122 protein-coding genes, 4 tRNA genes and 3 pseudogenes (2 of these 129 running past the window's edge) are annotated in these 115,343 nt (G+C 42.8%); 46 read left to right on the top strand and 83 right to left on the bottom strand.

The genetic code is table 11. The features are described from left to right. On the bottom strand, nt 1-68 hold the beginning of the coding sequence (gene lptF, locus LP107_RS02070; protein WP_112741784.1) for an LPS export ABC transporter permease LptF. The gene continues 1,219 nt to the left of window position 1, outside the view; the window shows 68 of its 1,287 coding nt (coding positions 1-68); its start codon is at nt 66-68; the stop codon falls past the left edge of the window. Nucleotides 69-264: 196 nt separating this feature from the next. Continuing rightward, nucleotides 265-964, bottom strand: a protein-coding gene (locus tag LP107_RS02065; RefSeq protein WP_228157684.1) for an IS1 family transposase whose coding sequence is annotated in 2 segments (ribosomal slippage) — nt 265-619 and nt 618-964 — 702 coding nt in all. Because the reading frame shifts where the segments join, the coding sequence is not laid out codon by codon here. A gap of 77 nt (nt 965-1,041) precedes the next feature. Between LP107_RS02065 and LP107_RS02060 the strand changes: the two genes are divergently transcribed. Beyond that, nucleotides 1,042-1,803 (top strand): integrase core domain-containing protein, encoded by a 762-nt coding sequence (locus LP107_RS02060; RefSeq protein ID WP_208624034.1) that lies wholly within the window; start codon nt 1,042-1,044, stop codon nt 1,801-1,803. Here the strand turns inward: LP107_RS02060 and LP107_RS02055 are convergent. Next, nucleotides 1,778-2,641, bottom strand: coding sequence for a PAAR domain-containing protein (locus tag LP107_RS02055; RefSeq protein ID WP_264682802.1), 864 nt, complete (start codon nt 2,639-2,641; stop codon nt 1,778-1,780). The genes LP107_RS02060 and LP107_RS02055 overlap by 26 nt on opposite strands. Before the next feature lie 217 nt (nt 2,642-2,858). Then, complete coding sequence (locus LP107_RS02050; RefSeq protein ID WP_112741783.1) at nt 2,859-4,946, bottom strand: M3 family metallopeptidase; 2,088 nt, start codon at nt 4,944-4,946, stop codon at nt 2,859-2,861. Nucleotides 4,947-5,104: 158 nt separating this feature from the next. Between LP107_RS02050 and LP107_RS02045 the strand changes: the two genes are divergently transcribed. From LP107_RS02045 to lpxC, 6 genes are all read left to right on the top strand, one after another. Then, on the top strand, nt 5,105-5,866 hold the full coding sequence (locus LP107_RS02045) for an endonuclease/exonuclease/phosphatase family protein (protein WP_264675989.1): 762 nt from the start codon (nt 5,105-5,107) through the stop codon (nt 5,864-5,866). Between the two features lie 249 nt (nt 5,867-6,115). Continuing rightward, on the top strand, nt 6,116-7,627 hold the full coding sequence (gene gltX, locus LP107_RS02040) for a glutamate--tRNA ligase (RefSeq protein ID WP_078275102.1): 1,512 nt from the start codon (nt 6,116-6,118) through the stop codon (nt 7,625-7,627). A gap of 111 nt (nt 7,628-7,738) precedes the next feature. Further along, nucleotides 7,739-7,814 (top strand) — tRNA-Ala (locus tag LP107_RS02035). 76 nt (nt 7,815-7,890) lie between these two features. Then, nucleotides 7,891-7,966 (top strand) — tRNA-Glu (locus tag LP107_RS02030). A 62-nt stretch (nt 7,967-8,028) separates the two neighbouring features. Further along, complete coding sequence (locus LP107_RS02025) at nt 8,029-8,727, top strand: metal-dependent hydrolase (protein WP_079325037.1); 699 nt, start codon at nt 8,029-8,031, stop codon at nt 8,725-8,727. A gap of 114 nt (nt 8,728-8,841) precedes the next feature. Beyond that, a complete protein-coding gene (lpxC, locus tag LP107_RS02020) occupies nt 8,842-9,789 on the top strand; it encodes a UDP-3-O-acyl-N-acetylglucosamine deacetylase (RefSeq protein WP_112742780.1) in 948 nt (315 codons plus the stop codon). A gap of 245 nt (nt 9,790-10,034) precedes the next feature. Here the strand turns inward: lpxC and LP107_RS02015 are convergent, their stop codons facing one another. Further along, nucleotides 10,035-10,601 carry a hypothetical protein gene (locus tag LP107_RS02015; RefSeq protein WP_143821735.1) on the bottom strand — a complete coding sequence of 189 codons (567 nt, stop codon included), beginning with the start codon at nt 10,599-10,601 and terminating at the stop codon, nt 10,035-10,037. Nucleotides 10,602-10,774: 173 nt separating this feature from the next. On the opposite strand from LP107_RS02015, the gene LP107_RS02010 reads away from it, so the two are divergent. Then, on the top strand, nt 10,775-11,479 hold the full coding sequence (locus tag LP107_RS02010) for a CHAP domain-containing protein (protein ID WP_029103867.1): 705 nt from the start codon (nt 10,775-10,777) through the stop codon (nt 11,477-11,479). Between the two features lie 111 nt (nt 11,480-11,590). Here LP107_RS02010 and ribF read toward each other — a convergent pair whose 3' ends face one another. Further along, nucleotides 11,591-12,604, bottom strand: coding sequence for a riboflavin biosynthesis protein RibF (gene ribF / locus LP107_RS02005; RefSeq protein WP_228157758.1), 1,014 nt, complete (start codon nt 12,602-12,604; stop codon nt 11,591-11,593). 68 nt (nt 12,605-12,672) lie between these two features. On the opposite strand from ribF, the gene LP107_RS02000 reads away from it, so the two are divergent. Continuing rightward, complete coding sequence (locus LP107_RS02000; protein ID WP_158079711.1) at nt 12,673-13,050, top strand: VanZ family protein; 378 nt, start codon at nt 12,673-12,675, stop codon at nt 13,048-13,050. Between the two features lie 130 nt (nt 13,051-13,180). Here the strand turns inward: LP107_RS02000 and rlmH are convergent, their stop codons facing one another. Further along, nucleotides 13,181-13,660 (bottom strand): 23S rRNA (pseudouridine(1915)-N(3))-methyltransferase RlmH, encoded by a 480-nt coding sequence (rlmH, locus tag LP107_RS01995; protein WP_078275106.1) that lies wholly within the window; start codon nt 13,658-13,660, stop codon nt 13,181-13,183. 203 nt (nt 13,661-13,863) lie between these two features. Continuing rightward, the gene (locus LP107_RS01990; RefSeq protein ID WP_112741781.1) at nt 13,864-14,250 is read right to left on the bottom strand and encodes a helix-turn-helix domain-containing protein; all 387 of its coding nucleotides are present in this window, start codon (nt 14,248-14,250) and stop codon (nt 13,864-13,866) included. Nucleotides 14,251-14,289: 39 nt separating this feature from the next. On the opposite strand from LP107_RS01990, the gene LP107_RS14405 reads away from it, so the two are divergent. From LP107_RS14405 to LP107_RS01980, 3 genes are read left to right on the top strand one after another with little or no spacing between them, the layout of a single operon-like run. Beyond that, the gene (locus tag LP107_RS14405; protein ID WP_420832151.1) at nt 14,290-14,526 is read left to right on the top strand and encodes a phosphatase PAP2 family protein; all 237 of its coding nucleotides are present in this window, start codon (nt 14,290-14,292) and stop codon (nt 14,524-14,526) included. Beyond that, entirely contained in the window at nt 14,523-15,473 is a 951-nt protein-coding gene (locus LP107_RS01985) for a 3-oxoacyl-[acyl-carrier-protein] synthase III C-terminal domain-containing protein (RefSeq protein WP_228157757.1), read from the top strand. The genes LP107_RS14405 and LP107_RS01985 overlap by 4 nt, the downstream gene beginning before the upstream one ends. A 43-nt stretch (nt 15,474-15,516) precedes the next feature. Then, nucleotides 15,517-16,515: an NAD-dependent epimerase/dehydratase family protein gene (locus LP107_RS01980; RefSeq protein WP_078275108.1), complete on the top strand. Its 999-nt coding sequence runs from the start codon at nt 15,517-15,519 to the stop codon at nt 16,513-16,515. A gap of 178 nt (nt 16,516-16,693) precedes the next feature. Here LP107_RS01980 and LP107_RS01975 read toward each other — a convergent pair. Then, nucleotides 16,694-17,393 (bottom strand): IS1 family transposase gene (locus LP107_RS01975; RefSeq protein ID WP_228157684.1). Its coding sequence is split into 2 segments (ribosomal slippage): nt 16,694-17,048 and nt 17,047-17,393, totalling 702 coding nucleotides; the frame shifts between segments, so codons are not numbered across the junction. 77 nt (nt 17,394-17,470) lie between these two features. Between LP107_RS01975 and LP107_RS01970 the strand changes: the two genes are divergently transcribed. From LP107_RS01970 to LP107_RS01955, 4 genes are all read left to right on the top strand, one after another. Further along, complete coding sequence (locus tag LP107_RS01970) at nt 17,471-18,232, top strand: integrase core domain-containing protein (protein WP_208624034.1); 762 nt, start codon at nt 17,471-17,473, stop codon at nt 18,230-18,232. Nucleotides 18,233-18,527: 295 nt separating this feature from the next. After that, entirely contained in the window at nt 18,528-18,776 is a 249-nt protein-coding gene (locus LP107_RS01965) for a hypothetical protein (RefSeq protein ID WP_112741779.1), read from the top strand. A 442-nt stretch (nt 18,777-19,218) separates the two neighbouring features. Beyond that, entirely contained in the window at nt 19,219-19,461 is a 243-nt protein-coding gene (locus LP107_RS01960) for a YheV family putative metal-binding protein (RefSeq protein ID WP_112741778.1), read from the top strand. A 226-nt stretch (nt 19,462-19,687) separates the two neighbouring features. Further along, complete coding sequence (locus LP107_RS01955; RefSeq protein WP_264675990.1) at nt 19,688-20,755, top strand: hypothetical protein; 1,068 nt, start codon at nt 19,688-19,690, stop codon at nt 20,753-20,755. A 61-nt stretch (nt 20,756-20,816) separates the two neighbouring features. Here the strand turns inward: LP107_RS01955 and LP107_RS01950 are convergent, their stop codons facing one another. The 3 genes from LP107_RS01950 to LP107_RS01940 form a co-directional block, all read right to left on the bottom strand. Next, entirely contained in the window at nt 20,817-21,269 is a 453-nt protein-coding gene (locus LP107_RS01950) for a hypothetical protein (RefSeq protein ID WP_078274610.1), read from the bottom strand. After that, nucleotides 21,269-21,985, bottom strand: coding sequence for a ribonuclease PH (rph, locus tag LP107_RS01945; protein WP_078274611.1), 717 nt, complete (start codon nt 21,983-21,985; stop codon nt 21,269-21,271). The genes LP107_RS01950 and rph overlap by 1 nt, the downstream gene beginning before the upstream one ends. 134 nt (nt 21,986-22,119) lie before the next feature. Next, the gene (locus tag LP107_RS01940) at nt 22,120-23,823 is read right to left on the bottom strand and encodes an AMP-binding protein (RefSeq protein ID WP_264675991.1); all 1,704 of its coding nucleotides are present in this window, start codon (nt 23,821-23,823) and stop codon (nt 22,120-22,122) included. Nucleotides 23,824-24,036: 213 nt separating this feature from the next. Here LP107_RS01940 and LP107_RS01935 point away from each other — a divergent pair, with 213 nt between their 5' ends. Then, nucleotides 24,037-24,189 (top strand): hypothetical protein, encoded by a 153-nt coding sequence (locus tag LP107_RS01935; protein ID WP_158079673.1) that lies wholly within the window; start codon nt 24,037-24,039, stop codon nt 24,187-24,189. A 156-nt stretch (nt 24,190-24,345) separates the two neighbouring features. On the opposite strand, the gene LP107_RS01930 is transcribed toward LP107_RS01935, so the two are convergent. The 5 genes from LP107_RS01930 to LP107_RS01910 all read right to left on the bottom strand — a co-directional run bounded on the left by LP107_RS01930 (nt 24,346) and on the right by LP107_RS01910 (nt 28,368). Beyond that, nucleotides 24,346-25,221: a hypothetical protein gene (locus tag LP107_RS01930; protein ID WP_228157756.1), complete on the bottom strand. Its 876-nt coding sequence runs from the start codon at nt 25,219-25,221 to the stop codon at nt 24,346-24,348. 88 nt (nt 25,222-25,309) lie between these two features. After that, entirely contained in the window at nt 25,310-25,963 is a 654-nt protein-coding gene (locus LP107_RS01925) for a phosphoesterase (protein ID WP_078274614.1), read from the bottom strand. 78 nt (nt 25,964-26,041) lie between these two features. Continuing rightward, nucleotides 26,042-26,506, bottom strand: coding sequence for a hypothetical protein (locus tag LP107_RS01920; RefSeq protein WP_078274615.1), 465 nt, complete (start codon nt 26,504-26,506; stop codon nt 26,042-26,044). Nucleotides 26,507-26,662: 156 nt separating this feature from the next. Next, nucleotides 26,663-26,857 carry a hypothetical protein gene (locus LP107_RS01915; protein ID WP_078274616.1) on the bottom strand — a complete coding sequence of 65 codons (195 nt, stop codon included), beginning with the start codon at nt 26,855-26,857 and terminating at the stop codon, nt 26,663-26,665. Further along, nucleotides 26,854-28,368, bottom strand: coding sequence for an RNA ligase (locus LP107_RS01910; protein WP_078274617.1), 1,515 nt, complete (start codon nt 28,366-28,368; stop codon nt 26,854-26,856). The genes LP107_RS01915 and LP107_RS01910 overlap by 4 nt, the downstream gene beginning before the upstream one ends. A 534-nt stretch (nt 28,369-28,902) precedes the next feature. Here LP107_RS01910 and LP107_RS01905 point away from each other — a divergent pair. Then, complete coding sequence (locus LP107_RS01905) at nt 28,903-29,109, top strand: hypothetical protein (RefSeq protein WP_112741774.1); 207 nt, start codon at nt 28,903-28,905, stop codon at nt 29,107-29,109. A gap of 34 nt (nt 29,110-29,143) precedes the next feature. Here the strand turns inward: LP107_RS01905 and LP107_RS01900 are convergent. The 9 genes from LP107_RS01900 to LP107_RS01860 all read right to left on the bottom strand — a co-directional run bounded on the left by LP107_RS01900 (nt 29,144) and on the right by LP107_RS01860 (nt 34,365). Continuing rightward, nucleotides 29,144-29,843 (bottom strand): IS1 family transposase gene (locus LP107_RS01900; RefSeq protein ID WP_228157684.1). Its coding sequence is split into 2 segments (ribosomal slippage): nt 29,144-29,498 and nt 29,497-29,843, totalling 702 coding nucleotides; the frame shifts between segments, so codons are not numbered across the junction. Nucleotides 29,844-29,896: 53 nt separating this feature from the next. After that, nucleotides 29,897-30,556, bottom strand: coding sequence for a hypothetical protein (locus LP107_RS01895; RefSeq protein ID WP_264675993.1), 660 nt, complete (start codon nt 30,554-30,556; stop codon nt 29,897-29,899). After that, nucleotides 30,556-30,792 carry a carboxypeptidase-like regulatory domain-containing protein gene (locus LP107_RS01890; protein ID WP_078274437.1) on the bottom strand — a complete coding sequence of 79 codons (237 nt, stop codon included), beginning with the start codon at nt 30,790-30,792 and terminating at the stop codon, nt 30,556-30,558. The genes LP107_RS01895 and LP107_RS01890 overlap by 1 nt, the downstream gene beginning before the upstream one ends. Before the next feature lie 173 nt (nt 30,793-30,965). After that, nucleotides 30,966-31,796 (bottom strand): hypothetical protein, encoded by an 831-nt coding sequence (locus LP107_RS01885; protein ID WP_078274438.1) that lies wholly within the window; start codon nt 31,794-31,796, stop codon nt 30,966-30,968. A gap of 42 nt (nt 31,797-31,838) precedes the next feature. Continuing rightward, complete coding sequence (locus LP107_RS01880; RefSeq protein ID WP_078274439.1) at nt 31,839-32,060, bottom strand: hypothetical protein; 222 nt, start codon at nt 32,058-32,060, stop codon at nt 31,839-31,841. A 42-nt stretch (nt 32,061-32,102) separates the two neighbouring features. Next, nucleotides 32,103-32,486, bottom strand: coding sequence for a hypothetical protein (locus LP107_RS01875; protein ID WP_143821692.1), 384 nt, complete (start codon nt 32,484-32,486; stop codon nt 32,103-32,105). Continuing rightward, nucleotides 32,419-32,991, bottom strand: a complete 573-nt coding sequence (locus tag LP107_RS01870) for a hypothetical protein (RefSeq protein ID WP_078274441.1) — start codon at nt 32,989-32,991, stop codon at nt 32,419-32,421. Before LP107_RS01870 ends, LP107_RS01875 begins: the two co-directional genes overlap by 68 nt. A 90-nt stretch (nt 32,992-33,081) precedes the next feature. Next, nucleotides 33,082-33,645, bottom strand: a complete 564-nt coding sequence (locus LP107_RS01865; protein WP_078274442.1) for a fimbrial biogenesis chaperone — start codon at nt 33,643-33,645, stop codon at nt 33,082-33,084. Nucleotides 33,646-33,747: 102 nt separating this feature from the next. Beyond that, nucleotides 33,748-34,365: a hypothetical protein gene (locus tag LP107_RS01860; RefSeq protein WP_078274443.1), complete on the bottom strand. Its 618-nt coding sequence runs from the start codon at nt 34,363-34,365 to the stop codon at nt 33,748-33,750. A 246-nt stretch (nt 34,366-34,611) separates the two neighbouring features. On the opposite strand from LP107_RS01860, the pseudogene LP107_RS01855 reads away from it, so the two are divergent. The 4 genes and pseudogenes from LP107_RS01855 (at nt 34,612) to LP107_RS01840 (ending at nt 38,830) form a co-directional block, all read left to right on the top strand. Continuing rightward, nucleotides 34,612-35,173 (top strand): annotated as a pseudogene (locus LP107_RS01855) (IS1 family transposase). 119 nt (nt 35,174-35,292) lie between these two features. Continuing rightward, a complete protein-coding gene (locus LP107_RS01850; protein ID WP_264675994.1) occupies nt 35,293-36,783 on the top strand; it encodes a leucyl aminopeptidase in 1,491 nt (496 codons plus the stop codon). Between the two features lie 382 nt (nt 36,784-37,165). Further along, a complete protein-coding gene (gene sstT / locus LP107_RS01845; protein ID WP_078274445.1) occupies nt 37,166-38,380 on the top strand; it encodes a serine/threonine transporter SstT in 1,215 nt (404 codons plus the stop codon). A gap of 27 nt (nt 38,381-38,407) precedes the next feature. Beyond that, a complete protein-coding gene (locus LP107_RS01840; RefSeq protein ID WP_078274446.1) occupies nt 38,408-38,830 on the top strand; it encodes a hypothetical protein in 423 nt (140 codons plus the stop codon). A 74-nt stretch (nt 38,831-38,904) separates the two neighbouring features. On the opposite strand, the gene LP107_RS01835 is transcribed toward LP107_RS01840, so the two are convergent. The 8 genes from LP107_RS01835 to rpsP all read right to left on the bottom strand — a co-directional run bounded on the left by LP107_RS01835 (nt 38,905) and on the right by rpsP (nt 44,232). Beyond that, entirely contained in the window at nt 38,905-39,195 is a 291-nt protein-coding gene (locus LP107_RS01835; protein WP_112741773.1) for an oxidative damage protection protein, read from the bottom strand. Nucleotides 39,196-39,301: 106 nt separating this feature from the next. Then, complete coding sequence (locus tag LP107_RS01830) at nt 39,302-39,688, bottom strand: type II toxin-antitoxin system VapC family toxin (RefSeq protein WP_078274448.1); 387 nt, start codon at nt 39,686-39,688, stop codon at nt 39,302-39,304. Next, nucleotides 39,688-39,900, bottom strand: a complete 213-nt coding sequence (locus LP107_RS01825; RefSeq protein ID WP_078274449.1) for a DUF2281 domain-containing protein — start codon at nt 39,898-39,900, stop codon at nt 39,688-39,690. Before LP107_RS01825 ends, LP107_RS01830 begins: the two co-directional genes overlap by 1 nt. An 88-nt stretch (nt 39,901-39,988) precedes the next feature. Continuing rightward, on the bottom strand, nt 39,989-41,356 hold the full coding sequence (gene argH, locus LP107_RS01820; protein WP_208624098.1) for an argininosuccinate lyase: 1,368 nt from the start codon (nt 41,354-41,356) through the stop codon (nt 39,989-39,991). A gap of 140 nt (nt 41,357-41,496) precedes the next feature. Continuing rightward, nucleotides 41,497-42,570, bottom strand: coding sequence for a DUF475 domain-containing protein (locus LP107_RS01815; protein ID WP_078274451.1), 1,074 nt, complete (start codon nt 42,568-42,570; stop codon nt 41,497-41,499). A gap of 475 nt (nt 42,571-43,045) precedes the next feature. Then, nucleotides 43,046-43,294, bottom strand: a complete 249-nt coding sequence (locus LP107_RS01810; protein WP_078274452.1) for a YfhL family 4Fe-4S dicluster ferredoxin — start codon at nt 43,292-43,294, stop codon at nt 43,046-43,048. Nucleotides 43,295-43,297: 3 nt separating this feature from the next. Continuing rightward, nucleotides 43,298-43,831 carry a ribosome maturation factor RimM gene (gene rimM / locus LP107_RS01805; RefSeq protein WP_078274453.1) on the bottom strand — a complete coding sequence of 178 codons (534 nt, stop codon included), beginning with the start codon at nt 43,829-43,831 and terminating at the stop codon, nt 43,298-43,300. Between the two features lie 155 nt (nt 43,832-43,986). Further along, entirely contained in the window at nt 43,987-44,232 is a 246-nt protein-coding gene (rpsP, locus tag LP107_RS01800) for a 30S ribosomal protein S16 (RefSeq protein WP_029102950.1), read from the bottom strand. Between the two features lie 276 nt (nt 44,233-44,508). Here rpsP and LP107_RS01795 point away from each other — a divergent pair, with 276 nt between their 5' ends. Further along, nucleotides 44,509-45,945, top strand: coding sequence for an ATP-binding protein (locus LP107_RS01795; RefSeq protein ID WP_078274454.1), 1,437 nt, complete (start codon nt 44,509-44,511; stop codon nt 45,943-45,945). Nucleotides 45,946-46,002: 57 nt separating this feature from the next. Here LP107_RS01795 and LP107_RS01790 read toward each other — a convergent pair whose 3' ends face one another. The 13 genes from LP107_RS01790 to LP107_RS01730 form a co-directional block, all read right to left on the bottom strand. Then, nucleotides 46,003-46,173, bottom strand: coding sequence for a hypothetical protein (locus tag LP107_RS01790; protein WP_158079662.1), 171 nt, complete (start codon nt 46,171-46,173; stop codon nt 46,003-46,005). A gap of 79 nt (nt 46,174-46,252) precedes the next feature. Further along, a complete protein-coding gene (locus LP107_RS01785) occupies nt 46,253-47,932 on the bottom strand; it encodes an ATP-binding protein (RefSeq protein WP_078274455.1) in 1,680 nt (559 codons plus the stop codon). Between the two features lie 94 nt (nt 47,933-48,026). Then, nucleotides 48,027-48,749, bottom strand: coding sequence for a response regulator (locus tag LP107_RS01780; RefSeq protein ID WP_029102947.1), 723 nt, complete (start codon nt 48,747-48,749; stop codon nt 48,027-48,029). A gap of 139 nt (nt 48,750-48,888) precedes the next feature. Then, entirely contained in the window at nt 48,889-49,305 is a 417-nt protein-coding gene (locus LP107_RS01775) for a F0F1 ATP synthase subunit epsilon (protein ID WP_078274457.1), read from the bottom strand. An 85-nt stretch (nt 49,306-49,390) separates the two neighbouring features. Then, entirely contained in the window at nt 49,391-50,815 is a 1,425-nt protein-coding gene (atpD, locus tag LP107_RS01770; protein ID WP_112741772.1) for a F0F1 ATP synthase subunit beta, read from the bottom strand. A 37-nt stretch (nt 50,816-50,852) separates the two neighbouring features. Next, the gene (atpG, locus tag LP107_RS01765; RefSeq protein WP_078274458.1) at nt 50,853-51,725 is read right to left on the bottom strand and encodes a F0F1 ATP synthase subunit gamma; all 873 of its coding nucleotides are present in this window, start codon (nt 51,723-51,725) and stop codon (nt 50,853-50,855) included. 66 nt (nt 51,726-51,791) lie between these two features. Continuing rightward, nucleotides 51,792-53,336, bottom strand: coding sequence for a F0F1 ATP synthase subunit alpha (gene atpA / locus LP107_RS01760; RefSeq protein ID WP_078274459.1), 1,545 nt, complete (start codon nt 53,334-53,336; stop codon nt 51,792-51,794). Between the two features lie 33 nt (nt 53,337-53,369). Then, nucleotides 53,370-54,011: a F0F1 ATP synthase subunit delta gene (locus LP107_RS01755; protein WP_112741771.1), complete on the bottom strand. Its 642-nt coding sequence runs from the start codon at nt 54,009-54,011 to the stop codon at nt 53,370-53,372. Nucleotides 54,012-54,023: 12 nt separating this feature from the next. Then, entirely contained in the window at nt 54,024-54,494 is a 471-nt protein-coding gene (locus tag LP107_RS01750; protein WP_029102940.1) for a F0F1 ATP synthase subunit B, read from the bottom strand. Nucleotides 54,495-54,590: 96 nt separating this feature from the next. Beyond that, nucleotides 54,591-54,836, bottom strand: coding sequence for a F0F1 ATP synthase subunit C (atpE, locus tag LP107_RS01745; protein WP_003658962.1), 246 nt, complete (start codon nt 54,834-54,836; stop codon nt 54,591-54,593). Nucleotides 54,837-54,884: 48 nt separating this feature from the next. Then, nucleotides 54,885-55,769, bottom strand: coding sequence for a F0F1 ATP synthase subunit A (gene atpB, locus LP107_RS01740; RefSeq protein WP_078274461.1), 885 nt, complete (start codon nt 55,767-55,769; stop codon nt 54,885-54,887). 660 nt (nt 55,770-56,429) lie between these two features. Then, nucleotides 56,430-56,816, bottom strand: coding sequence for an ATP synthase subunit I (locus tag LP107_RS01735; protein WP_078274462.1), 387 nt, complete (start codon nt 56,814-56,816; stop codon nt 56,430-56,432). Between the two features lie 261 nt (nt 56,817-57,077). Then, nucleotides 57,078-57,932, bottom strand: coding sequence for a metal ABC transporter substrate-binding protein (locus tag LP107_RS01730; protein WP_078274478.1), 855 nt, complete (start codon nt 57,930-57,932; stop codon nt 57,078-57,080). 290 nt (nt 57,933-58,222) lie between these two features. Between LP107_RS01730 and LP107_RS01725 the strand changes: the two genes are divergently transcribed. The 6 genes from LP107_RS01725 (at nt 58,223) to gluQRS (ending at nt 63,021) form a co-directional block, all read left to right on the top strand. Next, entirely contained in the window at nt 58,223-58,726 is a 504-nt protein-coding gene (locus LP107_RS01725) for a Fur family transcriptional regulator (RefSeq protein ID WP_078274464.1), read from the top strand. Beyond that, nucleotides 58,713-59,462 carry a metal ABC transporter ATP-binding protein gene (locus LP107_RS01720; RefSeq protein ID WP_078274465.1) on the top strand — a complete coding sequence of 250 codons (750 nt, stop codon included), beginning with the start codon at nt 58,713-58,715 and terminating at the stop codon, nt 59,460-59,462. Before LP107_RS01725 ends, LP107_RS01720 begins: the two co-directional genes overlap by 14 nt. A 2-nt stretch (nt 59,463-59,464) precedes the next feature. Beyond that, nucleotides 59,465-60,265, top strand: coding sequence for a metal ABC transporter permease (locus tag LP107_RS01715; protein ID WP_112741770.1), 801 nt, complete (start codon nt 59,465-59,467; stop codon nt 60,263-60,265). Between the two features lie 354 nt (nt 60,266-60,619). Beyond that, nucleotides 60,620-61,438 carry a metallophosphoesterase gene (locus LP107_RS01710; RefSeq protein ID WP_162860337.1) on the top strand — a complete coding sequence of 273 codons (819 nt, stop codon included), beginning with the start codon at nt 60,620-60,622 and terminating at the stop codon, nt 61,436-61,438. Nucleotides 61,439-61,670: 232 nt separating this feature from the next. Further along, nucleotides 61,671-62,087, top strand: coding sequence for an RNA polymerase-binding protein DksA (gene dksA, locus LP107_RS01705; protein WP_112741768.1), 417 nt, complete (start codon nt 61,671-61,673; stop codon nt 62,085-62,087). 7 nt (nt 62,088-62,094) lie between these two features. Beyond that, nucleotides 62,095-63,021, top strand: a complete 927-nt coding sequence (gluQRS, locus tag LP107_RS01700) for a tRNA glutamyl-Q(34) synthetase GluQRS (protein ID WP_078274469.1) — start codon at nt 62,095-62,097, stop codon at nt 63,019-63,021. A 14-nt stretch (nt 63,022-63,035) separates the two neighbouring features. On the opposite strand, the gene LP107_RS01695 is transcribed toward gluQRS, so the two are convergent. Further along, complete coding sequence (locus LP107_RS01695; protein WP_051225921.1) at nt 63,036-64,211, bottom strand: FtsW/RodA/SpoVE family cell cycle protein; 1,176 nt, start codon at nt 64,209-64,211, stop codon at nt 63,036-63,038. A gap of 275 nt (nt 64,212-64,486) precedes the next feature. Beyond that, nucleotides 64,487-65,872 carry a UDP-N-acetylmuramoyl-L-alanine--D-glutamate ligase gene (gene murD, locus LP107_RS01690; protein WP_112741767.1) on the bottom strand — a complete coding sequence of 462 codons (1,386 nt, stop codon included), beginning with the start codon at nt 65,870-65,872 and terminating at the stop codon, nt 64,487-64,489. A gap of 282 nt (nt 65,873-66,154) precedes the next feature. Here murD and glnK point away from each other — a divergent pair, with 282 nt between their 5' ends. Next, nucleotides 66,155-66,493, top strand: coding sequence for a P-II family nitrogen regulator (gene glnK / locus LP107_RS01685; protein WP_029102928.1), 339 nt, complete (start codon nt 66,155-66,157; stop codon nt 66,491-66,493). A 55-nt stretch (nt 66,494-66,548) separates the two neighbouring features. On the opposite strand, the gene LP107_RS01680 is transcribed toward glnK, so the two are convergent. From LP107_RS01680 to LP107_RS01670, 3 genes are all read right to left on the bottom strand, one after another. Then, nucleotides 66,549-66,914, bottom strand: a complete 366-nt coding sequence (locus tag LP107_RS01680; protein WP_112741766.1) for a DUF2147 domain-containing protein — start codon at nt 66,912-66,914, stop codon at nt 66,549-66,551. A 167-nt stretch (nt 66,915-67,081) separates the two neighbouring features. Beyond that, a complete protein-coding gene (locus tag LP107_RS01675) occupies nt 67,082-67,336 on the bottom strand; it encodes a hypothetical protein (RefSeq protein ID WP_112741765.1) in 255 nt (84 codons plus the stop codon). 9 nt (nt 67,337-67,345) lie between these two features. Further along, nucleotides 67,346-68,461, bottom strand: a complete 1,116-nt coding sequence (locus LP107_RS01670; protein ID WP_228157755.1) for a DNA/RNA non-specific endonuclease — start codon at nt 68,459-68,461, stop codon at nt 67,346-67,348. Nucleotides 68,462-68,668: 207 nt separating this feature from the next. On the opposite strand from LP107_RS01670, the gene mutY reads away from it, so the two are divergent. Then, nucleotides 68,669-69,832 carry an A/G-specific adenine glycosylase gene (gene mutY, locus LP107_RS01665; RefSeq protein ID WP_228157754.1) on the top strand — a complete coding sequence of 388 codons (1,164 nt, stop codon included), beginning with the start codon at nt 68,669-68,671 and terminating at the stop codon, nt 69,830-69,832. 66 nt (nt 69,833-69,898) lie between these two features. Here mutY and LP107_RS01660 read toward each other — a convergent pair whose 3' ends face one another. Beyond that, nucleotides 69,899-70,837 (bottom strand): polyprenyl synthetase family protein, encoded by a 939-nt coding sequence (locus LP107_RS01660; protein ID WP_078274476.1) that lies wholly within the window; start codon nt 70,835-70,837, stop codon nt 69,899-69,901. A gap of 137 nt (nt 70,838-70,974) precedes the next feature. Between LP107_RS01660 and LP107_RS01655 the strand changes: the two genes are divergently transcribed. Next, a tRNA-Phe gene (locus LP107_RS01655) sits at nt 70,975-71,050 on the top strand. A gap of 178 nt (nt 71,051-71,228) precedes the next feature. On the opposite strand, the gene rplS is transcribed toward LP107_RS01655, so the two are convergent. The 3 genes from rplS to tuf all read right to left on the bottom strand — a co-directional run bounded on the left by rplS (nt 71,229) and on the right by tuf (nt 75,046). After that, nucleotides 71,229-71,597 (bottom strand): 50S ribosomal protein L19, encoded by a 369-nt coding sequence (gene rplS / locus LP107_RS01650; protein ID WP_062501004.1) that lies wholly within the window; start codon nt 71,595-71,597, stop codon nt 71,229-71,231. Between the two features lie 156 nt (nt 71,598-71,753). Beyond that, a complete protein-coding gene (gene glmS, locus LP107_RS01645) occupies nt 71,754-73,598 on the bottom strand; it encodes a glutamine--fructose-6-phosphate transaminase (isomerizing) (protein ID WP_078274477.1) in 1,845 nt (614 codons plus the stop codon). 257 nt (nt 73,599-73,855) lie between these two features. Beyond that, nucleotides 73,856-75,046, bottom strand: coding sequence for an elongation factor Tu (gene tuf / locus LP107_RS01640; protein WP_029102688.1), 1,191 nt, complete (start codon nt 75,044-75,046; stop codon nt 73,856-73,858). Between the two features lie 361 nt (nt 75,047-75,407). Here tuf and LP107_RS01635 point away from each other — a divergent pair, with 361 nt between their 5' ends. Next, nucleotides 75,408-76,169, top strand: coding sequence for an integrase core domain-containing protein (locus tag LP107_RS01635; RefSeq protein WP_208624034.1), 762 nt, complete (start codon nt 75,408-75,410; stop codon nt 76,167-76,169). Between the two features lie 61 nt (nt 76,170-76,230). Here LP107_RS01635 and LP107_RS01630 read toward each other — a convergent pair whose 3' ends face one another. The 5 genes from LP107_RS01630 to LP107_RS01610 all read right to left on the bottom strand — a co-directional run bounded on the left by LP107_RS01630 (nt 76,231) and on the right by LP107_RS01610 (nt 82,941). Then, the gene (locus LP107_RS01630; protein ID WP_078275357.1) at nt 76,231-77,142 is read right to left on the bottom strand and encodes an IS982 family transposase; all 912 of its coding nucleotides are present in this window, start codon (nt 77,140-77,142) and stop codon (nt 76,231-76,233) included. Between the two features lie 53 nt (nt 77,143-77,195). Beyond that, complete coding sequence (locus LP107_RS01625) at nt 77,196-77,771, bottom strand: DUF2345 domain-containing protein (RefSeq protein WP_264676346.1); 576 nt, start codon at nt 77,769-77,771, stop codon at nt 77,196-77,198. Nucleotides 77,772-77,777: 6 nt separating this feature from the next. Next, on the bottom strand, nt 77,778-78,764 hold the full coding sequence (locus tag LP107_RS01620; protein ID WP_143821757.1) for a hypothetical protein: 987 nt from the start codon (nt 78,762-78,764) through the stop codon (nt 77,778-77,780). A 109-nt stretch (nt 78,765-78,873) separates the two neighbouring features. Continuing rightward, nucleotides 78,874-80,112 carry a DUF2515 family protein gene (locus LP107_RS01615; protein WP_078275298.1) on the bottom strand — a complete coding sequence of 413 codons (1,239 nt, stop codon included), beginning with the start codon at nt 80,110-80,112 and terminating at the stop codon, nt 78,874-78,876. A 3-nt stretch (nt 80,113-80,115) separates the two neighbouring features. After that, nucleotides 80,116-82,941, bottom strand: a complete 2,826-nt coding sequence (locus LP107_RS01610; protein ID WP_112741763.1) for a type VI secretion system Vgr family protein — start codon at nt 82,939-82,941, stop codon at nt 80,116-80,118. A 297-nt stretch (nt 82,942-83,238) separates the two neighbouring features. On the opposite strand from LP107_RS01610, the gene LP107_RS01605 reads away from it, so the two are divergent. The 12 genes and pseudogenes from LP107_RS01605 to LP107_RS01545 all read left to right on the top strand — a co-directional run bounded on the left by LP107_RS01605 (nt 83,239) and on the right by LP107_RS01545 (nt 92,676). Beyond that, nucleotides 83,239-83,724, top strand: a complete 486-nt coding sequence (locus tag LP107_RS01605) for an Hcp family type VI secretion system effector (RefSeq protein WP_062500990.1) — start codon at nt 83,239-83,241, stop codon at nt 83,722-83,724. Nucleotides 83,725-83,800: 76 nt separating this feature from the next. Further along, a complete protein-coding gene (locus LP107_RS01600; protein ID WP_078274479.1) occupies nt 83,801-84,562 on the top strand; it encodes a type VI secretion system accessory protein TagJ in 762 nt (253 codons plus the stop codon). A 3-nt stretch (nt 84,563-84,565) separates the two neighbouring features. Next, nucleotides 84,566-85,021 carry a type VI secretion system baseplate subunit TssE gene (locus LP107_RS01595; RefSeq protein WP_078274480.1) on the top strand — a complete coding sequence of 152 codons (456 nt, stop codon included), beginning with the start codon at nt 84,566-84,568 and terminating at the stop codon, nt 85,019-85,021. A gap of 16 nt (nt 85,022-85,037) precedes the next feature. After that, a complete protein-coding gene (gene tssF / locus LP107_RS01590) occupies nt 85,038-86,867 on the top strand; it encodes a type VI secretion system baseplate subunit TssF (RefSeq protein ID WP_078274481.1) in 1,830 nt (609 codons plus the stop codon). A 2-nt stretch (nt 86,868-86,869) separates the two neighbouring features. Then, nucleotides 86,870-87,844, top strand: coding sequence for a type VI secretion system baseplate subunit TssG (gene tssG, locus LP107_RS01585; RefSeq protein ID WP_078274482.1), 975 nt, complete (start codon nt 86,870-86,872; stop codon nt 87,842-87,844). 8 nt (nt 87,845-87,852) lie between these two features. Beyond that, nucleotides 87,853-88,494 (top strand): hypothetical protein, encoded by a 642-nt coding sequence (locus LP107_RS01580; RefSeq protein WP_078274483.1) that lies wholly within the window; start codon nt 87,853-87,855, stop codon nt 88,492-88,494. Between the two features lie 24 nt (nt 88,495-88,518). Then, nucleotides 88,519-89,157: a hypothetical protein gene (locus LP107_RS01575; RefSeq protein WP_078274484.1), complete on the top strand. Its 639-nt coding sequence runs from the start codon at nt 88,519-88,521 to the stop codon at nt 89,155-89,157. After that, the gene (locus tag LP107_RS01570) at nt 89,157-89,948 is read left to right on the top strand and encodes a hypothetical protein (protein ID WP_078274485.1); all 792 of its coding nucleotides are present in this window, start codon (nt 89,157-89,159) and stop codon (nt 89,946-89,948) included. The genes LP107_RS01575 and LP107_RS01570 overlap by 1 nt, the downstream gene beginning before the upstream one ends. 442 nt (nt 89,949-90,390) lie before the next feature. After that, nucleotides 90,391-90,819, top strand: a complete 429-nt coding sequence (locus LP107_RS01565) for a hypothetical protein (protein WP_078274487.1) — start codon at nt 90,391-90,393, stop codon at nt 90,817-90,819. Nucleotides 90,820-90,842: 23 nt separating this feature from the next. Beyond that, complete coding sequence (locus LP107_RS01560) at nt 90,843-91,271, top strand: hypothetical protein (protein ID WP_078274488.1); 429 nt, start codon at nt 90,843-90,845, stop codon at nt 91,269-91,271. A 70-nt stretch (nt 91,272-91,341) separates the two neighbouring features. After that, a pseudogene (locus LP107_RS14575) lies at nt 91,342-92,103 on the top strand (polymorphic toxin type 44 domain-containing protein). Nucleotides 92,104-92,214: 111 nt separating this feature from the next. Further along, entirely contained in the window at nt 92,215-92,676 is a 462-nt protein-coding gene (locus tag LP107_RS01545; RefSeq protein WP_078274491.1) for a hypothetical protein, read from the top strand. A gap of 260 nt (nt 92,677-92,936) precedes the next feature. Here LP107_RS01545 and LP107_RS01540 read toward each other — a convergent pair. The 9 genes from LP107_RS01540 to pstS all read right to left on the bottom strand — a co-directional run bounded on the left by LP107_RS01540 (nt 92,937) and on the right by pstS (nt 102,149). Then, nucleotides 92,937-93,012: transfer RNA gene (locus LP107_RS01540), tRNA-Gly, on the bottom strand. Between the two features lie 122 nt (nt 93,013-93,134). Continuing rightward, a complete protein-coding gene (locus tag LP107_RS01535; protein ID WP_078274492.1) occupies nt 93,135-94,622 on the bottom strand; it encodes a Ppx/GppA phosphatase family protein in 1,488 nt (495 codons plus the stop codon). 169 nt (nt 94,623-94,791) lie between these two features. Beyond that, complete coding sequence (locus LP107_RS01530) at nt 94,792-96,018, bottom strand: ATP-binding protein (protein WP_228157753.1); 1,227 nt, start codon at nt 96,016-96,018, stop codon at nt 94,792-94,794. A 54-nt stretch (nt 96,019-96,072) separates the two neighbouring features. Next, nucleotides 96,073-96,753: a phosphate regulon transcriptional regulator PhoB gene (phoB, locus tag LP107_RS01525; RefSeq protein WP_078274493.1), complete on the bottom strand. Its 681-nt coding sequence runs from the start codon at nt 96,751-96,753 to the stop codon at nt 96,073-96,075. Nucleotides 96,754-96,862: 109 nt separating this feature from the next. Then, nucleotides 96,863-97,534: a phosphate signaling complex protein PhoU gene (phoU, locus tag LP107_RS01520; protein WP_078274494.1), complete on the bottom strand. Its 672-nt coding sequence runs from the start codon at nt 97,532-97,534 to the stop codon at nt 96,863-96,865. Between the two features lie 124 nt (nt 97,535-97,658). Beyond that, nucleotides 97,659-98,534 carry a phosphate ABC transporter ATP-binding protein PstB gene (gene pstB / locus LP107_RS01515; RefSeq protein ID WP_078274495.1) on the bottom strand — a complete coding sequence of 292 codons (876 nt, stop codon included), beginning with the start codon at nt 98,532-98,534 and terminating at the stop codon, nt 97,659-97,661. 138 nt (nt 98,535-98,672) lie between these two features. Continuing rightward, complete coding sequence (gene pstA, locus LP107_RS01510) at nt 98,673-99,590, bottom strand: phosphate ABC transporter permease PstA (protein WP_410173924.1); 918 nt, start codon at nt 99,588-99,590, stop codon at nt 98,673-98,675. A gap of 188 nt (nt 99,591-99,778) precedes the next feature. Beyond that, a complete protein-coding gene (pstC, locus tag LP107_RS01505; protein WP_078274496.1) occupies nt 99,779-100,750 on the bottom strand; it encodes a phosphate ABC transporter permease subunit PstC in 972 nt (323 codons plus the stop codon). Between the two features lie 259 nt (nt 100,751-101,009). Next, nucleotides 101,010-102,149 carry a phosphate ABC transporter substrate-binding protein PstS gene (gene pstS, locus LP107_RS01500; RefSeq protein WP_078274497.1) on the bottom strand — a complete coding sequence of 380 codons (1,140 nt, stop codon included), beginning with the start codon at nt 102,147-102,149 and terminating at the stop codon, nt 101,010-101,012. 298 nt (nt 102,150-102,447) lie between these two features. Here pstS and miaB point away from each other — a divergent pair, with 298 nt between their 5' ends. After that, complete coding sequence (gene miaB / locus LP107_RS01495; protein ID WP_112741758.1) at nt 102,448-103,950, top strand: tRNA (N6-isopentenyl adenosine(37)-C2)-methylthiotransferase MiaB; 1,503 nt, start codon at nt 102,448-102,450, stop codon at nt 103,948-103,950. A 275-nt stretch (nt 103,951-104,225) separates the two neighbouring features. Here the strand turns inward: miaB and LP107_RS01490 are convergent, their stop codons facing one another. The 13 genes and pseudogenes from LP107_RS01490 to LP107_RS01435 all read right to left on the bottom strand — a co-directional run. Further along, nucleotides 104,226-107,933, bottom strand: coding sequence for a putative Ig domain-containing protein (locus tag LP107_RS01490; protein ID WP_264675997.1), 3,708 nt, complete (start codon nt 107,931-107,933; stop codon nt 104,226-104,228). Between the two features lie 29 nt (nt 107,934-107,962). Further along, entirely contained in the window at nt 107,963-108,397 is a 435-nt protein-coding gene (locus LP107_RS01485; RefSeq protein WP_162860335.1) for a hypothetical protein, read from the bottom strand. An 89-nt stretch (nt 108,398-108,486) separates the two neighbouring features. Then, entirely contained in the window at nt 108,487-108,918 is a 432-nt protein-coding gene (locus LP107_RS01480; RefSeq protein ID WP_112741755.1) for a hypothetical protein, read from the bottom strand. A gap of 8 nt (nt 108,919-108,926) precedes the next feature. Further along, entirely contained in the window at nt 108,927-109,190 is a 264-nt protein-coding gene (locus LP107_RS01475) for an SEL1-like repeat protein (protein ID WP_112741754.1), read from the bottom strand. Between the two features lie 414 nt (nt 109,191-109,604). Then, entirely contained in the window at nt 109,605-109,739 is a 135-nt protein-coding gene (locus LP107_RS01470) for a hypothetical protein (protein WP_264675998.1), read from the bottom strand. 391 nt (nt 109,740-110,130) lie between these two features. Further along, nucleotides 110,131-110,778 (bottom strand): hypothetical protein, encoded by a 648-nt coding sequence (locus tag LP107_RS01465; protein WP_078274503.1) that lies wholly within the window; start codon nt 110,776-110,778, stop codon nt 110,131-110,133. 265 nt (nt 110,779-111,043) lie between these two features. Next, nucleotides 111,044-111,118 carry a hypothetical protein gene (locus LP107_RS14570; protein WP_410173930.1) on the bottom strand — a complete coding sequence of 25 codons (75 nt, stop codon included), beginning with the start codon at nt 111,116-111,118 and terminating at the stop codon, nt 111,044-111,046. 41 nt (nt 111,119-111,159) lie between these two features. After that, the gene (locus LP107_RS01460; protein ID WP_112741753.1) at nt 111,160-112,599 is read right to left on the bottom strand and encodes a calcium-binding protein; all 1,440 of its coding nucleotides are present in this window, start codon (nt 112,597-112,599) and stop codon (nt 111,160-111,162) included. Nucleotides 112,600-112,719: 120 nt separating this feature from the next. Beyond that, nucleotides 112,720-113,118: a hypothetical protein gene (locus tag LP107_RS01455; protein WP_264675999.1), complete on the bottom strand. Its 399-nt coding sequence runs from the start codon at nt 113,116-113,118 to the stop codon at nt 112,720-112,722. Further along, nucleotides 113,102-113,386: an SEL1-like repeat protein gene (locus tag LP107_RS01450; protein WP_078274501.1), complete on the bottom strand. Its 285-nt coding sequence runs from the start codon at nt 113,384-113,386 to the stop codon at nt 113,102-113,104. Before LP107_RS01450 ends, LP107_RS01455 begins: the two co-directional genes overlap by 17 nt. 235 nt (nt 113,387-113,621) lie before the next feature. After that, entirely contained in the window at nt 113,622-113,981 is a 360-nt protein-coding gene (locus LP107_RS01445) for a hypothetical protein (RefSeq protein WP_112741751.1), read from the bottom strand. A gap of 78 nt (nt 113,982-114,059) precedes the next feature. Beyond that, nucleotides 114,060-114,455, bottom strand: a complete 396-nt coding sequence (locus tag LP107_RS01440) for a calcium-binding protein (protein WP_264682801.1) — start codon at nt 114,453-114,455, stop codon at nt 114,060-114,062. A gap of 854 nt (nt 114,456-115,309) precedes the next feature. Beyond that, nucleotides 115,310-115,343, bottom strand: a pseudogene (locus LP107_RS01435) (helix-turn-helix domain-containing protein); its annotated part runs 92 nt beyond the window's last position; the annotation flags it as partial.

Here is a 115,343-nt window from a genome sequence, read left to right as displayed (position 1 = left end):
GTCGTGGCAACTTGGCGTATCATGTATCGGCTTAAAATCACGGTACTAGACTGATGATAAAAATGCATTATTATAGCAAATTTTCATGGGTTTTGCTAAAAATAACGACAAGTGTTTAAAACATAAACTGTAAAATAAACCCCCGTTATTTACAGTATTAAGGTAAAATACTGCAAATGAACATACACAAAAACACAAGACTGCTTCCCCACCATAGGAAAGCCATTTGGACTGCTTACCATAAGAACAAGCGGCATTGTTAAACTAAAATACATAATTCAAAGTTCCATTCCACTTAGCAAACAGTAAGTTCAAAGTGTTTTCTATCATTTTCTCGGATTTAGAATAACATTTTGATTTTCTTCTAAATCTTGCTGTGAAATGCCTAATGGGACTATTATAGCCCTCTATGGTAAAAGTTTGAGCTTTGCTTGTCATATGTTTTGATTTTGGAATGACTTCAAGGTAAGATTTCCAGTAGTCACTACAAAACAGTTGAATGTTATGGATGTTCAATTGATTGTAAAGCTGTTTAAAGGTGTTGGTGTCTCGTCTGCCACAAACAAAACCTAAGATTTGTTTTGTTGTTCTGTCAATGGCAAGCGGGGTCCAGCAAGCGTTTTTTATGCTTGGTGTAGCTATGAATCTCATCAAGCTCAACGATATCTATCGCTTGATTGCTATCTTGTTTGATTTGATGTTGTTCGCCAAGTTTTTTAACCCATTGATAGACTGTGCCATAACTAATACCTAATATGCGACCAATTGAACGAAAGCCCAAACCTTCTAGATACATATTGATTGCCATTTGCTTGGTTGCTTCGCTTTTATGATGCGTTGGTTTATGTACTGAAAAGTAATGATTGCAACCTTTGCACTTATAGCGTTGTCTGCCATTGTTAAAACCTGCTTTGACAAAGTGTTTGTGCTTACATTTAGGACAACTATCAAATGTTTCGTTCATTGGTTTTTACTCTATGGTAAAGTATTGAGTTATTTTAACTTATGTATTTGTTTTTAACAATACCGAACAAGCAATCAGTGACTTCACTGGCACTCGAGTACAAAGTATCAAGACCTACCATTTACAAGGTCTTAAAACTTGCTCGCATTAAACTCCTTAAGCCTCAAACCAGTACCAATAATCGCTTTAAACAAGCCAAGTATGGCATTAAACGCTTGGCTAAGGTTGAAAAATCCATTCAAGACAAACTCAAAAGGCAAGCCAAGCGATACAACAAGTCCTATTTTGGTGAGATGGTTCATGTAGATGCCAAACGCTTACCTTTACTTAAAGGACAAAGTACAAACAGTCCTAGAGAATATCTGTTTGTTGCCGTAGATGACTATTCTTGTGAACTGTATGCTGCCATACTGCCTGACAAAACAGCCTTTGGTGCAGCACAGTTTCTGGTAGAGCAAGTGATAGAACCTTGTCCTTACCAAATTGATGTTATTTACTCTGACAATGGCACTGAATTTAAAGGCACAACACAGCATGAATTTGTCAAAGTATGTTATGATAACCACATCAACCAAAAATTTACCAAAGTAGGCAGACCACAAACCAATGGCAAAGCTGAACAGGAGATACGAACATTAATAGAGCTTTGGCATCATCAACATGAGTTTGTCAGCAGTGAACATAGAAAGCAAGAATTAACCAGATTTCTTAATTTCTATAACACTGTTAGACCACATTCATCTTTAACCAAAAAAGATGAGATTACAGGAAAAACTTTGACTTTTACGCCTTATGAATGGTTAGAGTTTTATTTTAAACAAAGTGTAAATAACGGGTGAGTTTTTTACAATTGATGCTTTCTTTGGTCATGTTGGACAACGCATCGCTCATTGTCAAAGTGGGTGTATCTACCATTAGTCCATCACTGCATCTAAATATTAGCAACGTCTCATCATCTGTCAAAGGTGTGTCTTGGTCTGACTGTTCAAAATACAGGTGTAGCTCTACACTACTAAGACTTGTTTTTGATTCCTTGCTTGGTGAAAATAAGTTTAACCAAGCGGGTGTATATTCATTGGGTCTGCCATATTGAATAATCTCTGATAGATTGACTAACTCTTTTCTTTGGTAGCTACGGTATTCTGTTATCAAATCGTTCTTTCTACCGAAATATACCTGTTTGCTTTTATCAGTACCATAAAGATACTCATCTCTTAACCAATCAAACCCATATCCTCCTTGACAATCATCAGGTCTTCTAAAATGTACAGTAAACTTAGGCAACTTATCATCATTTGCTTGGGTGTTGGCAAAGTTGTTTTGTAGCTTTGATTGTCTGTATTGCTCTCTTGCTTTTTGGTACTGGGCAAGTCTATTGTCATCAATAATCTCTTTAAAACTTGTCTGTGAATGCACAAGTTTTGGTGGTGGAGTGCATTTGCATAGACACAAATCATCATTTAAAGCAGGCATTGCTCCACCCAAAGAAAAAGACAATCTTGGACCTGTTGGTACAATTTTGCCCATTGATTGACAAGCAGAACACCAGACATCATCGCCGATACAGCTTTGCTTTTTGCCATCTACATTAAAGACAATGGGATTGGTGGTTGTCTGGACGATACCGCCTGCTGTGGTGGTGTCGTTTTCTAGGATGTAGTAGCGGGTTAGGGGCATTTTTATTTCCTTGAGGTGAGGTTAAATGTGATTATAGATGATTGGAGTAAGCGAATCAATCAGATATGCTTTGTGTATCATCACTTACTGTTACCGACACAAATCATTAATGAGTTATCAATCAATCATAAAATAACCGCATCCATACTGGCGGATGTGACCAGTCTATGATTATCGTATGACGGTCTGATACACTACTTGGTTAACCGTGATTTGGCTATTTGACAAACCCACTATGACGCAGTAACGCCCCCATGTCAGCGTCTCGCCCCATAAAGGCGACAAAGCTGTCTTTGGCAGGGCGAGAACCGCCCATTTGTAGGATTTCGTTTTTGAAGGCATTACCAATGGCAGGGTCAAATACGCCATGCGTGGCGGTGTTTTGACTGCTTTCAAATTTGCCAAAAGCGTCCGCCGACAACAGCTCCGCCCATTTATACGAATAATACCCTGACGCATAGCCCCCTGCAAAGATGTGACTAAACGTGTTGGCAAATCGGTTATTGGCAGGCGGTTTGATGACGGCTATTTCATCACGCACGCCGTCTAGCACCGCCAAAATTTCATCATAGTCCGACAGCTCTTTGCCATGAATGCGTAAATCAAACAATCCAAACTCTATCTGGCGTAAGGTTTGTAGTCCGCTTTGGAAGTTTTTGGCGTTCAACAGAGCGGTCAATTTATCTTGGGGCAAGGGTTCGCCTGTCTCTACATGACGACTGATGAGAGCAATCCCGTTTTTGTCAATGGCAAAATTTTCCATAAATTGACTGGGCAATTCCACAGCGTCCCACTCCACGCCACTGATGCCTGCCACGTCCGAGAGCGTGATTTTGGTCAATAAATGGTGCAAGCCATGCCCAAACTCGTGAAACAGCGTGGTAACTTCATCAAAGGTTAAAAGGCTTGGCAAATCGCCCACCGCAGGCGAGAAGTTACCCACGATAAAGCCGACAGGAAGCTGTTCAATCTGGCTGTCTTTATGCTTTTCTTGAAAGCCTGACAACCACGCCCCACCACGCTTGCCCGTGCGAGCAAATAGGTCAAGATACAGCCCGCCCATCAAGCCGTTTTTGTCATGCAATTCAAAAAACTGCACGTCCGTATGCCAACGTGGCACGTCTGCCGTCCGCTCGTTAAAGGACACACCAAAGAGCTTGCCGATGATATCAAACAAACCGCCCAGCACCACAGGGAGTGGAAAATAAGGGCGAACCTCATCGCTGTTTAGGTTGTATTTTTCAAGGCGGATTTTTTCGGCTAGGTATGGCGTATCCCATGGCTCAACCTTGTCAAGCCCAAGCGTTTTGCCCAAAACCTCCATGTCCGCCAAATCCGCCTTAGCAAAGGGCGTGGCGTGATGAGCGAGCGTTTTTAAAAAGGTTTCAATCTCGTCTTTATCATTTGCCATTTTGCTTGCCAAGGATACTTGGGTGTAGTCGTCAAAGCCGAGCAGTTTGGCTTTTTCTTGGCGTAGCGTGAGTATCTCGCTCATGATGTCGCCATTGTCAAATTCGGCGTGTCCATAGCTAGACACGGCACTGGCACGAGTGTTGTAGGCGTGGTAGAGCGTCTCACGCAAGGCTCTATCATCGGCGTACTGCATGACCGCCAGATACATGGGTACGTCAAGCGTGGCAACATAGTCGGTTGCCAGTACGCTATTGGGGTGCTTGGCTTTATAGGTGTCGCCTGCCGATTTTAGTAGGGCAAGACCGCTTGGGGTAATGCCTGAGAGTTGGGCTTGGCTCAAGGGCAGGGCGAAGGCTTGGGTTGCGTCTAGGGCGTTGTCCGAGAATTTGGCGGACAGTACCGACAGGCGAGCAGAAATCTCGGCAAAGCGTGCTTTTTTGTCATCATCTAAGGCAACCCCAGACAGCGTAAAGCCTTGTAAGGCAAGCTCTACTGCTCGTGTTAGGGCGTTGTCTGCTTCTAGCTTTTCTAAATTATCATTCACAAGTTTATAAAGCTGATACAGCCCCACCGATTGCCCTGTTTTGGTAGAAAAGGCGGACAAGGCAGGCAGTACGTCATGATGAGCGGTGCGAATCTTTTGGCTAGACACCACGCTGTTTAGGTGGGAGAGTATCCCAAAACTGCGGTTTAGGTTAAGATTTAGGCGGTTAAACCGACCGATGATGTCAAGAGCTGTCGTTGGCTCATCGGTGCTTGGCAAATTATCCAAAAACTCATCGGCAATTTTTAAATCTTGCTCCACTAAAGCTTTTAGTGTGCTTGCGTCTGTTTTGTCAAAATCCACAAGGCGTAAACGCTCATCTAGGGCTTGTGTGTGAAAATCAATCATGGGTGTGTTCCTAAAAATTTTTGGGCTTAGAATTTGGGTTTATAATAAGGATAACAACGCACTTTTGCAAGGAGTAGCGTGGACGTGGGGTAAGTTGCTTTTGTCATAAAAGCGTGATATGTTTGTCTTTTACTGTTTGAATTTTTAAAAGCAAAAACATGACTCCCATTCACGTTGTTTCTTATAATATCCATAAAGGCATGTCGCCCTTAAACCGCCTTGTTAAGCTCCAACGCATGGGGCAAGCGTTGGCGGATTTGCCGATTGATGTGTTGTGTCTGCAAGAAGTGCAAGGGCAAAACCTAAAACGAGCCGTCTCTTTTAATGAATACCCCGACCAGTCGCACCATGAGTGGTTTGGCGAATATTTGTCGCTGTCGCACAGCTATGGCGAAAACGTCCGCTACCCACACGGCAATCACGGCAACGCCACGCTTTCACGCCACCGACTAGACCCCAAGCACAATGTCAATATCACCGTCTCACGCCTAGAAAAACGGGGCGTTTTGCACAGCGAGATAGCCCCTGACGGTTGGGGCGTGCCTGTGGTTGTGCTAAACGCTCATTTAAACCTACTAGAAGCCGACCGCACCAAGCAATACAAGGCAATCAGCGACTATATCAACAGCGAGATTGACAAGGACAAACCGCTCATTTTGGCGGGGGATTTTAATGATTGGGCGAAAAAATCGGGGCGGTTTATGGCGGATTTGGGGCTGTCTGAAGTCTTTTGTACCAAGCATGGCAAACACCCTGCGACTTTCCCTGCCAAGTTTCCCATGATAAGCCTTGACCGCATTTATGTACGGCATTTGACTGTCCTATCCGCCCAAGTCTATGGCGGTGTGCCGTGGTCTGATTTGTCTGACCATTTGCCGATAGGGGCGAGATTGATACTTGATAAGACTAAGGCGTGTTGAACCTTTATAACACTATTTACAATATAGAAATATTTTAGAAATAAAGGTACGTTTTTGCATGAAAAATGGCTAAATCTGGTTTTTCATCGTCAAAAACTTGCCTGATAGAATGGCTATCAGTCTCAAGTTTTTTTCTTGACAAACAGGCGATTTCCCCTATTTTTCATTGCAAATACAAAAGTTCAACACGCCCTGCTGAAAACTAAGCCAAATTTTGGTATCATATCCCAAATTTTTCTGAGAAATCTCATGACAAATCCAACCAAACCCATTCGTACCCGTATCGCCCCATCGCCCACAGGCTTTCCACACGTTGGCACGGCTTATATTGCCTTGTTTAATATGGTTTTTGCCAAATCGCAAGGGGGTGAGTTTATCCTACGCATTGAAGACACCGACCAAGTCCGCTCTACCGCTCAGAGTGAGCAGATGATTTTAAACGCCCTAAAATGGGCAGGTTTGACATGGAGCGAAGGCCCTGACGTGGGCGGACAGTTCGCCCCGTATCGCCAGTCCGAGCGTTCCGAGATTTACAAAAAATACGCCCAAGAACTACTGGACAAAGGTCATGCGTTTCGCTGTTTTTGCACGACAGATGAGCTAGACCAAATGCGTAAAGAGCAAGAAGCCCAAGGCTTGCCCGTGCGTTATGACGGGCGTTATGCCAATCTGAGCCGTGAAGAGAGTGATAAACTTGCCGAGAGTGGCAAGCCCTTTGTCATTCGTATGCGTGTGCCGACAGACGGCGAGTGCGTGATTCATGACATGCTTCGTGGCGAGATTAGCATTCCGTGGGAAACGGTCGATATGCAGGTTCTACTAAAAACAGACGGCTTGCCGACCTATCATCTTGCCAATGTTGTGGACGACCATTTAATGCAAATTTCCCACGTCATTCGTGGCGAAGAGTGGATTAACTCCGCCCCCAAGCACAAACTTTTGTATGAGTATTTTGGTTGGGAAATGCCTGTATTGTGCCATATGCCCCTACTGCGTAACCCCGACAAATCCAAACTCTCAAAACGCAAAAACCCCACGTCAATCACCTATTATAAGGACGCAGGCGTACTGCCCGAAGCCTTGATTAACTATTTGGGGCGTATGGGGTATAGCTTGCCAAATGAAGCGGAGAAATTTAGCTTGGATGAGATGATTGCGAGCTTTGATATTAAGCGTGTCTCTTTGGGTGGACCTGTATTTGACATTGAAAAACTCTACTGGCTCAATGGCGAATACCTGCGTGCGATGAGTGCGGACGAGTTGAAGGCGAAGATTTTGGCGTGGGCAAGCGATGATGATAAGCTGACTGCCATTGCCAAAGCCATTCAGCCACGCATTAATGTGTTGTCTGATGCGGTAAATTGGGCAGGCTTTTATTTTCAAAACTTGCCAAACGTTACACCAGACGATTTTGCCCATAAAACGCTGGATAATGATAAATTACTTGAAATTCTCTATCTTGCCACATGGCAACTAGAAGCCTTGCCCGAGTGGAGCGAGAATAACATTTATCAGACCCTAAAAGGCTTGGCAGGGCATTTTGAGATTAAGTTAAAAGACTTTATGCAACCGTTTTTTGTGGCGATTGCAGGCTCAACGTCTAGCACGCCTGTGATGAACTCCATGTACGTCATCGGGGCGGACATGACCTTATCACGACTACGCCATGCCTGTGAAGTTTTGGGCGGACTTGGTAAAAAGAAATTGAAAAAATTGGAAGAGACGAATAAAGCTTTGCCGAATTTTTTAAATCAAGAATAAGCTAATTAAAAACCGATAATTTTCAATAAGTTATCGGTTTTTTTAAATCTTATTTTAAAAAGTATTTGACAAGACACAGAGGCTTTTATATAATACGCCCACCTTAGCAAAGGGGCTATAGCTCAGTTGGTAGAGCACTTGCATGGCATGCAAGGGGTCAGCGGTTCGACTCCGCTTAGCTCCACCACTTCTTTTTAGAAGTAGAAACACAAGCACCTAGGCACGCTTTTTGAGCAATCTTGTGTTGGTTCGTTAAGTTTTACGCTCCATTCGTCTAGAGGCCTAGGACATCGCCCTTTCACGGCGGTAACAGGGGTTCGAATCCCCTATGGAGTGCCAAATTCTAAATCCCCAAGTTACGGCTTGGGGATTTGTTGTTATGTCGGTAGGTTTTTCGCTTTATGGCAAATTTCACCACGCATTTGACCGTTGCTGCCATTGCCAGTACTGCCCTTGCCACGTTTGGCTTTGTGGGTGGGTTATTTGGCTTTGGCACGGCCGTTTTTTGTTTGGCGATAGGGGTTATTGGTGGGCTGTTGCCTGATATTGACCTTGAAACATCCATTCCTGCCAAGCGATTTTTTACACTCATGTCGTTATTTGTCGCCACGCTCACCGCCATTTTGTACACCGCCTATCAGACCACAGGCACACAGCTGGTGGAGCAGGCACTCATGGTGTGGGGTGGGGCGTTCGTGGTTGTGCGTTATGGCGTGATAGGACTGTTTAGCCATCTCACCGTTCATCGAGGCATGGTGCATTCGGTGCCATACATGGCGATGTGTGGACTGTTTGCCATCTATGGGGCGTTTTATGGCTTTGGCATGACCGCCAAAGTCAGCTGGTTGTTTGGGGGATTTTTGTTCATCGGGTCGTTGGTGCATTTGGTGCTAGATGAGATATACAGCGTCAATGTGCTGGGGCTTAAACTCAAAAAATCATCAGGCACGGCATTAAAGTTTTTTGAACGTAAAAAATCCCTGCGATATGTCATGCTCTACATCATCGTGCTCGCTTTGTTTTTATACGCCCCTGATTATCAGCCTGCCCTAAATGGCATTCATGCATTGGTACAAAAATTTGCCACTGGCACCATTTAGCACGCTTTTATTAATTTTACCAATCATTGTCATTACATCCCACTCATGTCCGCCATGATGACAAACCTGCCATCAGATGATAAAATGCGTGATATCCAGACAGATGAGTTTATCATGAATAACAATACCGACATTAACTATTATCCTGCACGCACCCTAGCCACACCCATCACTGCCACTGGCATAGGGCTACACAGTGGCAAGGAAGTCACGCTCACCTTGCGAGACGCTCCCATCGGCACGGGTATTGTGTTCGTACGCACCGACCTTGATAACGCCCACATTCCCATGAGTGCTACGCTTATCCAAGATACAATGATGTCGTCTAACTTAGTGGCGGGCGATGCACGAGTTGGTACGGTAGAGCATTTGCTCTCAGCAGTGTCAGCGTGCGGTTTGGATAACCTATATATAGAAGTCAATGCCCCTGAGATTCCGATTATGGACGGCTCGGCAGCACCGTTTTTGTTTTTGATTGACGAAGCAGGCGTGGCAGAACAGCCCGCTCCCAAAGCCTTTTTAAAAATCAAAAAAACCGTGCGTGTGACTGATGAAGACAAATGGGCGGAGCTTGCTCCTTATGATGACGGTTTTTTGATGCATTTTGAGATTGATTTTAATCATGCCGCCATCAAAGCGACCGAGCAGACCACGTCGCTTGATTTTAGTACCGCCAATTTCGCCCGTGAAGTGGCGCAGGCTCGCACGTTCGGCTTTTTAAAAGACTTAGAGATGCTCAAAAAGCACAACCTTGCCTTAGGTGGTAGTATGGATAATGCCGTGGTGCTGGATGAGACATCGGTGGTCAATGGCGAGTTACGTTATCCCAACGAATTTGTCCGCCATAAAATACTAGATGCGGTGGGCGATTTGTTCGTCATTGGGCATAACATCATCGGTAAATTTAACGCCTATAAATCAGGTCATGCCCTAAATAACGCACTCATTCGAGCGGTATTGGCAGATGACAGTGCCTATGAAATTGTAACAAATTATGACAAAAATAGCTGTCCGATAGTCTTCATTCCGCCCAAAAATCCGCTAAACAACGGCAATGATTAGAGGTGATTGTTTAGAGTTTGGCAAGTTTTGGGCAAAACTTCAGTAAGAAACCCAAAAATTAATCAACATCTAATGTAATAAACACAACAGCGAGCTGACAGTAGCTCGCTGTTGTGTTTGTGGGGGTTTTGGGGGATTTGCACAGGGCTTTTATGAGAGTTTTATGGAAATTTTGTGAAAATGGGCGGATTTCTTTACATAAGATTACAAAAAGACCGTAAAAGTCCCAAATTTAAGAACAATTATCATTCTTTGGTGGTGGCGGTTTGAATGAGTTTGATAAAGGACGCCTGTAAACTTGGATTTTTGATGACAAGTTTGGCAGTCTGTGTTATAGTTCGCACCGTGTTTTCGCTTAATGGTTTTTCTAAGGTGGTTGGAGCGGTGATTTGATCGCTGACACGCTGATGAATTTTGTGATTGACAATGGCCCCCATTTTTGAAAACTGCCCAAATGCTGGATGTTCATGCAGTGCCGACAGACATTCTTGATGTAGATAACGTACATGATTGGCGGATGTGATGGTTGGTAGTGCTAAGGTGATTTTATCATCATGAGCATACGCCACTTGTATCTGACTACTAAGCTCGCCCAACACACCTGACAGCAGGGGGGCGGACAGATGGGTCAAGTGAGTAAAGTAGGCAAGTCGTCTGCTTAGGTCTTTGGGAAGTTTCGCCCCTGCCGCCGCTTGTTTTTCGGTGCGATTGGCAAGGTGGTTTGGAAAATGGGTTTTTAGATATAAGTCATCACTCATCATAATACCTTTTAAAAACTGACGGACATGGTGTCCAAGAGCTAAGTTTATCACGCCACCCGCTCAATGCCAATGCCTTATTGAGCCAAAAAGTACGTTCGGATGCGTATGGCATAAACCCAAGCTTTAACAAAACTAACCCATCTGACATCACTCATGTAAACAGGGGACGACCAACCCACAGACAAACGCTGTGTCGTCGTGCATGATGGATGCGAGGCAATCTTATGAAAAAACTCTTTTGGTTAATGTCGGCAATTACCCTGACGACAGTCAGTGCAAATGCAGAAAGTGGCAGAATCACCATCTCATCTGCCAATGGCGAGCGTCAAGTAAACATCATCGCACCGCCCATGCCTACCCAAACGCTAAGCAATGCTGAGCTTGACAGTGCCATCAATGAGCTGATGGGGGCGTCACAAGGTAATTCTCGTCTGACCCAAGGGTTTAGCACCAACACCCAAACACTCACTAACTTTTCAGCAAGCAATAATACAGGCAGTACAGTCGCTGCTCTAAATGGCTCTGCCCCTGCCACAGCTGCTCGTCTGGCTGCCCGTGCCGCTCACGGCAAGAGCGTGGGTCGCTGTGCCATGTATGTGCGTAAGGCACTACAATCCGCTGGTTATAGCTTCACCCCACAGCCATCAGCCTATCAGTATGCTAATGGTACGCTTGCCAGTGCAGGTTTTACCCGTATCAGTAATGACAACTACGTACCACAGATTGGCGATGTAGCAGTCTTTAATCGTACCAGTAAAAATCCGCACGGTCATATCCAAATCTATGATGGTAGCCAGTGGGTATCAGATTTTCGTCAGCCTAATTTTAGCCCGTATCGCAACCACAATGGATACAGCGTATGGCGTGATACTCGTTACCTAGATGCTACGGCAAATACAGGTACGATGCTTGCGATGAACGAGCAGTAATTTGATAAAGACAAAGGGCGATTATTCGCTCTTTTTTGTTGAGTGTTTGTTTTAAAAGCAGGCGTGCCACGCACAAAAAAGGACGCATTTGGTACGCCCTAGATGTCATGGTTATAAAGCATTGTGCCATGCCACAAGCTCATCCACGTCCCTTTTTATGCCGTCTTTTAACTGTGCTAAACTCTCATAATGACGCTCGCCATGCAAGTATTTTTTAAAAATCACACTCAATGTCATGCCGTACAAATCTCCTGTAAACTCTGGCAAATGCACTTCTAGGCGATAATCCGTGCCGTTTACGCTTGGGCGTTTGCCGACATTGACCGCCCCAAATAGGCTGCTTGCGGTTTGACCTTTGATGCCGCCCCCTAAGGCATATAAATCAACTGCCTTGCCGTCCTTAACTGCTAAAATATCCGCCCCAAAAATCCCCTGTGTGGCAGGTTTTAGCCTATCTAAGGCAACGTTGGCGGTGGGAAAATCAAGCGTACGCCCAATTTTGTCGCCATGTACCACTTGCCCTGTCATGGTATAGTCTCGCCCAAGCATGATTTTGGCGGTGTCCAAATCGCCCTGTGCCAACGCACCACGCACCGCCGTGGAGCTAACTCGCACCTTATCATGGGCGATAGTGGCAAGGCTATCCACGCTAAACCCCAGCCCCTGCAAAAACGCCTTATCGCCTGTGCGGTCATGTCCAAAACGAAAATCATCGCCCAGCACCAGATGCTCTGCCCTCAAAGTGGTCAAAAGCGTGGCAAAAGCGTGGGCGGATAGGTGGCGAAAATCGTCATTGAAATTTGCCTTGATGACAAAATCTATGCCATGACCGCCCAGCAAGGCGACTTTTTCGGCAAAGTTTGTCAAGCGGGCAGGGGGGCTTTGTGGGCTAAAAAATTCCCTAGGCTGTGGCTCAAACACCATGACGGCAGTGGCAAGTGATTGCTTGGTGGCGTCTTTGATTAAGGTTTGGAGCATTGCCTGATGTCCCAAATGCACCCCATCAAAGTTGCCAATGGTCAAGGCGTGTGGGGGCAAGGCGGTGGGGGCATGTGGGTCTAAGTTGATGATTTGCATGAAAATGAAAAATGGACGAACAAAGGACATATTATAGGTGAAATTCATCATTTTTTCATAAAAAATTACCATAAAATTTGTTATGATGACCGGTTTGTGTGATGTGATGATTGATGATGATAAAATTTTCTGTCAAATGGCTGTGGTTTGCCATACTGGTGTGGTTTGGGCTGTCCTGCTATGGACTTTTTTTGCGTGTACCAAGCTGTCAAGTGCCAAGCATTAGCCATTTGGATAAAGTGGTTCATTTTGCGATGTTTTTTGGGCAGTTTTATTTGTTATCACTGTTATTTAACATCAATACCAAAACCAAAGCACTCTACCTGTGGGCGGTGGCTTTGGGCTGGGCGATGGCAAGCGAGCTGATACAAGGCTATTTTACCACACGCACCATGGATGTATGGGACGGCGTGGCGGATATGGTAGGGGCGAGTTTGGCGGTGGGGTGGGGGTATTTACGGCAAAGGGGGTGTTTTAAAGGTATTGTTAATTGACCGTGCTTTTAGATGCATTTGCCCTATAAACGCATTGATTTTTGGATGAATAAATTACCCTACACGTCTAAATTTTAAAAATATCTCTTTATTGAACAGTACCTATTTCAAATGTGTGTACCCTACCCACTCACGCCCGATGATAGGGGTGATTATTAATGATACTCATCGCCCGATAGAGCTGTTCTATCAGCACCACTCGCACCAAAGGGTGGGGCAGGGTCAAATCCGACAGCGACCATTTAAAATCCGCCTGCGTTAGCACGTCCGCCGACACCCCGTCCGCCCCGCCGATGACCAGAGCGATATCGGTGCCGTCCGTCATGGCAGTCTGCAAACGGTCGGCAAGGCGTTCGGTAGAGAGCATTTCGCCTTTGACTTCTAGCACCCAGAGCTTTTCTTTGGGTAGGCGAGCGGACAAAATGGCTTGCCCTTCTTGGGTTTTGTATTTTTCTATTTCGGCAAATGATGGATTTTTGGCACGTTTGGCAGGGGGTATCTCCACAATCTCGGTACTCATCATTGGCTGTATGCGTTTGGCGTATTCGTCCACGCCTGTCTGTACCCATGCAGGCATTTTGTGTCCGACACTTAGGATTCTTAATTTCATGGCGATTTATCAAAAGTAAAAAGCGTATTATAAATAAAAACCACAAATATTGGTAAAGTGTAAAAAACTCACCCGTTATTTACACTTAAAGAGCTTAAAGTCATGCATTTAAATGATGCTGGTGTCTACTTGTAAGATGACCTTGTGGTGATTGATGATACATTGCACCTTTGCGGTATGACGCTTTTTCTTGCCAGAATACATCAATGCTTGGTTTTTTTAGAACGATTAACACGCACTTCGCTCACATCCACAATCGCAATGTCATCTTTGGTGGGTGTTTGGGTGGCAATGGCAAAGCCTTGCTTGCTTAGTGTGTCTTCAATCCAATGGCTTTTACGGATAAGTGTGCTTTCATGGATGCCAAAGTCAGCGGCTATCTGCTCATAGGTGCGATATTCTTTAAAATACTGCAAGGTTGCCATTAACAAATTGGGCATACCAATTTTGAGTTTTCTACCACCTCTTTGATGTATGCTAGCTTGTGCTTGCTCTAAACAAGCAAGCATGTTGTTAAAGACTTCTCGCTTAACACCAATTAAGCGTTTAAACTTTTCATCAGATAAGTGTGTGAATGCTTCGTAGTTCATTGGGGTATTTTAGCATAGGAAGGGTTTTGCAGGAGGTCTATTGTTGGCATTGACGCATTTCCAAGTTTACATACAGGATTTGCAGTATTTATCAATGGATTTTTCTTTATCAATCAGCGGTACAAAATTGGCTTGGCGTTATTGCCTATTACCATTGGTTTGATGATTTCTACCCAATATTTTGCCTTTCATTATGGGGTGGATTTATTGGCAGGATTCATATTAGCAATTGGCGTTTTAATGTTTATCAACTATTATCAAAAGGTACAATCATGACCATACTCCCCCTACGCCTCATCGCCACAGGCAAGGCATTGTCACAGCAAAAAGTCCATTCTGGCGAGCTTGATAAACACCTAAATAAACCAGACGGCTATGTACAAAAAAGAAGTGGCATTTTGTATCGTCATCACGCTGATTTACATTTAACCCAAGCTGAGTTGGCAGGGCAGGCGATTTTGGACGCGTGCAAGCAAGCCAACTTGTCTTTGTCGGACATTGACCTTTTGATTACGGTCAATGGCGTACCACAGCAAGCCTTGCCCAGCACCACAAGCCATATTTTTGCAAAACTCAATTGGCAAGGCACAGGCTATGATGTCAATGCCAGTTGCGTGGGCTTTTTGCCTGCTTTGCAACAGGCAGAAGCGTTATTGAATATGGGGTATTACAAACGCATTGCCATTTGTGCGTCCGATTTGGCGTCTCGGGGCTTGAATTGGCAGAACGATGAAACAGCGTTGATTTTTGGCGATGGGGCAAGTTGCGTCATTCTTGAAAAAGGGGCGGGCAATGGCGGTGGGCTGACGAGCTTTTTGATGCAAAGCTATCCTGACGGCATTGAATATTGTCAAATCAAGGCAGGTGACACAGCAAGAAATCCCAAAACAGGCATGACGGACAGCGATTTTTGTTTTGCCATGGACGGCTTTGGCGTGTTTAAAAAAACGAGCGAAGTGTTGCCCGTCTTTTTGGAGAAATTATTTGCCACACCACAAAATCCCTTAACCATCAAAGATATAGATTTGTGGGTAGTCCATCAAGCCAGTCATTTGGGCATGAGCCATCTCATCAAACGCTTGCACATTGACCCACAAAAAGTCATCAACATTTACCCCACGCACGGCAATCAAGTCTCTGCGTTCTTGCCCACGGTGCTACACGAAGCGGTCATTGCTGGGCAATGGCAACGGGGCAAAACGGTGGCACGGGGGCGGGGCTGACTTTGGCAGGGGCGATTTGGCAAATTTAAACAATGGGTAATCAATGAAAATTTTAATCACAGGAGCAACGAGCGGACTTGGGCGGACAGCTTGCGATATGGCGTTGGGGCGGGGTCATCAAGTCATTGCGGTGGGGCGAAACAAAGAAGTATTGAACGAGCTTGCCACGCTTGGGGGTCAGACTTATGCCTGCGATTTGGCGGTGGAGTGGTTGCCCAACCACATTTTTGAGACGGTGGATGCGGTGTGGCATTGTGCAGGGTTGTCATCACCTTGGGGAGCGTATCAGGATTTTTATGCCGTCAATGTGGGGGCGACAAAGCAACTTGCCGAGCAAGCAGGACAGGCAGGCGTGCCGTATTTTGTGCATATTTCTACGCCATCTTTGTATTTTGACTATCAAAATCATCTTGATATTAAAGAAGATTATCAGCCTAGCTCTTATGTCAATCACTATGCCCATACCAAAGCCCTAGCCGAAACGGTTATCCTAAAAATGGTGCAACAATTCCCCCAAACACGCTATATTATGCTCCGCCCCCGTGCGATTTTTGGCAAATACGACCAAGTGCTGATTCCCCGTTTATTAAAAGTGATTGAACAAAAAGGCTTTTTGCCCTTGCCAAATGGTGGGCGGGCGATGATGGATTTCACTTTTGCCGACAATGTGGTGGAAGCCATGCTCTGTGCGGTGCGTACGGATTTGCCAAGCGGTATCAGCGGGCAGGCGTTTAACATTACGGGTGGCGAACCGATGGCGTTAAGGGCGGTGCTGGATAACTTGTTTGTTGATGAATTAAAAATGGACTTTAAGGTTAAAGCCGTGCCATATCCGATTTTGCGTACGCTTGCATTAGGGCTAGAAACCATCGCCAAACTGACCCAAAAAGAGCCGATTCTGACCGCTTATAGCGTCGGGGCGTTGAATTTTGATATGGTATTAAACATTGATAAGGCTAGGCAAATACTCGGTTATGTGCCAAAAGTGAGTATGGCGGAGGCGATTGGGCGGACGGCTGTGGAATTACGCGTTAAGGAGTAAAATAAAACCGTTTCAGGCAGCCCGAAAACAAAAAAACACCGTTTTCATCGTAAAAAAGGTGTTTTCTCATTATTTCAAATACTTGGCATGAAAGGCAATATGCTCGCCAATAAAACTAGAAATAAAATAATAGCTGTGGTCAAAACCCGCTCGCAAATTAAATTTAGGCATTGTTAAACTAAAATACATAATTCAAAGTTCCATTCCACTTAGCAAACAGTAAGTTCAAAGTGTTTTCTATCATTTTCTCGGATTTAGAATAACATTTTGATTTTCTTCTAAATCTTGCTGTGAAATGCCTAATGGGACTATTATAGCCCTCTATGGTAAAAGTTTGAGCTTTGCTTGTCATATGTTTTGATTTTGGAATGACTTCAAGGTAAGATTTCCAGTAGTCACTACAAAACAGTTGAATGTTATGGATGTTCAATTGATTGTAAAGCTGTTTAAAGGTGTTGGTGTCTCGTCTGCCACAAACAAAACCTAAGATTTGTTTTGTTGTTCTGTCAATGGCAAGCGGGGTCCAGCAAGCGTTTTTTATGCTTGGTGTAGCTATGAATCTCATCAAGCTCAACGATATCTATCGCTTGATTGCTATCTTGTTTGATTTGATGTTGTTCGCCAAGTTTTTTAACCCATTGATAGACTGTGCCATAACTAATACCTAATATGCGACCAATTGAACGAAAGCCCAAACCTTCTAGATACATATTGATTGCCATTTGCTTGGTTGCTTCGCTTTTATGATGCGTTGGTTTATGTACTGAAAAGTAATGATTGCAACCTTTGCACTTATAGCGTTGTCTGCCATTGTTAAAACCTGCTTTGACAAAGTGTTTGTGCTTACATTTAGGACAACTATCAAATGTTTCGTTCATTGGTTTTTACTCTATGGTAAAGTATTGAGTTATTTTAACTTATGTATTTGTTTTTAACAATACCGAACAAGCAATCAGTGACTTCACTGGCACTCGAGTACAAAGTATCAAGACCTACCATTTACAAGGTCTTAAAACTTGCTCGCATTAAACTCCTTAAGCCTCAAACCAGTACCAATAATCGCTTTAAACAAGCCAAGTATGGCATTAAACGCTTGGCTAAGGTTGAAAAATCCATTCAAGACAAACTCAAAAGGCAAGCCAAGCGATACAACAAGTCCTATTTTGGTGAGATGGTTCATGTAGATGCCAAACGCTTACCTTTACTTAAAGGACAAAGTACAAACAGTCCTAGAGAATATCTGTTTGTTGCCGTAGATGACTATTCTTGTGAACTGTATGCTGCCATACTGCCTGACAAAACAGCCTTTGGTGCAGCACAGTTTCTGGTAGAGCAAGTGATAGAACCTTGTCCTTACCAAATTGATGTTATTTACTCTGACAATGGCACTGAATTTAAAGGCACAACACAGCATGAATTTGTCAAAGTATGTTATGATAACCACATCAACCAAAAATTTACCAAAGTAGGCAGACCACAAACCAATGGCAAAGCTGAACAGGAGATACGAACATTAATAGAGCTTTGGCATCATCAACATGAGTTTGTCAGCAGTGAACATAGAAAGCAAGAATTAACCAGATTTCTTAATTTCTATAACACTGTTAGACCACATTCATCTTTAACCAAAAAAGATGAGATTACAGGAAAAACTTTGACTTTTACGCCTTATGAATGGTTAGAGTTTTATTTTAAACAAAGTGTAAATAACGGGTGAGTTTTTTACAGTTAAACCCAATGGACTGCACCTTGGGAGGTTGTACTTATTGAGGTAATTTTTGCCTAACCTATGACCGCCCCAATAATGATGAATGGTTACGCACAACCGTACATGAGCTGGGACATAGTTTGGGGTTAGAACATCCATTTCAAGATGATATAAGTAATTTATTGTTTGAAAAAGCTTATACAGACAATCTTATGGACTATAACTCAGGTATCGCACTTAACAAGTACCAATGGGATATTATCTATAATGATGGCAATATAATAGCTAAATAGGCAGATAAAGTATGAAACTCTTTAAAATCATGACTGCTATTGCAGTGCTTGGCTTAACAAGTCTTAGCCATGCCATGTCTTATTATTATAAAGTCATGCTTTCTGATGAACAAATGGCACGGCATCTTGATAAATATGATACGCTAAAATTCTTCAAATATACTACAGTGTACGATGAAATAAAAGATAAAATTCGTTATGAATTTCCTGAAAGGTATCTTTTGTCTGAAAATGGTATCACTCACATTAGATTTTTTTAGGTGAACGCTATACAGACGAAGTAGATTGGTAATTATGGGTGGATAGACACGATCCAGATAAAGTCAATATTATGACCAACACTATTGTCAATACAAAACGCTTACGCTTTAACCGAAGAGTCGCTTTGCAAGTTACCTTTTCGGTATTGGAGCTATAAAAAACTTGTGGATAAAAAAGACCTATATGCTCGTATCCAAAAATACGACAGCAAAGAGTATTTTTTAGAATACATTTATGCACATGATAACAACTGGGATACAAAGCCACAACGAAGCCTGCCCTCTTATATCAAAATACAAAAATACCCTGCTTATACAGGCAGTCATTTAAGTGCCATTCGTTATGTGTTTGATGATAGGCGAGATGTTAGAAAAACAACCAACCATTGCACAAATGCACAAATGGGGGTAAAATCTACCCCTATTTTTATTGAAAAACACCATGAGATACCAATCCACCCGCCCAAAACGCCAATTTCTTGCAGGGGTCAAATGCACCCAATGCAAAGCGACCGATACCACCGTGCAGTTGCAGATTTTCACGCCAGAGCCTGATGAGTACATTGAGTGCGTGGCATGTGGGCATACAGCACGCCGACCCACCGCAGACGACCTGCCCCAAATCCAAGCCACCACCGAAGGGGCGATGACAGAGAGCGTGGGCGTGGTGCGTTTTATAAAATAGCCATCAGATGTCGCCCCATCATGAATTTGAGTCAAAATTTGTGCTTTTTGTCTTAATTTTGTTGTAAAAAGCTGAAAATTCTTGTAAATTTTGATATAGTACAGCAATATTTGTTGGCAAGCGTCTCATTGGCACCATCAGACTCGAATTATATCAAAGTCAGTCAAAGCCCGATGAACGCCCCTGCCATTCATTAGCCCCATTTAGCCAATAAGATAGGTTTCCCATGTCAGAGAAAAAAGACCCGAACGAGATTAATTTTGATGATGAATTTTTGGACATTGATTTTGGCAATGCCGATCTCAATGCCAGCACCGACACCACCGCTGATGTCGATTTAAGTGCCGAATTTGACGAGCTGTTTGACCAAAATACTGCCAACACCGCTAGCTCTGACATTGACTTGACTACCAATGAGCCTGTGGACATCGCCCTATCTGATGTGACCGTGGCTAATAATGCTACTGGCATTGATTTGACCCACGCTACCAATAACACCGCCCAAGATGATTTTTTCAATCAACTAGATGACCTAAACCAAGCCAATGCCCCTACTGACGTGGCAAACGGCAACGTCGATACTGCCCTACTGGGTGCAGGAGCAGTCGCAGGAGCGAGTGTCGCCAGTGGTCTCGGGCAAGGCGAAGTCGCCAAAGATAAGCCTGCTAAAAAAGGATTGTTTGGCAAAAAAGATGGCTCGCCCAAAACCCTAAAAATGACCAAACCCAAAGCCCCTAAAGCTCCAAAGCCTGCCAAAAATAGCGGCGACAAAAGCGACTTGACAGGGCTACTTAGCGACCCTAAAAAGCTCAACAAGCTCATCTTGGGCGGTGTGATTGCCCTAGCCCTGATTGGCGTGGCACTCTACATGGCGATGAGTGGTAATGACAGTAGTACTGTTAATACCCCCACGCCTGCCGTTAGCACAGCCCCTACCCAATCAAGCACCCCTGAACCCACCCCAGAGCAGGCAGAAACAGCACCAGCAGAGACCCCAGCTGTTGATTCTGCTGACAGCATTCTGCCAGACATCAAACCTGTGGTTAATCCCGATGAGATTCTAAATGCTGAGATTCCAACCGACCCTGCACTCATCAAAGAAGAGATTGACCGTTTGGCAGACAAAGATGCCCAAATCGCTGAACAAGAAAAACTCATCCAAGATCAGCTGACTCTAATGGAAGATTTGACGACCGCCAAAGCCGAGCAAATCGCCCTACTCGAAGCCCAAATCGCTGAGCTTGAAAACCAAAAAAACAGCACCAAGACCACCGCTCCTGCCAGTGGACAGTAAGCACCCACCAAAAACAAAGCCCGACGATGTTGGGCTTTGTTTTTGGTTTTGATTTATCAATTTACAAAATCCGTATCGCCTGCTCTCGCTTCTCTAATGCCTTGCCTTCTAGTACCGATTTGGCGACGTGGCGTTCTTTGTCATTATCAAAGCCCAAGATATGCCAGCTTCTCCCTAGGTCAGTGATGACTAAGGTGTCATTTATCAGCTCAATACGAGCATTCTCGCTCAGTTTGACGTTTTGCCCCTGTGCGATAAAGGCACGATTTTTGATGATAATCACCCCTCTGGCGATACAGCTTTGGTATTTTAGGCGGTTTTTGTAGATATTAAAACCAAAAATCAGCACCGCAAACACTGCCATCACCCCAATGGTAATCTGTACAGGAGCGGTCATGGCAACCACCGCCACACATATCGCCAACACAACAAGGACCCCTGCCATGACAAAGACAGGGTTCGACTCGGTGCCATTTAGCGTGATAGACACGCCATCATCAATGACTTTTAGCATTACCAGCCCAACGCTTGTTTTTGGAGTTCAAAAATCTCTTTAATACCAGACTCGGCAAGGTCAAGCATGGCATTTGCCTGCTCACGGGTAAAATACTTATCTTCTGCCGTCCCCTGAATCTCAATAAATCCGCCTGCTTGGGTCATGACCACATTCAAATCGGTATCGCAGGTCGAGTCTTCACCATAATCCAAATCCAAATACGCCCGTCCGTCCTTGATACCGACCGACACTGCCCCCACCAGTCCGATGAGCGGGTCTGTGGTAAGCCTCTTGTCTCGTTGTAGGCTCTCTAGGGCATCAATGAGTGCCACCGCCGAGCCTGTAATGCTTGCCGTGCGTGTGCCACCGTCTGCTTGTATGACATCACAGTCCACATAAATGGTGTTCTCGCCCAGTTTTGACAAATCCAGCATGGCACGGAGCGAGCGACCGATAAGACGCTGTATCTCTTGGGTGCGTCCTGACTGTTTGCCCTTAGTCGCTTCACGTTGAGTGCGTGTGCCTGTGGCTCGTGGGAGCATGCCATATTCGGCAGTGAGCCAGCCTTGCCCTTGACCTTTTAGCCAACGTGGTACGCCTTGCTCTATGCTGACGTTGCATAGCACTTTGGTGTCGCCATAGCAGACAAGCACTGAACCTTCGGCATGTTTGGTGTAGTTGCGGATAAAGCTGATGGGACGTAATTGGGATAATTCACGGTTGTCGTGTCGCATGATGTGCCTTTATAAAGTAAAATTTGGACTATTGTAACAGTTTTTGCCCCAAAACAAAACTGCCCAACCCAGAATATCCCCATTGGCAATATTCAGATTGGACGGATTTTTAAGCGTTATGAATTTTTAGCTTATCACGCCTTTTTATCCTCTTCTAATTTACGCAAATTCTTACGCAAGATTTTACCAACATTAGATTTTGGCAACTCATTAATGAACTCAACATATTTGGGGCGTTTATAGCCTGTTAGATTCTCTTTTGCCCATGCGATGACTTCTTTTTCTGTTAGGCTGTCGTCTTTTTTGACCACATAGACTTTGACCAGCTCGCCACTATGCTCATCAGGCACGCCAATCACGCCACATTCTAGCACTTTGGGGTGAGCGGTGATGACTTCTTCAACTTCGTTAGGATAGACGTTAAAGCCCGACACCAAAATCATGTCTTTTTTGCGGTCAACGATTTTGAAAAAGCCCTGCTCGTCCATCACACCAATATCGCCCGTTTTAAAATAACCGTCTTTTGTCATGGTCTTCTCGGTCTCATCGGGGCGGTTGTAGTAACCTGCCATGACCTGCGGACCTTTGATGGCAATCTCGCCTGCTTCCCCAAGTGTCACTTCTTTGCCGTCATCATCCAATAGGATAATGTCGGTATTGGGAAATGGAATGCCGATTTTGCCAGTATAACTGCCTGGCGGATTTAGCGTGGCGACAGGCGATGTCTCGGACAGCCCATAGCCTTCAACGATGTAAGTACCCGTGAGCTTCTCCCATGCTTCTGCTGTGCTTGGTAGCACCGACATACCCCCACCAAGCGATAGACGTAGGTTGGTATGGTCAAGGTTTTTAAAGCCTTCATGATGAGCCAATGCATTAAATAAGGTATTAACCGCAGGGAAAAACACAGGACGATATTTGGCAAAATCTTTGGTCAAGGCATCAAAATCACGAGCGTTGGTGATAAGTAGCAAGCTAAACCCCATCTTCAAACCAAGCATGGATACCGTAAATGAGAAAATATGATACAAAGGCAACGCTGTGGCGATGTATTCACCTGTCAAATCTTTATTGGTAGAAAATATTTTATTAACAAATGTCATGCATTGTTCAACGTTAATCACAAGGTTCTTATGCGTGAGCATCGCCCCTTTTGCCACGCCTGTCGTACCGCCTGTGTATTGTAGCACCGCAATGTCATCAAGCGACAGCTCGGGGCGGACATAGCGACTTGCCGATACTGCCGTTAGGGCATCTTTAAAACTCACGGCATTGGGAATGTTCCAGCTTGGCACCATTTTTTTGACATGGCGGACGACCAAATTCACCAAAATGCCTTTGAGCCCCATCATATCGCCAATGCTCGCCACAATGACATGCTTAACCTGCCCTTTGTTTTTGACCTTTTCAAAGGTATGAGCAAAGTTCTCCACGATGAACAACGCCTTTGTCCCGCTGTCATTAAGCTGATGTTCTAGCTCATGCGGTGTGTACAGCGGATTGACATTGACAAGAGTCAGACCTGCCCGAATAATGCCCATCATCGCAATCGGATACTGCAAAATATTTGGCATCATCACCGCCACTTTGTCGCCCTTATCAAGCCCCAGCGACTGCAAATAACTGGCAATCTGACGGCTGTATGTATCAAGCTCACGATAAGTAATGGACGCCCCCATACACGTTAGGGCGACTTTATTGCCATGTTTGGCAAAGTTCTGCTCAAAGCTGTCAAGCAGGGAATTGACACCGTCTGGCACCTTGACATTAATATCAAGCCCATTATCGGCGTAGGTTTTTACCCAAGGACGGTCGGCAGGGACACTAAAATTTTGCATGATTCTTCCTTAATATTCTAAGATGGAATGTATTGGCAGTAAAATCGGTCAAATTGCTCAAAAATTAATCACAATCAGATGCTTAAATGTAAGCAAATATTACGCTATAAAATACACCATTTTTGCCAAATTGCCAAATGATTTTTGTTTGAAAGGGCAAAATTTTTGTAGTGATTATGTTGTTTATGGGGTGTTTATAAAAATGCTTGATAAGTGATTGATGAGAAAATAAAAGATAAAAAAGGTAAAGTAGCACAAGGCACGCAGGCAACACCTAAATCAAAAGCAAAGACCCCTATTTTTATTAAGTTAAAGCCAAAGATAATGCCTTATAAAGTCCAATTTTTAAAAATTGGTAAACTTTAAAGGACAAAAATAGGGCGATGGTTTGATAGACGAATCCCAAATTCGTTGCATGTTCAATGCTAGGGCAACAATGCCATTTTAATTCGCCTTGTGCTACTTTGGTTTTTGGATAAAATGGGCTTTATAGGTCAAAACCCATTTCCCCAAAATCGGTTATCATAGTTTTACGGTCAATAACTCATCAATGATTGCTTTAAATTCATTTGGCACAATGATTTTAAAATTGGCAATCTCATTTTTTATAGCGATGAGTTTTTCGGTTTCGGCTTTTACTTTTTCGTTTAACAGCATTTGGCGTTCGTGAGAGCGTTTATTATACTCTTCTTCATAAGCCACAAGCGATTTATTTTGAAATTCACGGAATTTGGCTTTATAGGCATTTACCGTACTTTCATGTTCTCTATGCTCGGCTAATAGATAGTTTTGTAATTGTTGTAATTCATCTAGCTCATATAATGGCGTGTGATGAATTTTAAATACCTGTTCGCCCACTTCTTTAAAACTAATGCGTTCTTTTTTGGTAAGGCTTGTGCGGATTTTATCAAAGTTATGAATAAATTTGCCAATATGAGACGCTTTGGCTTCGGCAGTCTTATAGGTAATAACATCAGATAATGGCAATGTCAAAAGATAATCCTCCATAGCCACATTGATTAGGCGTTGCAATTCTAACACATCAATACCCACCAATAATGAATCTTGCTCATCTCGCACTTGTTTGATTTTGATGTTAATCATATCAAGTCTATTGTCTTTCTCTTTAATAGCACTTCTAAAAAAGGCAGAAATGGCGTATAACTTACCAATATTGGCAAGTTTGCCATCAATATCATTAACCTTTTTAAAGTTATCCAATGATTCACCGTCAAGGCTAGATGTGTGCGTTTCTAGGTTGGTAATCTCATCTTGGATTGGTTTTAGGGTTTCTTTGATACGCTCACAGATATAATTGGCTTCTGATGAAGTCAAACCTGATACATTAAAATAGGGGTTTTTGGTTAATAGTTTGTGGGTTAATTCTTGGCTCATCATAATAAAATCCTTAATCAATTTAAAAATACTATGGCTATATTAACGAAAGTTAAACGTTAAATCAAGACACAAATTAAATTATCTATCTTCACTCATTTAACTTCAACAATTCATCTTTTATTCTTTTGGCATTTTGATAAACATCATCACAAAGCACAATCTCATCATCACCGCCAAAATGTGAAACATTCGGTAACTCTTGCAAAAATTCATCAATATCATCAAGCGTTAAAAATCTGCCGTGCAAATCAAAACCAACATTTAAAATCTTGCCTTTGACTTTTGCCATGCGGTCATGAATATGCCCGTGCAAATGATAATAGCCCTTATGACAGCCGTCCCATTCATCTATCGGATAATGCGATAAAATCAGTGTATGTTTTGTTTCTTTAAAAGTTAATTTTAAATAATCCTGTACCGATGATAATAGTGGATTGCCGTCATTTTTGGTTTGAGTTAAAAACCGCTCTTTATGCCGTTTGATTAAATTATCGTGATTGCCCAAAATTAAATGATGTTTGCCATTTAACTGACTTAATACTTTCTCAATCTCTGTTAAATCGTGGCTAAATGACACATCGCCCAAATTATAGACCACATCATCAGGAGTAATAGTGGCATTCCAAAATTTAATGAGTTCATCATTCATTTTATCCAAACTTTCAAAGGGTGTGCGAAAAGTTGGACAAAATTTGGCGATATTTTTATGGCTAAAATGCAGGTCAGAAGTAAAATAAATCATTGGTTTTTCCTTAAATTGTAAGGTGCGTATTACGCACCGTGATTGGGTATGATTGGTGCGTGGTACACACCTTACGGATTATCTCCAATTAACACCTGTTAAAGCGTCAAAAACACAACTGATATAATCATTTCTTTTTGCAAATTCATATTCAGCATAAAATTTATCAATATCATCATTACTTAGATTGATGATACACTCGGTAAAATGCTGTTTATGCTTTTGATTATCTAGCCAATGTTTCATTATTGATTTAAATTCTGGACAGTCTTGTGCAAATACCATATCAATTTTATAATCAACAGGATGTGGATAATAATTAACCCAATAATCATAAGCACTACTGAATATATAATTTATGGTAGATTGTGGTGTTTTTAGCGTTTCCCAATATTCTAAAAATGGTTGAATATTTGCACCACCAATATGAAACATCAATAAACAGTCAAATACACCGTCTTGTTGCCATTTTAAACGCTCATAAGGATAAACATTAACTAAGACTTTTAGATACTCATAGCAAAATTTATTCCACAGAGCCATTTCTTGTGTGCTAAAACTGCCTTTTGGACAATTTCCCACACGCTGAAAATAAATTTCAGTAGAATGGTGTAAATTTTCACCTTCGGTAATAATTCCACCATTCTAGGTAAAAAATATTTTAATTCATCAGGTCTTTCTATCGGGTCTTTGGCGGTATCATTGTAATCCATACAAATGATTACGAGTTAATTCACGCAAAGGCAATGTTCGCAGTTCTAATTCAAGTTTTTCATCGATACATAAGCCACAAGTACAGACATTTAACAATCCAGTTGGTTTTGGATAATTAAATACTTGATAAAATTCATCAATGATAGATTGAAATGGTTTTAATTCATCTGATTGTTTCATAATCGCCCCAAAAACTCTTGAATAAACGCAATTTTATCCAGTTCTGATAACTGATTAAACTTCTCTTTATTATCCTTAATATAATCAATCAACGGATAATATTCTTCATCAACTTGTCTTTTATCCAGTTTACGCCCAAGATTGGTAGCATTGCTACGCCCCAAAAATTTTGAAATCAAATAATACGGCGATTTAAGTTTAAAGAGCATTTCTTTTGTTTGGCTATCAAACACCATAAAACCTTCGTGTTCTACGGTTTTTAATAAGGCTTTTAATTCGCCAAAAGGCATTGCTGTTATCATTTGCGGGCGATTGATTGTAATACCGCTACCAATGGCGTTTTGTTCGGCATTAAATGTATCGGCAATGGCATTTAATTCATTTTCATCAAATTGTCGCCCTGTCGCCACATCAATAATCCCAATCAAAGTTTCGCCAAACACTTCTTTGATGATATGCACATCTTTTTCATCGGTGATTTCAAATAAAAAGGTGTGATTGGGATATTGTTTAAACAGCATTTCATACTTTTGGCAATGGATTTCATTCATTTTGGCAAAATCACTGTCCAAAGAACCTGTGGTAGAGTACAATACTTGATGATTAAACTCAGCGTGATAACTTGGATGCGTTTCATCAAGTGCCACATAAGTACACACGCCCAAAAACCCATTGACCTTTAATACCACATCCACCAAATGATTATCGTCTATGCTAATGGGATATTTGGATTTTTTGGCAATGCGTTCTGAATAATTAAATACTTTTTTAAAGGGGCGAACAATGATATTGTTATATTTATCAAGCACCAATCCACGCATTTCAAGTAAGGCGTTGTCAAAAGTATTATTAAAAAATACATCTCTCTTGTATTTTAAGACAAACAATTCTGGATAAGTTTTCGATTGTTTGATGATAAAATTTCTTTTGCCGTATTTTAGATAGTCATCAGTAATATAACTTTGGCGGTTTTCGTCAAAGGGTAATTCTTTTTTGTTGTTAAATTGGCTCATTTTTTCAATATTAGCTTTAATGTCATCGCTCATTGGGCGAATTGGGTCAATATGAATTTCATCACGAAGTTGATTATTGTTTAATTTAACATAAGCAGACAACACATCGTCTCGTTTGACATTATGCACATTGTCAAAAAAATTATGCAAACGATAAATTTCCGTAACCAGTCCTTTTTTACGAGCCGATTGTAAAAGATGAATACAAGACGATGATTTTTGGTTGGTATTGGAATTAATCACCAATATATCCAAATTAGGATTGGCACGGGCTTTTTCAAAGGCGGTTTTCATTGCGGTTTGACCGATTTGCACCGCTTTTTCAATCCGCTCTGGCGTCCAATGATAAACGCCATTTTCATCGGTTAATAATAGGTCGTTTTCAATATGAATAATTTCGCCATTTGGGAATTCTTTTTTAAATTCGGCAATTTTTTGTTCGGCAAAGGTGGATTTGCCAGAACCTTGATGACCACGAATTAGGATAAATTTTTGCATTGGGTATTCCTTAAAATAGGTGCTTACTTTTATTGTCCAAAGTTTGTGCCAAGTTTGAAAAATTGGCGAAAAAATTTTTTAAGTGATTGATTTTTAATAAATTAAATTTTTAAAAAGTTTTTAAATCGCCTATTTAATGCTTAAATTTTTTATTAAAAACTATAAAATATTCTAGTTATTTATAAAATAAGATATAATTAAACATACTGTTTTTTTTGAAAATTACCAACCCCAAATCATCAACACCTTAAAATTTACCCATAAAAAACCGCCCCTATTTTACAATAAGGACGGTAAAAAATTAACCAATCAAACAAAATTTGACAGATTTTACGCTATTTTGCAATAGGTTGGGATTTGAACCCAATTTCAACCAAATGTAATCTGTCAGGCATTTTAATAAGAATTTTTTAAAGCATTAAACCAATTTGTTAATGATAAAAGACATTGGAAAAATGTAATCATCAACACATTTTAATGCAAAAACATAACCAAAATCATTAAGACAGCTCATTACCCAAAAATGTAGTCTTAATGGCATTTATGTTATTGGGGGATTTATATAACCAAAATTTGTTTAGATACCGTATGATCTATCCAATTGAGCTACAAGCGTTTGCACGCTTGGGCGGACTTGAACCGCCAGCCTTACCATTATCATTGGAATGTAATTTAAACGGCATTTATACAACCGTTACTATTTTATTAAATTTTATTAAAAATGCAAGGATTTTTTTATAAAATTTTTATTATTTTTTTAAATGGCATTGTTAAACTAAAATACATAATTCAAAGTTCCATTCCACTTAGCAAACAGTAAGTTCAAAGTGTTTTCTATCATTTTCTCGGATTTAGAATAACATTTTGATTTTCTTCTAAATCTTGCTGTGAAATGCCTAATGGGACTATTATAGCCCTCTATGGTAAAAGTTTGAGCTTTGCTTGTCATATGTTTTGATTTTGGAATGACTTCAAGGTAAGATTTCCAGTAGTCACTACAAAACAGTTGAATGTTATGGATGTTCAATTGATTGTAAAGCTGTTTAAAGGTGTTGGTGTCTCGTCTGCCACAAACAAAACCTAAGATTTGTTTTGTTGTTCTGTCAATGGCAAGCGGGGTCCAGCAAGCGTTTTTTATGCTTGGTGTAGCTATGAATCTCATCAAGCTCAACGATATCTATCGCTTGATTGCTATCTTGTTTGATTTGATGTTGTTCGCCAAGTTTTTTAACCCATTGATAGACTGTGCCATAACTAATACCTAATATGCGACCAATTGAACGAAAGCCCAAACCTTCTAGATACATATTGATTGCCATTTGCTTGGTTGCTTCGCTTTTATGATGCGTTGGTTTATGTACTGAAAAGTAATGATTGCAACCTTTGCACTTATAGCGTTGTCTGCCATTGTTAAAACCTGCTTTGACAAAGTGTTTGTGCTTACATTTAGGACAACTATCAAATGTTTCGTTCATTGGTTTTTACTCTATGGTAAAGTATTGAGTTATTTTAACTTATGTATTTGTTTTTAACAATACCCAATCGGCTTATAGCTTGGCGTGGCAGGTTCGCCATTAACAAGAAACTTTTGGGCGTTATTGGTCAAATAATCCACGATATTTTGCTGATGATTGACCGCACCGTATGGTGGTGCTTGCTTGCCTTGACAATAGGCATTATAAAAAGCAGGACCGCTGTTATTTTTAACAAGACCACCATTTTTGTCGGTATAAGTAAAAAATTGAAATGTTTCGTTTAATGGCTCAGTAATACTGCCCGCTTTTTTAAAAGTATAACGACTAGGGGCATTGACAGCATTTATATCAAAACCATCAACATCAACACGACTTACACCAAAATCCACGACTTTTTGAGCATCACCCATACCCACCGCTTGGCTACCACCTGCAATGATATCGCTGTCATTGATGGTAATTTTTGGCTGAGGTCTGTCATCACGCATACACGCATAGATTGTCTCGCCATTTTGCTCGCCCACTTTTTTAAATTTTGGGTTAAATACACCCCTATGTGTTTGAGGGTCACAATTTTCTGCGTGTGCCTGCGGTATTATGACAAAAGACAACAACCCCAAAAACGCTACTGCCATAAGGTGCTTAACGGTTTTGTGCTTAACGGTTTTGTGCTTAACAGTTTTGTGCTTCATACGATTGGTATATGTTGTCATCATTGCTCCTCGTTGCTTGTCAGCACCACGCCCACCACATAATCATCGGATACCACCACCTGCTTTGGCTGATGACCACTCGCCTGCACAGTATAGGTGCCTGTTGGCAGTTTATCAAAGAAAAAATAGCCGTCTGTATCGCTTTGGGTGGTGGCAATTTTATGGTTATTTTGCCAAAGCGCCACCTGTCCTATCCCCAAAGCCAGTCGCCCACGAATACCATAATTTTGGCTCATTTGCCAGTTGATATGCGTTGGCAGTCTTGGGGCGATTTTGGCAACCGCTTTGGTTGGCAAGGCGTATTGGATTGGCAGGTGTCGCCCATCAAGGGCAATTTCGTGAACGCCTTTTGGTAAATCCAGTAAATAAGTGCTTTTTGTGCTGTCTTGGCTTAGGGTATTGGCAGATGTTAGCCGACCATTGACATTAAAAACACCTGTTCATACGCTGATTTATCGCTAGTATCGTGATTAAGGGTAATAACCGCTTGCCCGTTTGTACCGCTCATTGCCGTGTATCTGCCAAGTTTTGGTAGACTGGCGGGTGTTTTGTGGGCGTTTAATGATACACGCACAAACCATTCGCCACTTTGGCGAGCTGTTTGGTTATTTAAGCGACTGTCTAGGCGACTGTCATCAAGACGGCCATCAAAGCCATTTGACACAGTGCCGTGCCGATAGCCTGCCCCAAGGCTCATACTGTTTTGGGTGTGATACTGCCAACTGCCGTCAAAGCCGATTTGATTATTAAGATTTTGCCACGACATGCCAAGCGATAATGATTGATTGTCCGATAAGCGGTGCTGTACGCTACTGGCAAGTAAGACTGGGATTTTATCTTGGCTTTTGTGTGCAATTTGCAGATTGTTTTGTAAAGTGGTGTTATAGCTTAGTCTGTGCGATGACGACAGATGATGTTTGTAGCGGTCTATGCTGTATGCATAAGTACTGGCAAATTTGCCTGTCGGATAATCTTGGCTGATACGATACCGCCAATAATCATCTTGCGACTGATATTGTGCTTCGTGACTGATGTGGTCATTGATACGAGTGCGTGCGTAAAGATTAGTTTTATTATCGTCTTGAATAATTGACAAATGCGTGTCGTGGTTTGGGGTATAATACAGCCCAAAATGATGATGATTTTGGCGATTGTAACGACTGTAACGATAATTGGCACGCCAGTTGGTGCGTTCATAATGCGCATCAAGGCGAAAATTGCCGTCACTTTTATAATCCACAAAAACATTGGCATAGCGATTGGGTGCGATATTCGCCCCTAACTACCAAAGTAGAGTATCGCTGTTTTGGGTGTTTTGGTATCTTGCCCCTGCGTTGATACTAACTTTGTTATTTACGCCATAGGCAAGCGTAGCATAGCTTGTATTTGCCCCTTTGTCATCAAACACGCCCACACGCCCAAGCCCTGCTTGCACCAACAGCTCATCGGTCGCTACACGACTGGCGCGTTTGCCAAGCGATACGATTTGGATGCTGACTGGCACTTGTTAATACGGATTATCAAAAATCGCCACTTCAATCAGACTTTAGCGGTCTATGGCAGACATATCCAAATTTAAAAATTCATAGCGTCCGTCTAGCAAACTTTGCACTTTGGCAGCTGCCACGCCATTAATGCGTAATTCGGCAACCCCGCCTGCCACGCCCACCCCTTTGATGTGCTGTAAGTCGTGAATGTCGGTATTTAACAAGCTACTGGTTTTGCCGTCCAAATAAGGCGTCAGATGTCGTTTGATATTGGCATTGCTATACGCCAAATCCACGCCTGTCATCGTCTCAAAAGGCGTGCTACTACTGCCTAGCCGAACCGCTGTTTGGTCGCCAGCATACGCCCAATAGGCATTATCCAGTACGCTTTTTTGGCGGTTGTCTTTGGCAGTCGCCACGCCCCAACTGCCCCTCCATTGCATAACCAAAAGCATCTAAATTGTAACCATACCGCCAAGAACTGTCATTGCCTGTCATTTGCGTGTCAAAATGCACGCCTTGCACCCCAAACTTGCTTGGAAAATGGGTAATCTTAGGCTGTGATACTGGCGGTTTGTTATTTTTTGGCAAAGTGGCACGCATCAGATGAATGTGTAAATCAGACGGTGAATAAGTGGCACCAATGCCAAGTTTGCGTAAAGCGTCAAACGACAAATACGGCATATTTTGCCACACGACAACATCACTTGCCAAAACCGTCCGCCCCAAAGGCGTATCAAAATGCCAACCGTCCGCTTGCTGTTTGGCGGTTGTATCAAGGAGGGATAAATCACTTAGGCTAATATAATAACGCTCATCTTGCCACAAAGCGTCTATGTTGCCCATTTGGCTGTGATTGATTTTTAGCCCCAAAAGGTGTAGCTCGCTTGCTTGGGCTGTAATCGCCCCACACAGCACCACGCTTACCACTGCTGATACAATTTTCATCTTAGTGCCTGTTGCATAATTATATAAATTGTATATATAAATTGTATAAATCGCTTTATTTAAATTGCTTATTAAAGCACTTGACAATCATTATTTGACCGTCAAGCGAATCGGTAGCTGATACTGCGAGCCGATTTTGACCACCGTTAGATTGTCGCTTTGCGATACGATTGGATTGTCAATGTGTTGCTTGATGTTTAAAAACGCATAATGGCTTTTTTGGGCAAAACCAGCTGGCAAGCGAAACGACAGGCGAATGGTCTGATAGCCCCCTGCTTTGATTTCAAAATTTTGTGGGGCGATAAGCACCCAAGGTTTTAGCGTGTCTTGACCGCTTGCAATCGGCACAAAATCGGTGTCCGCATCGGTAAGCGTAACTTGTATGCGTTTTGGCGTATCGCCATAATTATAAAAAGTAACCGATGTATCCACACGCTGATTTGTGGTCGCACTTGCGGTCAAATCAAGTCTGGGTGGCGAGATACCCAGCTGGGCAGGGGGCATATCCAAGCTGTGTCCTGTGGCATTTTTTTGACTCACCACAAGCTGTGTGCCTGTATCGGTCTGTACCATATCGGTTTGTAAAGTATTGGCATAGGCACACAGGCTAATGCTCGCCCACAGCCCCAAAGCCCAACTGCATTTTTTAATCATAAAACACCCAAAAGCCGTCTGTCCGAATTAAAAAGGCTGTTAGGCATACAATGCACCAAAACAGCCTTTTTTAGTTAATTAGCGAAGTTGTTGCTTATTTAATTATTTTGCACCAGTCAAAGTAAGCGTAAAAGTTTCGCCATTTGATTCGTGCAAACCTGCAAGTTTAGCTTTTGACAAATCTAAATCAAAAGTAATATCGCCTTTGGTAACTTCCCATTTAGAGGGTAGTGTAATTTCACTATTTGCACCAACAGTATCAGTTTTGACTTTGACCTCTTTGGTGGTAATGTCTGATTTAATACCGTCTTTAGACAATGTATGCACATCTGCACCCTGCGTATTTGCAATTTTCAAAGTTACTGTACCGCTTTCTGTTAAAGTACGCACCGCCCAAGAATTTTTTAAGGTAACAGGGATAACTTGGGCATCAGCACGAGCATTTGGAACAGTAGCCGTATTCATTTCTTGACCTGTAACACCAGCACTTGTACCGCCATTGGTATCTGTAACATCAATTCTACCAATTCCAAAATCGTAAGTACCCTCCCCCTTGCCTGTCGGCAGGTTGTACTTATTTGCCCCAAACTCAATACCTGCCTTTTCCCAATGGTAAAGCACCAAGATTTCTGGCAGTTTTACTTGCAAATCCACATCGCCACTAATGGTATCAGCACTAGCGGTTGAAATCGTTGCACCGATGATTGCGGTGGCTAACATTAGTTTTTTAGCATATTTTGCTCCATAAAATGATTAGGCATTAGGTATAACTTTATTTTATATTATAAAATAAATCAAAATAAATCAAAATAAATAGTAGAGTTTTTTTGTAAAATTATTTAAATTTTGTTATCTATTTTATACATCAATTATTCGCAGATGATTACATCTTCGGTAGTAATCCAAAAAGTATGCTATAACAAAAACTAAAAAGACAACTTGCACAAAAGTTGGTAATTTACGGTTATGAAGACACAAATTACCATTACTTGCCCAAGTTGCCTGTCGGTTAGTATAAAGAAAAATGGCATAGAAAGCTATGGCAAACAGAGCTATTTTTGCAAAGATTGTCATAGACAGTTTGTTCATCATTTACAGCTTACTGACAAAGGTTGTCAATCTTACATCAATGACAAAATACGCTTAATGTCAGCTTGTGGTTGTCGTATTGCTGACATTGTGATACTTGAACAAGTCAGTAAGGGTAAAGTATTTAGCGTGCTTGCAAACAGTAATCACCAAATCAAACCAAGACAAAAGCATTACAATACCTTAAAGATAGATGAGTTTAGGTATGAGTTTTAACAAAATTGCTTGTGATGATTGGGACAGCTTTCTTGTTGCTTTTAAGCACTCTATCAAACAAGTGGGCAAACGCTTTACCGTTGGTATTGAAGGCAACAACACAAGGCTTAGAGCCTTTGTTAGGCGAGCATTTAGAAAAACGTGTTGTTTCTCTAAAAACCTAACCAATCATCTTAAAGCATTTGACTTGGTGTTTCATTATATCAACCATGGGTGGGTGTAGCATACTTTTTGGGCTAGAGCCCATATTTTTTGTAATCAATCATCCAACCTATGCCCAAACCCCCAAAAGTGTGCTAAAATTTAAACAATCCCTTCCCTACTCACAAACAAGGAGTTTGTATGTCTGTATCTACCCTAAACCTAAGCGTCAGCGACAAGCTTAGCCCCAAAAAAACCAAAGCCCAGCCCCATTTGGTCGTCTTTGCCGACAGCGATGCCAAAATTTTGGGCAATCTTGACAGCGGTCACCTAGACCGTGCCAAGGCACTCATCAAAGCCAGTGGCTTTAAAGGCTCGGTCGGTGAGAACGTGACCGATTATGGCATTGATGACGGACATGTCATCAGCGTGATTGGCACAGGCTCGCTGGACAAGCTGGCAGGGCAAATGCCAAAACTGGGTAAAGCCACCTTTAACACCATCAAAAACAGCAAATCTGCGGTCGTGGCGTGGGGCGATGTCATTTGCCAAAAGCACTTTGGACAGTTTGTCAATGCCTTACTGCATGCCGAATACCGCTTTGAACCCTACAAATCCAAAAAAGGCGACAAAATCGCCCTATCTGCTGTTGAATTTATCAACACCAAAGACGCCAAAGCCGACTACGAAAACGCCCTAGCCATCGCTACTGCCACGCACATCGGGCAGAGTTTGGCTCGTGATGTCGCCAATGATGCCCCCAACATTATGACCCCTGCTGAGCTTGCCAAAGTTGCCGAAAAACTGGGCAAAGACTACAAAGACGTGGTCAGTGTGAGTGTGCTTGGCGAAAAAGAGATGAAAAAACTGGGCATGGGCTGTTTCTTGGCAGTCTCACAAGGTTCTGATAACGAAGGCAAACTGGCAATCATCGAATACCACGGCAAATCAGGCAAGAAAAAGAGCAAACTAAAAGACCCCATCGCCCTAGTCGGCAAAGGCATTACCTTTGACACAGGCGGTATCTCACTAAAACCATCAGCAGGCATGGATGAGATGAAATACGACATGGGCGGAGCAGCTGCCATGCTTGGCACCATCAAAGCGGTGTGTGAAGCTCGCCTGCCACTAAACATGGTCGTGGTGCTTGCCTGTGCTGAGAACATGCCATCGGGCAAAGCCACTCGCCCATCAGACATCGTAACCGCCATGAACGGCATGAGTGTTGAGATTCTAAACACCGATGCCGAAGGTCGTCTGGTGCTGTGTGACGCCCTGTGCTACGTCCAAGACAACTACAAGCCACGCACCATCATCGATGCCGCAACCCTGACAGGGGCGTGCGTGATTGCCCTGGGTGGAGTGCGTTCAGGACTGTATTGTAATGATGAAGACACGCTGTTCGCCCTAGAAGAAGCAGGCGAGTACACAGGCGACCTAGTATGGCAAATGCCCCTAGATGATGCCTATGATGAACAGCTCAAATCCACCTTTGCAGACGTCCAAAACATCGGCGGACGTGAAGGCGGTTCTATCACGGCAGCGTGCTTCTTGCAACGCTTTATCAAAGAAGGTCAAGCATGGGCTCACTTAGACATCGCAGGCACAGCATGGTCAGGTGGCGACAACAAAGGGGCAAGCGGTCGCCCTGTACCCATGCTCATGCGTTACTTAGTGGGACAAGCAGACTAATCCCCACAGTCCATCATTCAAAACGACCATATGTGCATGGTCGTTTTTTAACCTTTGAGAATTATAGGGCGTGCCTACCATTGATAACATTTTTATAAAATAAGATGAACATTTAACGCTTTTATCTATTTTTGCATGAAAAATGGCTAAATCTTGTGGCTCGAAGGCGAAAACTTGCCTGACAGAACAACTATCAATCTCAAGTTTTTTCCTTGAAAAACGTGCGATTTTTCGTGATTTTCATTGCAAATACCAAAGGCAGGTACGCCCTAACAAAATAAAAATTCATTAACACTTTTATTACAAAAAGTGGTATAGTTATCACATTTTGCAATCTTATCATCTTGTGATTTGACAAGTGTTTGTTAATAAGGAATGATTCATGCGTCAACTTGTAAATGCATACATGCGTGTGGGACTTGTGCCACTTATTTTGATTGCCTTAGTGCTAGGCGTGTTGATTGGTAGTGTTGCCAAAGATGTTGGTATGTCGCTTGGGGTGCTGGGCGATGTGTTTGTCGGAGCCTTAAAAGCAGTCGCCCCGATATTGGTGTTCGCCTTGGTACTCTCTGCCGTGGCAGGATTTAAGAGCAGTAGCGACGCTCGGGTCAAGCCTGTCATGCTACTGTATGTGGTGGGGACATTTACCGCTGCTTTGACTGCCGTACTGGCAAGTTTTGCCTTTCCCATTGAGCTTGTGGGTCTGGCCGACATGCAAGCGGTAGAGCAATCCGCCCCCCAATCTTTACGTGAAGTCCTAAAAAACCTACTCATGAATCTGGTCGCCAACCCCGTGACCGCCCTTAGCAATGCTAACTATCTGGGTATTTTGACATGGTCAGTACTGATTGGTTTGGGGCTACGTCATGCGTCCGAGACCACCAAGACGGTCGTACATGACATCTCAAACGCCGTCTCAGCGGTGGTAAAATGGATTGTGGCGATTGCCCCATTTGGCATCTTAGGACTGGTGTCAAAGACCGTGGCAGAGACAGGTTTTGACGGCTTGGCAAGCTACGCCAAGCTACTTATCGTACTGGTCGGTGCCATGCTGTTTATCGCTTTGGTGGTGAATCCGCTCATCGTCTTGGTCAAGACTCGTAAAAACCCCTACCCGCTCGTTATCGCCTGCCTGCGTGAATCAGGAGTGACGGCATTTTTTACCCGTTCGTCCGCCGCCAACATTCCAGTGAACATGAACCTTGCCAAAAAACTTGGGCTAAACGAAGACACCTACTCACTCACCATTCCACTGGGGGCAACCATCAACATGGCGGGGGCAGCCATCACCATCAACATCCTAACGCTTGCCGCCGCTCATACCCTTGGCGTGGAAGTCAGCTTCTTCCAAGCCCTACTGCTTGCCATCGTTGGCTCTGTCAGTGCTTGTGGTGCCTCAGGCGTGGCAGGTGGCTCACTACTGCTCATCCCATTGGCGTGCGGACTGTTTAATATCTCCAACGACATCGCCATGCAGGTCGTTGCCATCGGCTTTATCATCGGTGTGGTACAAGACTCGGCAGAGACTGCTCTTAACTCATCAACCGACGTGCTATTTACCGCCGCTGCCGACCCTAAATATGCTTATAAGAGTTAAGAGATTCAAAGGACAAAAGGAGCAATGATGAAAAAATTATTATCAACTCTAATCACAGCAGGGATGCTGGTCGGTTGCGCCAGTACACCTGCTACACCGCCTGCCATGCCATCTCTACTGGTCATGCCCAACACCAAAAAGACCAACGAACCGCTTAGCCCTGATACCTATGTGGACGGTGTAGGCATGCTTCATTTTAGAGACTATCACGCCAAAGTCACTTATGGCGACAGGATTTATCTGCTTGATAGCTATGTCGTTCCATTAGAGCAACCTTTTTATATCCATGTGCGTACAGCAGATGGTACAGCGATTATGGCAGATACCGCAGTCAAAATCGCCATCAGCTATATTACCCCCAAAGGCTGTACCGAGCCATTGGTTCGCCGTGCAGACCTAGACAAAAGCACTAATGATAAGAGTGAATGGATTATCGGTGTGGCGTGCTAATTCCTTGTTGACCCAAAAACAAATCGGACACTAAGTCCGATTTTGTTTATACTTAAATAAAATTTAGTGCAAATTTAACTCTCTTTTGGCTTAAACCCTGCTGGGCGTTCATAGTCGCCATTGTCTAAAAATAATTCACGTTGCTCGGCGATGAATTTTTTGGCGTCTTTATCCGCCATACTTAGGTGCTTTTCGTTGATGAGCATGGTTTGTAATTCTAGCCACTCGTCCCACGCTTTTTTTGAGACGGTGTTTTGGATTTCCTCGCCTTTGGCATTGGGGAAAGGCGGATTTGGTATTTTTGGCAAATTTTCTTGGTATTTACGACAGAAAACCAAATTGGTTTTGGGGTTAAAGATTTCCATGATTTTTTCCAAAGTAAAAAGGATATTATAGCAAATGTGGGGGCGGATTTGGGGGGTTGTCAAGGGGAGGTCTTTATTTAGCTTTCACGCCACCCAATTTCAATTACTAAACCACCATTAAATCATAACTGGCACAATGCCTATCAGAGCTAATAAACGCAGGGTCATTGGCGATTGCGTGAGATATTAGCATTCTATCAAAAGGGTCTTTATGATAAAAAGGCAGGTTTTGTAAAATTTTTATTGCATCCCATGTCATGTCTAATTTTACAATGTCTTTTTGTGCCAATAGTTTTTCAAAAATATCTTGCCAATTGTCATCAATGATAAGTTTACCAATGCTTACTTTAATGGCAATTTCATTCATGCTAAGTAGGCTATAACATAGGGGATTGTTGGGATTTTGAATGATTTGTTTGGCTTTGTTGGATAATTTATCAGGCTCACTCAATAGCCATATAATCACTTGGGTGTCTAATAAATAACCACGCATCACATATAATCCCCAAATTCATCTAACGGCTCATTAAAATCGTCCGCCATATAGCTTACCAAGCCTTCCGCTCCGCCAAGTGTACGTTGTTTGGGTTGTTTTTGTTCAAGGAATTGGCGAAAGGCTTGTAGTATGGATTGTTCATTTAACAGTCCAATTTCACGAGCTTGTTTGGATAAATCGTCAGGGATATGCAGGGTAAGTGTTGTCATGGCTTGTCCTTTAAAATATCACCCCAATTTTAGCACATCTTTTTGATGATGGATATGCCAAATTGGGGTAATGGTTTGATGAGCTTAATTAACCTTTAACCCGACCACGCCCCCGCTCAATCGCTTTTACCACCTGCTCTGGGGCAGTACCCCCGATATGATTACGAGCATTTAGCGAGCCTTCCAAGGTTAAACACTCAAACACATCATCACCGATGAGCGGACTAAACGCCTTTAATTCATCAAGGCTAAGCTCACTCAAATCCACGCCTTTTGCTACGCCTAACGCCACCGCTCCCCCAACCACTTCATGAGCATCACGAAACGGCAAGCCCTTGTTGACCAAATAATCCGCCAAATCAGTCGCTGTGGCATAGCCTTTCATCGTGGCGGTACGCATATTTTGGGCGTTTGGCGTGATGTTTGGGAGCATATCGGCAAAGGCGATGAGCGAGCCTGTCAGCGTATCCACGCAGTCAAACAAGGGCTCTTTGTCTTCTTGGTTGTCCTTATTGTACGCTAAGGGCTGATTTTTCATAAGTGTGAGCAGGGTTGTGAGCTGTCCGAACACACGAGCGGTCTTGCCACGCACAAGCTCTGGCACGTCAGGATTTTTCTTTTGAGGCATGATGGACGACCCTGTACAAAAGCGGTCAGGGATATGGATAAAACCAAACTGTGCCGACATCCACAAAATCAGCTCTTCACTCATGCGAGATAGGTGCATCATCAAAATGCTGGCGTTGGCGGTAAATTCAATGGCAAAATCACGGTCAGACACCGCATCGAGCGAGTTCTCACAAATGCCATCAAAGCCAAGCAGGCGAGCGGTGATTGTGCGGTCAATAGGGTAAGTCGTCCCTGCCAGAGCCGCCGAGCCAAGTGGCATTTGGTTAATGCGAGTGCGAGTCTGGGCAAAACGCTCGCTGTCACGGCAAAGCATCTCAAACCACGCCATGACATGATGAGCAAAACTCACAGGCTGGGCGGTCTGCAAATGCGTAAAACCGGGCATGATGGTTGTGGTGTGTTTGCTTGCCAAATCCAGTAGACCGTTTTGTAATTTGCCAATTAAGGCGATGATTTTGTCGGTCTCGTCTCTTAGATATAGGCGAATGTCGGTTGCCACTTGGTCGTTACGGCTACGCCCTGTGTGCAGTTTTTTGCCGACATCGCCAATCAAGGCGGTCAAGCGACTCTCAATATTCATATGAACGTCTTCTAGCTCCACACGCCATTCAAATTCGCCACGCTCAATCTCGCCTTTGATTTGGGTCAGTCCGTCCACGATTTGACGGCTTTCATCGGCGGTGATGATACCGCACTGCCCAAGCATGGTGGCGTGGGCGATAGAGCCTTGTATGTCTTGGTTTGCCATGCGTTTGTCAAAATTGACCGAGGCGGTAAATTCGGCAACAAAACGGTCGGTAGCTTCGCTAAAACGTCCGCCCCACATTTGGGCGGTTTGGGTAGTAGTCATGATAATGCCTTATTGATAAAAATAAGGCGTATCTTAACAATGAATGTAGCAGAGCACAAGCGGTTTTGCTGTTTTATGGCATTATTTGCACTTTAACCAGCTTTAAGCATGGCTTATCACTGCTGGGAGATGGACTTATGCGGATTATTTCTGCGATAGCGAATGGAAGCTATCACCGATGCCACGATAAAGGCAACCCCGATAAGCCCCGTGATAATCTCAGGCACATGAAATTTCATCGAGATAAGCATGATAATCGCCAACGCCCCAATGGCATAATGAGCCCCGTGTTCTAGGTACACAAACTCATCTAGCGTGCCTTTTTCGACCAAGAAAATCGTCATCGAACGCACAAACATCGCCCCAATGGCAAGACCAATCATGATGATAACCACGTCATTGGTAATGGCAAACGCCCCAATCACGCCGTCAAAACTAAATGACGCATCCAATACTTCTAAATATAAAAAGCCTGCGATACCGCCTTTGGCAATCGCTCCCGCTACTTCGTGTCCATCGGGCGTGCCGTCATCATCGCCATCGCCTTCAAGCAGTGTGGATAGGACATTAACCCCCATATAGATAAGAATACCCCAAACGCCCGCCATTAAAACAACCGACTTATGAGCTTTGTCCACCCAAGTGAGTGAAATCATCAAGGTTACAATGGCAACAAACACACTCATGGCGTCCACTTTACCAAACTTAGCAAGGCGTTTTTCAAGCCAGCCAAACCAATGAATGTCTTTGTCATCAAATACAAAGTTCAAAAAGACAAGCAGTAGGAACATACCCCCAAAAGCAGCAATCTCAGCATGGTGTGCCATGAGCTTGGCGGAGTATTCTTTGGGGTTATTGAGTGCCAAATCGACAACTTCTTTCATGTCCATGTCTGCCGTAACTGCCACAATGACAATGGGGAACACCAGTCGCATACCAAAGACAGCGATGAGCATACCGACGGTTAAGAAAATCGTTTTCCAAAACTTATCCCAATGCTTTAAAACGGACGCATTGACCACCGCATTATCAAAGGACAATGAGATTTCCATCAGTGCCAGCACCATTGTAATAAACAGTGCCGAGAGCATGGCGGTTGTCCCACCGTGCGTAAATCCCCAATACGCCGCCCCAATCAAGCAGACGATGGTAAAAAAGATGTCAAAATAAAAATGTTTAAGGGTTTTCATCATGGATGAGATGTTCCTGTTTTATAACAAGAAAAGCAATAAATGGGGCGTGCCTGCCTTTTGTATTTGCAATGAAAAATAGGGGAAATCATCCGTTTTTCAAGAAAAATTCCGCAGTTGATATTGAAATATCAACAAGGATTTTGAAGATGAAAACATCCGACCACTTAATCAGGTAAATTTTAAGAATTTAGGTAGTAGTCTAAAAAGTATGCCAAACTAGGTTTTCCGTTCGCCCTAAGCCTGCCTGCGGGTAGGAAAACCGTTAGGCTTCCCAAGCTTACCACGAACGGTTTTCTTTGTAGCATACTTTTTGAACCAGAGCCAGAATTTAATTTAATTTAATTTAATTTAACTTTTTAAATTAAGTGGTCGGATAGCCATTTTTCATGCAAAAACAAGTGGTCTGTTTTTGCAAATTTTCAAGATTTAAATTGTGTTATAAAGGGCAGGCACGCCCCAATCATCGCCTTATCTAGCCGTTGGTAATTTTATGATATTTAGCAAGTAGCTCATCTTCGCTCTCGTCATAATCAGGGTCTTTGGGGATGCAGTCCACAGGGCAGATGTCCACGCATTGAGGCGTGTCATAGTGTCCCACGCATTCGGTGCATAGGTCGGGATTGATGACATAGATGTCATCCCCTGCTGATATGGCTTCATTAGGGCAGACAGGCTCACACACATCGCAGTTGATACAGTCGGTTGTGATTTTGAGTGCCATGGCTTAATAATCCCTGCCCCATGCCACGAGCATGGTTTTGGCGTCCAAATCCACATTAAGCACGATGTCGCTATGCCACGGGATGAGTCTATCTTCGCCATCCACGCTCTCGGCGGTCGGCTTGACCGAGATGATGGCATGGGCGGACGTTTCAAACATCTCTTTGATGATGCCCAAATTATCGCCTTCTTCATTGACGACTGTCAATCCCACCAAGTCCGACCAATAATACTCATCGTCATCCAAAGCGGGTAAGTTTGATTTATCCACCCAAACGCTCACGCCATTCATGGTCTCTGCCACGTTACGGTCAGGCACTTCCTTAAAACTTGCCACCAACCCTGCCCCCTGCTCTCGCCAGTCGCTGACCGTCAAAGGGCGAAAACCGAGTGCTGTTTTCATGTACCAATGAGGCATGTCAAAGATATCCGAGCGGTTGTCAGTCAAGCTAAATACCCACAGCCAGCCCTTAATACCATAAGGTTTTTTTAGGGTAGCGATTTGGATGAGCGTGTCGGGATTGGGCGATGTTGTCATGGCGTTTTAAATAAATTAATAAAAATAAATGCTTGCAAAGTAAATAAGAGTTTTGACTTATTTTAAAACCAGTAAAGAGATAAATAAAAATCGGTCTGCATGACACTCATCAATCAATGATAAGAGACACACAAACCGACACAAGATGTCAGCGATTACGCTTTGTTGCTAGCCTTAACCAGTTGAGCAACACGGTCAGAGGGCTGAGCTCCTTTACCAATCCACGCATTATAAGCGTCTTGGTCAATGCGAAACGCTTCTTCTTGACCACGAGCCAGTGGGTTAAAGAAACCAATACGCTCAATGTGGCGACCGTCACGAGACGCACGCTTGTCAGCAACAACGATTTGGTAGAATGGGCGTTTTTTTGAACCGCCACGAGCTAGACGAATAACAACCATGATAATTCTCTCTTGAATTCATTAAATGATAAAGTATTTGCAAGAAAAAAACTGGTCGCCAAAAATGTGAGGATGAGCCGATGGCAAAACCAGATTTATAAAAAGACCCTAATTATACCAATTTTTATGCCATTTTCAAAGTAATTTTTTAAAAATTCTCATGCCGTGATGCAACACCTGACAACATGGACATAAATTGGTTTGACAAAGCAATTTCCGACTTTATGCACAAAACGTGTGTTAAAATAGAGCGTATCGCACTTTTATCCCATTTTTATGAAAAAAAATTACAAGTACTGGCAACTTAAAATCAGACACACGCTAAATTCTAACACATGGCAGACGGTTAGCATGGTGATTTTTATCGTCTTTGCCAGTATCGCTTTATCGATTTGGCTCATTTGGCGAAGCCTGTATCTGCCTGAGATTAAGAATCACGCCAGTTATTTGGCAAGCGAGCTGACCTTTATTGACAACGCCAATCAGAGCTTTGCAGACGACCCTGCCATGCTCAAATGGGTGCAGGACAACAGCCATGTGCAAATCATCAGCGACCCGAGCGAGTTTCCTGTGGTCAATGACAAGATAGTGGCTGACTTTTTTACCGACATTTTTGCAGGGCAAGTCAGCCGAGAGCTTGGGCGTGAGGTCAAGGTTTATTTTAAGTTCAAACCAACTCCGAAGCTGTGGATTTGGGACAGCAAATACCCCAACGTTTGGCTGCGTGAACCTGTCATTCACTACTCGCAGTACAGTGCGGGGTTACTGGCAGGCTTTGTGTTTGGCTTGCCGATTTTGACCATTTTGGTGAGTCTGGTTTTGGTACGTCGCCTAAATCGCCCACTCAAAAAACTAGAACGCACCGCCAATGACTACATTCATCTAGGGCATGCGACCGTGCTACCCGAGGTTGGCTCAAATGAGATTCGTAAAGTCAATACCGCCTTTAACCGCCTATTTCACACCCTACATCAAGCCCAAAAAGAACGCACCATCATGCTCGCTGGCATCAGCCATGACTTACGCACGCCCCTAACTCGCATGCGACTAACTGCCGAGATGTTGCCTGATGAGTTTTTTCGAGAAGGGCTGGTGTATGACATCGAGGACATGGATGCTATTTTGGAACAGTTCATGTCATTTATGAAAGACGGCTCGGATGAAGCAGTGCGAGCGACCAATTTGGAGCTGATTTTCCATGAAATCAGCGTGCAGTTTAATGACGTGCGTTTTGTCTATGACAATCGGGTCGTCGAAGATGTCATGGTGCGTCCTTTATCCATGAAACGCTTGATTGTCAATTTGATCAATAATGCGGTGCGTTATGGGCGTGAACCCATCCATTTGGGGGCGGTGATTGATTATCGAGACGCCGATGATTTAACCGCTGAAACCCTTAAAAAAAGAATACTCACCATCAGTGTGCGTGATGAAGGCGAGGGTGTGGCGGAGAGTGAACTACAACGTATTATGCAACCTTTTGAGCGTGGTGAGACAGCACGGACAACCCAAGGTAGTGGGCTAGGTCTTGCCATCGTCAGTCGTATCGCTCACCTGCACCAAGGCGAGGTCATCGCCCGCAACCATGACAATGGCGGGCTAGAAGTTCTTGTCCATATTCCTTTGGTAGATAATACACGAAGCACAACTGACACATCAGACAATCCGACAAACCATGACATCAGTGAAGATGACAAAACTAGCTCCGATTAGACTGATACATATCAGTTAATGAATTGACGTGATTTTTAATTATTTTTTACCAATCTATTATTTTTTACCAATCTCGGGGGGTAGCTGATTGGTCGTATCGGTAAAGCTGACGGGGGCGACAAGACTGGTTTTGGCTTGCTCAACATTCTTATCGGTGCTAGGCACCAGCAGAAAATAACCCAACAGAGCCGCATTGGCAAGCACCAACAATCCAAAAAGATAAGGCATATTGACATCCTAAGATAAATTTATGATTTATTTTAGCATAACTTTGCCAAAATGCCACGCCAGTTATCTGTATTTATCGCTATTCGTCTGTACCGATGAGTTTTTTCTCACTTTTTGCGCCCGTCAGCTCATCTGCCACGATAACCACACCCACCTGTTTGACTGGCCATTCCATGGTAAATCTCGCCCCGTGCAAACTTGGGCTTTCATCCACACTCATGTTACCACTAAACCAAAATGCAATGCGTGCAACAATGGACAGACCAAGTCCATAGCCACCTGACGCACGGGTACGACTGTCATCGAGACGGGCAAAAGGAATGAACACTTTTTCACGGTCAGCTTCGGGAATGCCATGCCCATCATCTTCGACAGTGACAAATGCCATGCCTTTTTTGACCCCTGCACTGATGATGGTGGTGCTTTTGGCATAACGCAGGGCATTGCCCGCTAAGTTTTGCACCACACGGTGTAGATAACGCCTGTCTGCCATCGCCACCACTTTTTGGGCGGGCGGTTTGATTTGTATGGCAATGGGCTTGCCCAAAGCATTGGTCTCACGCTCGATTTGTTCAAGGAGCTCTTTTAAGCACACCATTTCCCAATCCATCTTTGGAGAGCCTTCTTCGAGCTTGGCATAGGTTAAAATTTCATCAATAAGCTCATTTAAAGAAGCAATGTCATCATCAATATACTGTTTTTGTACCTGCCGTGACTCATAATCATCATCATCAGCAAGCATGTCCACCGCAAAACGAATGCGTGCCACTGGCGTTCTTAGTTCATGCGAGACGGCACGGGTCAGCTCACGTTGGGATTCTATCAGTCTTTTAATATGACGAATCATAGCATTAAAGGTTGATGACAGACGAGCGATGTCATCATACCCTGCCACTTGCACCATGGTGTCAAGTTTACCTTCGGCAACTTTATTGACCCCCATTTGTAAAAGTTGTAAACGTCGCTCTAATGGGAAAATCAGGGCATATACACCAAAACTCACTAACAACAGGCAAGTCAGCACAATACTAATGATGACATCCAAGGAAAAGAAGTTAAACAAAGGTACGGTTACCACCAACACTTCATTAGGAATGGTTGATGCCATCATGACCGATAGGTGGGGTCTTTGGTTTTCATTGTCAAAACTAAGCACTGCCTTGCCAGTATTTAGTCGGTCAAACTGCTCTTTATCCAAGCCCAAAGTTGACAAAGGCAATAATGCCATAGAATAACCAAATTTTTGACTTAGATGAGCAAGACGTGCTTGCTTATCTGTCAAAGATGGATAATACTGTAATTCATCCAACAAAAACCCCATAACAGCATGAATTTGACGTTCATTAATGCGATCAAGCTCGGCAGACAGCACACTGCCATCATTGTCTATGGCATGATACACCATCGAATGATGTGAGATTTCATCATAGCGAACCACTGACTTGCCTTCTTTTAATCTTTTTAATTCGCGACCTTTAAGTTCAAGGTCATCCATCGGCACGACATGAATCTCTGACCCAAATTCCCGACCAATCGCCATAAGCCAAGACTCTTTTTCTTCCACAGAGCGTCTATCATAGGATGCTGTCCCTAAATAAAAAACAACCGTGGCAATGGATTCTCGGTAAGATTGCAGGCGTTGCTGGTTAATTGCCTGCATGAGAAAATAGCCAAAAAAAGCAACCAAAAAGCAGACAAGCAAAAGTCCTGCATAAATACGAAAAAAGATACTACGTTCGGTAATTGATGAAAGTGCCATACCATTGACTTATCATGAGTGAAAATAAAAAGCCAGCGATGTGGCTGGCTTTATTGTAGCATAGCTTGGATATTGACTGATGTTAAGATTACAATTAATTGCCTTCTTTAACAAACAGATAACCTTTACTACGCACTGTTTTGATACGTTTGGGATTTTCTGGGTCATCGCCAATTTTTGGACGAATACGAGAAATACGCACGTCAATTGAACGGTCTTGACCATCGTACTCAATACCACGAAGTCGCTCAAAAATATCTTCACGAGATAAGATACGACCTGCATTGGATGCAAGTAGCCAAAGCAAATCATACTCAGCACTGGTAAAATCAACCAATTCGTCATTTAGAGTCACTGAGCGACCGCCATTGTCAATGACCAAATCACCAAATTCCAAACGCTGTGGCGTGTCATCTGTCGGTGCCGAGTCAGAGCGACGAAGCAAGGCACGGATACGGGCTAGCAATACTCGGGGCTGGGCAGGTTTTGCCACGTAATCATCCGCCCCCATCTCTAAGCCTAACACCTGATCCATGTCTTCGGTGCGTGCTGTTAACATTAAAATCGGCTGAGCATAGTGTGGGCGTACTTCACGGCACACTGTCAAGCCATCACTACCTGGCAACATGACATCAAGCACCACCAAATCAGGCTGTTCACTAATGATGCGACGAATCGCACGGGTGCCATCAGTTTCAATCGCCACGTCCAATCCGTTACGTCTGAGATAGTCTTGGGTTAAGACGGCAAGACGCTCATCATCTTCAACAATCAGAATTCGGGGAATGTCTTCTTTTTCTGGGGCTGTCGTTGTCATATATTATCCTTGAATACATCAAAAGATACATCAAAATCAGGTAATGCCATCAATCAAGCAAACTTGTTTGGTGGACATGCTTATTCTAACAAATTTTTGAGCAATAAGCACGATTTTTAATCAGCAATTAAGCAAATAATTAAGCACGGTTTTTGTACTTTTGAATGGTTTGTAGCTGTGCCAATGACTCTGTCAATGCTGTCAGGGCAGCAGTGGTATCAATATTAGCACTTTGATTTGCCAAGGCTTGCTCGGCAGTGCGACGTGCTTCGGCGATTTTTGCTTCATCCAGATTACTGGCACGTTCTGCCGAATCAGCAAGCACGGTCACAATCTTAGGTTGAACTTCTAGCACACCACCTTGTACATAAATCACTTCATCTGTACCATCGGCTGATTTTAGGTGCAAAGGACCTGGTTTTAGCAAAGTAATGATTGGCGTATGACCTGCCAAAATACCAAGTTCACCATCAATACCCGAAGCCACAAGCACACTAATGTCACCTGAGTAAAGCTCTTCTCTGGCACTGACCACTCGGCATGTAAATGTTGCCATGATGACTCCTATCTATATTTATATCATCGTTTTGTCCGTGATAAAGTCAGTTAAGATTAGATTTCTCCAATCTTAACTTTGGACATTAAGCAGCTTTTAGCTTGTCAGCTTTTACAATCACTTCATCGATACCGCCAACCATATAGAAGGCTTGTTCTGGCAAGTGGTCATATTCACCACTGATGATAGATTTAAAGCCAGCAATCGTATCACGCAGTGCCACATACTTACCAGGTGCCCCTGTAAATACTTCTGCCACGTGGAAAGGCTGTGATAGGAAACGCTGAATCTTACGAGCACGATAAACAACTAGCTTATCTTCTTCTGACAACTCATCCATACCCAAGATGGCAATGATGTCTTTTAACTCTTTATAACGTTGTAGTACTTCTTGCACGCCACGAGCGACATTATAATGCTCATCACCGATAACTTGTGGGTCAAGCTGACGCGATGTTGAATCAAGCGGGTCAACCGCAGGGTAGATCCCTTGTGAAGCGATATCACGGCTAAGTACGACCGTTGCATCCAAGTGAGCAAAGGTGGTCGCAGGCGATGGGTCAGTCAAGTCGTCCGCAGGAACGTAAACGGCTTGTACAGAAGTAATCGAACCTGACTGAGTAGAAGTAATACGCTCTTGCAACGCACCCATCTCTTCGGCAAGTGTCGGCTGATAACCTACCGCAGATGGCATACGACCTAGAAGTGCTGATACTTCGGTACCTGCTAGGGTATAACGGTAAATATTATCAACGAACAACAGAACGTCACGACCCTTGCCAGTGGCTTCATCTTTTTCATCACGGAAGTACTCTGCCATGGTGAGACCAGTCAAAGCAACACGCAAACGGTTTCCTGGTGGCTCGTTCATCTGACCGTATACCATCGCAACTTTTGATTTGGTAAAGTCTTCGGTATTAACAACGCCAGCTTCTTGCATTTCGTGATAAAAGTCGTTACCCTCACGAGTACGCTCACCCACACCTGCAAACACAGATAGACCTGAGTGTTTTAGGGCGATGTTGTTAATGAGCTCCATCATATTAACGGTCTTACCAACACCGGCACCGCCGAACAGACCAACTTTACCCCCTTTTGCAAATGGGCAAAGCAAGTCAATCACTTTAATACCAGTTTCTAGTAGCTCTGTTGAATTAGATTGTTCATCATAGCTTGGGGCTTCACGGTGGATAGACCATTTTTGTTCAGCATTCACAGGACCTGCTTCATCGATTGGGCGACCCAATACGTCCATGATACGCCCTAGTGTTGCTGTACCCACAGGCACAGAGATGGGTGCACCTGTATTAGAAACAGGTAAGCCACGTTTTAGACCTTCGGTAGAACCCATGGCAATGGTACGTACCACGCCATCACCCAACTGCTGTTGGACTTCCAAGGTAGTTTCCGTGCCATCAACATGAAGTGCATCAAAGATTTGGGGGACTTCACCACGGCTAAACTCAACGTCAATTACCGCACCGATAATCTGCACAATACGACCGCTCATTGCGTTCTCCTAAATTTTTATATTCAGCTAAACTGACTTATGATACAGCGGCAGCACCACCAACGATTTCCGAAATCTCTCGGGTAATCGCTGCTTGTCTGAGCTTATTATAAACCAATTGTAAATCTTTAATTAAATTACCAGCATTATCTGTCGCCGCTTTCATCGCTACCATACGAGCAGATTGCTCTGATGCGATGTTTTCAAGGACGGCTTGATAAACCAATGATTCAATATAGCGTACCATCAAACTGTCAATCAACGTCTTTGTATCAGGTTCATAAATATAATCCCAACCGTGACTGATACCCTCATCATCGGACAAAGCTCCCTCAGGCAAAGGAACAAGCTGAGTGATTGATGGTTTTTGGGTCATGGCGTTGATAAACTGATTGTACACCAAATAAATTCTATCTAATTTGCCATTTTGGTAATCATCAAGCATGGTCTGTACGGGACTGCTGATGTGTTCATAGCTTGGACTATCGCCATAATCGGTAACTACCGATGTGACATTACCACCAAAGTTTTTGAAAAAGCCAACGCCTTTTGAGCCAATGGCTGCAAACTCAACTTCGACAGACTGCTCTTGGTAAGTTTTGACTGACTTTAACAAACTTTTAAATAGGTTAATGTTTAGACCACCTGCCAAACCACGGTCAGAAGTAACCACAATAAAGCCCACACGGTTCACAGGGCGACTGACCATATAAGGGTGCTTATAATCGGACTGTGCTTGCACAAGGTGTGAAATCACACGGTGCATACTTTCAGCATAAGGGCGACCCATGCCCATGCGTTCTTGAGCCCGACGCATTTTACTGGCAGCAACCATCTGCATGGCACGTGTGATTTTCTGAGTGCTTTTAATACTGGTTACTTTTGCACGTATTTCTTTTAAGCTTGCCATAATTATTCCAAAACTGGACTCAGTTTAAATGGGTATATGGTGTATCAATGATACACCATATTGCTCTTAGTAGCTACGAGATGCTTTGAAAGCTTCAATCCCTGCTTTTAGACGACTCTCGATGTCATCATTATAATTGGCAGTCTCATCAATCTCGCTCATGAGAGCACCATATTCGCCACGAAGGAAGCTTAGCAAACCTTGCTCAAAAGCACCGATTTTTTCAACAGGTACATCCGCAAGATAACCTTCGTTTGATGCATAGATGACCGCCGCTTGGTCAGCGATAGACATCGGTGCGTATTGTTTTTGCTTCATCAGCTCAGTCACACGCTGACCGTGTTCTAGTTGCTGTTTGGTTGCGTCATCCAAATCCGATGCAAACTGAGCAAAGGCAGCCAACTCACGATACTGTGCCAAGGCTGTACGGATACCGCCTGAAAGCTTTTTGATGATTTTCGTTTGAGCTGCACCACCCACACGAGATACCGAGATACCAGCATTTACCGCAGGGCGAATACCTGAGTTAAATAGGTTAGATTCTAAGAAAATCTGACCATCAGTAATCGAAATGACGTTGGTAGGTACGAACGCTGATACGTCCCCTGCTTGTGTTTCAATGATGGGCAGGGCAGTCAATGAACCAGTCTTGCCTTTGACTTCGCCACCCGTAAACGCTTCTACATAGTCCGCATTAACACGAGATGCACGTTCTAACAGACGTGAGTGCAAGTAAAATACATCCCCTGGGTAGGCTTCACGTCCTGGTGGACGGCGTAGTAGTAGTGAGATTTGACGATAGGCAACCGCTTGCTTAGACAAATCATCATAGATGATAAGTGCGTCTTGACCACGGTCACGGAAGTACTCACCCATGGTACAACCAGAATATGGGGCGATGTATTGCAGTGCCGCAGGCTCTGATGCTGATGCAACCACAACGGTAGTATAAGCCAATGCACCTGACTCTTCTAGTTTACGCACCACGTTAGCGATGGTTGAGCGTTTTTGACCAACAGCAACATACACACATTTGATGCCAGAGTCTTTTTGGGCGATGATGGCATCGATTGCCATGGCGGTCTTACCTGTTTGGCGGTCGCCAATGATAAGTTCACGCTGACCACGTCCGATTGGAATCATGGTATCAACCGCTTTATAACCTGTCATAACAGGCTCATCAACCGATTGACGAGCGATAACGCCAGGGGCGATTTTTTCAACTTTATCGGTTAGCTTAGCATTGATAGGACCTTTGCCATCAATAGGATTACCCAAAGCATCAACCACACGACCCAACAGTTCAGGACCTACGGGTACTTCTAGGATACGACCTGTGCAGTATGCTTTTTGTCCTTCTTGTAGGGGCAAATAGTCGCCCAAAACGACCGCACCGACTGAGTCTTGTTCTAAGTTTAGTGCCATGCCATAGACATTGCCTTCAAACTCAATCATCTCGCCATACATGGCTTCTTCTAGACCATGAATTTTTACAATACCATCAGAGACACTGACGATAACGCCTTCAGTTTTAGCAGTTGCGCTTACGTCAAGGTCTTGAATACGTTGCTTAATCAGATTGCTGATTTCAGCTGGATTCAATTGTTGCATTGCCTTGTTTCCTATAATTTAGACAGCCACAGTTTATGCTGTTAGCTGAGTCTTTAATTGTTTTAACTTGCCACGCACCGAGCCATCAGTAAACTTATCGCCCACTTTAATGGTCGCACCCCCTAACAGTGAACTATCCACAGCCTCGTGTAAAATCACGATAGAACCTGTTGAGATAGCCAAAGATTCTTGTAGGGATTTGCGTTGGGCCTCAGTTAGTGGGTAGGCTGATGTTACGTAAGCGTCAACCTGTTTTAGCTCTTGTGATTTTAGCTTGCTGTAATGAGCATGAATCTCAGGAAGCAAAGACAGTCTGTCATTATCAGACAGCTGGCTGACAAAGTTTGTCAATGCCTTATTGGCTGTCAGATGCTTACTTCCTGCTAATACTTCTGCCGCCACACTCACGTCCACGCCCTGTGATGCCGCTGTCTGCAACGTTTGGGCAAGTGGCGAGTTACTCGGTCTTTGGCTAGTGTAGATATCCATCAGCACCGAAGCTTTGTGACTGGCGGGAATGGCTGGATTGTGTAGCAAACCAATAAATGCGTCATTACGCACAATATCCGATGCCATCAACAAGAAGTCTTCCCATTCGTTAATCGCATTTTGCTCTTTAGCATAGTCAAACGCAGCTTTTGCGTAAGGTCTTGCCAAGGTAGATAATTCAGCCATGAGTTCCTCTAATTACAGCTTGGTTGCCAGTTGTGCTAGCATGCTGGCATGTTTTTGTTCATCAACTTTTTCTTCTAGAATCTTTTCAGCACCAAGTACTGCAAGAGTCGCAACTTGTGAACGTAGCTGTTCACGAGTTTGGGCAATTTGTTGGTCAACCGTTTGTTGGGCCGCACCAATAATACGCTCGCTTTCAAGACGGGCTGTGACTTTGGCGTCTTCAATCATTTGATTGGCAGTTTTGTTAGCACGTTCAATGATAGAAGCAGCCTCAGCTTTGGCACTTGCAAACTCTGCTTGGACTTGTGACTCAGCAGATGCAAGGTCAGCTTTTGCTTTTTCGGCGGCGTTTAAGCCTTCTTCGATTTTACGTTGACGCTCGTTAATCGCTCCGATGAGTGGCGGCCATACGAATTTCATGCAGAACCACACGAAAAACGCAAACGCAATCATCTGACCGATAATGGTGGAATTAATATTCATCCAATCACCTCATTTGTTAGTGAAAGTCAGGTGATAGCCAATTGCTGTCGGCAAGTAAACTGCCGACAAGAATGGACCTAGACTGACCGCTTCAACTTATGCGAATGGGTTGGCGAATAGTAGAAGCATGGCAATACCAACACCAATCATCGGTACGGCGTCAAGAAGACCTGCCACGATGAACATTTTGGTTTGAAGTTGCGAGCCAAGCTCAGGCTGGCGAGCAGTACTTTCTAGGAACTTACCGCCTAGGATAGCAAAACCAATACCAGTTGCCAAAGCACCTGCACCGATTAGAAGAGCCACAGCAAGAAGCGTGTATTGAGCGATTACTGGATCCATGATGTCTCCTTAATGACCTGTTTGAAGGGTTAAAATAAAAAGTGTCAATTAATGTTCTGATGTCTGTGAGATGAGCGACAGATAAACAATCGTCAACATCATAAACACGAACGCCTGTAAAGTGATAACTAAAATATGGAAGATTGCCCAAGCCAAATGTAGCGGTACACCCAAGCCTTTAACAAACAAGCTCTCAGACATGTACATAAGTGCAATTAGAATAAAGATAAGCTCACCAGCATACATGTTACCAAACAGTCGCAGACCTAGCGAAATGGGTTTGGCAAGCAGAGTTACTGTCTCTAAAACTAGGTTGATGGGGATTAAAATCGCTTGCAAGATTGGGTTTTTGGCACTAAATGGGTGTAAGGTAAACTCGCCAATAAATCCGCCCACGCCTTTGTATTTAAGACCAAAACCAATGATGAGCAGTAGCACACAAAATGCCATACCGAGCGTGATATTCGGGTCAGTACTTGGTACAATCTTAAAGTAAACATGGTGCGGGTCGTGACCCATCAGACTACCAATCCACTGTGCGGTACCAGGGATGAAATCAACAGGAATCAAATCCATCAAGTTCATCAAGAAAATCCACACAAAAATCGTCAATGATAAAGGTGCAATCAGCTTTGATGGACCTTTATAAGATTCACGGACACTGTTGTCCACAAAATCAACAACCATCTCAATGAAGGCTTGTAGCTTGGTAGGTACGCCTGATGTCGCCTTACGCCCAACCATCCAAAATAGCCAGCAAAAGAAAGCACCCAAACCAACCGACCACAGCATGGAGTCCAAATGAATGGCTTTAAAGCCCATCTCTGCGGCTTCTTGGGCGGTGTGTGCCACTTTCCAACCATGTTCTGGATGATAACCATACGTCCAGTTGGTTAAATGGTGAGCAATATATTCTGAAGAATCCGCTGCCATAATAAGCTCTTATTTTTAACTTGGTTAATCAGAACGTGTGAAAAATTCATCACGCAATCCATCAATTTGCAAGGTGTTGAGTTCTCAACACGCTCTAAAATGACACAATAAAAAATTGCTGGTTCAACTTATCCCATAAATATCAATCAGCAATTTTAAATCATTCATTTAAAGTACATTATTTTCAATCATTTCATACAAATCATTGAAAATAATGTACTTGTAAATTTATGAAATTTTTATCGAAATGTTTGTAGGGTGTATTGAACGTTGGTATTTGCTATGAAAAATGAGAAAAATCGTACGTTTTTCAAGGAAAAAGTGAAGTTTAATAGTCGTTCTATCAAACGAGCTTTTGACAATGAAAAACAATCCGACCACTTAATTGTGTAAATTTTAAGATTTTAACTTAATTTTTTTAAATTAAGTGGTCGGATAGCCATTTTTCATACAAAAATTAGTTGAAATCATTAAATTTTATCACATTGTATAAAATGTTATCAATGTTCAATACGCCCTAAGCAATCCGAAGTATAATAACCTACTTTGGTGGTTCTTGTAAAGGGTAAATATGAGTTTTCTTACAGAATTTTTTCAATTTTTGGCAAAAAATGGGCATTAAATTTAAAAATCTAATTATTTTTAAATTTAATTGATAATCTAAATACGCCACATCACCATAACGTGCACAACTTGTAGGGCAAAACAAGCCAAAATCACCAAAAACGCCCCAATCGGCTTAGCTAACATAAAAATCAGGGCAAACCCTATCAGCGTGATAAACCATTTTATCATCTGCCCTAGATACATGTTGAGCATGATAACACGCCCCGCTCTCGCCCCTGTCGTGCGGTAGGCAATGAGTGTAAACGCACACTGGGCGATGTAACCAAGCAGTCCGCCCGATGCCATGCTTTTGGTGGCGTGAGCAACCCCCAACGTTTCAAGGATAAACCCTATGCCAATGAGTATCAATACCGCCCACGCTTGGCGAAATTGCAAGCGATACACACGGGCTTGCTGATGACGCTGGGCAGGCTTGCTCATGATGCTCTCAAAAACACAGTGAAAAATCGTAAGGTCCTGTATTATAGAAAGTTTTTAAAAAACTTACAAGATTTTATCAGCATTTTTTCATCAGTAAAAAGTGATAATATCATTTATTTTTATGATAAATATAGAATGAAGCTTTTGCCGGTTTTAGGAAAATAAAACACGCCTTTGGTTGTAGCAAGTTTGATAGATGTCATTTATAGACAAAAAGGCAATGCTTACCACATCGCCTTTATATACGCCCTATCCGCCAATTTATTTTTGGTCGATACACGCGTAAATCTCATTGACGGTCGCCTGCCACACGTCCACAAAATCGGTGCCGTCTGACATGTCTTCTTGCTTGATAAGCGTGCCGACATTGCCGAGCTTGTTTTTAATGCCGTCCGAAATCGCCCCTTGCGACAGTAAGCACATATAAGGCGATGGGCGGTCGTTATTTAAAATACGAAATTGGCTGGCTTTGGGCGACAAATGATGGTCGGGGGTCAATGCCCCTGCAAAACGTAGATTTGCCGAGCGTTCAAGGTAGGCGAACGAATCATGATACGCCCAATACGCCCGCTTATGCTCTTTTGGCACCTGTGCCACCGCCTTATCCATGGCTTGATGAAACGCCTTGACGTTATCGGCATACAACCCCTTATGCTCAGGGTTGGCGTGTGAATGCACCACCGCCAATGCTCGCACAATGGCTTTGGCATTCTCTGGGTCTAGCCAAATGTGTGGGTCAAAGGTGTCAGCTCGGGGCGTGCCATCAAGCTGCCTCATAGGCAGACGATAAAACGCCTTCATCTTAAATAGCGAAATGGCATTGGGGGCGTTCTCTAAGGTCTTAACGAGATTTTGTTCAAGCTCATGCCCGAACCACACCACATAATCACTGTCGCCCACGAGCTTGACTTTGCTTGGCGAGAGACTACCATGATGACCAACATCGCCTGTAGATAGTAGCATTTGGGCAGGTTCTGCTCCCTGTGTTACTGCATTGGACAAAAGTAACAATGGATAATTACTCACCGTTACCGTGCCTGCATGGACGGTCGCAGACAGCAGGGTAGGCAAGGCAAATAGGCTTAGTTTAGCAAAGGGGAATTTAGAAAATAACATGGCAACCTTTTTAATAAATTTATTTAAAAAATGGCACAAAACTTGCATAAATTTGCGGTAATGTCTTGTAAGATTATATCATACATCATGGGCTTTTGTTATAATGTATCTAAATTAAGATGAAACAAGCATTTTTCTTAAAAATTACCAACACAAACACCGCCCATTTGATGATATGTTATATCAATGGCATTCATCAGTCATTTTAAAATTGTCCAACTATTTTTATGGTAAAATAACGTATATTTTAAATGTAATTTTATAATTTTGAACAACCAAAAGAGCCTATCATGACCGACCACGCCTGCCAATGCGACCACCACCACAACGTCCACGAACATCAAGACCCCAAACAACGTATGCTTGATGCCAAAGCCCACTGTGAAGCTCGGGGCGTGCGTTTTACGCCCTTGCGTGAGGAAGTGTACGGGCTGATTTTGGAAGCGGATAAGCCACTTGGGGCGTATGACCTTATCAGTGCCTTGCAGTCTGCTCGCCACTCATCAGGGGCAAAAAACAAGAACATCGCCCCACCGACCATTTATCGTTCGTTAGAATTTTTGCTTGCCGAAGGATTGATTCATCAGTTAAGCTCCATGAACGCCTATGTGCCATGTTGCCACCCACGCTCCAAGCACGCCGCCGCCTTTTTGATTTGTCAAAAATGCCAAAGCGTTGAAGAGTGCTCCAACGTACCTGTGGACGCCATTGTCAATTTTGCCAAAGATGACGCAGGATTTGACATAGAACGCACGGTCATTGAACTAAAAGGCGTGTGTCGTGCCTGTCGCTAACACAGTCGCTAATACAGACGAGCTGTTTTGCTTAGACAAAGTCAGCTTTCATGCTGGTCAAAACAAGATTTTAACCGACATATCGCTTAGCTTATCCAAGGGTGAAATGGTCAGTCTTATCGGCCCAAACGGGGCGGGCAAGTCCACGCTGGTCAAGCTCATTTTAGGCTTAAACAAACCCACGTCAGGCGACATCATCAAGCACAACAGCGTGATAAGCTACGTCCCCCAAAAGTTTAGCGTGCCAAGCATTTTGCCCTTACGTGTCAAAGATTTGCTCGCCCAAGCAAACACCAAACGCCTAACGCCTGATGAGCGTGATTTTGTCCTACAAAAACTATCGCTTGCCCCCTTGCTTGACCGCCAAATACACCACCTATCAGGGGGCGAGACTCAGCGTGTCCTTATGGCAAGAGCGTTGCTTGACAAACCCGACCTACTCATCTTAGACGAACCCATGCAAGGGCTAGACCCTGATAGTGAAGAGTTACTTTATGACTTTATAGACAGTATGCCCCCATTTTTGGCGTGTGCCATGCTCGTTGTGTCGCACGATTTGCACTGGGTCATGAAAGGCACTCGGCGTGTCGTCTGCCTAAACAAACACATCTGCTGTCAAGGCGTGCCGTCCGACATCGCTCATCTGCCTGAGTTTGTTGCGTTATTTGGGCAATATCACAGCACCCACCAAACCCCCTACATTCATCATCACGACCACTGTCAGCATACCCACTAATTATGAACGATTGGCTACCGATTATCGCCCCTGCTTGGATAGCAGGTTCACTGCTTGCCCTACTCTCTGCACCGCTTGGCTGTTTGGTACTGTGGCGACGCATGGCGTTTTTTGCCGATACGCTCGCTCATGGGGCTCTGCTTGGCGTGGCGATTGGGGCGTGGCTGTCTATCCCTGCCGACATGGGTGTGGGTGTGGTGAGCATAGGCGTGGTCATCACGCTTATGTTTTTGCAAGACAAGCGACTGCCAAGCGATGCCACGCTGTCGGTGCTTGCCGTGTCCCTGTTGTGTCTGGGGCTTTTAACGCTCACCCAGCTTACCCAGCAACAAGCCAACGTGCTAGGCTTTTTGTTTGGTAGCTTACTTGACATGGATTGGGGCGATTTGCCCCGTTTGGCGGTCATGGTTGGGGCAGGGGTTATCTTTTTGGCGTGGATTTGGCAAAAACAGGTCAAACTTGCCACATCAGAAGCCCTAGCGTCTATCGCAGGTATCAATCCTAAGACCGAACAGTTCTTTTTTATGGGGCTTCTGGCGGGGTTTTGTGCGGTTGCTATTCAAGCGGTTGGCAGTTTGCTCATCACAGGGCTACTTATCCTACCTGCTCTTATCGCTCGCCTGCTTGCTCACTCGCCCACACAAATGGTCATCTTTGCCATGATAATCGCCCAAATCGCCGTAACCACAGGCGTATGGGGAAGCGTGTGGCTTGACGTACAAACAGGACTTGCGATTCTCATGACGTTGGCGATTGGGTTTTTTGCGGTGTTTGGGGTGGGAAAGGTGCTGGGTAAGTCGTAAATTGGTAAATTGATGAATTGGTGAATTGTAATTTTTAATAACAAAAAAACAAACGTTTAGGCGGTGTATTTACCCTTATAATGTATGAATTTTGGGCAAATTGCAATTCGTCCCTGCCCAAAAAATCAATAAATTGCCATTTTAAATTATAGTCATTTAATTTCAAAATACATCAACGGGCGTGTTCAACACGCCCCTACGAAGATATTTTGACATTTTTTATTCATCATATTTTTAAAAGGCATTTTAGGGACAACTCACATTTGCCCTATGGTGCTTAAACAAATAATATTTGCACAAATGGCAATCTGCCCCACCCATTTACATTTAACCATATTTTTAAGCCACCGCCCCATGACCTACCCCACCCACCTATCCACTCCGTCTGATTTTATCATCGCTCAAATCAGCGATTTGCATTTATCCACGCACGTCCCTACCAATACCGATAAATTTTTAAAAGTGCTGGATTTTGCCTTAACCTTTAAGCCAAACTTACTGTTACTCACAGGCGATTTGGTCAATGAAGGTCATTTACCCCTTTATGATTGGCTGTTTGCTGCATTGGATAAAACAAATACCCCCTATCTGTGCTTGGCGGGCAATCATGACGTAACACATGAGATAGGGCATGATTTACCTTTTGACAAACGCACATTTCTCCCCATTGCCAAAGATGATAGGCTCATTGACACCCACCGTCTTGTCATAGACTTGCCCTACGCCACTTGGCAACTTTTAGCGGTCAATTCTGCCCTACATGGTCATATTTACGGGCGACTTGATGATGGCCAGCTTGCCTTTTTAAAGACTCATCTAAATCACGCCATGCCTACCCTTATCGCCCTGCACCACCACCCTACCCCTGTCGGCTCGGCATGGATAGATGAGCATATGTTGCAAAATGGCGATGAATTTTGGGCGATACTAAACGCTCACACCACCAATACCACCAATCGCCCCCATGTTCTCTGTGGACACGTTCATCAGGCACATATCTTGCAACAAAATGGCGGAACGCTCTATACCTGCCCTGCCACGTCTCGTCAATTTGCCCCTCACCGAGATGAGTTTGGTATTGATGATGTAGCAAGCGGTTTTCGTTTGCTACAATTATATAACAATCGTACGCTAGACACATGGGTCAAAAGGCTGGATAATAGCGGGTTTTAAAAAAGCATTGTTAATTGACCATACTTTTAGATGGACTTGTAAGGGCAAATCACATTTGCCCTATGATAACGTGTTGATTTTTGGGCGAATATGATTCACCCCTATGCCCTAATACTTAAATTTTTTATGGAATTACTTGAAAAATCCAAACATATCCCCATTTAGGACGCAATTTTTTGAGTGTTAATTTTTTCATGCTTGGTCAAATTGACGATTTTTAAAGGATAAACGCATGGCAAACGCCACTTTCACTCCCTACAGCCCTGCCAAAGACGAAGAGTATATGTCGAACGCTCAGTTGGAGCATTTTCGTGCGATTTTGGTAAATTGGAAAACCGAACTGTTAGCCGAAGCCGAACGCACCAAAGACTACATCAACGAAGAAACAGGGGCAATGGCAGACATCAACGACCGTGCCACCCAAGAAGAAGAGTTCGCTTTGGCTCTACGCACCAGAGACCGTGAGCGTAAACTGGTGCGTAAGATTGAGAAATCACTGGCGGAGATTGGGACAGGCGATTATGGGTTTTGTGAGACGTGTGGCACGGAGATTGGACTAAAACGCCTAGAAGCTCGCCCCACCGCCACGCAGTGCATTGACTGCAAAACCATGTCCGAGATGAAAGAAAAACAAAATCACGGACACTAAGTCTGCCATGAACCCACGCCCCATTATCGGTCGCTTTGCCCCGTCCCCGACTGGGGCGTTGCATTTGGGGTCGCTGTGTACCGCTTTGGCAAGTTATTGCCATATCAAGTCATTGGGCGGACAGTGGCTTGTGCGGATTGAAGACGTGGACTTTGAGCGGTGTAAGCCTGATTATGCCGTCTCTATCTTGACCGATTTGGAAAATTTAGGACTATACTCGGACGGCGAAATCCTATTTCAATCCAAACGCACAGATATTTATGATGAGTATCTTGCTCATTTGTCAAACATCACCTATCACTGCACCTGCTCTCGCAAGGAGCTATCCGCCCTATCCATACCTGCGGTGAGCTTTTATGACGTTAATATCAAGGATTTACACCTTGCTCCGATTTACCCCCGATTATGCCTGCACAAAAACCTAAGCGACAACAAAATCCGTCTGTGCCTGCCTGACATGCTGACCGCCTTTTTTGACGGCATACAAGGCGTGATATGGGACAACCCTGCCAAAAGTCTTGGCGATGTGGTCGTCAAACGCCAAAACGGCATGATAAACTACATACTCGCCTGCACCATTGATGACGGCTTGCAAGGAATAACGCACGTCATGCGGGGGCTTGACATCATGCCGATGACGGTCGCCCAGCTCTGTATCGCCAAAGCATGTCTCCTTCCCACGCCTCACTATTTTTATCATTTGCCCCTACTTGTCAATCATGACGGACAAAAACTCTCCAAACAAAACCTTGCCACACCGATAGACACCACCACGCCTGATAAAGTGAGCGATTTACTCTTTACCGCTTTAACCTTGCTCGGGCAAAATCCGCCAGCAGAGTTACAAAAAGAGACGTCCGACACGATACTCATGTGGGCGACTCGTCATTGGGATAATCGCGTGTTAGAAGGAGCAACATTGGGGATGGTTTAAACACCCCAACTCTTTTAATACTCTCTGTTTTTATTTTCCAGATAAATTCGCTCGCTTTCTTTGTCCGCCTTTAAAATCATGGCAATCATGATAAGTGCCATCAGCATGGACGAACCGCCAAAGCTATAAAATGGCAAGGTCAAGCCCTTGGTTGGCATAAGCCCCATGTTCATGCCTGCATTAATCAGCACTTGCCCAAAAATCACCACGCCAAAGCCAAATACCATGTAGCTAAGACGCAGTTGGCGACGTTTTAGGGCGGTATGGCTGATTCTCATAATCGTCGCCACAATCAGCACTTCAAGCAGTAACACAAACGCCACCCCCAAAAAGCCCAACTCTTCGCCTGTGATGGCTAGAATAAAGTCGGTATGAGCTTCGGGCAGGTGCGATAATTTTTGCACGCTGTTGCCATAGCCCACCCCGTCAAACTCCCCCCGCCCAAAGGCTATCAGACTGCGAGACAGCTGATAATCGGTGTCCTGCACGTCATCAAACGGCTCCCAAAACGACATGAGTCGCTCTTTACGATAATCCGACGACAGTAGTCCATAAACCAGTGCAGGCACGAACACCGCCGACACCAACGCCACATAATGCGGTAATGGCACCCCACTGACAAACAAAATAATGCTCGCTGTGGCGATAATCACCGCCACCGAACCGTAGTCAGGTTGCCACAAAATCAGGGCAATCATCGGCAAATACCACACCGTCAGTCGCCACCCTGCAATCAGACTGCCCCGCACTTCTGCCGACCGTCTGACCACATAGTCAGCAATGACCAACACCATCAGCAGTTTAACAAATTCGGACGTCTGGAAATTAAACACCCCAAAGTCAAGCCATCGCTGTGAGCCATTAATGACCGTCCCTGTTATTAGCGTCACTATCAACAGTAACAGTGCCACGAGCCATGCCAACACCAGCAGCCCAATTTCAAAATACCACTTCAAAGGAAAGCGATACACCACCATGCCCGCCAACAAACCGATAACAATATAAGTCGCTTGTGAATAAAAGAAGGTCATGGGCGACAAGCCTTTGGTCATCGCAAACGGCACTGACGCTGACGCCATCATCAAAAGACTCATGGACAGCAACAAAAACAGGCTCGTCATCAACACCGTCCGAGCAGACGGTACATAGGGCGATGTGGCTATCGTCGTGGGGATGTTAAAAAAACTCATGACAGGGCAATGCTTGGGAAAATTTGGGGGCTATATTATAAACCAAATCTCTGCTAAATGCTTGATTATTTGGTAAAAATTTGGGGAAATTAGAAAGGCTTGGGCAAAAATTGCGTAGAGTTCGGGTAGGGTTGCGGACAAAGTTTGGTATTGCGAAAAATTAAAAGGGCAAAACCATCTTGGCAAAGTCAATGTGCCATCATAGGGCAAATTGCAATTTGCCCCCACAACCCACCCAAAACATGTGCTTGACCATACCAACAAGCACCGCCCAATCACGCCAACGCTTTGACGTATCCCACAAACCACTCGCCACGCTCATTATAACTCTTAAATTGGTCAAGGCTTGCACACGCAGGCGACAGTAGTACGACTTTGGCAGAGCTTTGACTGGCAAGCTTTACCGCCTTTTCAAGTTTGCCTGCTTGTGTCATTTTGCTTGCCAAAATAGGACTGTTTGCCAACGTTTTTTGTATCAAATCGGCGTCTTGTCCGATAAGATAAATACTGTCGGCAAACTGTTCGGCAAAAGGGATAAGCTCAGCAAAATCCTGCCCCTTGCCTTGACCGCCCAAAATCAAGGCAAGCGACTGCTCCCCATACACCGCCCCAAGCCCATCAATGGCGGAGAGTGTCGCTCCGATGTTCGTGCCTTTTGAGTCGTTAAAATACACCTTGCCACCCACGTCCGCCACATATTCACAGCGGTGTGGCAAGCCCATAAACGTCCGTAGCACATCAAGCATGGCATTCATGTCAAGCCCCACGGCACTGCCCAAGGCTAAGGCGGATAAGGCGTTAAGCAAATTATGTTTGCCCTTAATCAAGATTTCATCAGATGAGATGAGTTTTTCGCCATTATGACACAGCCAAATGGTTTCGCCATGCTCGTCCGTTTCGCCTTTTAAACAAAAATCTGCCGAAAAGCCCTCGCCAATCTCCCCTGACGTGCTTATCATTTGGGCGTGTTTGGGCAAATGAGCGATACAGGCACGGGCAAGTTCTTCGTCGTCCAGCCACACCACGGCATTTTTGGCATTATCAAAAATGCGTAATTTTTGGGCAAGATACCCTGCCATATCGCCATGTCTGTCCAAATGGTCGGCAGATAAATTCAAAATGGTCGCCACGTCCGCCCCAAGCTTACTCATCATTTCAAGCTGAAAACTCGACAATTCAAGCACCGCCATGTCCATGCCGTCAATCTTTAATAAATCAAGAGCAGGTGTGCCAATATTACCACCCACGCCCACGGTTTTGCCTGACTTTTCTGCCATGAGTCCGACCAGCGTGGTTACGGTGGATTTGGCGTTGGAGCCTGTAATGGCGACAATGGGCGTGTGCGTGCCGTTTTGGGTATCTCGCTTTTTTAGATTTTCAATAAACACTTGTACATCGCTGACCACACTTACGCCCTGCTCGATGGCTTGGAATATGGCAGGCGTGGTAGGGTCGATGCCAGGACTGATGACGACTTTGTCCGAAGCAAGTAAAATATCAGCATTGATACCGCCAAAATAAGTCGCCACACCGCTTGGCAATTTGTCCGCCAATGGAGGAAAATTACCGTCCGTAACGGCAACCGTATGTCCTTGATTTACCAAAAAATTGACCGCCGACAGCCCAGAACCACCCAAGCCGATGACTGTATAATTTGCCATGATATTATCCTTTAAAAACACGGTTATAGTTCAAAAAGTATATTAGACTTCTTGCGAAATCCCAAATTAAAGAAAACCGTTCGTGGTGAGCTTGTCGAGCCATAACGGTTTTCCTACCCGCAGGCAGGCTCAGGGCGAACGGAAAACCTAGTTTGGCATACTTTTTGGACTATCGCCAAAAATATGAATGATGATTATTCTATCAGAATTGGCGTGGGTGTTGTTGGATTTTTGCCAAAATTGTCATATAATGGCAAAAGCTACTTGCCAATAAGGATTTTTATGAAACTTGTTACCGCGATTATCAAACCCTTTAAACTGGACGATGTCCGTGAAGCCTTGTCGGACATTGGCGTAAACGGCATTACCATCACCGAAGTCAAGGGCTTTGGTCGCCAAAAAGGACATACCGAGATGTATCGTGGGGCGGAATATGTGGTGGATTTTTTACCAAAAGTCAAACTAGAAATCGCCTGTGCTGATGACATGGTTGATGGCGTCATTGGTGCCATTATTGATACCGCCAACACAGGTAAGATTGGCGATGGCAAGATTTTTGTTACGCCATTAGAGCAAGTCATTCGCATTCGCACGGGCGAGACGGACGAGAATGCCCTATAAGAAAACCCCACCGAAGTGAGGTTTTGTGTGTTTAACTGTTTAAATCAGCCTTTGGTTACTGTCTGACGCCCATTTGCGTGCCTGCTTTACTTTTGATGGTGATGTTATTGCCATTTAGCGTGATGTTGGCAGTGCCTGAGATGGGCAGGGTTGGGTGTTTGCCTTTACCTGCGTATTTGCCACCGCCTTGGGCTTTGATGTCTCTAATGACGGTCGTGCCTTCACGCTTTTTGGCTTTTTCGGTCAAGCCTTTGGTCATCACAGCTTGATAGCCACTGCCTGACTTGCTAATGTTGATGATGGCTTTGGCTTCGCCCTTCTCACTCATTTTCCAGTTGCCCACGATGGCATCATCATTGGCAAATGCACTGGCAGATACTACAACACCCAGACCGATGGCAAGTAGTTTGTTTAATTTCATGGCTTACTCCTGTGTACAAAAATCTAATTAATCGAAGCCAGTCAGTACTCGTACTGACAACTGTTTACCCATTATAAACAAGGATTTTTTAAATTGCAAACATTAACTTTGTAAGCCATCTGCCTTTTTGTAATCGCTTGGTAAAAATGTTTCTGCCTAGGGCATGTCTACTCAAAAGGGTTGTTTACCATGACTACTTTGGATGGGTCTTTGTCAGCAGTAGCAGGCAAACCTTGGCTGTCTAAGTCATCAAACACCGCACAAAGTGCCTGTGCAAAGTCAAACAATGCCTGTGCTTGTGCCTTGCCCGCCTGCGTTTTAGTAATTTCCACATCGCCACTGAGGATGACACTGCCCGTGCCATTTTCTATGGTTAAAGCCCCAATTTGTAGGACTTCGCTGTCATTGTCAAAGATATTCATCACTCCACCTTATTTTAATAAACTCATCACAAATTCCACCAACAACACCAAAATCGCAAGCCAGCCTTCTGTATCACCCCCTTTATCCACGCTGTCCACATGCTCAGACAAAGGGGGTAAATTAAAAGCCGATGACTGCACCTGTGGCGACAGCGATGGCATGGCGTTGATGCCTGTACGTTCAGACAGCTCGGCAAGGCTGATATGTTCAATCTTACCTGAATCGTCATTGGGCGTATAGTACACGCCTGCACGGTTGATACTGGGGACATAAACCGCCTTAAAAAAGTGGCTCGGCACCAGTACGCCATCGCCGATTTGGGCGATTTGACGACCTTGGAACACCACGCCTGTCACGACATACAGCTCGCCATATTTGACCGTCAAGTTTCGTGTGTCTTGCTCTATCTCCTGCCACATTCCTCGGTTGTGCGTGCCGTTTTGAGGGGCGATGTTGGCAAGACTAAAACTGTCAAACTGTTGTGAGAGATTCGCCATGTCGCCATTGGGCGATAAATGCCCCCTGTCATAGCCCGAACGGCGATAGTCATTAAGCGTTGCTCGCACGTTTGTGGGCAGGCGACTCTCCTCATGAAAGCTGTCTTTGCGAGCCAATGAACGTGCCTGATGAATGCGTTCACGGGTCAGATACTCGGCAGAGTAGATGGGCGTGCGTGAGATGCCCGAATACAGCACGGCAAAGCCGTCAAAGCACAACTCATAATTTTTGCGAGCCAATTTTTGCCCTTTGGTGCCAACCAACTGCGGGGCGGTATTGGCATAAAAATACTCAGGACAACTGGCAAGACTTTGAGCAGTGTTCGCTGTCGTCTGCCGTCCCATAAAAACCCCAGCAGGCTCATCTGATGTCGCCAAACCAGTGGACTGCTCCACCACATAACCCCCATCATGAGCTGTGGCATAAGCGGTGGCGGTGTTTGAACTATTGGTGTTATGAGTATTGTGGTTATGGGCGTGATTGTGGTCGTCAGCATAAGCCGTCGCCACGTTATCGCCATAGGCAACGGCGGTGTTATTGGCATAAGCACTGTGGCAGGACAACAGTACCAAAGTAAGTCCCCACAGATGGGATGGGCGAGTACCTAATGAGTAGAGATAGGACATGGTGTTGGCTACTTAAAATGCGTGCCATTATACCCGATTTTTGGTGTGAGCGGTAGGATTATCAGGATTTCTGAGCTTTCAATCTCTGACACTATGGCAAAGACTGGGTTTATCATATTTATCCCAAGCACATCTTTGCCCATGGAAAATTGGCAAATCATCCCCATAATCACGTTTCCTGTTATCTTAAACCTTTTATCCCCACCCATGAATCACGCCACTTTCGCCCCACGCCTGCTTACTTGGTTTGCCACGCACGGTCGCCATGACTTGCCTTGGCAATATCATCATGCCGACACGTCTGACATTTATGCCGTTTGGCTGTCTGAAATCATGCTTCAACAAACCCAAGTCGCCACTGTTTTGGGTTATTTTGGGCGGTTTATGAATACATTTCCCACCGTACAAGATTTGGCAGCTGCCGACTGGGACGATGTGGCAAACCTATGGGCAGGGCTTGGCTACTATGCTCGGGCAAGAAATCTACACGCAGGGGCAAAGCAAGTGGCGGATTATATCGCCACACATGGGTATTTTCCAAAGACGGTGGACGAATGGCAAAACGTGCGTGGCGTGGGACGCTCCACCGCAGGGGCGATAGTGGCGATGGGCGTGCGTGGGCGTGGCGTGATATGCGACGGCAACGTCAAACGGGTGCTGACACGCTGGGCAGGCATAGACGGCGACATCACCAAATCCGCCACTGACAAGGTGCTGTGGGAGCTTGCCGACACGCTCACGCCCACAGATGATAGCGGTAAGTTCGCCCAAGCAATGATGGATTTGGGGGCGACCGTCTGCACTCGCACTCGCCCTGCTTGCGTCTCTTGCCCGCTATCGGACGACTGCACCGCCCATAAGGACGGCAATCCCACCGCCTATCCTGTCAAAGCCAAAAAGGCGGACAAACCCCACCGCCATTCGCTCGTGTTTGCTCTGATATATGATGATAAACTGTTATGGATAAAACGCCAAAGCGACACAGGGACAGGCATTTGGGACGGACTGTATGCCCTGCCCATGCTGATGATAAATGACAAACAAGGCGATGCACTCCATGATTTACATCACGCCAAAACCATGCACGATAAATACACCCACGCCCAACGCCTAAGCCTTGCTGAGCGTCAAATTTTGGATAATTTGCCAAACATTGCCATCAATCATCTCAAAACCATCAAACACACACTTACGCATTTTCATTGGCATTTGTCATTGGTTTATATAAATATTGATAAAACACTTTATAACAACATCAACCACGCCCTAACCGCCATTCATGCCGATTTTGTTTGGCAAAAAGGGTGTGATGGGCTGGGCGTACCAAAGGCGATGGGGAAATTGGTGGGGGTAAATTCTAATCAGTTATAATCAGTTATCAATTTTTAAATCACAAAACTGACGATTTTATATTTTCCAAACATCAAAATCCTGTTTTTAATGATCTCTTTTTTGTAGCCAATCCACCATTTGCAAAAGTAGATTGTCATCGCCCAAATCTGCCACTTGCTCTCTTGCCTTATCAAAGAGCTCGTCGGCATAGGCACGAGCATTGTCCACGCCAAGCAGTTTGACGTAGGTGGATTTGTCCAGTTTTTCATCACTGCCTGCCATTTTGCCCAGCGTTTGGGTATCTGCCACCACATCCAGCACATCGTCCTGCACTTGATAGGCAAGCCCGATAAGCCGTGCATACTCGCCAAGACTTGCCATGCGTTCATCAGACGTACCGCCACACACCGCCCCCATAAGAACACTCGCCACGATTAACGCCCCTGTTTTGTCCTTGTGAATGGCTTCTAGCTCGTTTTGGTTAAGCTGTTTTTGTTCACCATTTAAATCCGCCTGCTGCCCTGCCACCATTCGTCTGGCATTGGATGCTAGAATTTTGGTGAGTTTGGCGAATTTAACATCATCCGTATCACCCCAATAATCGCCGCCCAGCACATCAAAGGCAAGCGACTGTAGCACATCCCCTACCAGCATCGCGGTAGCCTCACCATAGACCACATGGCAGGTCGGTTTGCCACGGCGCAGGTCATCATCATCCATGCACGGCAGGTCATCATGAACCAAAGAATAGCTGTGAATCATCTCAATGGCAAGCATGGCACGGCGTACCGCCCCAAAGACAGGCGTATCCACACACCCCCCAGCTGCCAAAAAAGTCGCCAGTACAAGCAAAGGACGCACCCGTTTACCCCCGTTGGAAATGGCATAACGAGACGCTTCATTTAGTGGGTTTGGTAGATTAGCGGTGTCAAATAACACATCAAAATCCGCCATTAGCTGATTTTTTGTAAACTCTTGTATGCTGTTTAAATCATTGGTTTGCAATTTACTCATGTCCGCCCCCACGTCAAAAAACGCTATCATACCCCAAAACGCAAGGATTTTGGGTAAAAATCATGGGTTTTTAAAAATTTTTCAAAAAATATGCAAAAAGTGCTTGCAAAGTTTTTAAAATCATATATAATACGCACCACTTAGCCAATAAAGCTAATCAAAATTTTGGCGCGGTAGCTCAGTCGGTAGAGCAACGGATTGAAAATCCGTGTGTCGGCAGTTCGATCCTGCCCCACGCCACCATATTTAGAAACACTCAATTTCGGTTGAGTGTTTTTTGTTGTGCGTGATAAAAATAACGCCATCAAAGGACGTGCTTTCCGTGCTTATTGGCACGTTTTGGAATTAACTGAGCACAAAGCCAAACCACAAAAACCCTACCATGTCGGCAGGGTTTTGATTGGATAAATCAGATAAGACATTAAGCGTCTTTTTTGGCACCCAATTTTTCTTTTATACGGGCAGACTTACCAGAACGCTCACGTAGGTAGTAAAGTTTGGCACGGCGAACATCACCACGACGCTTAACTTCGATACCACCGATGATTGGTGAGTGTAGTTGGAATGCACGCTCAACACCCACACCGCTTGAAATCTTACGTACGGTGAAAGATGAGTTTAGACCACGGTTACGCTTAGCGATAACCACGCCTTCAAAGGCTTGCAGACGCTCTTTGTCGCCTTCTTGGACACGAACTTTAACCACAACAGTATCGCCAGGGGCGAATGAAGGGTGGTCTTTTAGCTGTGATTGTTCAATTTGTTGAACTAGGGGATGTTTGTTACTCATGGAATACTCCAATAAATGACATAGGCTCATACCTTTCTACATGGCTCAAAGGTCGCATATCATATCATCATCAGATTGAAAAGCTCAATCCACGTCCGAGCCACACGGACACATAAAACGGCTCATTATAATAAAAAGCCAAACAAAAATCAAGGGTTATTCCACCGTAACTGATTTGGCAAGGTTACGGGGTTTATCCACGTCCGTACCACGCACCAAAGCAACATGGTAGGAGAGCAGTTGCACGGCAATGGTATGAACAATGGGCGATAACACCCCGATATGACGTGGTGTGAGAATGATATGCACGCCGTCCGTTTCGGCAAAGTCGCTGTCAAGGTCAGATAAGACAAACAATTCTCCGCCCCTAGCCCCGACTTCTTGCATATTGGCTTTGACCTTATCAAGCAGTTTATCGTTCGGAGCGATGACCACCACGGGCATGTTCTCATCAACGAGTGCCAAAGGACCATGTTTGAGTTCGCCCGCAGGATAAGCCTCGGCATGGATATAGGTCAGCTCTTTTAGTTTTAACGCCCCTTCTAAGGCAATCGGATAATGAATGCCACGACCCAAATATAACGCAGACGGCTTGGTGGCGAACTCTTTTGCCCATACCGCAAGCTGTGGCTCTAAGTTTAGGGCGCGCTGTATGCTTCCCGGTAGCTGACGTAAATCATCAGCATAGCCAGTCAGTTCATCATCAGACACATGTCTACGAAGTTTGCCCAGTGTCACTGCCAGTCCAAATAAAATCACAAGCTGAGTAGTAAAGGCTTTGGTGCTTGCCACACCAATCTCTGCCCCTGCTCGGGTATAGATGGCGAGCGTACTGGCTCGGGGCAGGGCAGATTCTAATACGTTACAAATAGACAGGCTACACTCATGCCCTTGGGCTTGGGCATATTTTAACGCCTCCATTGTGTCTAGTGTCTCTCCCGACTGACTAATCGTGATGATGAGCTCATCAGGGTCAGCGATGACATCACGGTAACGGTATTCACTGGCGATCTCTACATCCGTACGAATACGAGCGATGGATTCTAGCCAATATCTACCCGTAAGTGCCGAATAATAAGACGTACCACACGCTAGGATTTTAATGCTTTTAATTTTTGAGAAAATCTCTGGGGCACGCTCGCCAAAATTCTCTGGCACAAAACCGCCATCTAGGAAAATCTCTGCTGTATCCGCCACCGCTTTTGGCTGTTCATAAATCTCTTTTTGCATAAAGTGGCTATACCCACCAAGCTCTAAACTTGCCAATGATAGCTCGGAAGTTTTTACCGCACGCTCGGTTTTGTCGCCATTTTTGTCAAGGAGCATGTCAATGCCGTTAGCGGACAACAAAGCAATGTCGCCATCTTCTAAATAAGTGACTTTACGAGTAAAAGCAATGACTGCCGACACATCAGATGCGATAAATACTTCTTCATCACCAAATGCCACGAGGAGTGGACAGCCCATGCGAGCCACCACCATATGAGCAGGGTTATCATGGCATATCACGGCAATCGCAAACGCCCCATGAAAACGACTGCATGCCGTTTGTACTGCACGGTACAAATCCTTGCCGTTATTTTCGTATTCATGGTGGACGCTGTGAGCAATGACTTCCGTGTCCGTTTGCGATTCAAATTCATAACCCAACGCTTCTAAGCGGGTACGTTCGGCTTCAAAGTTCTCAATAATGCCGTTATGCACCACCGAGATGAGTCCACCTGAGATATGCGGATGAGCATTTGGCTCGGTCACACCGCCATGCGTTGCCCAGCGGGTATGTCCGATGCCAATATGACCCGTCAGTCCTTTTTGTTTAACCGCTTCTTCCATCAGAGCGACACGCCCCACACGACGAACTCGCTTAATCTTTTGTTCGCTCTCACTGTATACCGCAATGCCTGACGAATCATAGCCACGATATTCTAGGCGTTTTAGCCCGTCTGTTAAAAAATCCACCACATTGGCATGGGCACGAATTGCCCCAACGATACCGCACATATTAGTTCCTTAGTATCTGGTTAATATTACAATGGCAAGGATTGCCACAAAAAAGTCCTACCCCAAATCGTTAGGTAAGGCGTGTATTATAGCAAATTTGGCAGTCGCTTTGATATCTGCTTTGGTGGTAGTTTTGCAAACACCCCCTTTTTTTCCAAACCCAACTCCCCCAAAAACCCAAACCCCCCACCATCTCTGGCAGGGGGTTTGGGTTTGACTTGGTTAGTCTTGTTTGCTGTTAAGCCAATCTTGTTAGATTAGTTCTTAACGTTAGCAACAACACCAGCACCTACGGTACGACCGCCTTCACGGATGGCGAAGCGTAGACCTTTGTCCATGGCGATTGGGTGGATAAGCTCAACACTCATCTCAACGTTGTCGCCAGGCATAACCATTTCAGTACCTTCTTGTAGAGTGATGGCACCAGTTACGTCAGTGGTACGGAAGTAGAACTGTGGACGATAGCCGTTTAGGAATGGCGTATGACGACCACCTTCTTCTTTTGACAGTACATATACTTCTGCGTCAAATTGGGTGTGCGGGGTGATTGAACCGGGCTTAGCAAGTACTTGACCACGTTGAACTTCTTCACGCTTAGTACCACGTAGTAGCACACCACAGTTCTCGCCCGCACGACCTTCGTCTAGTAGCTTACGGAACATCTCAACACCAGTACAGGTAGTCTTGGCAGTGTCTTTGATACCAACGATTTCAACTTCGTCGCCCACTTTGATGATGCCAGATTCAACACGACCAGTTACCACAGTACCACGACCAGAGATTGAGAATACGTCTTCGATTGGCATTAGGAATGCTTTATCGATGTCACGCTCTGGCTCAGGGATGTAGCTGTCTAGAGTGCTTAGTAGCTCTAGGATAGCAGGCTCGCCGTATTGACCTTGGTCGCCATTTAGACCTAGTAGTGCAGAACCTTTGATGATAGGCGTGTCATCACCTGGGAAGTCGTAGTCAGACAGAAGTTCACGTACTTCCATTTCTACTAGTTCTAGTAGCTCTTCGTCATCTACTAGGTCGCACTTGTTCATGAATACCATGATGTAAGGTACGCCAACCTGACGAGATAGAAGGATGTGCTCACGAGTTTGTGGCATAGGACCGTCGGTGGCAGCAACAACTAGGATAGCACCGTCCATTTGAGCCGCACCAGTAATCATGTTTTTAACATAGTCGGCGTGACCGGGGCAGTCTACGTGTGCATAGTGACGGTTAGCAGTGTCGTACTCGATGTGAGAGGTATTAATGGTAATACCACGAGCTTTTTCTTCAGGCGCTGAGTCAATGGCAGCGTAGTCTTTTGCTTCACCACCGTGATGCTTAGCAGCAACGGTTGCAATAGCAGCAGTTAGGGTAGTTTTACCGTGGTCAACGTGACCGATGGTACCAACATTTACGTGTGGTTTGTTACGTTCGAATTTGGCTTTGGCCATGGGTATGTCCTCTTATTAACCTATGAATTTAGGTATGGAAATTTTCGCTCGGATTGTCTTAATTTCACAGACAAATTTATGACAACATTCAAACAAATTTGCCATATCTTGCTAATTATAACACAACTCTTTATAATTTAAACCACCGTCAATGTAAAATTATGCCAATTTTACAGGAAAATTTGTGCGTTTTACCCCAAATATGATTAATTTTTAGACAAATTGATACAAATGTAAAATAAACCCCCGTTATTTACAGTATTAAGGTAAAATACTGCAAATGAACATACACAAAAACACAAGACTGCTTCCCCACCATAGGAAAGCCATTTGAACTGCTTACCATAAGAACAAGCAATCAGTGACTTCACTGGCACTCGAGTACAAAGTATCAAGACCTACCATTTACAAGGTCTTAAAACTTGCTCGCATTAAACTCCTTAAGCCTCAAACCAGTACCAATAATCGCTTTAAACAAGCCAAGTATGGCATTAAACGCTTGGCTAAGGTTGAAAAATCCATTCAAGACAAACTCAAAAGGCAAGCCAAGCGATACAACAAGTCCTATTTTGGTGAGATGGTTCATGTAGATGCCAAACGCTTACCTTTACTTAAAGGACAAAGTACAAACAGTCCTAGAGAATATCTGTTTGTTGCCGTAGATGACTATTCTTGTGAACTGTATGCTGCCATACTGCCTGACAAAACAGCCTTTGGTGCAGCACAGTTTCTGGTAGAGCAAGTGATAGAACCTTGTCCTTACCAAATTGATGTTATTTACTCTGACAATGGCACTGAATTTAAAGGCACAACACAGCATGAATTTGTCAAAGTATGTTATGATAACCACATCAACCAAAAATTTACCAAAGTAGGCAGACCACAAACCAATGGCAAAGCTGAACAGGAGATACGAACATTAATAGAGCTTTGGCATCATCAACATGAGTTTGTCAGCAGTGAACATAGAAAGCAAGAATTAACCAGATTTCTTAATTTCTATAACACTGTTAGACCACATTCATCTTTAACCAAAAAAGATGAGATTACAGGAAAAACTTTGACTTTTACGCCTTATGAATGGTTAGAGTTTTATTTTAAACAAAGTGTAAATAACGGGTGAGGTTTTTACAGTTAACATCTAATATGTGAATATAGTACTCTTTTTCAAGTTTACCCCACTCTCAACTTAAAATCATCTCAAACCTTAAGGGTGGATTGCCAAGTTGTTTGTTGATTTGTACACAAAGACTGTGAGCTAAGAGTTTTCTAATAAAACGGTTGGACAGATGCCACAAGTCTCTTGCCTTGGTGGTTTGAACATTAAATCTTTGTGATAATTGAGAGATGACGGTTTCAATGGTTTTTCTTGTTCGTTTAAGATAAGACACAAAACCTTGACCTCTATCCTCTTTCATATTATCCCTAAGAGGTGTTTGTAGATCAACCCCCAACTTAGCAAGTTCCTCTTGTAATGCTTTGGATAAATAACCCTTATCCCCAAAGACCAAACTGGCTTGCCCTCCTTGCAAGGACTGTGTCAACTCAAACACTACCTGTCTGTCATCTGTATTGGCAGGTGTTAATGTGTAAGCAATCACTTGACCGTCTTGGTTTGTGAGTAAATGGGCTTTAAACCCAAAGTAGTGTTCGCTCTTACTGGCACAATAACCAAAGCTCCCAACCCCCTTAAAAGATTTGTGTCTTTTTGCTCTTTGATAGACACAGACAGGCAAAGGAAAGCTGTCAATCAAATAAGGCTTAGTGGGACGGCTGTCTTGATTGTCAAGAATACACAAAGAGCCAAGTACCTTCATCATTTTGTCTTTAACCCAAACCAAGTTGGCACAGTGTTTGGCAAAGTTTGGGTATGAGCCTAATTTGGGGAAATAGTGTTGATAGCAGTTTTTAAAGTAAGCCCAAATCTCCTTGTCAGTGTCAAAACCTAAACTTTCACCCACAAGCTCCATGGTGATGATTTCTGTGTCAGACAAGGCAGGCAAAAAGCCTTTGCTTCTTAGAGGTTTGGTTACAATATTTTGATACAAAGCCTCTACCAAAAGATAGACAACAATGATAAAATCATCATACGACATAGCCTACTCCTCGACTGTTTTGTGGTGAAACATTGGATTGGGCTATGTTGTTTTTATTTCAAGCACCCTGCTTGTTGTGGTGTGTTAGTTGAGAGTGGGGTAAGTTTATCATACAACACCGAAGTTTTACTCTCTTTGTCAAGAATGCCTGTTTCCACTACCTCGCCATCATTGTTATATAAAATATAACTTTTACCTGACAGAGGATGATCATTCTTATCCTTCATGACAAAGTGCAGATAATAATCACCAAGCTTCGGCAACCTCACCACCTCATACCCCACATACTCACCCCCCTCCATCACCTTCTCATTACTCTTGACTTGAAACACCCCAGGTGTTGTGATAAACACGCCTTGTTCGTTCATTTTAAACTCAGAACCACAGATGTTGATGGATAATTGAGTGGGGCTTGTGATTTGGATTTTACCTTCTGTTGAGATAATCTCTATGTTGTCTTTGGCGATGTGTTTGATTTGACCATCTTGAGCTTGTAGTTCTATGTCGTCTTTGGCGGTGTAGTGCTTAATGCCTCCTGTTTGGACAAAGACTCTGATGCCGTTTTGGACGGTTAGGTTATATTTTGAGGTGGTGGCAAGGCTTAGGTCTTTGTTTGTCGCAGTGTGAATGTCTTGTCATGGTTTTATTTGATATTTTTGCCATTCTAAGAACTCCTTGGGTAAGGGAGCATCCACATAACTCTCATCAATGGTATAGCCTTTGGCTCTTAGGGCATCCTCAGCCTCTTTGCGTTGGGCTTGCCATGTGGGGATGTCGGCGGCGAGTTTTTCCATCCATCTATCATCTTCTCTATTTAAATACTTGGAAGTATTGGTTTCTATTTCTAGGCGGGGAGATAAATCACTGACCGATAACCGTAACAGCAGATTTTTACGATAAAAAAGCACAAAAATATCATCATCTTCAACATATTTTTGCCATTTTTCATAGCTGTCAATATAAAAACCATCTTCCCATACACTTATATAATCTTCATCGCGGAATGATTCATCTTGCTGAACCCTCCAAGAATCTCTTCCGAATACTCTAGGTGATTGTAAGTGAGCATAAGGCTTCCAATTATATTTTTTTAGCACTGCCAAAATGTCTTGGTATTGCTGATAGAGTTTTTTAGAAGTTTCTATCTCGTATCGTTTTTCCTGTTCTTCAAAGGTTTGTGTGATGGCATCTATCTGCTTAGTTTTCTCTTCATTGCTTAGATGTGTAGCATTTTGTATCTCTTCAACTTTGTCACCAAAAGCCTCGGATGCTTTTACCGCTCTATGAATATTTCCTGTTTCTTTCAGGTGTGCACTCAAGAACCCTACATTTAGCGGTTCTTTTTCACTTGCCAACATAATATCTGTTTCAAAACCATTCAAAGATAATGCCAGCTCATAATCCTCATCTAATAGCTCCAAGCGTACATTAGGGACTTCCTTATAAGAAAACCTAGGGCGCAAAAAGCCCACGGGATAGCCATCATACTCTCTGCTGACAAAGAGGTTAGGGTTTCTTTGAATGAGCGTTCTGGCATCTTCACCAAGGCGTACTACCATACGATGCTCGCCTTGCTCATTTTTATTTAATACCACAGGTGTATTGTCTTGTTTTGATTTCATGTAATACTCCACGCCACTAATAAAAACCAAGATATATATCAATAGTAAAAATAATACGATAAGGGTTATTACACCCAAAACAGTGTATTTTACTGTTTTTTTAACTACATTAAAAATCACCATCGCCCTCTACAACTTCTCCATTAACAATGGACTGCATGTAACCCTCTACTTTTGTCTTATAATTGAGCATAATAAAGTGGTAATCTTCAGCAATTCTAGTGATAAACGCCATTCTTTGTTCAACATCATACAAGTTCTCGCCCCAAGTGCTATTAAGTTCTGAGCTGTTTTTCATGTCCTCATAAAAGCGTTCTCTATTAGCATTACCTTCCATAAAATCATCGCTTAATTGGCAGGCATTGGTTAAAACTGCTTGTCGCCCTTGCACATCCGCAATCCAAGAAATGGCGGCCATTGTTTTTTTGAGTTTATCTAACTGCTTTTGTTTATCTAACACTTTTTTTAACGTCGGGTCCACCCTGCCATTGGGGGCATAAAAGCAGTTTTGTAGGATAACACGTTGTTCGTGGTTGGCAATGTCTAATAAACTTTGTTGTTGATACCCTCTGATTTTTTCTATAGTTTTATCATTCATTCTTTTTCCTATATTTTCTTTCATGAGCCTCTCTATCATTTGAATACTCTCAAAAGCACTTTTTAAATGCTTTTTATCATAGGTGAAATGCTTAATGAGTCCAAGCTCATCACAGTGTGGCAAATCATATAAATCAGTTTTGACGGTAGATACATATTTTTGGGAATTTCTATGATTGATCGCCTCAAAAAAAGAACAGGGAAGCTCTCTATAAAGGTGATGGTAAGGGTAAATGTCCAAAAACAAAAACAAGTTACCCAAAAGCATTCTTTCTCTAATGTGATCTAATTCTTTATCACTCAAAGCATTTTCTTCTAAGTGTTTAATATACTTTGGAGCGATTGCTTTAGCACCAGTAAAATCATCTAATTTGTTGCCATAATAACCAACCTTGGATAAACCTTTATTTACCACATCATCCATTGCCAAGGCGCCACAATACACTTGTTTGGCTGCAAATGCCGCCAACCCCATCCAATAAAAGCGACCTTTTAGATTTTTGCCACCCTTTTTGCTGGTCTCCAAATACATTATTGCGTAATGACTAGCTATTGTTTTGATACGTTCTTGGGTTTGCCCCTTTTGCTCGCTATCGTCCAAAAATCTATGCTCAGTGCTTGTATGTTTTTTGGACAATAAAATCATGGAAATTAGTTGATGATAAGACCAAATTTCACCATAATCCATCCTAGCCGTGCATTGGCTGTTTGGCATAGGGTTAGTCATATTGGTTGAAATTTTAGTATCCATTATTTACTCCTTATCTTTTGATGATTTTGAGAAAACCCTAACAAAATCCACCCCCATTTCCACCTCCTCTTCACTTTCTGTCCAAACCCTAACTGTACCGCCCTCATCGTCTGTTGTGCCACGAATCTGCTCACCTGTGACTTTGTTGGTAATAACATAAGGAACATTTTTGAGGATTTCTCCTGACTCCGATTTTAGCACAAATTTTTCATCAAAGGTGCCGACGATGGGGGAGCCGTTGAATTTGTAAGAAATTTCTTTTGCTCCCAACACCCAATGCTCTGGTGCGTACACCTTTACAGGCTTTGGAGAGCCTATCTCCACCCCCTCTTTATCTATCTTGATATAACTGCCATTGGAAGTTAAGATGATTTCTTTATCAGCGACAATCTCAATGTTGTTTTTGGCACTGATTAATTTTAGTACTTGCTCTGCAATGATTTCTATATCATCGCTTTGGGCTTGAATTTGAATTTTACCACGAGCAGTAAATAGCTTTATACCTAAGTTTTGTACCAACACCCTTAACCCCTGTGCAATGTTTGTCAATAAGTTTTTTGCACTGGCAATGCTCAATGTTCCTTGTGTGGTTAATGTGGTATTTTTTTGGCTTGCGATATTAATGTTGTTTTGTGATGATAGTATGGTACTGTCTTTTGATGATAACAGCAACTGGGCAGAGGATAGCTCAGGGTGTATTTGACTATTGTCTTCGTCGTCCAACTCACTTTCGTGCAACTCGTCCTTGATGATGTCGTTGCCCATAAGGTCATCTAAGTCCTGCTTAAATGATTCTTCCACGTCAATGTCTAATGATGATTCATTAACATCATGAGATGCCGAGAGTTTTAAAAAAGACTTATGAATTTGATGAGAAACCATTAAAGATTCAGAAGACTCCCCCACATCCTTCACATGCCCCACCGCCCCCTGCCTCCCATGCGTGGTAATCACCATGCCTTTATCTGCTCTTATCACCCCATGTCCATCAGTTCTTACCTCAAAGCCCTCGCCTCGGTATTCACCTCGTCCTTGGGGGGTGGTAAGACGTCTGATGTGTCCTAGGTTAATCTCGGTGTGTAGGTGGTCGGATTTTAGGTGGGTTTGGAGTTTGTCTTTAGTGTCATCCATGATGAGTTGGTTGGATTTGTCTCCCCCATACTCTTTGGAGCGGATGCCAGAGAGGACTTTTTCATGAGGGAGGGTGTATAGAGGCATGTTGTTTGGATTGGTCAAAGAGCCTGCCACATAGGGCATGTCAGGATTGCCTCCAAAGAAGTCAATGATGACCTCTTGGCCTGCTCTGGGCAGTGCAATGTGCCCATAGTGATCTCCTGCCCAGGTACTGGCAACACGAAGATAGCAGGTGTTTATCTGACTTAGGTCATCTTTGTCATCACCGGTGCGATTGTCTACAAGGTGTCTTTGGGCGAGTGTGGGTTTGTCCCAGTGGAACTTAACTTTGATGCGACCGTATTGGTCGGTGTGTATCTCTTCACCTTCTTGGGCGACGACAGTGGCGGTTTGGGTGCGGGCAGGGGGTCTTGGGCAGGGGGTTGTGGGTACAAGCGGATGTGTGGCAGGGTATGCAGTAAAGCTTGTATCAGCGGTGTAGTACTGATGGGTGTTGTTGTCTTCATCGATGGGTTTGATGCTCATCTGTAAGGCGTAGACGACCCAGTCGGTATTCATGCTTTGATGAGGGTGACCTGTTAGGGTAAATAAGTGGGCAACCTGTATGCCCTTTAGTCTGCCATGTGCGGTGGCACTTAGGCTTTGATGCCGATAAGCGGCGGTGAGCTGTTCGTTTTTTGTGGCTAGCTCATCACCCCCTGCTCGTCTGCCTTGATGCCATTCATAGCGTTGTAGGTGATGGATGAGTGCTTGATGTGGTTTGTGTGTGTCAGTTTGCACCCCTTTTATGGTATCATGAGCCATTAGGGGTTCATTAGGGGCTTTAAACTGATAATCAGATAAGAGACTTTGGGCACAGGTCAGTCTGCTTTTGGGGGTAAAGTGTTCTAGGTATTCAGCATACGCTGGCATACGCTGATTGGGCAGGTTGAGTGTTAGGGTGTCATAAAAGGGATTGGCGTGTCTTTTTAGGTGACTGACATGGTCGGTGATGATTAGGGTGTGATTGTCTTTGGTGTGTTCAAAGTAAAAGCTGATGCCATGCTCACTCATAAGGCGAGTGATGAATGCGTGGTCTGATTCGTCATATTGGGTTTGGTAGTCTTGTTTAGGATAGTCATGGGTGAGTTCAAACTGCCAAGGATAAGGGTAGCAGGATAACACCTCTTCGATGATTTGTGGGATGGATTTGTGTTGGTGGATGTGATAGTTATTTGTTTTGGTGAGTAGGTAAGTCCATGGAGATAAGGTGAGTTCATAGACGGCATGCCTGTTGTGTGTGGTGAGTTTGGCACAGCCGGTGATGATGCCATGTCTTGTGACTTGTCCTGTGATGGTCCTATCATCGATGGGGTGTTTGTCATTTAAGTCAAGGGATATGCCTAAGGGCGTGCCGATGAGGGCGGTTAGGTCTAAGTGAGAGGCGACGCTTTGGTAGGAGATGGTGTCTTGGTGGGGGGTAGCCTCTTTGGGGTGGATGATACTGCCATGATAAGCTTCAAAACTGACATAACCTTCTAGTCCCTCTATACCATGGGCAGGGTTGCCATGTTCGTCTTTGGCTTTGACGATGAGTTTGTATTCAAACAGTCCGTTGATACTCTCTACCCCTTGTAAGCTGTCGAACCATAGATAAGGAGTGCCAGATACACTTTTGGGCAGATAAACAGAGTGTAGATGAGCACGATGGTTCATGGGGGTATCTCCTTATGGGCAAGATGTCATGTGTGTGATGTGTGTGTGGTATGTGGTATATATTTCTGGGCTGTGTTGAACAGGCATGCAGGGTTAATGAGAATGATTTAGGAGTGATTGGATTTTAGCATGGGGGGTGGGAGGGGTCAAGGGGGTGAAAAAATTTGCTTGATTGTTTATTTTGTTTTCGCTATAATCACATGAACTCATTTAAATGAGATACGATATTATTTATAAAGTAGTGTATCTCCCATTGATGAGTTAATAACCTCACATTTTTTTATAAAGGTGCACATTATGGCTATAGATATTTTCTTAAAAATCGATGGCGTGAATGGCGAATCCAAGGATGCAGGACACAAGGATTGGATTGATGTTCATAACTTTACATGGGGTGCCAGTCAGCCTGCCACTCTAACCACAGGTGGTGGTGGTGGTGCGGGTAAGGTTAATTTCCAAGACCTAAAAGTAACAGCCGCTATTGATAAGGCAGCTCCTACCGTTCTCAAACACAGTGCCATTGGTCGGCACATCCCTAAAGTGGAAATCTCAGTTTGCAAGGCAGGTGGCGAACAGATTGAGTACTCTAGAATCACACTAGAAGACGTCATGGTAACTGGCGTTGAGTTCGTCGGTTCCAAGGACAATGAAGTTCTTTATGTGAATTACTCATTCCAAGCCGTCAAAATCAAAAACCAATACTGGGAACAAACCGAGCGTGGCGGTCGTGGTGCCGAAACTCAAATGGGTTACGACATCAAACAAAACAAAGCCATCGGCTAATCAGCCATTTCACCTTTTTAAAACACAACCTTATATTAGTATTAGGTTGTGTTTTTATATCAGTATAGGTCGTTTTATGATTATTAATCACATCGCACACCATATAGAGACACTCATTAGCCAGCTTAAAAAAGACCCCATGAACCTAAATGCCAGACTGGCACTCATTCAATGTTATTGCCTAGAAGCGGATTGGCAAAAAGCCTTGAGCACCACCGATAATTTTCTAAAAATTCATAACGACCCACACGTCAAATCCCTACTTAAACAAAATATTCTTTGCGAGATACAGCGAGACGTAGTGTTTAAAAACACCAAAGCACCACTTGCTTACCCCGATACAGCTTTTCATGGCAATCAGAACCTGTTATTACAAGCCTTCTATGACAGTAACGATAATATGATTGATATTTTCGGCCAGCTCATTGATGAGTGCGACTTTTGGGCAACCATCACCACATATGACGAACAGAACTATCAAGATTCATGGATTGACAGTGATTTTAGATTGTCTAGTGTCTTTGAGATATTTGTGGATGCTCATTACTACTGGCTACCCACCAACAACATCCAATCCATTCATTTTTGGCGACACGAAGTACTAACAGATATTTTGTGGCGACGTGCCAAAATAACCCTGCAAAACCAACAGGAAATCTCAGCCTTTATACCTGCTAGATATCCTATTTTAACCGAGGTATCAGAAGACATCAAACAAAACAAACGCACCCAATGGGAACAAATGTCTAAATTATCATGGGCAAACGGTCAAAAGACATTGACATCAGGCGATGTGGATATCCCCCTGCTTGATATTGATGTCATCACAAGAGGGTAACTCATGGCAAACAATACCGCAAGTATCTATGACAGGCTCATGCAGCACACCTCTGGTGCTAGCATCTCTCACAGTCAGTTAAGAGAGTTTGTGATTCGGGATTTGCTCTCTTTATTAAATACCGCAAGTTACTACACAGACAACCACGCTTATTTTAGCCAAAACGAAACCTATCACTGTGTCATGAATTATGGCATACACCCCTTATCAGGTAAAAGAGCCTCAGAGATTAACTGGCTTGATGTAGAGAGCAACATCACCGCATCCATCAGAGCCTTTGAAAGTCGGATACTGCCAGAGAGCTTGGAGGTAAAATGCCTAACAAAGCACGCCGATGACATCCTACACAATCAAGTAAGCATACAAATCACAGGGCTAATACGCTCAAGCCCACATCCCGAGCGATTTGTCTTAACCACCAAACTAGACTTAGAAACAGGCAGTTTTAACCCAACATAATATCTAGGAGCATGTCATGAACCGCAACTTTTTGGAAAAATACCATCAAGAACTAAAAAATTTTCGTGAAGCCAGTAAAGAATTTGCCAAAGAGCATCCTGCTGTGGCTGGACATCTTGGATTATTAGCACCAGAGATAGAAGACCCTTATGTTGAAAGATTGATTGAAGCAGTGAGCTTCTTAACTGCTCGCATCAATCTAAAAATCGATGAGCAATACCCCAAGTTTCTAGAACACATCTTTCAAGTCATCCAACCAAGTTTTAATAAGGTCATACCCAGCTGTGCCATCGTCTCTTGTTACACCAATGAGAACACCCCCTTTATCATTCCTGCTCAGAGCTCCGTATTCACGCATGCCAAAAAAAAGAATACAGCTACCTGCAATTTTTCTACCTGTCATCCGCTACAAATCACTCCTTTTCACATACAAAAAGTCAATTACATCAAGACCTTTAAAAACAATTACCTCTCCCAAGAATGCCAAAAAGCCAAATTAGACATCATTTTTAGCTTTCCAAAAACACTATCCATTAAGGATATTGACTTTTCTTGTATTCATTTTTACATCAAAAATACCGACCATTATACCGCCACAGAGCTATTATATCACCTATCAACCAAAGCCACTTCCCTTAGTGTCAGTCAAAAAGACCATAAAAACATCTACTCCCCCAAAATTAAGCTTACTGGCATGGATTTTAATCTTGACATATCCAATGATAGAAAAATCAGCCATTTAAAAGATGTGGTGGAATATAGCATACTGCCTGAAAAGACCTTGTTCTTTACCATAAACGATTTACAGGCTATCATAACAGATTGCCTAAAACGACATAAAAAAACCTCCTCTGACGACATGGTGGAATTTACTTTATCGTTTGGTTTAAGTGACTTTTCTGATAATATTGAAAAATATCTCACTCATGATTGTCTAGACCTAAACAGCATGATTATTAGCAATCATTTTATCAAAAAAACACGTTTTGTCATTGACCAAAATACCAACGAACAACACATCGTCATGGACAAAATCAGAGCCAAAGATTTTGAAATCATCTCCATCAAATCCATAGAAGGATTTAATTCAGTCAATACCAAAATAAAATCTTTTGAACCCATCTACAAAGTTGATGGTTATCACACCTTGGAGAACACCCAAGATGTTGGCTTTTATACTGACACCTATCGCTCAAACCAACTAGCCTCTACGAACAACTCCTACAAGGGTAATGAATGCTATGTTACCATAACCAATCAATATCAGCACATCACTCAGCACGACCTAAATCAACTATCGGTTGAGGCTTGGTGTAGCAACCGAAGTCTGGTCAGAGACATCAGCTGGACGCTTGATGAAGATTTGCAGCTCGATGACCGATTCAAGATCACCAAAATCGTCAGGCAGTGTCGTTTCACCGAACCTCTGGACTCACCCTCTCACACTGTCGCCCAGTGGCGACTGATGAATCTAATCGCCTCTAATTTCATCATTGATGATTTGAATAATGTAGAATCACTAACCAACCATATCAAAGACAGTCTGCTGACCATTCATGAAATGTCAAAAAATCAATCTTTTAAAGCACAGATTGATGCAATCATTAGCATTACAGCCTGCAAAACTCACGAAAGCCACAAACGCAATCGCAAGCTCATCCCCTTAAATGGCTTACATTTTGAAATCATCATAGATGAGGCAGTCATGAGTCATGCCCATCCTTATATTTGGGGCTGTGTTTTGCTCAGTCATCTAAAAGGGTATTCACCCATCAATCATTTTACCAAACTAACATTACGCAATAAAAAAAGTGAAATTATTGCCACATTGAGTTCTTTGGAGTAGTCATGTCATCTGATATCTCAGTTCAAGCAATCCCTTTAAACACCGATGACATGCAACTGTTTGCTCTACTTAGATATTTACATCTGCATGCCAATCTCACCAAAAACATCGGAGACGAAGTGCAACTAACAGAGCACAATGTGCGATTTGGACAGCTTGCCAAACTATCATTTCAGGAGCGACAAGTACACCAAATCATCTCACAGGGTAAATTTCTCAAAGTCAAGATAAAAGGCTTTGGCATGCTAGGGACAAACGGTGCCCTACCCTTGCACCTATCCGAGGCGATTTATGAGAAGAATTTACACGAAAAAGATCATACCTTTAATGATTTTTTAGACATCTTTCATCATCGTCTAATCAGCCTATTTTATAAAGCGTGGCTTAGCTCAGAACCTGCGGTCATGCTTGATAACAAGAGCAACCCTCTATTTAGTGAGCACATCGCTGGCTTTGTTGGCAACCAGCCTTTGGCTGATGAAGGCATGGAGGGACTGTTAAAATACAGCCAGTTTTACTATTCTAGCTTATTACTCAATCAAAATATGCCCACACACAACCTCATCGAGATACTCAGTGGCTACTTTGACACACCCATACAGATAGAAGAAAATGTTGGCGAATGGATTCCTGCCGAAGCACACACCACCACCCTTTCCTCTCAACTTTTAGAACCTTTAGGTTCAGGACTTTTGATTGGTACACATTATTTTGATGCCACTCAAAAATTTCGAGTCATCATCGGGCCTGTGAGCACTGCCAAATATTTGGACTTTTTAAAAGGAGGGCATCTATTTGATAAACTCATCAGATGGGTCGTCCGATACACCAAACACAGCTATCAATTTGACATCAAAATCATTGTCGATAAAGACGACATCCGCCCCAGTCGCCTAGACACTTCGCACCCACTAGGGCGTAACAGTTGGCTGGGGCAACCCAAAGAAAACCCCCATGTCATCATAGATATTGATTAGGGCGTACTATGACTTTTATCATCGCCATACAAGCCAAAGACAGCATCGTGGTCGTCAGTGACACATCAAGTTTCTACATCACTGATGACGGTCGTATAAAGCCACATCCTCACAAGCGACTGCCTAAACTAACACTGGACAGCCATCAAAATGTCCGTACCGCCAATGGCATTAGCCAACTGTCAGACATGGTCTTTGATACCATAGCAAGCAACCAGGAGCTTCATGAGTTAAGACGACAGCTTGCCAAGGTTAGTGATGTTTATTTGGCACATTTTAAAAACCCTCCAGCATTGGTGGAGCAAATTCAGCTAACCACAATATACTGCTCATTACTGCTAGACACAGGACCTAGACTATATAGCATACACACCGATAGCATAGAGAGATTCGAGGATAACAGCATAAGCATACTCAGTGCCAAACACGCAGACCCAACAAACATACTCCTAGAATTACAACAGCTCCAAAAAAGCATAAAGCCTGTCAAGGAGTTTGTTGATGAGTTGTCTTGCATATCGCATTACCTAAGACTCATTAAACCTATTTTCAAAAAAACCCACGCTCTTGGTGACAGCAGTATGGATTTTCATGTATACTTTGGTGCATCTACTGGCTATTATTTTGAACACATTCCAAACACCTACTAAGTTAAATCCCAAAGGAGACCATCTATGGTAGCAGGCTCTAAACTACTCATCAACGAACACGGCATCTTCATCACCACCCCAAAAACCTTCCAAGTCAAGAGCAATGAGAAGGTGATGATGAGTGGAGAAAAAGTGTCATTTAGACTACCAAACATCTTATTAAAACCCAATTTATCAGAACTGGAAAAAGTAAAATTGACACCAAACCAACTAACAGCCAGTTTAGGTATTTTGGGTTGTATTGAAAAACAGGGTGGATTTTCTGAATGCGGGGAATTATTTATTGACAACATTAAAATCCAAGAATTTTGGCTGTCACTTGATAATAAAATTTATTACATACCACCAACGAATATTGCAAGCTCAAAGACAATAACTATAGATGGTATTGATTATCAGATTGAAAATGAGTTAACGATTGTTGGAAGTATGGCTGATACTTCGCATTCGTTATCCCAGCAATTTGAGAATCTAAATCAATTAAAGAAAGACTATGTCACAAGATTTGGTCAGGATAATGCCAATGTGATACTTATGAATGGGTTAAATAGATATTTGATTGTTTTGGAGCATATTCATACCTTAAAGTGGAAACAGTCAGAATTTGCAGAATTTTATCAAAAGATTTCTGAGTCTCAATTAAATTTTAAGGATTCTGTCTGATGAGCAAAATTGACTATGTATTTTTTAAAGAGACGGGTGTACATAAAGTGATTTTAAAAGGAAAAAAGGTTAGAATGACACCCATTGTGCAATATGGCATATATTTACCTGACCCTTTTAGTAGCACGGTTCACCGAGCATCTTCAGAAAAGATGGGAGATTTTGATGTGTGCATTAATGGGCAATGGTACAAGATAAATCTTGGTATGGACTTTATTGGTCCAGATTTGAACGAAGGTTTATCTATCTTGGCTGACGATAGTATTTATGGTTTGCCCTCACCTGGTCTTTGGAGCATCTCCCAAACCCTTGATTATCAATGGATAGTAAAAGAAGGAGACCCAACAACACAGTATCATACGGGGGTAGGAGGATTATGTCCTTTGATTGTCAACAAGCTACTTTATGGAGAGAAAAATGTGTATACCAAAAGTGATTTAAAAGATGTTGTATCATATGGAGAACCCAAACCAGAACATAAAAGATATCTGTTACAAAGAAGTTCCAAGAAGTTTCGGCAATTAAATACTTTGTCCAAAAATTCAGGCAAAGTTGGTTTTGGCATTAAGTCCAACGGTCATGTGGTGATATTTTTAGAGGAAGATAAAACCGCAAAAATGAGTTATTATGCATTTAGAGACTTATTTGAAGGTGAGGGCTGTATTCATGCCTTTGCTTGTGATGGTAGTGATTCTGTGTTTTTATATTTAAATAAAAAATGGAAAGTTAGAGCGGCTCTTCATAAAGACAATACCCAAACATCTGGTATAGGATTTAGAATTGATGATTAATATTAAAATTTTATCACACGCCATTCTTATGTCCATTTGGATTATTACCAGTTTTTATTGGGTTAGTGTACTTCATACTCGTTCTGTATATGAATTTATTTGGGTTTGGTGCTCTAAATCAATATCTAATTTTTTTGAATTTTATTATCTTGGATTTTTGTTAAATCTGATGGTTTTAACTCCTTTTATTTATTTACTATTGATTTTAAATAAAAAAGCAAAGTTATTGTTATTAAAAAGATTTAAAATCATATTTTTTATATCTTTGTTTTTGGTATTTTTAAATACTTTTGATTTTTTGCTGTTTGATACTAGACTTTATCCATTCAATACCCATCCTAATGAAACTGTCTATTGTGAGTATTTTGCTTTTTACTCCGATAACTATTTACAATCTGGGGGTTGTGATGTTCCCAATTAGAAATACAAGGATTTAGAATTGATGATTAATATTAAAATTTTATTACACGCCATTCTTATATCCATTTGGATTATTACCAATTTTTATTGGGTGAGTGTACTTGATGGTTCGTCTATTTATACTTTTATTTGGAGTTGGTGCTCCAAGTCCATAGTGAATGTTTTTGATTTTTATTATCTTGGATTTTTGTTAAACCTTATGGTTTTAACTCCTTTTATTTATTTATTGTTGATTTTAAATAAAAAAGTAAAATTATTTTTATTAAAAAAACAAAAGTTAATGTTATTTTTGTTTTTATTTTGTGTCATGTTATCAAATCTTGATTTTATTATTTTTAATGTTAGGTTTTATCCATTTAATATCCATCTTGATGAAACTGTCTATTGTGAATATTTTAATTACTTCTTTGACGATTATATGAAGTCTGGTGGTTGTGATGTTCCTGATTAAAAAAGTATAAGGATTTAGAATTGATGATTAATATTAAAATTTTATCACACGCCATTCTTATAGCTGCTTGGATTATTACCAATTTTTATTGGGTTAGTGTCATTTTTGGAGAATCTATATACACTTTTATTTGGAGTTGGTGCTCCAAGTCCATAGTGAATTTTTTTGAATTTTATTATCTTGGATTTTTGTTAAATCTGATGGTTTTAACTCCTGTCGTTTATTTATTGTTGATTTTAAATAAAAAAGTAAAGTTGTTGTTATTAAAAAGATTTAAAATAATACTTTTTTCTCTTTGTTTTCTTGTGGTTTTATACAATGGAGACTTTATTATTTTTGATGTTAGATTTTATCCATTTAACCCCCATATTAATGAAACTGTCTATTGTGAGTATTTTAATTATTTTTCTGATAACTATTTACAATCTGGGGGTTGTGATGTTCCTGATTAATACCTAAAGTTATTTAACATACAAGTGATGTTAAACTTTTGACACCATGAATAAAAAACCGTATTTATGAATGCAAATACAAAACCACCACCAATGTACAAAATCCCAATCACAACAAACAGCAATCTGTCCTCACAATCAAGATGGAGCGATAGAAATGGCGAAATACATTGTCGGTGAGATTAAGAGAAACGTAAAATCCTTGGTTGCTCAAAAAATTCGTTATCATAATACCGGAGAGATAGGAGCAGAATTACAAAGAGAGTTTGATAAGTCAAATGAGAGAATTGGCAAAATTAAAGACCCATTTGAATTCGAACAACCCATTCGTAACCCAGAAACCCAAAGAAACCCCATAATATCGCTTAAATTATGGTATGACATGGTTGATACGAATAAGCCTTGGGATCATAAGTGGCAACTCGTACAGGATGATAGGCTTAACAAAAATAGCAAAATTACTGTACATAGACCAACTCAAAAAGGTACACCCTCTGAAAGTCATTACCATAAATATAAGAATTACGATTATTTCTATGATGTATGATCAAATATCCATTATGGCTATGTTGGGCTTAGTGTTGGGTTTTCCGAGCAGGCCTTACTGTCAGGATCTTGGGTGCAACAAGCTGGGAGTGATATTATATCTGCATTCAAAGAAAGAATATTGCCAAGAGCAGATACCCTAGATGACAATACTGCAATGAAAATTGGCTTTGAGCTTTATAAAAAACGTGGTAAATTTGCTGGCAAATTAACCCCTGAAAACATATTGTATATTTTAGACAACACACCACAAAACCAACCACCAAACTCAAAACAAATCCATTAGTGCAACAATCCAAGCAATCCAAATAGGATTAAAAAATGAAAAAATTAAATTTAGTCAAATTGATAAAGAAATATAAAAAAACTTCTTTTTTTTATTTTTTGCATCATAACAATGTATTTATACGTACAATTATCTATATTTTTTTACGATACAGTTGAAATACACAATAAAACAGGCAAACAAATTTCTTTCTCAAATTTTCAATACAAACATAAAAATGAATATAGTTTTGATTTTGAAGATGAGGATGAATATAAAAGTTTTAAATATTATTATGACATACAAAGGAGTGGAAAATCAAAATCTTTCTTAAATCCAAAGTATCACCATGAACAAAATCAGGTTTACGTTTCTATTGAAACAAGATATGGCGGAAAAGATTTAACTAACAATAATATTTATGAACGTTTTCATGTAAATTTTTCTACAAAACCAATAGAAAATCATCAAAAACCCTCCTGCTCTTTTAAAATAGAAGTTTATTCTGACAGAACTGTGGTAACACCAACCTATAAGCGGTTTTGTAAAAAGCCGATGTATAACTATGAGAATTTTAATCTTTATGATATTTAGGTGTGATATTTAGTATAATAGACCTCTTGCGAAATTACGATTTTATTGAGCTTGTCAAAATTCTAAATCAAATAAAATCAAGGTTTGAAAGCCAAAATTTTTGAATTTCGCAAGAACTCTAATACAAAACAGCCATAGCTCATATAGACAAACTGAGCAACTCTGTAATAACCATCTTCAATCAAAATTCACTCCCCTATATTCCTTAAGTCTTAAACAACAAAAAAGCCCAAACCTTTCGATTTGGACTTTTTAAAATTTGGAGCGGGAAACGAGATTCGAACTCGCGACCCCAACCTTGGCAAGGTTGTGCTCTACCAACTGAGCTATTCCCGCGTGTCAGCGTTTGCTGTATGGGTGCGTATTATATAGGATTTTTGGCAGACGTCAAGCACTTTTTTAAAAATTTTTAAAAAAAATTCAAAAAATTTTAGCCGTTATAAATTTTTAAAAACAAATCAACGACTTAGCACATCCAAAGTCACGCCCCACGACAGAAAGTTATCAATCTCATCAACAAGCCCCGTGAATAGCCTCTCTTTTTGCATGTCCAGTACCCAGTGTGTCGGACTGTGCAGGGTGAATTTGATGTCGGATTTTTGGATGTCGGTGCGAGTGTGGTTAATCGCCACCGCCAAACGCAGTAGCAGTGCCAGCTTGGTCATTCTGTCGGTGCTGATACTCATCAACGCCTTATGGTCGTTTGCGGTGATTTTTCGGCGATGGTAACGCACCATGCCTGCCAGTCTGGTCTGCTCCATCTGCGAAAAGCCTGCTATCTCGCCAAACTCCAAGATATACGCACTGTGGCGATGATAACTACTATGCCCGATACTCATGCCAATCTCATGCAACAGTGACGAGCGTCTGAGCAGGTCATGGTCGTTTTGGTTTAACCCCAGTGGCTCTTGGGCGACATCAAAAAGCAGACGGGCGGTCTTGGCGACCCGTTTGGCTTGTTTTTTGTCCACATTAAACTTATCAATGAGCTTCATCACCCCACCATCACGGGCGTCATTACTGTCAAAACGTGAGAGCATGTCATACATAACCCCTTCCCGAAGAGCCCCATCAGAGTAGCTCATCGCCTTGACCCCAAAGGCTTCCATCACTGCCAGAAGTATCGCCACACCAGCAGGGAAAATCGCCTTACGGTGAGCCTTAACCCCTTGTAAATCAATATGCTCAATATGCCGAGCATCCATCAAATGCTGTTTTAGAGCCAATACCGCCCCTTTGGTAATCAGCCCATGCTTGATAAGCCCAAGCCCCGTCAACGCCCCAAGCACCGCCTTAATCGTCCCTGATGAACCAATCACTCGCTCAAAACCCATTTTCTGATAACGCTTGATGTGCTGAGCCATCTCTTTTTTGGCAGAACGCATGGCATACCCAAAGGCTTCATCATTTATCACACCATCTTTAAAAAACTTCTGCGTAAAGCTCACCGCCCCCATCTGTGCCGACTCGGTCAGGAGCGACTGCCCGCCCTGTCCGATGATAAGCTCAGTTGAACCACCGCCGATGTCAATGACAAACCGAAGCTCATCACTAGGGTTTGTGTTCGCCACGCCCAGATAGATAAGGCGAGCTTCTTCACGCCCTGAGATGACTTCAATCGGGCAAGGCAAAATCTGATTTGCCTTGGCAATAAACTCATCGCTGTTGGTCGCCTGTCTTAGGGTATTGGTCGCAACCACACGCAAACGCTCGCCTGCCACGTTATCTAAGCGACCCATAAAGCGAGACAAGCAGGCCAGACCACGCTCTTGGGCGTCGGCACTTAGATGACCTTGCTCATCTAGCCCTGCCCCCAATTGGACTTTTTCGGACATGGACGCAATTTTTTTTAGCTCGCCATCTTTGACATAGGCGATTGCCATGTGAAAGCTGTTTGACCCCAAATCAATGGCACATAAGAGTTCATCATCGATGATACTTGACATAACTGTCCTTTGGCTGTGTGGCTAAGTGGATAAAAGTGATAAAATTGTCAGATTGATTTTAAAAGGTTTAGAAGGATTTTAAAATTTGGTGTTATCAATATCTGTACGCCCATTTTTAACATATTTTTAAAAACCCCAAAATCATTATCACGCCCAATTTTTAAAATCATCAAACCAACCGCTCTTTGGGAAATAGGATTTTAAAGGTAGAGCCTTGACCCAGCACCGAATCAATATGCAAGCTCGCCCCATGTTTGTGCAGAACATGCTTGACAATGGCAAGCCCAAGCCCCGTCCCACCCGTGGCACGAGAACGCCCACTATCCACCCGATAAAACCGCTCGGTCAGGCGTGCCAAATGCGTCTCTTCAATGCCAATGCCATTATCGGCAATACTCAGCAGTCCACCATCTAATGTCTCTTCCCACAAAATGCTAATCTCGCCCTGCCTGCCTGTCTCGGTGCTGTCTGTGGGCGTGTATTTCATGGCGTTGATGACGAGATTTAAAATGGCACTGTATAAATATTTCTCAATGCCTAACACATGACGTTCGGTGTCTAAGTGTATGTCTAACAAATGCCCGAACTCTTTGTTGGTCGCACGGGCATCATCAAAGACCTGCATGAGCAGTCGGGGCATGTCCACCGTCACTTGTTGCTCGCTGTCGTCATGTTCTAGTCGTGACAACATGAGCAGGTCATTGACTAAGTTATTCATTCGCCGTGCTTGCTCACTCATCAAGGCAAAGCCCCGTTGCCATTTGGGTTCTAGGCTTGAGGCGCTTGAGAATGTCTCAATATAACCCATCAGCACCGTCAAAGGCGTTCGAATTTCGTGCGACACGTTGCCCACGAAGTCGGTTCGCATTTGTTCTAGATGATGAATGTAGGTGTGATTGGCGACGGTCAAAAGCACGTGGTTATGGGCGTTATTAATCCTTGCGAGCGTAACCTTATAAATTTCGCCACAGTAAATCTGCCCAAAAAACTCAAAGGCTTGTTTGGCGGATTTGGCGGTAGGCTCGGCAGGTTTGGCGATATTGGTCAGTTTGACAGATTGATAAATGGCGTGAAAAATATCAGGGAATTTTTCCAAAAATTCATGATTTAAAATCAGCGATGACACCTTAGCACCGATGATGGGCTTATCCACATAAGCGGTCAAGATAAACAGTGCCGATGAGTTATGCCACACTATCTGTTCATGCTCGTCTAATATCATCAGCATGTCATCGGACGATTCTAATATCTGATAAAAATCATCGGATAAACCAGGGGCTGTACCCAACTTTGCATTGACAGCCTTTGCATTGACAGCCGATGACTGACCGACAACATCTGCCGTCGTGTCTGTCTTATCAAGCCCTTTCTTATCAAGCCCTTTATCGTCCAACATGAAACTTGCCTTGCTTTTGTTATATCATTTTGAATTTTCAAATATTTTTATTAATCATTGATTAGAAAACCGATAACCCGTCCCACGCACTGTCTGAATCAGCCCATCCACGCCATGCGGGGCAAGCACTTTACGCAAACGGCGGATATGCACGTCAATGGTACGCTCATCAATGTACACATTACCACCCCACACATGGTCTAATATCTGACTGCGACTGTACACTCGCTCAGGATGGGTCATGAAAAATTTTAACAGCTTATACTCAGTGCTACTGACCACCACAGGCGACTCAGCGACCGAGACACGCTGACTTTTGTCATCAAGGCACAGCTCGCCCACGCTTAGCACTTTATCGGTTGGCATACTACGGCGTAACACCGCTTTGACACGGCTAACCAGCTCTTTGGTGCTAAATGGCTTGGTCATGTAATCATCCGCCCCAGCGTCTAGCCCCAGTACTTTGTTGTCTTCTTCGCCTTTGGCGGTCAGCATGATGATGGGAATGTCATCGGTACTGCTGTCTTTTTTGAGCAAGCGACAAAAATCCACCCCCGATGTGCCTTGGGGCAACATCCAATCCAATATCATCAAATCAGGGCAAGCGTCCACAATCTGACGATGAGCTGTCTTGACATCATACGCCGACACCGTCTCAAAATCCGCCATCTGTAACGTCGTGGCAATCAGCTCGTTAATGGCAGGTTCGTCTTCAACGATTAAAATGGTAGGCATGGGTTATCCTTAATTTACACAGCAGCCCATACAGGGCATTGCCAAAAAGTAACAATACTATAACAATAACACAAAACATCACAAAAGTGGGTAACTATTTGCAACCACCCTACTCCCCCACAACATCACGCACCACACTCATCTCACTATGGCGAATGTCCGTACCGCTACTGGTATAGATGACAAGCTCCGCCACATTACGGGCATGGTCGCCCACCCGCTCCAATGCTCGTAACACCCACAGCGTGTGCATAATCTCGGACGACTTTATCTCATCTTTGTCCTGCAACCCTGCTAAAAGCTCGCCATACTCGCTATCGACAAGCTCGTCCATCTGCATGACATCAAAAGCAAAACGGCTATCGTGATTATTAAAGGCTTCTAGAGCGTCCAGCGTCATCATACGCACATTGTCGGCAAGGGTGTGGATGTTGGCATGAATGGGCGTGTCATATAGGGCAATGCGAGCGATTTTTACCGCTTCATCGCCAATCCGTTCAAGGTCAATCACCGCCTTACTCATGCTCATGATATACCGCAAATCCACCGCCGTGGGCTGACGCATGGCAACAAGTTTTACCACCTTATCATCAAGCTGTCTTTCATAGTCATTGATTGTCTTATCCGACTCGATGACCGTCCGTGCCAGCTCTTTGTCGCCATCGGATAAGGCTTTGATGGCTTTACCGACATTACTGATTGCCAAATTACCCATCGTTAGGAGCAACTCTTTGGCAAAGGTTAATTCGTGGTCGTAGGATTTTGAAGTGTGTTTTTCCATTATTTTTCCAAATTTTAATTAAAAATTATCGGCATTGTTAATTGTATTTTTTTTAAAAAAATCATTTAACAAAAATCATTTTTTAAAGTTAAATTTTTATAATCAGTATTTAAATAAAAACAAATCAACCATACCGCCCTGTAATATAATCTTCGGTGGCTTTTTGTTTGGGATTGGTAAATATCTCTTTGGTCTCACCCATTTCAATCATATCGCCCAAATACATATAAGCGGTATAATCAGAACAGCGTGCCGCTTGTTGCATATTGTGCGTAACAATGGCAATGGTATAATCTTCTTTTAAATCATCAATCAAATCTTCAATCGCCCCTGTGCTAATCGGGTCAAGGGCAGACGTTGGCTCATCAAGTAGCAGGACTTCGGGGCGAGTTGCCACGGCACGGGCGATACATAGGCGTTGCTGTTGTCCGCCTGATAAGGACAGCCCTGACGCTTTTAGCTTGTCCTTGACTTCATTCCATAGGGCGGACTTTTTTAATGCCCACTCTACCCTGTCGTCCATCTCCGATTTTGAGAGCTTCTCGTAGAGTTTCACCCCAAAGGCGACATTGTCATAAATGGACATCGGAAAAGGCGTGGGCTTTTGGAACACCATGCCCACTCTGGCACGGAGCAAGTTTACGTCCACCGATTTGTCCAAAATATTCTCGCCATCTAGGATAATCTGCCCGTCTGCTCTCATGCCTTGATACAAATCATACATTCTATTAAACGTGCGAAGCAAGGTGGATTTGCCACAGCCTGAGGGACCAATGAAAGCCGTTACTTTTTTGTCGGCAATGTCTAAATTGATGCCTTTTAGGGCTTTAAAATCGCCATAATAAAAGTCCAATTCACGCACCGCCATTTTTGGCACAATGACTTTGTCGGTTTGGCGAATATGGTTATCTACAATGGGGGTGTTTAGGGTCATAAAATCTGCCTGATGATTGGTAAATGAAGTGTGGGTTTGGGTGGGTTTTTCTAATAATACTGACATGGGATTTTTCCTAATTGGCAATTAAAAAATTTTAAAAAAACAACCTAACATTTGCTATATTTTACAAGAGCAAATTATATTTGCCCTTATTTATTTAATGACAAAATACATTTAATTTTGCAATGCCTATTTAATCGCTTATTTATATTTCTTACCGCCAATAAATCTTGCCAAGACATTTAATGATAAGACAGCAAGGGTAATCAAGAGTGCCGCCGACCACGCCAATTTATTCCAAGTAATATCAGGATTCATAGAAAATTGATAAATCGTATTTGGCAAATTGGCAATCGTCTGACTCATGTCCATACTAAAATACAAGTTATTCAAAGCGGTAAATAAGAGCGGAGCGGTCTCGCCTGTGATACGGGCAAAGGCAAGCAGTACGCCTGTAATCACGCCTGCTTTGGCGGATTTTAGGGTAACGTGTCCCACGAGCTTATATTTGGGCGTGCCTAGGGCGTAGGCGGATTCTCGTAGGGCATTTGGCACAAGGGCGAGCATATTCTCGGTGGTACGCACGACCACAGGAATGACGATAAGAGCCAAAGCGGTCGCCCCTGCCCAACCCGAAAAACCCCGACCGCCCGAAACCATCAGAGCATAGACAAACAGACTGATGACGATACTCGGAGCGGACAGCAAAATGTCATTTAAAAAACGAGTAACACCGCCAAGCGTCCGCCCAAATTTGCCATCATTATCGGCAAACTCCGCCAAATAAATCCCTGCCATGAGTCCCACAGGCGTGCCGATAAACAGCCCCGAAAAGACAAGCATTGCCGATCCAACAATGGCGTTTTTGAGACCGCCCACGGTGGCAGGGGGCGGGGTGTTGGCGGTAAAAATGGGCAATTCCATAAAGCCTGTCGCCCCACGAGAAAACAGCGTAATCAAAATCCAAACAAGCCAAAACAGCCCAAACACCATCGCTGACATGGTAAAGCCGATGCCAAGGGCGTTTTTGAATTTGCGTTTTTGGTACAACGTGCCATTCATCCGCTCATGGAATTTGGGCGTTGGGGCAGTTGGCTTTTCGTGCGTGAGTGTGGCCATGATAACCTTCTTTTAACCTTTGGGGTTGGTGGTGTATCCTTGTTTAACTTCAAAATATACCACCGCAGAGGCTGACTCTGCACGCCCAACCATATTAGTCTTAGCAATGGGCGTGTGCAACACACCCCTACAACTTTATTTAAAATACATTTATTTAAAATTAAAAACTTACCTTTAATCTTATCACCTTATTTCCCTGCCTTTTTATCAATTTTCATCAGCATAATTTTGGAAATTGACAAAACAATAAAGGTGATGACAAATAAGATTAAGCCTAAATGCAGTAGCGATGATAAATGAAGTTCGCTGGACGCTTCGGCAAATTCATTGGCAAGGGCGGACGTGATGGACACCCCCGATGCAAACATACTGGGCGTGATGTTAAAGGTGTTGCCGATAAGAAACGTTACCGCCATTGTCTCGCCCAACGCACGCCCAAGCCCCAAAATCACACCGCCAACCACGCCTGCTTTGGTGTAGGGCAGAACGATTTTGGTCATAACTTCCCACGTGGTTGCCCCCACGCCATAGGCGGATTCTTTTAGCAGGTCAGGTACGACAGCGAACACGTCTCGCATGGTGGCGGCGATAAAGGGAATAATCATGATGGCAAGGACAAGGCTTGCGGTAAACAGCCCAACGCCCATGGGAGCCCCATTAAACAGCGTGCCGACCACAGGCAATCCGCCCAAATGATGAATGAGCCACGGCTGAACCTTATCGCCAAACCACGGAGCAAACACAAACAAGCCCCACATCCCATAGATGATAGACGGCACGCCTGCCAACAGCTCGATGGCGATGCTTAGGGGTTTTTTGAGCATTTTTGGGCATAGCTCGGTCAAAAACACCGCAATGCCAAAACTCACTGGCACGGCAATCAAAATGGCGATAAATGACGTAACAAGCGTGCCATAAATCGGAGCCAACGCCCCATACTCGCCCGACACAGGATTCCATTCGCTACTGCTATAAAAGCCTAGTCCAAAGGCTTGCATACTCGGAATCGCCCCAATCACCAAAGACGCCAAAATCCCACCCAATGACAACAATACAAGCAGGGCAAAAAATTTGGTGGCAAGCACAAAGATGGCGTCTAGCTTTTTTTGTTTGTTTAATTGACCTTTTAGGCTGTCGGCACGGGCGGTGTGTGTTGTCATGATTGACCTTTTTGATTTTTAAATTAAAATTTATTTAAATGGTAATGCAAAATAATTTGGAAAATTGGCTATTTTTATTAACATCACTTTGTAAAATTGTAGAGGCAATCACATTCGCCCTGTGTGATATTAACTTGTTTTTAATCATTTAAAACATTATGAGTTCCAAATTATTTTAAATTGCGATTTATATATTTTTAATTAACCTAATTTAATTTGGCATAAGGGCGAAAATATCCGCCCTTATTTTTTATCCACATTATTTATTAAACAACGGCTGACCGTCCGCCCCTCTGATTTCCGCCCAGCTTGCCTTAAATAGACCGACTGCCGTGTCGCTAAATGGCACATAATCCAAGGCTTTGGCAGAGTCATCGCCATTGGCATACGCCCAATTAAAGAATTCAAGCACGCCTTTGACTTGTTCGGGGTTTTGGGGATTTTTGTGGATGATGATAAAGGTCGCCGCCGCAATCGGCCATGCCCCTGCCGTGTCCGAATTGGTCAGCACTTTGTTAAAGCCTGCTTCTGCCGACCAGTCAATGTCCCCTGCCGCTGCAAAGCTGTCTGCCGATGGCTGGACAAATTCGCCTTTGGCGTTTTTTAAGGAGACGTGAGCCATGTTGTTTTGTTTGGCAAAGGCGTATTCCACATAGCCGATGGAGTTTTTGACACGCCCCACGTAGCTTGCCACGCCGTCATTGCCCTTACCACCCATACCTGTGGCGGACGTTGGCCACTTGACCGCTTTGTCCACGCCAACTGCACTTGCCCAGTCGGGCGATACTTTGGTGAGATAGTCGGTGAAGTTGAAGGTCGTGCCTGAGCCGTCCGAGCGGAACACGGTGGTAATGTTGGCGTCAGGCAAGGTTACGCCTTCGTTTAGGGCAGTGATGGCAGGGTCGTTCCATTTGGTGATTTTGCCCAGATAAATCTTGGCAAGCGTGTCGCCATCTAGCTTTAATTGCCCTGCACTCACGCCATCGACATTGATGACAGGCACAACACCGCCAATCACGGTTGGGAACTGAATCAGCGCGTCAGCGTTTAGCTCGTCCACGGTAAGCGGTGCGTCCGATGCCCCAAAGTCCACGGTTTTTTCTTTGATTTGCTTGATACCGCCTGATGAGCCGATGGATTGGTAATTGACTTGTCCGCCTGTGGCAGAGTTAAAATCAGCCGACCACTTGGCATAGATGGGCTGTGGGAATGATGCCCCTACCCCTGTGATTTTTAGCTCAGCAAATTCGCCTGTGCTTGGGGCGGGGGCGGTGGTAGCGAGGGCAGTTTCGGCAGGTTTGCCATCGGCGGGGGTATTTTGATTGCACCCTGTTAGGGCAAATACGCCTGCCACGCTTAGAGCAAGCAGTTTGTGAGTAAAAGATAACTGAACTGACATACAAACTCCGATGTAATGGGAAAATTGGTGCGACTGCTTGCAGATGGCAATTTACAATCGCTGTGCGTATTTTGCCGTGTTTGTATGACAGCTTAGTGAATGTTTGATGACAGTTTTATGACAGGGTAAAAAGGGATGGGCATGGGACGGGTAAAATTAGCAATTTGACAGTTTAACATTTTGACAGTTTAAAAAAGAATAAACCGCCAAATGAGCAAGCCATATTTTTCCAAAATACCACTGCCATGTGCTATAATAGTCCCTTTATCCCCCCTTTGGCAAACCCTTGGAGAAAACCATGACCGTTGCTACTTTTAATCCCAAAACCGACACCAAACCCCGCGCCCCCACGCTATCGCAGTTGGATTTGTCTCACTTAGAACAATTACCCAAAGACCCAACCGCCCCCAAAAAAGTCTTTATCGCCACCCAAGGCTGTCAGATGAACGAATACGACAGCCAAAAAATGGGTGATGTGTTGGGCGACTCTCATGGCATGATCGTTACCGATGACATCAATGAAGCCGACGTGCTTATCATGAACACCTGCTCTATCCGTGAAAAAGCCCAAGAAAAGGTATTCTCCGAGCTGGGTCGTTGGCGTAAACTCAAAGATAAAAATCCCCATTTGGTCATCGGCGTGGGGGGTTGTGTGGCGTCCCAAGAAGGCGATAATATCCAAAAACGTGCCCCCTATGTGGACATGGTTTTTGGCCCTCAGACCTTGCACCGCCTACCCCAGATGTATGATGAACTAACCGCCAAGACCGCTCGTGCCAAAGCGTTGAACGGAGGATATACCAACACCGCCAAAAACGGCAAAACTCGCATTGGCGTGGTTGATGTGTCATTTCCTAGCATTGAGAAATTTGACTTTTTGCCCGAGCCAAAGGTCGAAGGCTACAAGGCATTTGTCTCTATCATGGAAGGCTGTTCAAAATACTGCTCGTTTTGTGTCGTGCCTTATACTCGTGGCGAAGAGCTGTCTCGTCCGCTCGATGACGTGCTTGCCGAGATTGACGCACTTGCCGAACAAGGCGTGCGTGAAATTAACCTATTAGGGCAAAACGTCAATGGCTATCGGGGCGAGAAAGATGACGGCACGATTTGCCGATTTAGTGAACTTTTGCACTATGTCGCCCACATTGACGGCATTGAACGCATTCGCTACACCACAAGCCACCCCTTAGAGTTCACCGATGACATCATTGACGCTTATCGGCATATCCCCAAACTCGTCTCGCATTTACACTTGCCTGTCCAATCTGGCTCTAACGCCATTTTGCAAGCGATGAAACGCAATCACACCATTGACATTTATATCAATCAAATCAACAAACTAAAAGCCATTCGACCTGATTTGCATTTATCCAGCGACTTTATCATCGGCTTTCCTAATGAGACCGATGAAGACTTTGCCGACACGCTAAATCTTGCCAAAGAGCTAGATTTTGACCACTCATACAGCTTTATCTACTCAAAACGCCCTGGTACGCCTGCCTCTGATTTGCCTGACAATGTCAGCTTTGAGACCAAAAAAGAGCGATTGGCGACTTTTCAGGAAGTCATCAAGGATTCCACCTTTGCCAAGACCCGAGCGATGGTCGGACAGACCGTGCGAGTGCTGGTCGAAGAACGTGCCAACCGCAAAGATGGCTATTTGCACGGCACAGCCGACAACACCCGTTCGGTGATTTTTCGTGGCGGTGATGAGCTACTGGGTAAATTTGTCAATGTCCGCATTGATAAGGCGATTAGTATGCATTTGGTAGAAGGTGAAATGATGGCGGTATTAGGATAATGGACAATAGATAAGATACTAAGATTGGTGTATTTATGACAAATACATCATGTTAAGTTTTTAGGCGTATTAGGGCGTGCCTGCCATTGATGACATTTTTATAAGATAAGATGAAAATTTGACAATTTTAACCAATTTTGCATGAAAATGGCTAAATCTCATCTTTCATGCAAATACCAAAGGCAGGCACACCCCAATCAGCACAATCCGCCATCAGCAGACTAGAAAAAAGAGTGTTATTAAACACTCTTTTTTAACATTCTTAGCCTTAAACCTTAAATAATCACATCCGCCATCTTGATAATCTCATCATGCCCGACAAACTTATCATTGATGTAGATACGCTCTATGTTGGGGGGTGATTTTTGGCTTGGTATAATACTGCCTGATTTGAAATAATCTTCAATAATAATGCCATCATCATTTTGCTTGACATCGATAAACAGATGATTGCCCTGTTTGGCAAAGCCCAAATCAGACAGCGTCAGCCCCGAAATCTTTAAGATATCCAACCCACCAACATCACGAATCGTGTCCAGACCATCGCCTTTGTGATACAGATAAGTATCATTGCCATAGCCACCGATAAGCAGGTCGTTATCGAGTCCGCCAATTAAGGTATCATGACCAAATCCACCGATGAGCGTGTCATTACCACGACCGCCACTTAGGACATCATCTCCTGTCAGACCATTCATGGTATTGGCTTTATCATCACCCACAATATCATCAGCACCGAGCTTGCCCACATATCGCTTACCAACAGTGATGGGGTCGGGCGTTGGCGTGATGGGCAGAGCAGGCTCTGGCATCACGATGGGCTCACTGCCTTTGATGGTAAAGCTGGTATTGGTACTGACACTCTGACCGAAGCTGTCTGTCGCTGTTATGATAATGTCATGCATGCCAATCTCTGTGGTTGCAGGGTCTATGATGAGATGATTGTTGTCAATGTAGATACCGCTCAAAGAATTTGCCGATAGCGAATAACTTAACGCATCACCATCGTTATCAACAAACAGCTTATCTAGACCTATCTGCATCATGGCATCATCTTGGCTTAGCACAAGCGGTAGAGTCAAGGCAGAGACGAGCGTTGGCCGTTCATTTACTCTTAATGTGAAGCTGGTATTGGCATGCTCGCCCTTGGGGTCGGTGGCGGTCAATGTGATGTTAAATACCCCTTTATCAGGTGCCCTGCCTGTTAGCATCTTCGTAGCAGGGTCAAAATGCAGTCCATCCGCCCCTTGGATACTATACGTCAGCTCATCACCATCGGCATCGAAGAATACCTCGCCAAGACCGAGTGCGATGTCTCGCTCTGCCAACACCATCTGGTCAGAGACGGGATTATGAACGATGGGAGCGGTGTTTTTGGTTTCTTTTAGTATCATGCCTAGCAAGATGTCATTGTCGCCATCTTTTGTGGTGGGGGTGTTTTCGATGGCAATGGAGGCGTTGAAGTCTTTGCTTAATAGGCTGTAGTTGCCGTTATCGTATCTTATCAAGTCAAATTTGCCATCATTGCTTTGGTAGAGGTTGCTGGCATTGGCGGATTTAAAAAACTGTGTGCCTGTTAGATCATAATGATTGATTTTGATGATGCCACTATTATCACTGTCAATGATGGTTTTGTCATCCGCCCCGCTTTTGGCTAGGTCTTCTAGGTCAAACACATACGCATCATTGCCTTTGCCACCAATTAGCCTATCTCGTCCTGCACCGCCTTTTAGCGTGTCATTCCCTTCAATACTCTCATCTCTGTTATCATCACCCCATAGGATGTCATCACCCTCACCACCATCTAGATAATCATTGCCATATTGACCGATGATAAGGTCGTCTCCCTTGCCGCCGTACAAAAAGTCATTGGCATTGTGTTTGTATGATTCGTCTAAAAGATGGTAATTATTTGCCAAAGCAATGTCTTTTTGTTTGGTTAAGAGATAATCCATTTTGTCAGTCTCTACTTGAATGTTCCATTCAAAGGTTTTGTAGTCTTGTAAATTTGCGGTTTTTTGTTTTAGAGTGTTTTCTTTGTGATTGACTTGGTCGTAGGTATGCTCTATGCTTAAAATCTGATTATCACTGCGTAGCACTTGATTTTTTATGCCAAACCTTATATGCCCATCCCCCAATATCACATCATCGCCACCACCGCCATACACATAATCATTATCCGCCCCACCTTGTAAAAAGTCTTTATTTGCTCCCCCATAAATCACATCACTTCCTTGTCCGCCTAATGCCCAGTCTCCTTTGTCATTGTTATGGGTGTTATTAGACTCTGCTTGTTCATTGTCCACCCAAATCACATCATCCCCAATCCCTGCTGCAATCAAATCTCTTCCCATGCCACCAATAATAATATCTTTATCCACCCCAATTAAATTACCCTCTTTGTCTTGTTTTGGCTTAGGTAGCCTTTGACTGTCTTTGGGTTCAAAATCATAAAAGACTGCAGAGCCATAAATCACATCATTGCCATCACCCCCTTTTAAGATATCATGACCATCGCCGCCATAAATCACATCATTACCCCCTTGTGTGTCTATATCAAGGCGTTTGTCAGCCCCCAGTGCATTGATAAAGTCCACTTTATCAGAACCCATCACAGCGATGTTATTAGAAATAAAGCCATTGATATGAACAGTTGAATGCAATGTGTCATTGGTCTTGATGGTATAGACACCATGTGTGTCAGCATCTTCTTTACTGTCTGCTAAGACAAGAGAAAGGGCGGAATAAACATTGTGGTTGTCGCCTGTGATGGTGGCGGTGGTGAAGAAGTCTTTTATGGTAACGCTGTCGGTGGGGGAGGTTTCAGAAAAAATGGTCAAATCATTGATTGTTTTAATGGCGGTATATATCACATTTCCTATACTGTCTTTGGCTTCCCATATGCCTGATGTACCATCTTTTAGAATAAAGGATTTTGGTAGTTGTTTGTTGTCAAATAGGATTTTGCCTTTGCCGTCAGCGTCATAGATGGTATCACGGTCTTTGATGTGGTAGGTGTCGTAGCCTTGTTCTCCACGCATCTCATCATTACCACCATTGCCTTTTAATACATCATTGCCATTACCACCATCAAGATGGTCATCACGGCTACCACCAATCAAAGTATCATTGCCATCATGTCCCATCATCATATAGGGGTCATCAAAGAAACTATTAGCATCAATCACATCATCGCCCAATGTGCCAATCAATTCATCTTCTCTTGGCTTATCAAATGGGTTTAGAATGTCAGGTATTGACTGATGAATGATTTGTTCTAATACGCCAAATAAAGCTTCTTTATTGGTTAGTACATGTATCATCGCCTCACCAAGAGCTTCGGCAAATGAAAAATCGTCTTTGTGAACCATCAGTCCAGAGAGCTTTTGGCGAATAATTTCACGCCCTTCATCATCAGCATTTTTGTATTCTTCAAGGTATTCAGGTTTGATTTCAACATTGTTGGTTTTGATAGCAAGACTAGCACTGACTTGTGTAATCAAAGCAGAGGCAACATTTAAGATGATTGAGGCGGGCGTGGTAGGTATCTTAGCCAACACTCTTGCCATGTCGGATAATTTTTCTGTAAGTTTTGCTGTATCTGCAATGATGTCATAGATTAGCGTTAATGGGATGTAGCCTTTATGTTTTTCGTATTTTTGCGAATTAAAGTCCCTATGTGCATTATAGTCTGGGAGATTTTTAAAAAACAATCTATGCCCAACCAATCCTGCCTCTGCTCCCCAACTTACAACATTCAAACGCTGACCAATTTTGGATTCCCCAAGAAAGGTTCCAACAATACCAATAACATCAAAGACGGCAAGTGTAATGGCTCGTTCCGTTTCTGACATTTTTTCATTATCAGCCACAGTATCCGTTGCATTGATAGCGGATAAAATATTGTTAGAAACGCTGACACTAGACAATAAAATACTGCCCTTTTTGGTCTCAGCATAGTCAAGAAATGTTTGCTTAGTCATAAAATCACCTGTTGGTTAAAAATAAAAAATTAATAAAAATCATAAAGATGGTCGCCAGAAGCCCATAGTGTTTTACTATGGATATATCTGACCCTAATACATTCTTTGCTATAAACTCTCTCAAAATCATAATAAGAAAGACCACTCTCTCTTATCAATTTACCCAGTTGTCGGTCAGACTTTTCAGGGTAGATGGATATTTGCCTTAATGTATAAGGTCCTTTTTGATTAAGATAAAACATAGAGCCACCGTGTTTATCTGACTTGCTAGCATAGAGCAAACAACCATCATCTCTGATGTTTTTGTAATCTTTGGCAAGCTGTGATACTTTTACTGATGCAATCATTGGAATACCTGCAACAACAAATAGAAATACCAAACTACATACCAAAAGGATAGAGCCAAAAATATCTTGCATTAACTTTATGCGATTATTTTTTAACTCTTGTTCATTTGTATTCATAGTTGCTTCTTCTTTTCCCTTTATTGCCATCAGCATAGTCAAGAAATGTTTGTTCGCTCATAAAATCACCTGTTGGTTAAAAATAAAAATTAATAAAAATCATAAATATCAGCACTAGAAACCCATAAAAATTTACCAGACACATACCTAACTTTTATACATTCTTTGCTATGAATGCTTGCAAACTCATGATAAGAAAGTCCGCTCTCATCAATTAATTTACCCAGTTTTCGGCTAGACTTTTCAGGATAGATGGATATTTGCCTTAATGTATAAGGTCCTTTTTGATTAAGATAAAACATAAGACTACCGTGTTTATCTGACTTGCTTGCATACATCAAACAGCCATCATCTCTGATGTTTTTTGGGTTTTTGGCTAAATGTGCTATTTTTGATGATAAAATCATTGGAATTATCATAAAAACAAACAGAAATGCAATACCAAAGATTGAGAGAGCAATACCTATAATACTCGCTATTAGATTTTTATAGTCTATTTTTGATGCCTGTTCATCTGTCATAATAATACTCACTCGTCCATCAACTGCAAAAACCGACAATACACCATCAGCTCTTCTGCTCTGTCATCACCGAGTGTTTTGGCTTTTTCTAGCCAGTACATACTTTTGGTAAGGTCTTTGGGTAAGTATTCACCTTTAAAATAGCACCAACCTAAAATATAGGTCAGCTCACCATCACCATTTTCTGCCATCATTTCTAGCTGTGTAATAATGGCGGGGTTGGTGGAAACTTGTTCTAATAGAGATTTGTAATGCTTAAGATTATCAGACATAATGGGATTTTTTTATAAATTTTAGCGATTGTAGCGCCAGCAATGGTTGTTTACAAGTATTTTTTAGTGTGTTTACAAAAATATGATGGTTGGTGGGTTAAATAAAAAGCGATGGCAATGTCTGATATTTTGGAATTTGAATTGAAAATGTTGGGTTTCGTACCTCAACCCAACCTACGGGCTGAAAACTCAAAATTTTGACCATTACTACTCATAGGAAAAACCTCTTGATAAAGTTAATAAAAGACAAACCTAAGTCTATAATCATATAAACCCAACCAATAAACAACATTACAAATATCATAAAGAATAAATAAACAATATTCAAATCAAAAACAGCTCGTAGGCTGGGTTGAACGATAGTGAAACCCAACAAATTCAGGACTTGAACTTAAAATGTTGGGTTTCGTAAACTCAACCCAACCTACGGGCTTCCCAAACTTTTTCATAGCCCTCTTTGTCGGTTACAGAACCAAATGAATGTTTTTCAAGAATTTTTCTTGCTTCTTCAATAAAGAAAGCATCTGCTAGACCAGTTAAATTACTCATAAAAATACCTCGTTAGGTTGGTTGAAAGAACTGTTTGATAAAATTAATAATATTTAAAATAAGTTTTTTACTCATTTTAAGCCATGAAATAAGTATAAGGACACTAATGACAGCAAACACAAAACAAAAATTCAAATAAAAGCTATCAATCCATATCACTATATTCATGGACATTCTAGCAGAAATTTCCAAGCTTTGAATTAGCAAAATAGTGCCAACAATCATTAGAACACAAAAAAACGCCAAAAACGAAACCCATAAATAAGATTTTAACAAATCGCATAAATTTCGGTATTCTTCTTTTACCTTAAACCGATTTATGCCACTCCAACCAATTGATCTATATAATAACATGTGTATCGATATAAAAATTAATGGAACATTAATAAATCTAAAAAAAATGAAATAAAAGGGCTGATTTGCCAAATTCAGAATCCAAAAATTCGGTTTCCGATTCATACATTGTATGCAAAATCTTGTCGCTTGATAACCCAATATCTAAGTCAAACAACTTCCTATCCACATTCAATGGTGGTAAATTGGTATTCCCCCTCACCCATTCCACAATCCCCATCACCCAATCAGGTTGCCACACCAGTGCCATCTCCTTCACCCATGCCGAAATAAAGAATACTTCAAATAAAAAGTATGACCCCAAAAACACCAATGCCCACCTTTGGATAGGTCGCATGGCAAGACCTCCTGTTTGGGTTAGGTAGTCTATGACTTCTTGTCTGTCCTCATCATCTAGTTCATCAAGATGGGCGTGTAATTCTTGCTCTCGTTTGGCAGTATGTGTTTTCCCAAAAAATAGCTTAAACCAAACAGGACAAAGTGCCATACAAGCACAGATGATAAGATAATAGATGAAGTTAAAGAACAAATTTTGCTGTAAGCTAAATCCTTCTAGCTCAAAGCCAAGAAAAGCAAATCCGATAAAGAACCAAAAACAGATGATAAGAGCATAATAAAACAGATTGTCTTCATAAAGACGATTAGAAACAAGCCAATCTTGGATGGTGTCGTGAGAGTGGGGCATTTTTGGTACATATGTTTAAACATTTTTTTAATCTAACATAGCAAAAATACATTGTCAATATATTGTTAGAGAATTTATCAGATTTTTGTTTCTTTAACTCAATTTAAAAATAGTCTTTGACTGTTGCCAAAACCTTATATACCCATCCCCCAATATCACATCATCACCTCGTCCGCCCAATGCCCGATCGCCTTTTTTGTTGTTATGGGTGTTGTTGGGATTATTTGAGTCGGTATGTATCGGTGTTTTACCATTTGACTTATACTCATGATCCACCCAAAATAATGTCATCGCCAATACCGCCTGCAATCAGGTCGTTACCCTCTCCGCCGATAAGCAGATCATGGTCTTCTTTGGGTATTTCTGGGTCGGTTGGGTCTCTTAGTTCATAATAGATGGGCGACCTGATATAACATCATTATCCGCCCCACCTCTGATAACATCCGCCATATCGCCACCGAATATCAGGTCATGCCCATCGCCTGCATCGATGTTTAGGTATTTTCTGCCTGTGCCAAAGATGGTGTCAGTCTTGTTTGAACCATAGATGTCTAAGTACTGAGCAGGAAAAGCACCTGTACCTATATGCGATAGAAAACCATCAATGGCTTTGATGGTGTAGGTGCGATTTTTATCAATGTCTTCTTGACTGTGGCCTAAATTAATAGACAATGCGGTGTATGTCGTGCCATTGGCGATGGCGATATTAAAGAAGTCTTTGATGGTAACGCTGTCAGCAGGAGAATTGGTAGAAGTAATTAATAAATCATTGGCACCTTTGATGGCGGTATAGAGTACATTTCCTTGATTGTCTTTGGCTTCCCATATGCCCGATGTGCCGTCTTTTAGAATAAAGTCTTTGGGGAGTTGCTTGCCATCAAATAGGATTTTGCCTTTACCATCTTTGTCATAGATGGTATCACGGTCTTTGATGTGGTAGGTGTCGTAGCCTTCGGCACCATCTAGTTTATCATCTCCCTCTTTGCCATTAATAATATCATTGCCAGTTCCGCCCAAAATCTTATCATTATGATCGCCACCAATTAAGGTATCGTTACCTGCATTGCCATAAATACGATAAGCATCATCAAACCAACTGTCAGCATCAATGACATCATTATCTGCTGATCCTAATAAATCTATATCATTAGGGGTTTCAAATGGGTTGAGACCGTCAGGGACGATATTACCCAACACCTGTTCAAAGACAGCAGTTAGAGTGCCCCAACTGGTTAGAGTGGTTAAAAACGCTTCACCAAAGACCTCGCCAAAAGAAAACTCATCTTTGTGAATGGAAAATCTTTCATCATCTGCCCACTGTTGCTGTAATGCTTCTTTTTGTTCTTTTGTTAAATTAAGATATACCTCAGCATTTAGACCAAGCTTTTCATGAGCTGTGATTGTGGAGGCTATTGTATTGCTTATAACCGTAAATAATGTGGATACCACATCCATCGCAAGAGAAGCTGGTGTAACAAGTTTTCCTGCTATTTTTCTAATATCAGCAACCACTTCACCAATGGTTTTTGATAGTGTAACAACATCCGCCATCACATCGGCAATAACATTTTTTGGAATAAGACCTTTGTTGTAAAAAGCCTTGTTTCCGTTCGTGTCAACCACCTCATTAAAATCTCTATAATCCCAATAAATATCAAGATTTTTTACCAATCTATGTCCAATGATTAGTGCTTGTGATACATCTGCAACCGCTTCAAGTTTTGTATTTTTTGAAAAGTCACTAATGATATCCAATGCTACCAAAATCACAGATCTTCCAGCTTCAACACCGTCGCCAGTACTGGAAGTTGTGTTATTCATAATAGACCATAAATTATTGATATGGTTTACATTTTTCATCAACGAAAGAGTTGATGTTGGAACGGCTGATTCATTCAATGAATCTTTAACGGTTTTTGACATAGTCTTTACCTCGTTTGGTTAATAATCAATAAAATCATAAGGAAAATGAAAAGTTGTATAGCCAACAAAGACCTTAACATAAGTTACTCTATGACACTGTGTTGTGTCACGTTCGGGGTTTCTTTGAAGTATCAAGTGGCACTTCTTGTTTGCGGGAAATTCTTTGATAGAGACAGTCCGAGCACCTGCGGTAAATCCATCTACACTAATCCCTCCGATGGGCTGAAAATTACTACTATAACCATAAAAATATAAACAACCCTGTATTAAGTTATCAGGATTTTTTGCCTTAAAAACAACATAGGGCTTTAGTCCAAAAACAAAAAATAAGCTGTATAATATCAATAGATAAGCAAAACAAGTAAAAATTTTATCTTTGATACCAACTTCTTTGGCTTCTTCAATTTTTTCTGTCATCTCTCGACCACTCCGCTATCTGCAAAAACCGACAATACACCATCAGCTCTTCTGCTCTGTCATCACCGAGTGTTTTGGCTTTTTCTAGCCAGTACATACTTTTGGTAAGGTCTTTGGGTAAGTATTCACCTTTAAAATAGCACCAACCCAAAATATAGGTCAGCTCACCATCATCATTTTCTGCCATCATTTCTAGCTGTGTAATAATGGTGGGGTTGGTGGAAACTTGTTCTAATAGAGATTTGTAATGCTTAAGATTATCAGACATAATGGGATTTTTTTATAAATTTTAGCGATTGTAGCGCCAGCAATGGTTGTTTACAAGTATTTTTTAGTGTGTTTACAAAAATATGATGGTTGGTGGGTTAAATAAAAAGCGATGGCAATGTCTGATATTTTGGAATTTGAATTGAAAATGTTGGGTTTCGTATCTCAACCTACGGGCTCTATGGTAGTCATAGACAAAAACTTTTTTAAACAATATAAAATCTAGTTTGATGTAGCTAACTAGATGACATTGAGATGGATTTTTTTATATAATCATCAAATTCTCCTATATGCTTAAAGTCTATATTTTTAATATGTCGGTCAAAAGCATTGGTATATGCCTTAAATGTATCGCTTGCTATTCCATCAATAATTAAATAATGATATTCTCCACCAGATTTTGTTTTACTGGTACCATCATAATACATACACCCTCTTATCAAATTATCAGGATTCTTTGCTTTTTTGTCTGCAATCTGACCAAAACCCCAAACTGCCATATAAAATCCAAAGAACAAAGGAATGCCTGCCATCAAATAGCCTGCAATGAGTTGTTTTTTGGTAAGTTCATTACCGTCAAATATTGGATAGCTCATAAAGAAAAATTAGTTGTTAATAATTGATATTGTACAGATATTTACTCATTATTCAATCAATATTTATATGAAATATCTTTATATTGCATATAAATATTGGCTGGTATTAAAGATCTTGGGTAATTGCTTATCATCAAATAAGATTTTGCCTTTACCATCTTTGTCATAGATGGTATCACGGTCTTTGATGTGGTAGGTGTCGTAGCCTTCGGTGTCGATTAGAGTGTCGTTGCCTTCATCGCCAAAGAATGTATCATTACCAGTTCCGCCATGTAGCATGTCGTGATTGTCATCGCCGTATAGGATGTCATTACCACCACCCGCAAAGATAACACGAGGGTGATCATGCAGATAAACAGAAAATGAAGAAAAATTATCATCGCCATCTGTACCGATAAGATCAAGGGTGTCGTCCGACCAGAATTTGTAATCTTCGGGAATGAGTTCATCAAATATTACAGAAACTGCCTCCATCATTTTGTCTTTAATGTTTACGATGGCATTTGCAACTATATCAAGAATTCTATCTACATGCGTCTAGCTCTCTAATTCGAGTTCGTTCATTGCATTACTAATTGTCGCAAGGCTGGTTGCAAAGACATTAAGTGCTACACCTAACGGGCTCAGTCTCAGTAAACTAACAATCTTCGAAAACATTGCAGAACCATCAGAGAATAGGTCTAGAATCATACTGGTCTTAACACACCCATTATTTTGCTCAGCTATCGTTAATGTGCCAAAGAAATTTTCAATAAAACGATGCCTTAATACAATGCTTTGAACAGCTGTATTAGAGCTCGTAGGTTGGGTTGAATGATAGTGAAACCAAACGGTTTAAATCTTGAAATTGTTAGGTTTCGTGCCTCAATCCAACCTACGGTCTTCTTTTCAAACCCACATTTTTGTCAATTTTTAAAAACTTTAACCCTAGTATTTATAAGGACTTATGCTTAGCTTGGAAAGAGGCTTGTTATACAAAATCCATAAAATAATCACCACGCCAATAGCAAAAGTTAAAAATGCAAAAAGCAAGTGAAACAAACCAAATGCCCAACCAATCAATCTTCCAAACCAACCATTAGATTGTCGCTACGCACAACCTGCTTCAAATAGCCGCAGCAGTAATACTAGAAAAGCAAAAAGCAACCAAATGATAAACCAAATAATATCCCAAGTACCATCTAGGTCGCCAAGTTGCAATGCACCAAAACGTCAAAAAAGGCAATAATATTTTGATTTTACCATGCTTTTCATCAGATTCTTAGCATGTCTTGTTCTTATGGTGTGGCTTACGATGAACCAATTTGACATCTCCAATTTTTTAACTGTTCTCTTGGCATTGTTGAGCAAGAACATCCTAAC

It is taken from the genome of Moraxella bovis (assembly GCF_025985205.1).
Lineage (GTDB): Bacteria > Pseudomonadota > Gammaproteobacteria > Pseudomonadales > Moraxellaceae > Moraxella > Moraxella bovis.
This window is presented reverse-complemented; position numbering and strand designations above follow the sequence as displayed.

Bases quoted from the DNA above. Each gene is read 5' to 3' on its own strand.
- LP107_RS01485 (WP_162860335.1), bottom strand. From the start codon at position 108,397: ATGAATACAAATGAACAAGAGTTAAAAAATAATCGCATAAAGTTAATG.
- LP107_RS01630 (WP_078275357.1), bottom strand. From the start codon at position 77,142: ATGTCGTATGATGATTTTATCATTGTTGTCTATCTTTTGGTAGAGGCT.
- LP107_RS01960 (WP_112741778.1), top strand. From the start codon at position 19,219: ATGAGATACCAATCCACCCGCCCAAAACGCCAATTTCTTGCAGGGGTC.
- LP107_RS01940 (WP_264675991.1), bottom strand. From the start codon at position 23,823: ATGCAAAATTTTAGTGTCCCTGCCGACCGTCCTTGGGTAAAAACCTAC.
- pstB (WP_078274495.1), bottom strand. From the start codon at position 98,534: ATGTCAGTATTATTAGAAAAACCCACCCAAACCCACACTTCATTTACC.
- LP107_RS01790 (WP_158079662.1), bottom strand. From the start codon at position 46,173: ATGCCTTATCTTTTTGGATTGTTGGTGCTTGCCAATGCGGCTCTGTTG.
- LP107_RS01895 (WP_264675993.1), bottom strand. From the start codon at position 30,556: ATGACAACATATACCAATCGTATGAAGCACAAAACTGTTAAGCACAAA.
- LP107_RS01775 (WP_078274457.1), bottom strand. From the start codon at position 49,305: ATGGCAACATTTACATGCCGAGTGGTCAGTGCCAGAGAAGAGCTTTAC.
- LP107_RS01915 (WP_078274616.1), bottom strand. From the start codon at position 26,857: ATGAAACAATCAGATGAATTAAAACCATTTCAATCTATCATTGATGAA.
- rpsP (WP_029102950.1), bottom strand. From the start codon at position 44,232: ATGGTTGTTATTCGTCTAGCTCGTGGCGGTTCAAAAAAACGCCCATTC.
- LP107_RS01600 (WP_078274479.1), top strand. From the start codon at position 83,801: ATGATTATTAATCACATCGCACACCATATAGAGACACTCATTAGCCAG.
- glnK (WP_029102928.1), top strand. From the start codon at position 66,155: ATGAAACTTGTTACCGCGATTATCAAACCCTTTAAACTGGACGATGTC.
- LP107_RS01965 (WP_112741779.1), top strand. From the start codon at position 18,528: ATGAAACTCTTTAAAATCATGACTGCTATTGCAGTGCTTGGCTTAACA.
- LP107_RS01560 (WP_078274488.1), top strand. From the start codon at position 90,843: ATGATTAATATTAAAATTTTATCACACGCCATTCTTATAGCTGCTTGG.
- LP107_RS01735 (WP_078274462.1), bottom strand. From the start codon at position 56,816: ATGAGCAAGCCTGCCCAGCGTCATCAGCAAGCCCGTGTGTATCGCTTG.
- miaB (WP_112741758.1), top strand. From the start codon at position 102,448: ATGACCGTTGCTACTTTTAATCCCAAAACCGACACCAAACCCCGCGCC.
- LP107_RS01580 (WP_078274483.1), top strand. From the start codon at position 87,853: ATGACTTTTATCATCGCCATACAAGCCAAAGACAGCATCGTGGTCGTC.
- atpG (WP_078274458.1), bottom strand. From the start codon at position 51,725: ATGGCAAGCTTAAAAGAAATACGTGCAAAAGTAACCAGTATTAAAAGC.
- tssF (WP_078274481.1), top strand. From the start codon at position 85,038: ATGAACCGCAACTTTTTGGAAAAATACCATCAAGAACTAAAAAATTTT.
- rimM (WP_078274453.1), bottom strand. From the start codon at position 43,831: ATGACAACATCGCCCAATCCCGACACGCTCATCCAAATCGCTACCCTA.
- LP107_RS01675 (WP_112741765.1), bottom strand. From the start codon at position 67,336: ATGAATATCTTTGACAATGACAGCGAAGTCCTACAAATTGGGGCTTTA.
- gltX (WP_078275102.1), top strand. From the start codon at position 6,116: ATGACAAATCCAACCAAACCCATTCGTACCCGTATCGCCCCATCGCCC.
- LP107_RS01565 (WP_078274487.1), top strand. From the start codon at position 90,391: ATGATTAATATTAAAATTTTATTACACGCCATTCTTATATCCATTTGG.
- LP107_RS01545 (WP_078274491.1), top strand. From the start codon at position 92,215: ATGTATTTATACGTACAATTATCTATATTTTTTTACGATACAGTTGAA.
- LP107_RS02045 (WP_264675989.1), top strand. From the start codon at position 5,105: ATGACTCCCATTCACGTTGTTTCTTATAATATCCATAAAGGCATGTCG.
- LP107_RS01955 (WP_264675990.1), top strand. From the start codon at position 19,688: ATGTCAGAGAAAAAAGACCCGAACGAGATTAATTTTGATGATGAATTT.
- LP107_RS01450 (WP_078274501.1), bottom strand. From the start codon at position 113,386: ATGTCTGATAATCTTAAGCATTACAAATCTCTATTAGAACAAGTTTCC.
- LP107_RS01595 (WP_078274480.1), top strand. From the start codon at position 84,566: ATGGCAAACAATACCGCAAGTATCTATGACAGGCTCATGCAGCACACC.
- argH (WP_208624098.1), bottom strand. From the start codon at position 41,356: ATGTGGGGCGGACGTTTTAGCGAAGCTACCGACCGTTTTGTTGCCGAA.
- pstC (WP_078274496.1), bottom strand. From the start codon at position 100,750: ATGACAACACACACCGCCCGTGCCGACAGCCTAAAAGGTCAATTAAAC.
- rplS (WP_062501004.1), bottom strand. From the start codon at position 71,597: ATGAGTAACAAACATCCCCTAGTTCAACAAATTGAACAATCACAGCTA.
- LP107_RS01875 (WP_143821692.1), bottom strand. From the start codon at position 32,486: ATGCAATGGAGGGGCAGTTGGGGCGTGGCGACTGCCAAAGACAACCGC.
- atpB (WP_078274461.1), bottom strand. From the start codon at position 55,769: ATGGCAGCGGATTCTTCAGAATATATTGCTCACCATTTAACCAACTGG.
- LP107_RS01925 (WP_078274614.1), bottom strand. From the start codon at position 25,963: ATGATTTATTTTACTTCTGACCTGCATTTTAGCCATAAAAATATCGCC.
- LP107_RS01605 (WP_062500990.1), top strand. From the start codon at position 83,239: ATGGCTATAGATATTTTCTTAAAAATCGATGGCGTGAATGGCGAATCC.
- LP107_RS01930 (WP_228157756.1), bottom strand. From the start codon at position 25,221: ATGATGAGCCAAGAATTAACCCACAAACTATTAACCAAAAACCCCTAT.
- LP107_RS01830 (WP_078274448.1), bottom strand. From the start codon at position 39,688: ATGCGTGGTTATTTATTAGACACCCAAGTGATTATATGGCTATTGAGT.
- LP107_RS01950 (WP_078274610.1), bottom strand. From the start codon at position 21,269: ATGCTAAAAGTCATTGATGATGGCGTGTCTATCACGCTAAATGGCACC.
- dksA (WP_112741768.1), top strand. From the start codon at position 61,671: ATGGCAAACGCCACTTTCACTCCCTACAGCCCTGCCAAAGACGAAGAG.
- tssG (WP_078274482.1), top strand. From the start codon at position 86,870: ATGTCATCTGATATCTCAGTTCAAGCAATCCCTTTAAACACCGATGAC.
- LP107_RS01810 (WP_078274452.1), bottom strand. From the start codon at position 43,294: ATGGCACTCAAAATCACAACCGACTGTATCAACTGCGATGTGTGTGAG.
- LP107_RS01530 (WP_228157753.1), bottom strand. From the start codon at position 96,018: ATGTTGGACGATAAAGGGCTTGATAAGAAAGGGCTTGATAAGACAGAC.
- LP107_RS01725 (WP_078274464.1), top strand. From the start codon at position 58,223: ATGACCGACCACGCCTGCCAATGCGACCACCACCACAACGTCCACGAA.
- LP107_RS01920 (WP_078274615.1), bottom strand. From the start codon at position 26,506: ATGGCTCTGTGGAATAAATTTTGCTATGAGTATCTAAAAGTCTTAGTT.
- gluQRS (WP_078274469.1), top strand. From the start codon at position 62,095: ATGAACCCACGCCCCATTATCGGTCGCTTTGCCCCGTCCCCGACTGGG.
- LP107_RS01780 (WP_029102947.1), bottom strand. From the start codon at position 48,749: ATGACAACGACAGCCCCAGAAAAAGAAGACATTCCCCGAATTCTGATT.
- LP107_RS01470 (WP_264675998.1), bottom strand. From the start codon at position 109,739: ATGAGTAATTTAACTGGTCTAGCAGATGCTTTCTTTATTGAAGAAGCA.
- LP107_RS01575 (WP_078274484.1), top strand. From the start codon at position 88,519: ATGGTAGCAGGCTCTAAACTACTCATCAACGAACACGGCATCTTCATC.
- tuf (WP_029102688.1), bottom strand. From the start codon at position 75,046: ATGGCCAAAGCCAAATTCGAACGTAACAAACCACACGTAAATGTTGGT.
- LP107_RS01455 (WP_264675999.1), bottom strand. From the start codon at position 113,118: ATGACAGAAAAAATTGAAGAAGCCAAAGAAGTTGGTATCAAAGATAAA.
- LP107_RS01480 (WP_112741755.1), bottom strand. From the start codon at position 108,918: ATGACAGATGAACAGGCATCAAAAATAGACTATAAAAATCTAATAGCG.
- LP107_RS02025 (WP_079325037.1), top strand. From the start codon at position 8,029: ATGGCAAATTTCACCACGCATTTGACCGTTGCTGCCATTGCCAGTACT.
- LP107_RS01980 (WP_078275108.1), top strand. From the start codon at position 15,517: ATGAAAATTTTAATCACAGGAGCAACGAGCGGACTTGGGCGGACAGCT.
- glmS (WP_078274477.1), bottom strand. From the start codon at position 73,598: ATGTGCGGTATCGTTGGGGCAATTCGTGCCCATGCCAATGTGGTGGAT.
- ribF (WP_228157758.1), bottom strand. From the start codon at position 12,604: ATGAATTTCACCTATAATATGTCCTTTGTTCGTCCATTTTTCATTTTC.
- LP107_RS01730 (WP_078274478.1), bottom strand. From the start codon at position 57,932: ATGTTATTTTCTAAATTCCCCTTTGCTAAACTAAGCCTATTTGCCTTG.
- LP107_RS01990 (WP_112741781.1), bottom strand. From the start codon at position 14,250: ATGAACTACGAAGCATTCACACACTTATCTGATGAAAAGTTTAAACGC.
- LP107_RS02050 (WP_112741783.1), bottom strand. From the start codon at position 4,946: ATGATTGATTTTCACACACAAGCCCTAGATGAGCGTTTACGCCTTGTG.
- pstA (WP_410173924.1), bottom strand. From the start codon at position 99,590: ATGGCCACACTCACGCACGAAAAGCCAACTGCCCCAACGCCCAAATTC.
- LP107_RS02000 (WP_158079711.1), top strand. From the start codon at position 12,673: ATGATAAAATTTTCTGTCAAATGGCTGTGGTTTGCCATACTGGTGTGG.
- lpxC (WP_112742780.1), top strand. From the start codon at position 8,842: ATGAATAACAATACCGACATTAACTATTATCCTGCACGCACCCTAGCC.
- phoB (WP_078274493.1), bottom strand. From the start codon at position 96,753: ATGCCTACCATTTTAATCGTTGAAGACGAACCTGCCATTAACGAGCTG.
- LP107_RS01610 (WP_112741763.1), bottom strand. From the start codon at position 82,941: ATGAACCATCGTGCTCATCTACACTCTGTTTATCTGCCCAAAAGTGTA.
- rlmH (WP_078275106.1), bottom strand. From the start codon at position 13,660: ATGAAATTAAGAATCCTAAGTGTCGGACACAAAATGCCTGCATGGGTA.
- LP107_RS01865 (WP_078274442.1), bottom strand. From the start codon at position 33,645: ATGATTAAAAAATGCAGTTGGGCTTTGGGGCTGTGGGCGAGCATTAGC.
- LP107_RS01660 (WP_078274476.1), bottom strand. From the start codon at position 70,837: ATGATAGCGTTTTTTGACGTGGGGGCGGACATGAGTAAATTGCAAACC.
- LP107_RS01460 (WP_112741753.1), bottom strand. From the start codon at position 112,599: ATGAATAACACAACTTCCAGTACTGGCGACGGTGTTGAAGCTGGAAGA.
- LP107_RS01840 (WP_078274446.1), top strand. From the start codon at position 38,408: ATGAAAAAATTATTATCAACTCTAATCACAGCAGGGATGCTGGTCGGT.
- LP107_RS01465 (WP_078274503.1), bottom strand. From the start codon at position 110,778: ATGCCCCACTCTCACGACACCATCCAAGATTGGCTTGTTTCTAATCGT.
- LP107_RS01710 (WP_162860337.1), top strand. From the start codon at position 60,620: ATGACCTACCCCACCCACCTATCCACTCCGTCTGATTTTATCATCGCT.
- mutY (WP_228157754.1), top strand. From the start codon at position 68,669: ATGAATCACGCCACTTTCGCCCCACGCCTGCTTACTTGGTTTGCCACG.
- LP107_RS01825 (WP_078274449.1), bottom strand. From the start codon at position 39,900: ATGACAACACTTACCCTGCATATCCCTGACGATTTATCCAAACAAGCT.
- LP107_RS01680 (WP_112741766.1), bottom strand. From the start codon at position 66,914: ATGAAATTAAACAAACTACTTGCCATCGGTCTGGGTGTTGTAGTATCT.
- LP107_RS02010 (WP_029103867.1), top strand. From the start codon at position 10,775: ATGAAAAAACTCTTTTGGTTAATGTCGGCAATTACCCTGACGACAGTC.
- LP107_RS01615 (WP_078275298.1), bottom strand. From the start codon at position 80,112: ATGGATACTAAAATTTCAACCAATATGACTAACCCTATGCCAAACAGC.
- murD (WP_112741767.1), bottom strand. From the start codon at position 65,872: ATGGCAAATTATACAGTCATCGGCTTGGGTGGTTCTGGGCTGTCGGCG.
- LP107_RS01570 (WP_078274485.1), top strand. From the start codon at position 89,157: ATGAGCAAAATTGACTATGTATTTTTTAAAGAGACGGGTGTACATAAA.
- LP107_RS01445 (WP_112741751.1), bottom strand. From the start codon at position 113,981: ATGAGCTATCCAATATTTGACGGTAATGAACTTACCAAAAAACAACTC.
- LP107_RS01755 (WP_112741771.1), bottom strand. From the start codon at position 54,011: ATGGCTGAATTATCTACCTTGGCAAGACCTTACGCAAAAGCTGCGTTT.
- rph (WP_078274611.1), bottom strand. From the start codon at position 21,985: ATGCGACACGACAACCGTGAATTATCCCAATTACGTCCCATCAGCTTT.
- LP107_RS01870 (WP_078274441.1), bottom strand. From the start codon at position 32,991: ATGAAAATTGTATCAGCAGTGGTAAGCGTGGTGCTGTGTGGGGCGATT.
- phoU (WP_078274494.1), bottom strand. From the start codon at position 97,534: ATGGAAAAACACACTTCAAAATCCTACGACCACGAATTAACCTTTGCC.
- sstT (WP_078274445.1), top strand. From the start codon at position 37,166: ATGCGTCAACTTGTAAATGCATACATGCGTGTGGGACTTGTGCCACTT.
- LP107_RS01490 (WP_264675997.1), bottom strand. From the start codon at position 107,933: ATGACTAAGCAAACATTTCTTGACTATGCTGAGACCAAAAAGGGCAGT.
- LP107_RS01750 (WP_029102940.1), bottom strand. From the start codon at position 54,494: ATGAATATTAATTCCACCATTATCGGTCAGATGATTGCGTTTGCGTTT.
- LP107_RS01535 (WP_078274492.1), bottom strand. From the start codon at position 94,622: ATGTCAAGTATCATCGATGATGAACTCTTATGTGCCATTGATTTGGGG.
- LP107_RS01860 (WP_078274443.1), bottom strand. From the start codon at position 34,365: ATGTTAGCCACCGCAATCATCGGTGCAACGATTTCAACCGCTAGTGCT.
- LP107_RS01815 (WP_078274451.1), bottom strand. From the start codon at position 42,570: ATGAAAACCCTTAAACATTTTTATTTTGACATCTTTTTTACCATCGTC.
- LP107_RS01695 (WP_051225921.1), bottom strand. From the start codon at position 64,211: ATGAGTTTTTTTAACATCCCCACGACGATAGCCACATCGCCCTATGTA.
- LP107_RS01985 (WP_228157757.1), top strand. From the start codon at position 14,523: ATGACCATACTCCCCCTACGCCTCATCGCCACAGGCAAGGCATTGTCA.
- pstS (WP_078274497.1), bottom strand. From the start codon at position 102,149: ATGTCAGTTCAGTTATCTTTTACTCACAAACTGCTTGCTCTAAGCGTG.
- LP107_RS01890 (WP_078274437.1), bottom strand. From the start codon at position 30,792: ATGAGCCAAAATTATGGTATTCGTGGGCGACTGGCTTTGGGGATAGGA.
- LP107_RS01850 (WP_264675994.1), top strand. From the start codon at position 35,293: ATGTCTGTATCTACCCTAAACCTAAGCGTCAGCGACAAGCTTAGCCCC.
- LP107_RS01620 (WP_143821757.1), bottom strand. From the start codon at position 78,764: ATGAAATCAAAACAAGACAATACACCTGTGGTATTAAATAAAAATGAG.
- atpD (WP_112741772.1), bottom strand. From the start codon at position 50,815: ATGAGCGGTCGTATTGTGCAGATTATCGGTGCGGTAATTGACGTTGAG.
- LP107_RS01835 (WP_112741773.1), bottom strand. From the start codon at position 39,195: ATGGAAATCTTTAACCCCAAAACCAATTTGGTTTTCTGTCGTAAATAC.
- atpE (WP_003658962.1), bottom strand. From the start codon at position 54,836: ATGGATCCAGTAATCGCTCAATACACGCTTCTTGCTGTGGCTCTTCTA.
- LP107_RS01785 (WP_078274455.1), bottom strand. From the start codon at position 47,932: ATGGCACTTTCATCAATTACCGAACGTAGTATCTTTTTTCGTATTTAT.
- LP107_RS01440 (WP_264682801.1), bottom strand. From the start codon at position 114,455: ATGGAGGCAGTTTCTGTAATATTTGATGAACTCATTCCCGAAGATTAC.
- LP107_RS01475 (WP_112741754.1), bottom strand. From the start codon at position 109,190: ATGTCTGATAATCTTAAGCATTACAAATCTCTATTAGAACAAGTTTCC.
- LP107_RS01905 (WP_112741774.1), top strand. From the start codon at position 28,903: ATGGCATTTATGTTATTGGGGGATTTATATAACCAAAATTTGTTTAGA.
- LP107_RS02055 (WP_264682802.1), bottom strand. From the start codon at position 2,641: ATGCCCCTAACCCGCTACTACATCCTAGAAAACGACACCACCACAGCA.
- LP107_RS01910 (WP_078274617.1), bottom strand. From the start codon at position 28,368: ATGCAAAAATTTATCCTAATTCGTGGTCATCAAGGTTCTGGCAAATCC.
- LP107_RS01715 (WP_112741770.1), top strand. From the start codon at position 59,465: ATGAACGATTGGCTACCGATTATCGCCCCTGCTTGGATAGCAGGTTCA.
- atpA (WP_078274459.1), bottom strand. From the start codon at position 53,336: ATGCAACAATTGAATCCAGCTGAAATCAGCAATCTGATTAAGCAACGT.
- LP107_RS01795 (WP_078274454.1), top strand. From the start codon at position 44,509: ATGAAAAAAAATTACAAGTACTGGCAACTTAAAATCAGACACACGCTA.
- LP107_RS01670 (WP_228157755.1), bottom strand. From the start codon at position 68,461: ATGTCCTATCTCTACTCATTAGGTACTCGCCCATCCCATCTGTGGGGA.